Here is a 115,343-nt window from a genome sequence, read left to right on the forward strand (position 1 = left end):
ACAAAGCAAAGTGGATGAAATGAACAAACGTCCCAGAAAATGTTTAAGGTATAGAACGCCTTATGAGATTTATTATTCAGAGGTGTTGCATTTAACTTGACAATTCAAGATTATAAAAAGCGGCGGGGAAAAAGGAAAGGAGAATTTCCTTCTTGACATAGATAGATCATCTATCTATAATCATATATAGATAATCTACCTATGGAGGTGAGCCTATGGCACAGGAAAAAAACGGGGCGCAGATCTCTCTGCTGCTGCTGAAACTGTTGGAAGAAAAGGATATGTACGGCTATGAAATGATCGAAACGCTGGCCAGCCGTTCGGAGGAGCTGTTCCGGCTGAAGGCGGGGACACTGTATCCTCTGCTGCACAATATGGAAAAAGAGGGCTGGGTGACGGCTTATGAGGAGCCTGCAGATGGCAGGATGCGGAAGTATTACCGTCTGACGGAAGAAGGACATGCACAGCTGGCAGAACAGCGGGAAAAATGGGAGCGTTACGCCGGAACCATCGACCGGGTCCTGAAAGGAGGGGCTTGCTGTGCGGGAGTATGACAAAAAAGAAGAACTTTCGGAAAAAATACTGGAATATCTGGACACCGTCTGTGGGCAGATCCGATGGAAGGAAGCCAGAGCCGGCGTTCGGGAGGAAATGACCGACCATATTTTGAGCCAGAAGGAGGCTTTTCTGGCGGAAGGAAAGGCGGAGCCGGAGGCGGACGCCATGGCGGTGGAGGAAATGGGGGACGGCCTGAGTGTCGGGCTGGAGCTGGACCGCATCCATAGGCCTCTGCCCCAGTGGCAGCTGATGATCCCGGTGTTTCTGCTGCTGGCGGCGGGCGTGGTCTGCCGGGTATTTGTGGATGGAATGGCGCCCTTTTCTCTGTCGGTGCTTTTGCCGGTGCTGGCGGCGGCCATTCTGTTTTTTGCCGGGTATTTTCTGGATTATACGGTGATTTTCCGCCGGAGCAAATGGATCGTGGCGGCGTCGGCCCTGATTTTGGCAGGGACGCTGATATTTGGGGAAAAGCATATCGGGCAGAGCTATGGCCGGGTTTTTTCTGTATTTTTTCAGATGTCCTATCTGGGCTTTCTGCTGCCGCTGGTACTGCTGGCGGTGCTGGCCCTTGTCAGAAAAAAAGGCGGCAGAGGATTTTGTCTGGCTATGCTGGCGGCAGGCGCGGGGATGCTTTATCTGATCCTCTGCGGCAGTCTTTCCTTTGTACTGCTCTTTGCCGTTGCCGCATGGGTCCTGCTGTGGATGGCGGTCCGCGCCGACTGGTTCGCTCTGGGAAAGGAGAAGGGACGGAAATGGTTCTTGCTTCTGACAGGGGCGGCGGTAATCCTGGGTGTGCTGTTCCTGCTGCTGCCGGGAAGGGCACGTCTGCTGTGGGCTGTGGGACGGATGACGGGAGATGAGACGGGAAACGGATTCCTCTTTTCTCTGGTGGGCCGTTTTTGGCAGAACAGCCAATGGGTGGGTCATGGAACCTATCCCGAGGGAAACTGGGGACGCATCCTGATGGAAGTGACGGAGGAATTCGGGTACAGCCATGATATTCTGCTGGCGCAGTTGGCGTTTGTGCTGGGGAAAGCTGCTGTGGTGGCGGTGATGGCCATTTTCCTGTTTTTCTTCCTCTGGTCCATTCCCTTGATCCGGCGGCAGTCCAGTCTGCCCGGAAGGATGACGGCTGTTTGCATCTGGCTGGTACTGCTTTTTGAAACGGCAGTGTTTTTCGTCTTTAATCTGGGATTTCTTCTGGTTTCCGCCACGGCGCTGCCGCTGGTGTCCTATGGAAACACGGCGCTGCTGCTGAACGCCTTTTTGATGGGGCTGCTGCTGTCTGTGTTCCGCCGGAGCAAAGAGGTGCGGGAATCCACCTTTTTCGCTGTTTCCCAGAAATAATAGAAGTATAGAGCCAAAGGAATGTGTTTTCAGAAAATCATTCCCGTAAAAAATATGGCTGGAATCCTTGTGCCGCAAGGATTCCAGCCATATTTGCGTTCTATTTCATGATTTCATATACGGTTTCCAGCAAAGGTGCGTCCTCCGCTGTCCGCAGGAACAGGGCGTTCCGCCGGCGGCAAAATTCCTGCCAGCCTTTTTCCTGCTGTTCCAATGCCTTATGATAGGCCGCCAGTACCCCAGCGGTCATTTCCACATCCAGCGCCTGGCCGGTTTCGCTGTCCACAAGGCGGATGGGGCCCTGCGCGGAGGGGGAAAGCTCCTCTTTGGAGAGGACCTGTACCAGGATCACCGTCTGTTTTTTCTCCTGAAGGAGTTTTATGGCGTCATCGGTTCTGCCTTCCGTCATAAAATCGGAAAAGATCAGAGAAACGCCTTTTTGCAGGGGGCCTGTCTCCCGGACGGCCCGGAACAGATCGGTGCCGCCTTCCGCCGTCAGCGGCTGGAGGAAACGCACAGCCTGTAAAAAACGGCTTTGCTGGGAAAGTCCGCCTTCTCTGGCGGAAAGCCCTTCCCGAAAAGCAAAGAGATGGACCTGATCCCCGCCGCTCATTGCAAGATAGGCCACAGAGGCCGCCAGCGCCTTGGCCCGGAGGAATTTTTCCCCGGCCTCCATGGAGCGGCTGCAGTCCAGAAAAATATGAAAGGCCGCCTGCTTTTCCTCGAAATACTGCCGGATATAGAGCTTTTCAAACCGGGCGTAGCTGTTCCAGTCCGCCCGCCGCAGGTCGTCTCCCGGCAGATATTCCCGAAAGTCGGAAAATTCCAGAGAGGTGCCTTTGGTGGTGGAACGGCGGGCGCCGCTGTATCCGTCGGTACCCAGACGGGCCCGGAGCCTTTGCCCCAGATGTTCCAGTCTGGCCAGGTATTCTTTTGTCAAAAGGTCTTCTAATGTTCTCATTTACCACAACGCCTCGATAATTTCGTCTGTCGTTTTTCCTTCCGCCATGCCTTCAAAGTTCAAAAGCAGTCTGTGGCGCAGGGCCGGTTTGGCCGCCTGCTTCACGTCCTCATAGGATACATTGTACCGTCCGTCCAGAAGGGCAAAGACACGGGCTGTTTTCAAAATGGCCTGGGCCGCTCTGGGGCTGGCGCCGTAGCGCACATACTGCCGCACTTCCTCCGGCGCGTTGGCGTATTCCGGATGGGTTTTCATAACGATTTCCATGATGTAGTCGGCAACGGCCTCCGCCACAGGCACCTCCGCCGCTACGGTCCGCATCCGCAGCAGAGTTTCGCCGTCGCAGACACAGCGCGGTTCCTCCTGGTTCAGGGCGGTGGTCGTCAATACAATGTCCCGCAGTTCTTCCTTGGTAGGGAAGGGCACGTTTACCTGAAACAGGAAACGGTCCATCTGGGCTTCCGGCAGAGGATAGGTGCCTTCGCTTTCCAGAGGGTTCTGGGTAGCCAGCACGAAAAAGGGCTCCGGCAGAGCGTAGGTCTCCCGGCCGCCGGTTACGGTATGCTCCTGCATGGCCTCCAGCAGGGCGGACTGTGTTTTCGGGGTGGCACGGTTGATTTCGTCGGCCAGCACCAGATTGGCGAAGATGGGTCCTTTCTGGAAGCGGATGGCCTTACTTCCGTCGGCCTCTTCCGTCAGGACGCCGGTGCCGGTGACGTCAGCGGGCATCAGGTCCGGCGTAAACTGGATTCTGGAAAATTCCAGATCCATGACTTTGCCGATGGTCTTGACCAGCTGGGTTTTGCCCAGTCCCGGCAGACCCTCCAGCAAAATATTGCCGCCGGCGGTCATGGCCGTCAGTACCAGACGGATCAGCTCTTTCTGGCCGATGATGGCCTTGCCGATCTCCTGTTCTATCTTTGTGAAGGTCTGCGCAAAGGCGCGGATCTCTTTTTCTTCCATATAAGGTTCCTCCCATTCTGTTGTTGTACTCTTTCCAGGAAAAACTGGGTTTTCCATTATTATACGGCCTTTTTTTGGCCAGCGTCAATGAATGGGAGCAAATGTAAAAGTTTTGGCGGAAAATATTCGCCTTTTCTTAATAAAATCTATATAAAATTTTTCCTTCCCAATTTCCCGGAAACATAGTATGATTAGTTTTAGGTGAAATCTGATTTCAAGGGGTGCAGAAAAAGTGAGAAAGTTTCGAATGAAAAAGACAGACAGGCTGTTTTTTAAGATCGCCTGTTATATTTTTGGCGTACTGGCGGCAGTGGTGCTGTTTGAAAAGGTCATAGGGAACCTGCCCAGCATTACCAGTGCCATTCATACGTTCCTGCGAGTGACCCAGACCCTGTGCCTGCCGTTTCTCATTGGTTTTATGATTGCTTACGTTATGAATCCTTTCGTGTATTTCTTTGAGCGTCATACCATGAAAAAAGAGAACTTTTTTTCGCATCATCCCAAGGTTACAAGGACGCTGGCGATCCTTCTGATCTATACCATTGTCATCGGGGGCATTGTATGGATCGCCATTTATCTGGTGCCCGAGATCAAAACCTCGGTTATCACCTTCGCCACCCAGCTGCCTGCCTATACGGCGACGCTGAATGATAAGATCGATGAATTCTTTCTGCAGATTGATTTTATCAGCGGCGAAAATGTCAATAATGTCATCAACCGTCTGCTGACCCCCCTGAACGAAATGTTCCAGGATGTGCCAACGCTGGCGGAGAGGGTGGACCTGGCGGCGCTGACTACGACCATCATCGGCAACGTGTTTACGGTGGGCCGCGCGGCTTTCAATATCATTATGGGGATTTTTATCGCCTTTTATATGCTGTTTGATAAGGAAGGGTTTTCCAGACAGATCAAAAAGACGGTTCTTGCCCTGTTTTCGGAGCGCAGAGCCCAGCGGATTTATTACAACGCCGGGAGAATCCACAATATTTTCCAGAATTTCATCATCGGCAAGGCGCTGGATTCTTTGATTATCGGTATCCTTGCCTTTATCGGGCTGAATCTGATCCACGCGCCGCTGGTGCTGGTACTGAGCCTGATTATCGGGGTCACCAATATGATCCCCTACTTTGGTCCATTTTTGGGCGGGATTCCTTCCGTCATCATTACACTGCTTATCAGCCCCATTGACGCCATCTGGGTTGGTCTGTTTATTCTGGCGCTGCAGCAGTTTGACGGAAATTTCCTGGGGCCCAAAATCCTTGGAAATTCGCTGGACATCAGTCCACTTTGGATCATCCTTGCCGTCATTGTCGGCGGCGCGCTGATGGGGCCTTTAGGCATGTTTATCGGGGTGCCTATTTTTGCCACCATCAAAATGTTCTGCCAGGAGTTTATCGACTGGAAATACAGGAAAAAATATCAGGACCAGGACCCCATGGAGACCCCTTCTGTGGAGGAACCCTCGTCCCAGACAGAATGATGTATATAAAACTTTCGGGCGAAAAAGTTTTCTGTTTTTGTCCGGAAGTTTTTTTCAACAGGAGGTATTTTATGCTGACAAAAAAAATAAATGGTTATTTTTTGCTGGTATTCCTTTATTTTCTTGGAGTATCCTTTTTCCTGTCGCCGATTCTGGGGAAAATCTTTCCCTCTGGGGCCGTGGCGACCATTATCATGCAGTTTCTGATCTTTTTGCCGCTGTTATTTTTTTATTTTTACCGGTATCCCGTTTCTCCGAAAGAAACGCTGTCCCTGCGGCCTATCCGGGTGGCGGATCTGCTTCTTTGCCTGGGCGTGAGTTTATGCGCTATGCCCTTTGTATCCATGATCGTGTTGATTACTTCTGTATTGCAGACCAATCTGGCAGAGGCGTCCCTGGAATCCATGATGGGCAGTAATTTCTTTCTGGTGCTGTTTTTGACCGCCATACAGCCGGCGGTATTTGAGGAGCTGCTGTTCCGCGGTGTGGGCTACCGGGCTTATGGCTGTCTGGGAGAAAAGAAGGCCATTCTGGCCAGCGCCTTTTTGTTCGCTCTGCTGCATATGAATCTTCAGCAGGCCGCCTATGCCTTTGTGCTGGGGGTGCTGTTTGCCTTTCTGGTGGGCCGCACCGGTTCCATTCTGGCTTCGGTGATCCCGCACTTCTTTATCAATGCCTCCAACTGGGCGGCGATGTTCCTTTCTCCCGCGGAGTCTGCCGCACCGGCGGTGGAATACACCTTTGGCCAGCAGGTTCTGGGGGTAGGCATCCAGTGTCTGGTGGCGCTGCCGTTTTTGGTGGGGCTGCTGTGGCTGTTTATGAGAAGAAACCCCAAAAGCCGGTATGAGATGACAGCGCTGGAGGGGGAGCGGTTCTTTACCCCCGCCATCTGGGTCATTATCGCTATTTTTGCGGGTATGTGCGTGTTTACCATGGGGATTCGCTGATTTTTTTGCGCCCGTCTTCCTTTCGAGGAGGACCGGGCGTATTTTTTTAGGAGGAGAAGCTGATTCTTTTCCTGAGCTCTGTGGGCCGGAAGTCTTGAGCATTTGCGGAAATTATGCTATACTAGATAATCAGCAAAGAAATCACCAATGGAGGAGGCGGTTTTGTGTCGGAAAAAGAGTTTGATATTGCAAGAAGCGTCCATATGACGGAAGGACTTCAATGTCAAATGCTGACGCTGCTGTCAGGTTTTTATGAGGCAATGCATAAAAACGCGTCAAAGGCGGAAAAAACAGAGCTTCTGGCGGATCTGGAAACGGCGCTGTATCTGATGGGCCAGCGGCTGGGGATCTCACCGGAAACACTGGACAGAAAGGCGGCGGCCAATGTGCGGCTGAGCCTTCTGCAGGAGGAGAAGAGCCTTTGGCGGGAAGATCTTCTGGAGGTGCTGCGCCGTCTGGAAAAATAAGGCGGCACGGAATTTGTCATGGAGGCAATCAATGGAGAAGAATAATATGAAACAAAATCATGACGGCGGCAGTCGGATTCTGGACGCGGCGGTGGCAGTCATTGTGGTGATCCTGGGCCTGATTGTGGATGTCAGAATTGGCGTCGGGGTGCTGGCTGGGGTGCTGGTAGGCGTTTTTGTGCGGCCGGTGCTCAAGGAGATGTTCTCCACAGGCAGTGAGGTCAGCCAGCAGGAAAACCGCTTTCTGGATACCAGTATTCTGCGGGAGAATTTTTCCATTCCCCAGAATCTGCCGATCCCTTACGCGGTGCTGGATGTCCGGGGCAGAGTGATGATGTATAATGAGCCTTTCGCGGCGGTATTCCCCCATGGGGAGGACGCGAAGCCTGTCATCGACCAGCTGCTGAAAACCAGCGGCGCCGGCGAGCCCTGTCTGGTGACGGTAGGCGAAAAACGCTTTACGGCGGCCTTGAATCACTGCGATGTGCTGGATCAAAGCGGCGCGGTAGGCGCGGTGCTGACCCTGATTATGGTAGACAGTACCAGAACCTGCCAGCTGGAAAAACAGCTGGAGGAGCAGGAGACCGTAGTAGGTATGATCCTGCTGGATAATTATGATGATGTGGTGGACAGCGTCGATGAGGACCGTCTGCCGGTATTGTCGGCCCTGATCGACCGGAAATTCAATCAGCTGGCGGCGGCGGCTGACGGCGTCATCAAAAAGCTGGAAAAGGACCGCTATATCTTCCTGCTGTCCAAGGGCAGTCTGGAGCGGTTCCAGGAAAAGAAATTCGAGCCTTTTAATGAGATCAAGGAGATTTCTGTGGGCCAGCAGATTCCCGTGACATTGAGCATGGGCATCGGTCTGGGCGGCGGTTCTTTGGAGGCGGCCATGCAGAACGCTAAGGCGGCCATGGATCTGGCTCTGGGCCGGGGCGGCGATCAGGTGCTCATCAAGGATGGGGAAAAATATCTGTTCTTTGGCGGAAAAAGCGGGGAAATCCACCGCAACGCCAGAATCCGTGCCAGAGTGAAGGCGGACGCTTTGTTCGAGCTGATGCGGGACGCCTCCGATATTCTGGTTATGGGCCATAAACAGGCGGATCTGGACAGCCTGGGTTCCTGCATGGGCGTCTACGCCATGGCAAAGAGCATTGGCAAAAAGTGCAATATCGTCATGGATAAGGTCAGCGTGGGCGTAAAACGGCTCTGCGATCAGATGGCGCAGAATGAAAAGTATAACGGCCTGATCGTCAATGGAGCGGAAGCCATGCGCCTGCTCAATGACAAGACGCTGGTGATTGTGGTGGATACCCACCGGGAATCTATGGTAGACAGCCGTCAGATTGTTATGGCGGCCAAAAAGATCGTAGTTTTCGACCACCACAGAAAGAGCACGGATTTCATCGACCAGGCGGTGCTGATTTATCATGAGCCCTATGCCTCTTCCACGGCGGAGCTCATTACGGAAATGATCCAGCATATGGACAAAAAGGTAAAGCTGACCAGCATCGAAGCGGACGCTTTGCTGGCGGGCATTACGGTGGATACGAAAAACTTCTGCGTCAAGACGGGGGCCATGACCTTTGAGGCGGCGGCCTTCCTGCGCAGAAACGGCGCTGACAGCATCCGTGTCAGACTGCTGTTCCAAAACGATATGGACGCGTATAAGGCGAAAGCCACGGCGGTGCGGGACGCGGAACTGTTCCGGGGGAACATGGCCATTTCTGTCTGCCCTTCCGAGGTGGAAAATTCCAGTCTGACGGCGGCGCAGGCGGCGGACGATCTGATGAACGTAACAGGGATACAGGCCTCCTTTGTCTGCTGCAAGGTGGAGAATATGGTCTATATCAGCGCCAGAAGCTTTGGCGATATCAATGTACAGAGAATTATGGAAAAACTGGGCGGCGGCGGCCATCTGACCGTAGCCGGGGCGCAGCTGTCTGACTGCACCACGGAGGAAGCGAAGGAGAAGATCCGCACCGCCATTGAGGAATATTTGGAGGAGGAAGCGTAATTATGAAGCTGATTTTATTACAGGATGTAAAAAGTGTAGGGAAAAAAGGCGATCTCATCAATGCCAGCGAGGGCTATGCGAAGAATTTCCTGCTGCCCAGAAAACTGGCGGTGGAAGCTACAAAGTCCAATCTGAACGATTACGAGCTGAAGCAGAAGGCGGAAGCCAAACGGAAACAGGAAGAGCTGGAAAAGGCCCAGGAAATGAAGAAACAACTGGACGACAAGGTGGTTATCATCAAGGTGAAAACCGGCGGCAACGGCAAGCTCTTTGGTTCCGTAACCAATAAGGAAGTAGCGGAGGAGATCATCAAGCAGACCGGCCTGGATTTTGATAAAAAGAAAGTATCCATTGGTGACCCCATCAAAATGCTGGGAGAAAGAACAGCGGTTATCAAGCTGCATCCCAAGGTAACAGCGGAAGTAGCTATCAAGATTGTAGAGGCGGAGTAAACAAAACGTCACAGAAAAGGAGGCGGCGGCCATGGAACAGCAGAATACGTCCAATCCGGCGGAATACTTCCAGAATGTACCGCCCCATGACGACGCGGCGGAAACAGCGGTGCTGGGCGCCATGTTTCTGGACAGAGAGGCGGCTTCTCTGGCGCTGGAGGTGCTTCGGGGCGAGGATTTCTACCGTCCCGATCATAAAGCGGTCTTTGAGGCGGCGGAGGAACTGTACCACAGCGGCGTTCCCATTGACGTCATTACCGTAAAGAATAAATTAGAAGAAAAAGGCGTCTTTGAGCAGATCGGCGGTATTCCCTTTTTGGCCGGCATTTCCACGGCGGCGGGCAGTTCCGCTAATATGCGCCATTATGCCGCCATTGTGGAGGAAAAATCTGTTCTGCGGCGGCTCATCCGCACGGCGGGAAATATTTCCCAGCTTAGTTATGAAGGCAAGGAACCGGTCAATTCCATTATGGATACGGCGGAAAAAAGCATTTTCGATATTATGCAGAAGCGCCATTCCGACCAGTTTCACCATATCCGGGATATTGCCGTGGATTCCATCGAGAAGATAGAGGACATCTACCGTTCCAAAGGCAAGCTGACGGGGGTGCCTACGGGTTTTGTGGACTTCGACCAGAAAACGGCGGGGCTGCAGAAATCGGATCTGATTCTGCTGGCGGCCCGTCCTTCCATGGGGAAGACGGCCTTTGCCCTGAATATTGTGCAGAACGCCGCCATCCGCAGTAATGTGCCAACGGCGGTCTTTTCGCTGGAAATGAGCCGGGAGCAGCTGGTGAACCGTATGCTCTGCTCCGAGGCCATGCTGGATGCCCAGAGGCTGCGTACCGGAGAACTGACAGACAGTGACTGGGCGGGTCTGATTCAGGCCATGGGGCCGTTGTCCCAGGCGCCCATCTATATAGATGATACGCCCGGCGTGACACCTATGGAGGTGCGCTCCAAATGCCGCCGCCTGAAGGTGGAAAAAGGGCTAGGGCTGATTGTTATTGACTATTTGCAGCTGATGAGCGGCAACGGCCGGAATGACTCCAGACAGCAGGAGATCTCCGAGATCTCCCGTGCGCTGAAGGCCATCGCCAGAGAAATGGAGGCGCCGGTTATCGCCTTGTCCCAGCTGTCCCGTGCCTGCGAGCAGCGGGCGGACCATCGCCCTATGCTGTCGGACCTGAGAGAGTCCGGGGCCATTGAGCAGGATGCCGATGTGGTGGCTTTCCTGTATCGAGATGAGTATTACTTCCCCGATACGGAAAAAAAGAATCAGGCGGAGCTGATTATTGCCAAGCAGAGAAACGGCCCCACAGGCACCGTAGATCTGACATGGATGGGACAATATACGAAATTTGGAAATTTCTTGAAAAAATATTGAGAAAAAGGTCTGCGGTCTTTTGGCCGCAGACCTTCTTTTTACATGGATTTTGCAATTTTTCCGGAAAAAGAGGTTGACGCTGATTTTTGGAAAGCATATACTAAGGATGTGCCGAAAAACAGGCGAAAAAAGAGAAGGAACACAGGAGGTGAACCATATGGACGGCAATAGTGAAAGTATCCCTTTGGGGCCTGAGCGAAGTTGGAAGTACATCAGCAGATCCGTCGTGCGTAGGGTTCGTTTTTCTCCGAGGAAAGACTGAGCTTTTGTTTTGTACGCCTTTTTTGTATGCTTTTTTCCGGAAAGTGGGCAGTACGGCAAAATGAAAAATTGACCCCGGCCGCAGGCCAGCGGATTCTTGCTGACACGATTGTATTTTTTGCAGACGTGTTTTTTTATTGCCAAAAAAGCAGGACGAAAAAGGGGTGAGATGTTTGGAAGAGATGCAGGTGCTTTTTGACCACTTCAATGAATTGCTGGACAAAGGCGCGTATATACAGTTAAAAGAAGAATTGAACGAGGAGAACGCCGCCGACCTGGCGGAATACTTTGAGGAGCTGACGGCGGAGAAACAGCTGTTTATTTTCCGTCTGCTGACCAAAGATCTGGCGGCGGAAGTATTCTCTTATATGGATAACGATACACAGGAGCATATTGTCCATTCCATTACGGACCGGGAGGTCCGCAACATCGTGGACGAAATGTTTCTGGATGATACGGTGGACTTTCTGGAGGAGGCCCCCGCTAATCTGGTAAAAAAGGTCCTGCGCAATACTGACGCGGAGACCAGAGCCCTCATCAACCGGTTCCTGAACTATCCCGATAATTCCGCCGGCAGTCTGATGACCATTGAGTTTGTGAAGCTGCGGGCCGGTATGCGGGTAGACGAGGCCATGCGCCAGATCAAACGAACCGGAACGGATAAGGAAACCATTTATACTTGTTACGTGATCGACGCCCACCGAAAGCTCATCGGCGTGGTGCCGTTGCGGACGCTGATCTGCGCCAGGGACGAGGAACTGGTGCAGGATCTGATGGAAGAGGATGTAGTTTCCGTATATACCACAGACGACCAGGAAGAGGTTGCTAATATTTTCAAGAAATACAACTGGATGGCGCTGCCGGTTACAGACCTGGAACACCGTCTGGTGGGCATCATCACCGTGGACGATATCGTGGACGTTATCGAACAGGAAACTACGGAGGATATGGAAAAAATGGCGGCGTTGCTGCCTTCCGACGAGGTGTATCTGAAAACGCCGGTGCTGAAGCTGGCGAAAAACAGAATCGTATGGCTGTGTGTACTGATGATCTCCGGTACCCTCAGCTCTCTGGTCATCGGGCATTATCAGGCCCTTTTGACAGTGGCTATGTCTCTGTCCAATTTTGTGACCATCATTACCGGTACCGGCGGGAATGCCGGTTCCCAGGCATCGACCATGATTATTCGTGGTATGGCGCTGGGTGAGATCGAGGTACGGGATACCCTGCGGGTCATCTGGAAGGAGGTCCGGGTGGGCGCCCTCTGCGGCGTGGCCCTGGGAGCCGTGAATATGATCCGTATGACGCTGTTCAGCCCCAGTACGGGGACACTGTTGGATTTTACCGTTTCCCTCAGTATGGCGGCGGTAGTGGTACTGTCTAAGACCATTGGCTGTACCCTGCCTATTTTCGCCAAGATCGTTAAGGTGGACCCGGCCATGATGGCAGGCCCTCTGATCTCCACACTGGTGGACGCGGTGGCGTTGATTATCTATTTCAGCATCGCTTCGGCGCTGCTGCTGTAATAGGAAAAAGAAAGGAAAGGGAGGTGACGGCATGGAAGAGTGGAACGAGACCTATGAACAATGGCTGGAGTGGATGGACCAGGGCGCTTATCTGAATCTGAGAGAGGACCTGAATGAGGAAAACCCGGCCAATGTGGCGGAATTTCTGGAAGAGCTGCCGGTGGAGAAAAAGCTTTTCGTGTTCCGTCTGCTGTCTAGGGATATGGCGGCGGATGCCTTTTCCTTTTTGGACAACGATACCCAGGAAATGCTGGTGACCTCCATTTCCGACAATGAGGTCCGCAATATTGTGGACAATATGTTCCTGGATGACACGGTGGACTTTCTGGAGGAAGCGCCGCCGGAGCTGGTGGGCAAGGTCCTGCGCAATACTCACCCGGAAACGAGAAAGCTCATCAACCAGTTCCTTCATTATCCGGAGAATTCCGCCGGAAGCCTGATGACAGTAGAGTTTGTTCATCTGAATGAGGCCATGACGGCGGGGCGGGCCATGGAACTGATCCGTAAGATCGGGCTGGATAAGGAGACTATTTATACCTGCTACGTGCTGGACAGAAAGAACAGGCTCATTGGCGTGGTGCCGCTACGGACGCTGCTACTGGCCGATGAAAAGACCCGTGTGGGGGAATTGATGGAAGAAGACGTGATCCGTGTGACGACACTGGACGACCAGGAAGAGGCGGCGGCGGTCTTTCGAAAATACAGCCTGATGGCGCTGCCGGTAGTAGACGGCGAGGAGCGTCTGGTGGGTATCATCACCATTGACGATATTGTGGACGTCATTGATGAAGAGACCACGGAGGATATGGAGAAAATGGCGGCGCTGCTGCCCTCCGATGACGAATATTTAAAGACCCCCGTTACAAAGCTGGCCAAAAACAGGATCGTATGGCTCTGTGTGCTGATGATTTCCGGTACCCTTAGCAGTATGATTATCGGGGGATATCAGTCGATACTGGATGAGGCCGTACAGCTAGCTACCTTTATCCCGGTACTGACCGGTACCGGCGGGAATGCCGGTTCCCAGGCGTCGGCTATGATTATCCGCGGGATGGCGTTGGATGAGGTACGCCCGCGGGACTCCCTGCGGGTATTGGGCAAGGAGATCCAGGTGGGCCTGATCTGCGGGATGCTTCTGGGTACGCTGAATATGGTAAAACAGACCATTTTCAGCCCGGCCACCAATGTGATGGTAGACCTGACGGTATCCATCAGCATGGGTGCTGTTGTCGTAGTAGCGAAAGCCATGGGCTGTCTGCTGCCTATCGGCGCCAAGGTCTGCAAGCTGGACCCGGCGATTATGGCGGGGCCGCTGATTACGACGGTGGTGGACGCGGTGGCCCTCTTGATTTTCTTTAATATCGCGTCATCACTGGTGCTGTAACGGGCTTTTTTCAGAAAATACTTTCCATAAAACAGAATCGCTGGACTCCTTTGCATAGGGCAGGGAATCCAGCGATTTTTATTTTCTGGTAAAATCTTTTTTATGACTGCGCAAGCGGATGGGTTTTCAGATGCTGCCGCAAACGGCTGCCCAGCCAGCAGGCGCACAGGATTTTCAATATATCCAGCGGCAGGAAGACCAGAGCCCCCATGGGCAGAGCCTGCCAGAAAGAGGTGTTGGTCACATAGGCCAGCCAGAGTGTGCCCAGCGCGTAGGTAGCCAGCGTCCCCAGAAACAGGCCCAGAGCCTGTATGGGTCTGTGGGTGGGCCAGCGGCGGAAAAACAGACCGCCAATGAGGGCCAGCAGCAGATAGCCCACAAGATAGCCGCCGCCGGGCGCGGCAAAGCGGGAAAATCCGCCTGTGTAGCCGGAAAATACAGGCAGTCCCACAGCGCCTAACAGCAGATACAGTCCTACGGCAGCTACGGCACCGGGAAGATCCAGCACATAGACCGCCAGATAAATGGCAAAGGTAGACAGGGTCAGGGCCACGGGACTGACGGGAATGGGAATGCTGATGGGGGCGGCGATACAGATGACGGCTGTCATCAGGGCTGTATAAATCAAACGCTGTGTTTTTGTCATGGAATCTCCTCCTTATGAAATCTGCCTTTGAGTATAGGCGCGGAGAAAAAGAAAGTCAACTGAATTTATAAAAATGGTTTACAATTTGAAGAAAAAAAAGAGATGTTTTTTCCGGGGAATATGATATAATTGCTCCAAAGACAGTTTTCGTCAAAAATAACGGCGGCCGGAAATAAGGGCCAAAGGAGGAAATGGGGGATGGTTTATGGCTAAAACATGCAGATACTGCGGCGGACAGATGGCAGATGAGGATCGCTTCTGTGTGACCTGCGGAAGGCCGTATGGAGAAGAACGCCGGCAGGAGGAAACCGGCGCGCGCAACAGCTCTGGCGGTACATGGGGGGAAGAACACCGGGCACAGGAGGAGGCGTCCAGAGAGCCTCTTTCCGTAGGGAGTTATTTCCTGATGTTTCTGATTATGGCGATTCCTGTTGTGAATCTGATTTTTCTGATCTACTGGGCCGTGGGAAAACAGGTGAATGTAAACCGGAAGAACTTTTCCAGAGCCGCGCTGATCTATGTGGTGGCAGGGACGCTGGTGGCGATCGTTTTTGCCGTGATGATCTTTTTGGGGCTGGCGAAAGTGGGATACTCTTATGATCCCTATTATCAGTATTATGAATATTATGACGCGCCCTATGTGGACTTTGATGATGATTTTTATGAGTATTATCTGCCGGAAGGCGAGGACGATTCTGTTTTTTCCTTTGCCGATGCTTCCCTGACTGTGGGAGACGGGAATTTTTAAGGAGATCAGAAGCATGGAACAGGAACCATCCGCGCATACTACCCTCAAAGGAAAAAGGAGGAATGTATGTGAGCGGATGGTTTTTATTTGGCGCCCAGATGCTGTTTTTTCTGCTGGGGGCCCTTTTTTTCTGGCGGAGCGCCAAGCGGAAAAAAGGCGGGGAAATGGTCTCGCCGGAAGAAAACGAAAGACAGATGCAGAGGCTGGAGGATATGCGGCGGGTTCATTTGACAGAGCCGTTGGCGGAACAGACCAGACCTGCCAGCCTGACGGAGATTGTGGGGCAGGAGAAGGGCATCGAGGCTCTGCGGGCGGCCCTGTGCGGCCCCAATCCCCAGCATATTCTGATTTACGGCCCACCGGGGGTAGGCAAAACGGCGGCAGCCAGACTGGTGCTGGAGGAGGCCAAGGCCAGAGAAAGCTCTCCATTTTTACGGACGGCGCCCTTTGTGGAGATCGATGCCACCACATTACAGTTTGACGAGCGTGGCATTGCCGATCCGCTGCTGGGTTCCGTCCATGACCCTATTTATCAGGGGGCCGGGGCCTTTGGACAGGCGGGCATCCCCAGACCACAGCCGGGAGCTGTCTGTAAGGCCAACGGCGGCGTATTATTTCTGGATGAGATCGGAGAACTGCATCCTATCCAGATGAACCGGCTGCTGAAGGTGCTGGAGGACCGTGTGGCACGATTCCAAAGCAGCTATTACAGCCGGGAGAACAAAAGAATCCCGCCTTATGTCCATGAGATCTTTCAAAAGGGGATGCCGGCGGATTTCCGGCTCATTGGGGCTACAACCCGAAGCCCCAGAGAACTGCCCCCGGCCCTTCGTTCCCGGTGTACGGAGATTTTTTTCCAGCCCCTGGGGACGGCGGCGGTGGAACAGATCGCGGAGAATGGCCTGAAAAAAGCGGGATTGGAGTATGACAGCGGTTTCTGCGGAAAAATCGCCCGCTATGCCGGCGGCGGCAGGGATACGGTGAATCTGGTGCAGTCTCTCTCCGCCAGAGCGGAAATGGAGGGGCGAAAGTATGTTACAGAGTCAGATTTGGAAATTGTGGCGGAAACGGGACGATTTGAGCCAAGAATACAGAAAAAAGTGGAGAGAAAATCCAGAGTTGGTGTCGTCAATGGTTTGGCGGTTATGGGCGGCATGGGCGGTACGGTGCTGACGGTGGAGGCAGTATTCCACAAGGACGGTCAAAGCGGTTTGCAGGTAACAGGGATTGTGGAAGAGGAGGAGCTGAAAAGTCCCCATGGCAGGAGCCTGCGAAAAAGCAATGCCCGCAGTTCTGTGGAAAACGTGCTGACGGTACTGGAACAGTTCGGTTTCCGGCGGCGGGACTACACCGTCCATATCAATTTCCCCGGCGGTATGCCTGTGGACGGGCCTTCGGCGGGAACGGCCATGTTTCTGGCGGCCTATTCCGCCTTTACGGGGGCGGCGGTGCCGGGGGATGTGGCTTTGACAGGAGAACTGAGCCTGACGGGGCAGATTCTGCCGGTGGGCGGTGTCAGCGAAAAGCTGGCGGCGGCCCAGGAGGCTGGCGTTTCCCGGGTATGGATTCCAAAGGCCAACTGGCAGCGGGCCTATGGGCGCATGGAGCTGGAAGTTCTTTGCGCCGGGGATGTGCGGGAACTTCTGGAACAGATATTTGCGGAAAAAGAAGCGGGCGGCGCTGTGCTTTCGTCGGGGATACTCTCGGCGGAGGGATTGGGTCAAAGAGAATGAAGAAAGGGCGTCCTTCGGAGAAAAGGGGGGCGCTTTTTGTTTGTTCTGCCGCCCCAAAAGGAGGCGGTTTTGGAGAAAGACCCGGATTTCCACAAAAAAATATACCCTTGCGCCATAGTGGGAATTGACTGTGTATAGGATGTATTGTATAATATCTAAATTAGCCTTTGTCGAGGAAGGTCGAAAGAAACACTGTATCGAGGTGATTTTAATATGGAACAGAAACAGAAAATGATGGTACCGATGATGGCTCTGCGGGGCCTGACGGTATTTCCCAATATGGCCATCAGCTTTCCGGTAGGCCGTCAGAAATCTCTGGACGCGCTGGAGGAGGCGGATCAGTTCAGCAAGAAAATTTTTCTGGCTACACAGCGCAATCCGGAGCAGCCTGCGCCGGAGCAGCAGGATCTTTATGAGATCGGCACGGTGGCTATGATTAAGCAGATCCTGAAACTGCCGGGGAATGTGACCCATGTGATCGTGGAGGGCCTGCACCGGGGTCGGCTGGTGGAGATCCGAAAGAAAAGAGAGTGTGAGTATGCCGCTGTGATCCCGCTGGAGCAGGATTTCGCGGAAGAGCCTGATGTGGCTACCGTAGCCATGATGCGCCGGGCACTGGAGCAGTATGAGGAATACGCCAAATTTGTGCCCAATTCAGCGGCAACGGATCTGATCCCGACGGTATCCACTGCCAAAAAGCCGGGGCGTATGGCCGATCTGATCGGCGCCGGACTGGATATTTCCTTTGACCGGAAGCAGAAGGTGCTTTCCACCCTGAATCCTTACGAAAGATTGCAGATGGTCATGGAAATCATGGACTATGAAAAACAGGTGCTTCTGGTAAAGAGAGAAATCGAGAGCAAGACCAAGGAAAAAATTGACCAGAACCAGCGGGAGTATTTCCTGCGGGAGGAAATGAAGGTCATTCAGGAGGAACTGGGGGATAAGGACGGCATCGGCGCCGACGCGGAGGCCTTCCGCAAGCGGCTGGAGGAAAAGAACCCGCCGGAGGAGGTCCGCCGTACTGTGGAAAAGGAGATCGACCGGATGATGAAGATCCCGGTGACTTCTCCCGAATCCAATGTTTCCCGCAGTTATATTGATACCATTTTGAATCTGCCATGGAACGAAATGACAGAGGAGCGGTTTGAGCTGAAGGAGGCGGCCGCCATTCTGGACGAGGACCACTACGGCCTGGAAAAGGTGAAGGAGCGTATTCTGGAATATCTGGCGGTGCGCAAGAACGCCCCCGAGGAAAAGGCTACCATCCTTTGTCTGGTGGGTCCTCCCGGCGTGGGCAAGACTTCGATTGCCCGTTCCATCGCCAAGGCGCTGAACCGGAAATATGTACGCATGTCTCTGGGCGGCATCAAGGACGAGGCGGAGATCCGGGGCCACAGACGGACCTACATCGGCGCTATGCCCGGACGCATCATGAACGCCATGAAGCAGGTGGGCACCATCAATCCGCTGATGCTGCTGGATGAGGTGGACAAGCTGGGGGTATCCTATAACGGAGACCCGGCGGCGGCACTGCTGGAGGTGCTGGATGGGGAACAGAACTTCACCTTCCGGGACCATTACATAGAGCTGCCTTATGATTTGTCCAAGGTACTGTTCATGTGTACGGCCAACAGCATTGATCCCATTCCCGGGCCCTTGCGGGACCGTATGGAAGTAATCCAGCTGGGCAGTTATACCGCCGCGGAGAAGCTCCATATCGCCATGGATCATCTGCTGAAAAAACAGATGCGCCGCCATGGTTTGACTTCCAGCCAGCTGAAGGTTAAGCCGGAGGCCATGGAGATCATCATTGACTGCTATACGAGAGAAGCCGGCGTCCGACAGCTGGAGCGCACCATTGGCAAGGTCTGCCGGAAGGCGGTCAAGGCCATCATCGGCGGCGAGAAAAAATCCATGACGGTGACGGCGAAAAATCTGGAGGATTATCTGGGCAAGCCCCTCTTTGCCCAGGAAAAGATCTATGAGGAACCGCAGGTGGGCATTGTCCGTGGTTTGGCATGGACGGCCGTAGGCGGCACTACCCTTTCTATTGAGGTCAATGTGATGCCCGGCGACGGCAAGCTGCGTCTGACGGGGAACCTGGGCCAGGTCATGAAGGAATCCGCAGAGGCGGCGTTGAGCTATATCCGTTCCCAGAGCGCGAAATTTGCTGTGGAAGAGGATTTTTATAAAACGAAGGACATCCATATCCATATCCCGGAAGGAGCAACGCCAAAGGACGGCCCTTCTGCCGGTATTACCATGACCACGGCCCTGCTGTCGGCCCTGACCGGGGCCAAAGTCAGAAATGACGTGGCTATGACCGGGGAAGTTACCATCCGGGGACGGGTGCTGCCCATCGGCGGCTTACAGGAGAAGGTGCTGGCGGCCAAAAAGGCGGGCATCCGTACCGTTATCCTGCCGGAGGAAAATCAGAAGGATCTGAATGAAATTTCTGAGGAGATCAAGGAAGGTCTGGAATTTGTCACCGTAAAAGAGATGGAAGCGGTGCTGCGTACCGCGCTGGCGAAAGGGGAAAGCGTATGGAAGTAAAACAGTCATCCTTGGCGGCGGTGGGAACCAAGTTTTCCCAGTATCCTACCGACGGGCGGCCGGAGATCGCCTTTGCCGGAAAATCCAATGTGGGAAAATCCACCCTTATCAACGCCATGCTGGGCAGAAGAGCGCTGGCCCGTACCAGCTCCCAGCCGGGCAAGACACGCACCATCAATTTTTATGATGTGAATGGGCAGATGTATGTGGTAGACCTGCCGGGCTACGGCTATGCCAAGGCGCCGAAAACAGAGATCGCCAAATGGGGCGCCATGATCGAGGAGTATTTGCAGAAGCGGGAAGAATTGAAGGCCATTATCCTGCTTATTGACATCCGTCATGAGCCGGGGAAGAATGACGTGATGATGTACGAATGGCTGCGCCATTACGGCTACGACATCATTATCGCCGCTACCAAATCCGATAAGATCAACCGCAGCCAGATCCCCAAGCATCTTTCCGTGATCCGGAAAACACTGGGCTTGCAGCAGGGAGACGTTTTGATTCCCTTCAGCGGAGAGAAAAAAACGGGGGTACAGGAGCTTTGGACGGAGATCGACAGGTTCCTGACACCGGAAGAAGAAAACTAAAAGAAAACAGTATCCAAAGAACAGCCGTCGGCGTGAAGACAGAAAAACTGTCCCATGCCGGCGGTTTTTTCGCGGGGTTTGGAGCCGATTTTTTAAGACTTTTTTAATATGCGGGATTTTTGAAGACAAAGAGGTTTTTTCAGCGTTTATAATAATAGAAACAGAAAAAAGGAAGGGGGTGTTCGTATCGACAGGTCGAAGGAAACGGCAGTACTGCTGAACCGGTATCAAAATTTGATATTTTCTTTGTGCTATAAAATGACGGGGAATTATTTTACGGCGGAAGATCTGGCGCAGGAAACGTTTCTGGCGGCATACTGCCACATGGATACCTTTGATGGGCAGCACGAAAAAGCGTGGCTATGTACCATTGCCATGAATAAGTGCCTGGATCACGCCAGAAAGACCAGCCGGCACGGCATCCCCGAGGCGGAAGAAGCGCTGGAGGCGCTTTCCGACGGAAAGACGGTAGAGGAGCACCTGCTGGCGTCGGAGGTAAGGCAGGAACTGAAAACCGCCTGCCAAAAGCTGAAGCCCCCTTACCGGGAGATTGCCCTGGCCTATTTCTATGAGGAAAAAAGCCCTCAGGAGATCGCCCGGGAGCGGGAGGAAAACCTGAAAACGGTACAGACGCAGATTTATCGCGCCAGAGCCAAACTGCAAAAAATCTATGGAAAGGAGCGGATGCCATGAAGCGGGAATGGAGTAATGAGGAAATAGACAGATGGATCAAAACGCTGGAAGAAGACGGCCTGCTGGAGGCACCGCCATCGCTGGAGCAGAATGTGATGCGGCGCATAGCGCATATGGATGAGGAAAAGGGACGGCAGCAGCGGCATTCGCCCCAAGCCAGAAAGTTTTTCTATCAGCTGAAGATCTGCGCTGCCATGGCGGCCTCTCTGTTTTTGGTTTTCTCCTCCGGGAGCATCAAAAAAGAGGGCGAGCACAGTGTTTTCCCTGTGGCCCAGGAGTATGGCCTGGCAGACCGGCTGGCGGCGGGCACAGATCATTTGAGCCGGCAGATCAGTGATATTTCCGGATTTTTGGTGGAACAGATAATGGAGGTAACGTCATATGAGAAATAAAAAAAGCGGATTATTTGCCTTTTTCTTCTCCCTGATCCCTGGGGCGGGAGAGATGTATATGGGCTTTTTCAAACAGGGACTGAGCATTATGGGGATGTGTGTGCTGCTGGGTATCCTCGGGTCGGCGCTGGGCATTGGAGAGCTGCTGCTGTTTGTGCCGCTGCTGTGGTTTTACAGCTTCTTCCATGTGCATCATCTGCGGGGGCTGCCGCCGGAGGAATTTTACGCCGTAGAGGATAAGTGGCCGTTTTTCAGTGAGGAGGATATTTCTATGACCATGAGAGAAGAAAAAAATAGACGGATCGGCGCCGTGGTGCTGATTATCATTGGCGTATGGCTGCTGTGGAAGGTATTTACGGATACGGTGATGTGGATGATGCCGGATTTCCTGCGGGAGGCCTTCTGGGAATTCCAGAACGCGCTGCCCAGAGTGGTCATTGGTATCGTGATCCTGTATGTGGGCGTATGTCTGCTGCGGGGCAGGAAGATCCTGCCGGAAGAAAGAACGGCGTACAGCCAGAAAAACGCGCAGGAGGAACACAGCGCAGAGAACAGAGAGCAGGGAGGCGAGTAAGATGCGTGTCAGAAGGATTGGCAGTGTAACGCTGGGGCTGGGACTTCTGGTATTTGGCCTGCTGTTTCTGCTCCATACCCTTTGGGACGGCATTTCCTATGGCCTGATCTTCCGATTCTGGCCCTGCCTGTTGATCTCTTTAGGTCTGGAGGTATTGTGGAGCCTGCGCAGGCAGGAGGAAGGCTGGGTCTATGATAAGGGGGCCGTGGTGATGATGGTATTGATTTCCTTCTTCGCCATGTCCATGGCGGCGGCCCAGATGTTTTTTGAATGGACGGTACAGACGGGACAGATTTACTGGTAAGCCCCTGTTTGAAAAAAGAAAGGAATCAAGACCGGGATTTTCCGGGGAATGGCCTCTTTCCCTGAAATTCCGGTCTTTTTTAATATTTGCTTAACAAAGAAGGAAAGGAATTGACGTAGTATTGAAAACCGCTATAATTAGAATATAAGATTTTTTAAGACGGTTTGAAATACTTCCAAATAGAAGGAGGCTGAAGATATGGTAAGGATCGTAACAGACAGTACCTGTGATTTGACAAAGGAAAGACTGGCGGAGCTGGGCGTTCTCTGTGTGCCGCTGACGGTGCATTTTGGAGAGGAAGAATATCGTGATGGCGTAGATATGACCAATCCGGAGTTTTACGAAAAACTGCGGAAGGCGGCGGAGATTCCCACTACGGCACAGCCCACGCCCCACGCCTTTGAGGAGGTGTTTGCCCAGTGTCTGGAGCGGGGAGAGGATGTGGTTTGTGTGCTCATTTCCACGGAGCTGAGCGGAACGGCCCAATCGGCGAATATCGCTAAAAATACGCTGGAAAGTGACAGAATTCATATTGTGGACTCCCGGACGGCCTGTCTGGCTCTGGGGCTTTTGGTAGAAATCGCCGCCCAGAGAGCGGCGGAGGGCAGAAGTGCCGAAGAAATCGCGGCGGAGATGGAAAGCCTGACGGACCGGGTGCGGATCAACGCGGCGGTGGAAACACTGGAATATCTGAAAAAAGGCGGCAGACTTTCCGGAACGGCGGCGGCGCTGGGCACTATGCTGAATATCCATCCGCTGGTGGGTATTTTAGGCGGAAAAGTGGTACAGCTGGGTAAGGCCAGAGGGAAAAAGAAAATGTTCGAGAGCCTGCGGAAGATGACGGAGGAAGAGGGCATTGACGACAAGTATCCCGTACTGCTGGGACATGCCCAGTCTATGGAGAACTATGAACAGCTGCGGCAGGCCTGCCAGCCTCTGACAGAGGGCAGAACGGTCCTGTACGGCGAGATCGGCTCTGTCATCGGCACCCACGCGGGACCGGGGGTAGTGGCCATCACCTATATCAAAAAAGCGTAACTGCTGGCAGGGGCGGGTCTTCGGAGGGAAGGTGCGCCCCTGTTGTCATAAGGAGGCAGACCTTCCTTCCGGCGGAAAAACAAATGGAAAAAAAGAGGACTTTGTCCGGACAAAGGCGTATTCTATCTATTAGAAAAAGAGGGAAAGGATGGTGGCATTATGATACGAACGGAATTCACATATCCTTCTGCCTGGAAGGGACAGGAGATTTTCGGCAGAATCTGGCAGAGAAACAGTGATTATATCGGTGTGGTACAGCTGGTCCATGGGATGCAGGAGCATATGGGACGATATGACCGTTTTGCCGTTTTTCTGGCGGAACGGGGCTTTGTGGTATATGGCAACGACCATCTGGGCCATGGCCGGTCCGTGAAAAAAGAAACGGATTTCGGCTATTTTGGGCCGGAGGATGGCTGGAAAAATCTGCTGGCGGATATGCATACCCTCATGGAACGGGCAAAGAGGGAGCATCCGGGTCTGCCCTTTATCCTCATTGGCCACAGTATGGGGTCTCTGTTGGCAAGGGAATTCGCGGCGGAGTACGGCGATGAGCTGGATATGGCCGTATTCCTGGGCACCAGCGGCGGTTCTCCTGTGGTAAAGGCCGCCAAAAAGCTGGCGGAAATGCGGGGGGCAAAAATGGGCATCAAAACTCCGGCCAAAGATCTGGGAAGGATGGCCTTTGGTGCCTATAACCGGAGATTCCGGCCCAAGCGCACCAATCATGACTGGCTTTCCACATTGGACGGCGCCGTCAACGATTTTATCATGGACCCTCTCTGCGGCAGAGAGTTTACCTATGGCGGGTATCGTGATCTTTTCGCCGTACTGGAGCAGGTTTCGGCTAAGGAATGGCCCTATCGTGTGCCAAAGAACCTGCCCATGCTGCTGATGTCAGGGAAGGATGACCCTGTGGGGGACTATGGCCGGGGTGTGCGCCATGTGGCACGTTCCCTTCTGCGGGCGGACTGCCGGAAGGTTTCCCTGCGGCTTTACGCCGGGATGCGCCATGAGCTTTTGCAGGAGAGCCGGGAACGGGAGGTCTGCGAGGATCTTTACAGCTGGATCTGCAAATATCTGTAAGGGAGAAGAGCGTTTTCGTTTTGTGCGGGAACGCTCTTTTTTACGGAAAATTTACGGATTTTCCAGCATATTCCTCTTGACAGAAGGGGAGATTCATTTTAATATATGAACAGATAAGCATATATTCAAATAGTTGGGAAAGGAGGACGCATATGGACCATCAGCAGGACGAAGTAGATATGGAGAAGGAACTGATGCAGGATTTTGTCAGGGATCTGGCGGATTTTTTCAAGGTATTCGGCGACCCTACCCGGCTGTGCATCCTGCGGCTGCTGCTGAAAGAAGAAATGAACGTAGGCGAAATGGCGGACGCGCTGGAAATGACCCAGTCGGCGGTATCCCATCAGCTGCGGGTGCTGCGGCAGAACGCTCTGGTAAAATACCGGAAGGAAGGCAAGACCGTGTATTACTCTTTGGACGACGATCATGTGCGCAGTGTGCTGGAGCAGGGCACTACGCATATTTGCCATAAACGGGGTTATGAGGAATGAGCGGATATTTTTCTGGGTAATATATGAATAAATAAGCATATAATCACATATATGCTTCGGAGGAAGAGAACGAGGTGAGAATATGGAAGAAATGACCATTCGGCTGAAGGGATTGACTTGCGCCAACTGTGCCGGGAAGATCGAGGATGCTGTGGAAAAAATGGAGGAAACCAGGGAGGTGCACCTGAATCTGATGAAACAGGAACTGCGGCTGACACTGGCAGAGGGCGCGGCCCGGGAATCTGTCTTTGAGAAGGTCCGGGATACCGTAAAAAAATACGAAAGCCATGTGGAGGTCAGTCTGGCGGAGCCGGGCAGTCATTCCCATGACCATGAGGAACATTGTCATGAGGGCTGCTGCGGCCACACCCATGGGCAGGAGGAAGACCATACACACAGCCATGAGGAAGGCTTTGGAAAGAAACAGCTGCTTCGCTTTTCTCTGGGGCTGGCGCTGTTTCTGGCGGCGGTGCTTTGGCAGGGAGAAGGAGAGACGCTGCTGTTTCTGGGGGCCTATGTGGTTTTTGGCTATGATGTACTGTGGCGGGCCTTGCGGAATATTTCCAAAGGTCAGATTTTTGACGAGAATTTCCTCATGTCCCTGTCTACGATAGGCGCATTGGTGATCGGAGAAATGGCGGAGGCTGTTTTTGTCATGCTCTTTTATCAGATCGGCGAGGCTTTTCAGGCGTATGCCGTGGCCCGTTCCAGAAAGTCCATTACGGCGCTGCTGGATATTCGGCCCGATACGGTTTGGCTGCTGACGGAAGAAGGCCCCCGACAGGTTTCTCCGGAACAGGTAGCTGTGGGGGACAGGATTCTGGTGAAGGCCGGGGAACGTATCCCACTGGACGGCATCATCAAAAAAGGCTCCGCCATGGCGGATACCTCCGCTTTGACGGGGGAATCGGTGCCCCGGTTTTTGCGGGAGGGAGACATGGCCCTCAGCGGCTGCATCGATCAGGATGGCCTTTTGGAAATCGAAGTCACTAAGGAATTTGGGGAATCCATGGTCATGAAGATACTGGAAATGGTGGAAAACGCCGCCGCCAGAAAATCCAGAACGGAGCGGTTCATCACCCGTTTTGCCAGAGTGTACACGCCGGTGGTAGTGGCTTTGGCGGTGGTTCTGGCGGTACTGCCGCCGGTACTGGGCATGGGGGAATTTTCCATGTGGCTGGGCCGGGCGCTGATTTTTCTGGTGGTTTCCTGTCCCTGCGCTTTGGTGCTGTCTGTGCCCCTGACTTATTTCGCCGGCATTGGCGCCGCTTCCAGAAACGGGATTCTGGTCAAAGGCGGCGGGGATCTGGATACCCTTTGCCATGTGGAACGGGTGGTGTTCGATAAGACAGGCACCCTGACGGAAGGGAAATTTTCCGTTACGGAAATACGGGCGGAGAAGGCGGAAGAATTGCTGGCGCTGGCGGCTGCCGCGGAAGGCTCCTCCAATCACCCCATCGCCAGAGCCGTGGTGGAAAAATACCATCAGGCGGGAACGGTGCCCCAGCCTGCCCTCAGCGACATCAAGGAACGAGGCGGCTTTGGCATCACCTGTCGGGCAGAGGGAGAAGAGGTTCTTCTGGGGAACCGCCGTCTGCTGGCGGAGGCCGGCATCGACTGTCCTGTCTATGAAGGGGCCGGTTCCGTCATCTATGCCGCCAAAGGCGGGAAATATCTGGGATGTCTGGTGGTGGCCGACCAGATTCGTCCGGGATGCGTCGAAGGGCTGAAAAGCCTGCGTCAGGCGGGAATCCGGGAAATGGTCATGCTGACGGGAGACCGGCGGGAAACGGCGGAGGCCGTAGGCAAAGAGCTGGGCATGGACCACGTGCGGGCGGAACTGCTGCCCCAGGATAAGCTGGCGTCAATGGAAGGCTTTCTGGAGCTGGAAGGTACGGCGAAAACGGCTTTTGTGGGGGATGGCATCAATGACGCGCCGGTACTGGCCGGGGCAGATGTGGGCATTGCCATGGGGGCCATTGGCTCGGATGCCGCCATTGAGGCGGCGGATGTGGTGCTCATGGAGGATGAGATCGGCAAGCTTGCCGTGGCACTGCGGATCGCCAGAAATACCCGACGTATCGTCCTGCAGAATATTGTATTCGCTTTGGCGGTAAAGGCGGCGGTACTGCTGCTGAGCGCCGTGGGACTGGCGACCATGTGGATGGCGGTATTTGCCGATGTGGGCGTGGCGCTGATCGCCATTTGGAACGCCATGCGGAAAAAATAAAAACAGATCGGGAGAAGATCCCTCCTGAAAAAAATGATGGCTGGAATTCCTGGTGTTCAGGAATTCCAGCCATATTTTTTTGATGAAACAGCCCCTTTGTTTCATCAAGAGGATTGGTTTGCTTCGTTCGCTCTGGTGCTGCCGCTGTACGTAACGGCATCGGGATCGAAGGGCTCCACCTGGCAGCGGAGATCGCAGGCGGCCCCATCGCCTGTGATGTAAAAGATATTGAGTCCCTTTTTCAAAGAGACGGTGATCTGGTTTTGCGTTTCTTCCGTCACAGCGGCGGAATCCAGCGGCACCTCTACGGGATCGGTTTTGCCTTCGGTATAATAGCCGATGGCGGCGTTTCCGGCGTCTTTGGTAAAGCTGAACGTAATATCCGCGTCGGTTTCCCTTTTGGCGGAAATGTACAGGAAGTCGGAGGGGATTTCGCTGGGTGAAATGGAAAAATTCACCGAGATCACATCCTGGCCCGCTACCTGTAAGGTCTCAAAGGCTGCCGGCTCCCCCTGCGGCAACGGTGTCTCCTCCTGGGCGCCGTGGACACAGGCCGCCAATGCCAGACAGACCACGCCGCAGATCAATGAGAATCTGATTTGTTTCATCCTTCTGTTGTCACCTCTTTATATTTGGTCCTTACAGTATAGCTTATGATTTTTACAGCTCTCCTAAAAATCATTTAAAAATTCTTTAATATAAAATTGCGGGAACAGAAAAATATGGAAGAATTTATGAAGAAAAAATGAAATCAAAAACAGACCTTTTGGGAGAAAGAAAACCACGCAAAAAAAAATCGCCGGAATCCTCTGTACTGTCAGGGTTCCAGCGATGTTTTTGTTTTGGGGAAGGGATCGTATTCTGTTATTCCTGAGGCGGCTGTGCCTGGGAAATGATTTTTTTCACGTTTTTTTCGAATTTTACCCGGGGCAGCATGACCATGTGGCCGCAGCCGCAGCACTTGATGCGAAAATCAATGCCTGTGCGCAGGATTTCCCATTGGTTGGAACCGCAGGGATGGGCTTTTTTCATTTGTACGACGTCTCCGACGGAAAACTGCATGGCTCAAGCCTCCTTTTCGTTGATGATATGGAGCGTACGCTGGGGATAAGGGATCTCGATGCCCTCGGCGTCCAGCCGGTTTTTGATCCGGCGGCGCAGCTCCGCTTCCACGGCGATATTTGTCTTGACCCGGCATTTTGCCACGATCTTGATGGTAACGGCGGAATCGTCCAGACCGGTGATGCCTACGATGACGGGCGTCTCCAGAATATCCGCCATATCTTTGGTATGTTCCATTTCGTCCCGGAGGACCTCCAGCACGTGGTCGATGCTGGCGTCATAGGAAACGCCTACGGTGACGACGGCATTGATAAATTCCCGGCACATATTGGTGACGGTGCCCAGAGAACCATTGGGAATGATATGAACGCAGCCCTGCGCATCCCGCAGTTTGGTGGAACGCAGTGTCACGCTTTCCACGGTACCGGTGATATTCTGGATGGTGACGATATCCCCTACGGCATAGTGGTCCTCAAAAAGGATGAAGAATCCTTCCAGCATATCGGTAACGACGCTCTGGGCGCCCAGACCGATGGCCACGGAGCCGGCGCTGGCCACCACCAGCATGGATTTGGAATCCACACCGAGAAAAGTCAGAACGGTAAAGATGCCGATAAAATAGATCAGATATTTTACGACACTGGAAGTAATGGAGTTCAGTGTTTTGGCTTTGCGCTGGGTCATGGCCAGACGCTGTTTTTTTGTCTGTGCCGCGAAGAATTTCTTCATGGCGTGGTTGATGACACGGATCAGAAACCAGCAGATTACAAAGGTCAGAATGATCTTCAAAAGCACAATGCCGATGTCTGTGGCGGTTTCCAACAGTTTTTCCGTGGTAGGCAGCCAGGAGGTGCGGAGTGTTTCTCCGGCCTGCTGGAGGGCCTGTTCTGTGGTTTCGGTCATGGCATACGCCTCCTTTCACGATAGCACATAGCCGCCTGTACAAAATGAGCGAAGAGGGCTTCCTGCTCTTTTGTCCTCATGGCCTCCGGGTGCCACTGCACCCCCAGAACAAAGGGCTTATCCGCCGCTTCTATGGCCTCTGTCAGTCCGTCGGGGCTTTGGGCGGCGGCAGTCATCCCTGCTCCCAAAAAGGAAACGGCCTGATGATGGACGGAATTGACAATGATTTTTTCCTTCTGCCACAGCCGGGCCAGAAGACTGCCCTCTGTGGGTGTGATGGAATGGGTGCCGCAGGGCCGGGGCGCCTGCTGGCTGTGTTTTAAGGTAGTGCCGGTCTGAGCGGCGATGTCCTGATAGATGCCGCCGCCCGCGGCGATATTCATGATCTGCATGCCGCGGCAGATGCCAAGAATAGGGATATCCGTCTTCAGAGCCTCTTTGCACAGGGCCAGTTCATATTCGTCCCGCAGCGGGGAAATCTCTCCGTTTTCCCAAATGGGCTCCTCTCCAAAGAGCAGCGGATTGATGTCTCCGCCGCCGCTGAAGATCAGCCCGTCGATAAAGTCGGGGAACGCTTCGCCGGGGACGAGCAGGATGGGGATGCCGCCGGCCTGTATGACGGCAAAGGTGTAGTCCTCGCTGATTTTGAACCGGCGTTTTTCATAGGAATAATCCGGCGTAATGCCGATCAAAGGTTTTTCGTTCATAAGTATGCTCCTTTTTTTCTTATCCCTTACAGTATACAAAAGGGCGGCGGTTTTGGCAACGAAAGGCGGCAAAAAAGGACGGCCTTTGTCGCGGGAGGGCGGAAGGATGGCGGCGGAAACTTGCGGAAGTGTCTTTTTCTGTGGTATAATTAAATTTATCACAAGCCCCTGTGGGCAGCACCCGCCGCGGCGAGGCAGACAGATGTGCCGCGGGACTGGGAAAAAATACGTCAGAGAAACGGGAGTTGAGAACTATGAGGACCATAGGCATTATTGGCGCGATGGAAGAAGAGATCGCGTTTCTGAGAGAAAAAATGGAGATTGTGACCACAAAAAGTGTTTTGGGGTTATCCTATGATATCGGAAGATACGCCGGAAACAGCATTGTTCTGGTAAAAAGCGGCATTGGGAAGGTCAACGCCGCCCTTTGCACCCAGGCTATGATCGACCACTTTGGTGTGGACTATGTCATCAATATCGGTGTGGCGGGCGGTCTTTCCCCGGAGCTTCGGGTGGGAGATATCCTGATCTCCACAGACGCCGTACAGCATGATATGGATACCAGTGTGCTGGGGGACACGGTAGGCACGATTCCCCGTATGGCGGAGAGCTATTTCAAGGCCGATGAGGCCATGATCGCGCTGGCGGAAAAAGCAGCGGAGGAATGCGGTCTGGACTGCCGCATCCTCAAAGGCAGAGTAGCCAGCGGCGACCAGTTCATCAGTTCCGGGCAACAGCGGGAAAAAATCCGCAAAACCGTGCAGGGGGACTGTGCCGAAATGGAAGGGGCGGCCATTGCTCACGCCTGCTATCTGAACCGGATTCCTTTTTTGATTATCCGGGCCATTTCCGATGACGCCGGAGACGAAGCAGGCATGTCCTTCGATGAATTCTGTGTCATGGCGGCGGAACGCAGCAGTCGGTTGGTGGAAAAAATGCTGGAGCATATGAACGGATAAGGAACCTGTTTGTGTTTTCTGGAAAGAAGAATGTGTTTGTATGGAAGTACATAAAAATTCCATAATTCTTTTGTGAATCTATTGTCAAGTGTATACTGGTGGGGTATAATATCTGCGAACGGAGGTTTCGCCGGGGGATTGAAAAAAAGAAAATGCGCTTTTTTTTCAAGGCGGGAAAACCGCTCACATACTGCGATCAACCTATAGGATATCAATACACAGGGAGGATGAAAGGCTATGACGGCAAAAACACATGGCTACATTACAAAAGAGATCGAACTGGAACAGATTTATCGTTTTATTCTGCGGTATTTCGATCCGGAAGCTAAGGTAAACCGTTATGAGAACAGATTCGGCGAAAGCAACGAAATGGCAGTATATTTTACCTATAAGGGCGAGGAAAGACGGCTGTTCACTATGGTATACAAGAGCCGCAAGTTCTCCAAGACCGGGGAGAAGAAACGTCTGATTTTTCTGGATCTGGATTACTGGGGCCACAGTGTGGAAATCATGCGCTCCATCATGTCCTTCTTCAGCGGCTGGATGGACGAAAACGACTGCGACAAGGAAGGTCCTTACTTCATTGACGAGCAGCCTGATGGTGTTGTGCCCAATATCATCAAGATCACCAGAAAAGAGCTGAACAAACGGATGGGCGGTATGGTCGTTATCATTGACGATGACGACGAGGAAGAAGAAAACTGAGTTCTTCCGTACAGAAGCAAACAGGCAGCAAAGGCGCGGCGTTTTCCCGTAAAAGGGGGAGTCCGCGCCTTTTTTTGCTGTCTCGGCGGTTGAAACCCGCACGGCTTCATGCTATACTGATAATGGCATCATATTTTTTTTCGGAAGGGCGGTGGCGGTATGTGCGAAGAAAAAGGAATCAGACAAATGGTAGATGAGGATATTGCACGCAGTCAGGCTCTTTGGACGGAGTATTCCTATGACAAGGAAAAAATGGCGGAACTGTTTCGGGAACTGCTTTCGCGCTATGATGAAAAAATAGAAGGGTTCCACGAGGACCTCTGGGTGATCCAGAACCGGGAATCCTCGGCGGACACGGCGGCCATTTACCGGCACAATATCCGGCTGCTGCTGGAGCGGCTGGAGGGCTTTCGGGAAAACGGCTATACCAATGAGGGCCTGCTGGAATACTATATTCGGAAAGAACAGCGCCAGATCGACCTGACGGCTAATTTTACGTCGGTGCGGCTGGCTTTTGGGATGCGCCGGATGATGCCGCTGGAGAAAGAAGAGATCATGGAACGGCTGGACGAGATGGAAGAGATCTGCGCGCTGCCCGTGCCGAAAGGAAAGAAATGGGAGATGCTGCGGGGCCATCTGGTGTGGCTCTCCGGCAAGGATGTGGAAACGGCTTTGCAGATATTGCCGCTGTTTTTCCGCATCAACGATATGATTACACAGAGGATGGAAGATGATTAAGCTGATCGTGTCCGATATGGACGGTACGTTATTGAATGACGAAAAAAAGATAGCGCCGGGTTTTTATGACCTTCTGCCCCGGCTGAAGGAGAGGGGAATCCGTTTTGTGGTGGCAAGCGGCAGACAGTACCCCAGCCTGAAGCAGGACTTTGCGGAACACATCCGGGATGTGGCGGTCATTGCCGAAAACGGCGCTTTTATCGTGGAGGACGGCAGGGAGCTCTATTTTCGGGGTATGAATGAAAAACAGCTGAACTGTTGTCTGGACGCTGTGGCGGCCATGCCGGAGGTAGAGCCGCTGCTGTGCGCCAAATACTGTGCCTATACCAGCAGTCGGGAGATGTACGAGCTGTTGGCGGCGCCCAAATTCCATTATGAGATGCGTCTGGTGGACAGTCTGTACGGCATCACGAAGGATGTGACGAAGGTTTCCCTCATCGAGTACAGCGGCGTAGGGGCGGAGGCCTGCTATCAAAAGCTGGCGCCGATGCTGCCGGAGGATGTAACGCTGGTGGTTTCCGGTGACGGCTGTCTGGATACGGGACTGAAGGGCGTCCATAAAGGGGCCGCTGTGGCCCAACTGCAGAAGATGTGGAACATCACGCCGGAGGAAACGGTGGTCTTTGGGGATCAGTTCAATGATGTGGAGATGTTCTCTCAGGCGGCATACAGCTATGCCATGGAAAACGCTGTACCTCAGGTGCGGCGGCAGGCCCGCTTTGTGGCGGGCAGCAATAATGACGGCGCCGTAGTGAAGGTGATTCGGGAACTGCTGGCGCTGTAAGAGGAGAAGGATTATGAAGAGAATCGCGAGTTATGCCTTGGGATGCAAGGTAAATCAATATGAAAGCGAAGCCATCGCGGAACTGTTCGCGGAAAAAGGCTATGAGGTGGTTTCTGTGGAGGATACGGCGGATATTTACGTCATCAATACCTGCACCGTTACCAATTTCGGAGATAAGAAGTCCCGTCAGCTGATCCGCAAGGTAAAGCGGCAGAATCCACAGGCCGTGGTGGCGGTAGTGGGATGTTACGCCCAGACAGCGCCGGAGGAAATGAAGGCCGTGGAGGGGGTAAATCTGGTCATCGGTACCAAGGACAAGGGTAAAATCGTGGAGCTGGTAGAGCAGTACCAGCCGGAAGAAGGCGTATGCAGCTATGTGACAGACATTATGCATGAGCGGGTGTTTGAGCCGCTGGAGATCAAAAAGCTGGCCAATCGCACCAGAGCCTATCTGAAAATACAGGATGGGTGCAGTCAGTTCTGTTCTTACTGCATCATCCCCTATGCCAGAGGCCCGATCCGCAGCCGCGCGCCGGAGGATGTGCTGGCGGAGGTACGGCGTCTGGCGGAGAATGGTTTCCGGGAGGTGGTACTGGCGGGCATCCATGTGGCCAGCTACGGCAAGGATCTGAAAACCACCAGTCTGCTGGACATTATCCGGCAGGTCCATGGGGTGGAAGGCATCGACCGGATTCGTTTCAGCTCCATTGAGCCCAATGTGGTAACGGAGGAATTCGCGGCGGCCATGGCGGAGCTGCCTAAGGTCTGCGACCATTTCCATCTGTCTTTGCAGAGCGGCTGTGACAAAACATTAAAGGAAATGAACCGGAAATACGATACGGCCAAATACCGTCAGGCAGTGGCATTACTGAAAAAATACCTGCCGGATGTGGCGGTGACGACGGATATTATTGTGGGCTTCCCCGGGGAAACAGAAGAAGATTTCCGGCAGAGCGCCGATTTTGCCAGAGAAATGGGATTTTCCAAAATCCATGTATTCCCTTATTCCCCCAAACGGGGCACCCCGGCGGCGGAGCGGAAGGACCAGCTTCCAAACAGCGTGAAGCAGGAACGCAGCCATGCCCTCATCGCGGTAGGGGAGAAACTGGCGGAACGCTTTTTGCAGGCCCATGTGGGCAAGGTAATGCCGGTGCTTTTTGAGCGGGCTGTGGAAGACGGCGTTTATGAGGGCCATACCACCAACTATATGAAAGTACACGCCAAAAGCGGACAGGATCTTTCCAATGTGATCCTGCCGGTACGAATCCTTTCCTGGGAAGGGGAGATGGCTTTGGGCGAAGTGACGGAATCCTGACGGCTTTTGTAACAATTCTGTAAGGATTCGACGGTTGCAATCATTCCCGGAATATATTATCATGGAAGAAAGTATTGGCGGGCAGCGGCAGGCTGTGGAACGGAGAGTGATCACAATGAACAACAACATCAATGAAACACAATATTTCGGCAGAACGGGCAAAGAACCGGAAAATGAGGCAAAGCGCATCCTGATCTCTGTCAGCACGGCTTTGCGGGAAAAAGGCTATAACCCGGTCAATCAGATCGTGGGCTATATCCTCTCCGGCGACCCTACTTATATCACAAGCTATCTGAACGCCAGAGCCATGATCCGCAAGCTGGAACGAGACGAGCTGCTGGAAGAACTGGTAAAGGATTATCTGGACAGAAACGAGTAAGAAAGAGGAACGATTTTTGCGTATATTAGGACTGGATTTCGGAGACAAGACCATTGGCGTAGCCATCAGTGATCCTTTGGGCTGGACGGCCCAGGGGGTGGAGATCATCCGCAGGGAAACGCCCCAGGAGATTAAAAAGCCCATGCGGCGTCTGGCGGAGATCATAGAGGAATATCAGGTAGAAGAGATTGTGCTGGGCTACCCTAAAAATCTGGATAATACGGAGGGAGAACGCTGTGAGAAGACACAGGCCTTTGCCCAGCGTCTGCGGGGACGGTTCCCCAAGATCCCTCTGGTGCTCTGGGATGAGCGCTTCAGCACCATTGCGGCGGAGCGCGCCCTGCGTCTGGCGGATCTGAGCCATGACAAAAGAAAGAGCGTCATTGATAAAATGGCGGCGGTCCATATCCTGCAGGGATATCTGGACAGCAAAAGCCGCGGATAATATAGGAGAAAAACATATGAGCGATATTTTTCAGGAAGCAGATGAACTGGAGTTTGAGACGGTGGTTATGACCGACGAGGACGGAACAGAAGTGGAATTTTCCATTATTGACAATGTAACCAGCGGTACAGACCGGTATCTGCTGGTGGTGGAGACAGAGCGTATGGACGACGACGAGAGCGAAGCGCTGATTTTAAAGGAAGTCGCTATCCATGCCCAGGACATTACCTATGAACTGGTAGAAGACACGGCGGAACTCGACCGTGTAGCGGATCTTTTCGCCCAGAAAGGCGAGGATTACGAGGTATCCTTTACGGAGGAATAAACTGGAATGGTCAGGGACGGCCAAAGGCCGGCCCTTTACCCATATGTGCGGAAAAAAGTGAGCATAATGAAATAAGGGGAAAGGCAGAGCTTTTTTGCGGGAGGAAAACGCGCCGTACGGATTGTGACGCGTTTTTTTCCAATGGAGAAGCGGCTGCTCTTTTTCTGGTTCCCTCCTGTTTTTGCAGGGGCTTTGTTTTTGTGTTTATTTCAGACTTTTTTACGGCATACTATAAAAATATGACAACAGAAGAAGAGAAAAAAAGGAGGTGAGTTTTTTGGCAAATAGAAGATCGAAGCCCAAAACGAAGCTGAAAGTCATTCCTTTGGGCGGACTGGAAGAAATCGGGAAGAACATGACCGTATTGGAGTACGGAAACGATATTGTCATCATTGACTGCGGTCTGGCGTTCCCCGAGGACGATATGCTGGGGATCGACCTGGTCATCCCGGATATCACATATTTGACAAAAAACGCGGACAAAATCAGAGGCATCGTGCTGACCCACGGCCACGAGGACCACATCGGGTCCCTGCCTTATGTATTAAAACAGCTGAATGTGCCAGTGTTTGGCACGCTGCTGACACTGGGGCTTTTGGAGAATAAGCTCCGGGAGCATAAAATGCTGGATTCCACCAGACGGCACACCGTAGTGCCCGGGGAAAAGGTGAAGCTGGGGGAAATGGTGGTGGAATTCATCCATACCAACCATTCCATTGCCGATTCTGTGGCACTGGCCATCCATACCCCTGTGGGTGTGGTTATCCATACCGGGGACTTTAAGGTGGACTATACCCCTATCGACGGGGAGATCATTGACCTGCAGCGTTTTGCCCAGCTGGGCAGTGAGGGCGTCCTGCTGCTGATGAGCGACAGCACCAACGCGGAGCGCAAGGGCTTTACCATGTCGGAAAAGAATGTAGGAAAGGTATTTGAGCGTATTTTTGAGGATACCCCCAGAAACCGCATTATGGTAGCCACATTTTCCTCCAATATCCATCGTATCCAGCAGATCATCAACGCCGCTTATATGTATGGCAGAAAGGTAGCCATCATCGGCAGAAGCATGCTCAACGCCGTAAAGACGGCTTCGGAGCTGGATTATCTGTGGATTCCCCCCAGAACGCTCATTGAGATCACAGAAATCAAAAATTACCGGGACGAGCAGCTGGTCATCATTACCACCGGCAGCCAGGGCGAGACCATGTCGGCCCTGTCCCGAATCGCCATGAACGAGCATAAACAGGTTTCCGTGAAGCCTGATGACAAAATCATCATCAGTGCTTCCGCTATTCCCGGCAACGAGAAGAATATTACCCGGGTAGTCAACGAACTGCTGAAAAAGGGCGCCGATGTGGTATATGGCGGCATTGAGGATATCCATGTATCCGGCCATGCCCGCCAGGAAGAGCTGAAGCTGATGTTGGCGCTGACGAAGCCCAAATTCTTCATGCCCGTCCACGGGGAATATATGCACCTGTCCTGTCACAGAGATTTGGCCATCAGCATGGGCATGGACAAGAAAGATATTTTTGTTATGAAGCTGGGCGAGGTGCTGGAACTGTCCAAAAACGACGCGAAGGTTACGGGCACTGTCCCTGCCGGTCAGGTGATGGTAGACGGTCTGGGCGTCGGCGACGTGGGCAATATCGTTCTGCGGGACAGAAAGCATCTGTCTCAGGACGGCCTGATGGTCGTGGTGGTTTCCATGGACGCGGAAAACGGCCTGATTATGGCCGGCCCCGATATTATTTCCCGCGGCTTCGTTTATGTGCGTGAGTCCGAAAGCCTCATGGACGGCGCCAAGGAAGTGGTGCTGAAAGCATTGATGGAATGTGAGGAAAAGAATATCACCAGCTGGAACTATATCAAATCGCTGATTAAAGATACACTGAAGAACTATATCTGGCAGAAAACAAAGAGAAGTCCTATGATTCTGCCGATTATTATGGAAGTGTAAACAGGGACTGAAAAGAAGGGTATCCCCTGTGTCATGATGATGACCAGAGGATACCCTTTTTGTATGAAAGCATTTATTCAAATACACAGTTGTTGACGCAGACATTCATGAAATACCCGTCACATACGCCTACTACGGTAACGCTGTCGCCTTCCTGCAGTTCCATGACCTGCTGAATCTGAGCGTCATCGGAGAAGTAGCACTGCACAGAGGTAATGGAAAATTCCTCTCCGGCAAAGGTGATGTATATGTCATCCAATATATCTTTGCCGATGGATTCCACGGTGCCGCTCAGACGCAGTGTTTTGCCGTCATAGAGGGCATCCGCCTTTACCTCGTTGGTTTCGTAGGCATCCAGCAGTTCTGCCGGGGAAACGTCCAGAATCTCCACAGTTTCTGCCTTTGTTTCTGTGCCGGAGTCAGAAGCAGGCGTTGATGTCTGGCCGGAATCTCCCATGGCACTGCCCAAAGCGCCCAGAAAAATCAGCACAAAAATTACAATCAGAATCCATTTCAGCTTCCCTTTCTGCTTCCTGCCGCATTGGGAGCAGACGGAAGCCGCCGCCGGTATCTCCGACTGACAATACTTACAGTGTTTTGTTTGGTTTTCATTGTTTGGCATAGTATCCTCTCCTTATGTGAATTTAATAATATGTTGCATCTTTAGCAACATAATAATAGATAGACCGTGGTAATGTCAAGCTAAAAATGATGGGAGGACCGCTTGGCATGAAAATATATGAGTACGAAGGAAAGAAAAATATCTGCGGAGAGAATATCCGACGTATTCGCGGAGAAAAGAAGCTATCCCAGGCAAAACTGTCCCAAATGCTGCAGCTGGAGGGCATTGTGATCGACCGGTATTCCATCTGCCGCATGGAGAAGGGGGAGCGGTTCATCGCCGATTATGAGCTGTACAAGATCGCCAGGGTACTGGAGGTGCCTATGGAGGATTTGTTTCGGGAGGATTCCGAAGAGGATTGCGCCAAGGCGTAATATATAGTAAAATATCATCCGTGGAATAGAAAACAGTACCGCCCCGATTGCCTGACAGTTGGGGCGTTTTCAAAAGGAGCGAGAAGGATGCAGTCCATTGGCGAGATCAAAGAAACGCTGGCCGCCTGCCCCCCGGAGGGGCTGCCGGAGGCCTTGTCCATCTTGGAGGGGGATCAGAGAAAAGGCGTGCAGAATCTGGTAAAACAGTTTCAAAAAAAATACGAGGCATATCTTTCGGAATTGGAGCGGCTGGAGGAGATCCTGACCTACGAGCGGGAATGCTATGGGCAGGGAATGACACTGGTGGCGGGCATTGACGAGGTAGGCCGCGGGCCGCTGGCGGGACCGGTGGTGGCAGCGGCGGTGATTCTGCCCCCAAATCATAAGATCCCCGGCATCAACGATTCCAAAAAGCTGACGGCGAAAAAGCGGGAGGAACTCTGCGCTGTCATCAAAAAAGAAGCGGTGGCCTGGGCCGTGGGCGTTGTTTCCCATGAGCGCATCGACGAGATCAATATTTTGCAGGCCACTTATGAGGCCATGCGGCAGGCCATTTCCAAGCTGGAGGTACAGCCGGAGTTTATTCTGGCCGATGCCGTCACTATCCCCGGCATAGAGATCCCCCAGAAGGGCATCATCAAGGGGGATGCCAAAAGCGCTTCCATCGGCGCCGCCAGCATTGTGGCGAAGGTTACAAGAGATGCCATGATGGAGGCTATGGAGGAACTGTATCCCGGCTATGATTTTGCCTCCAACAAAGGCTATGGTTCCCAGAAGCATCTGGCAGGTATTGCCAGACAGGGGCTTTGCCCCATCCACCGGCGCAGTTTTGTGAAAAATCTGATGCAGGGGCGGCCGGAGGAGAACAAAACGGCGGGGAATATCGGTGAGGCGCTGGCCGTCCGGGAAATGAAACGGCAGGGCTACGAGATTCTGGCGCAGAATTACCGGGGGAGCCGGGGAGAAATCGATATTATCGCCCAGAAGGAAGGCCTGCTGGTCTTTACGGAGGTAAAGGCGAGAAAAGGCCGGGAACAGGGGCTGCCGGGGGAGGCCGTAGACCGGCGCAAGCGGGAGCGGATCATCCGGACGGCGGAGGAATATCTGGCGGAGAAAGAAATCACGGAACGGGACTGCCGCTTTGATGTGGCGGAGGTTCTGGAAGAGGATGGAAAGAAATATTTTCGATATATAGAAAACGCTTTTACGGCGGAATAGGAGGACGGAAACTTGAAACTGATAGAAAAAGACGGTCTGGAACTGGTGACCTTTGATAATCTGACGGCAACGGGCATGGTAAAGCACGGATTTACCACCCGTCACGGCGGCGTCAGCACAGGATGCTACGCCTCTATGAATATGGGCTTCAGCCGGGGCGAGGAACGTGCGCCGGTGGCGGAGAACTACCGGATTCTGGCAAGGGCGCTGGAGCTGGACGAAACCGCTTTTGTGGCGACCCAGCAGACCCATACCACCAATATCTTAAAGGTGGGAGCGGCGGACAAGGGCAGCGGCGTGACAAAGGACAGGGAATACAAAGATGTGGACGGCCTTATGACTGATGAGGCAGGCATCAATCTGGTGATCTTCGGTGCCGACTGTGTGCCTGTGTTCCTGCTGGACCCGGAGCATCACGCCATCGGCATGGCCCACTGCGGCTGGAAGGGCACAGCCAACGGCATGGCCAAAAAGATCGTGGAGCGGATGACGGCGGAATACAGCACCGACCCGCAAAAGCTGGTGGCAGCCATTGGTCCCTCCATTGGGAAATGCTGCTTTCAGGTGGACGACCCGGTAGTTAACCTGTTCCGCAGACAGCTGTATTTTGCTGATGAGGTGATCTTTGACGATCCTTCCGAGGAAGGAAAGTACAAAATCGACCTGTGGGAGACCAACCGGCGTCTGCTGGCGGACTGCGGCGTAAAAAATATCGAGATCGCCGGGCTGTGTACTATGTGCGATACAGAACGGTTCTATTCCCATCGGAAAATGGGCGAGCGCCGGGGCGTTATGGCGGGGGTCATGTGCCTTTGTGAATAAAATCAGGGAAATAGCATCTGTTTTTTTGGAAACGGGTGTTATTTTTTTGTACAAATTGGGAGAAAAGCCGGAAAACCTTGAATGCGAGCCATTTTTTGTGATATAATACATAGAATGTAATCATGGGGGCATCTGCCCCTTGGAAAAAACTGTTTCATCTGATGGAAAGAAACGTGCTGTGTGATTTCAGAAGGGAAACAGATGAAGATAGAATTTGGAGGAAACAACATGAGCAAACCTATTGTAGCGGTAGTGGGCCGCCCCAATGTAGGCAAGTCCACTCTTTTCAACCGTTTGGCAGGCGAGCGCATTTCCATCGTGCAGGATACCCCCGGCGTAACCAGAGACCGGATCTATGCCGATGTGGAATGGCTGAACCATAAGTTTACACTGATTGATACCGGCGGTATGGAGATCGGTTCTGAGGAGATCATCCAGAAGCAGATCTTACAGCAGGCGGAGATCGCCATTGAGACAGCGGACGTGATTCTGTTCGTTACGGACGTAAAGGCCGGTGTCACCGATGATGACAGACAGGTGGCAAACAAGCTGCGCCGTACCAAAAAGCCTGTGGTACTGGCGGTCAACAAAGTAGACAGCGTAAAGCGGGACACCATGGATATCTATGAGTTTTATGAGCTGGCCATCGGCGACCCCATGCCCATTTCCGCGGGACAGGCTCTGGGGCTGGGCGATATGCTGGATGAGGTGGTTGCTCATTTCCCGGAGGAAAGCGACCATCAGGAAGAGGATGACGCCATCAAGGTAGCCATTATCGGCAAGCCCAATGTAGGCAAATCCTCGCTCATCAACCGGATTTTAGGGGAGGACAGGCTTATTGTCAGCAATATCCCCGGTACCACCAGAGACGCCATCGACTCTCCCATTGAGGTGGACGGCCAGAAATATGTCTTTATTGATACGGCGGGGATGCGCCGCAAAAGCAAGATCAAGGAAGAGATCGAGCGTTTCAGCATCATCCGTGCTGTGGCGGCGGTGGAACGCTGTGATGTGGCGGTGCTGGTCATCGACGCCAACGAAGGCGTAACGGATCAGGATACAAAGATTGCCGGCATTGCCCACGAAAGAGGGAAAGCGGCGATTATCGCCGTCAATAAATGGGATTCCATTGAAAAAAATGATAAGACCATGAACCAGTATCTGAAGGATATCGGCAACGAACTGGCTTATATGCCCTATGCCCCCAGAGTGTTTATTTCCGCTCAGACGGGCCAGCGGGTGAACCGTCTTTTGGAAATGATCCGCACCGTCAATGAAAACCACGCCCTGCGTATCAGCACCGGCGTTTTGAATGAAGTTTTGATTGAAGCCACGGCTATGCAGCAGCCTCCTGCCGACAAGGGCAGACAGCTGCGGCTGTACTATATGACACAGGTATCGGTCAAACCCCCTACCTTCGTTATTTTCGTCAACGAAAGAGAGCTGTTCCATTTCTCTTACCGCAGATATATCGAAAATCAGCTGAGAGAAGCCTTTGGTTTTATGGGAACGCCCATTCATTTTATCGTCAGAGAAAAAGGGGATAAGGATTGATATGTTTCGACTGATTTGTTTGGCCATCGGGTACGCCATCGGCTGTATCCAGACGGCGTTTATCATGGGGAAGCTGTGCAAAACAGACTTGAGCAAGAAGGGCAGCGGCAATCTGGGCACCACCAACGCCCTGCGGGTGCTGGGCTTCAAGGCCGGAGCTGTGACCTTTATTGGGGATATTTTAAAGGGCGTTGTCAGTTTTCTGGTAGCCAGCTGGATTTTTCCCGACCAGGCTTTTCTGGCGGGGATCTATGGCTGTGCCGGGACCATACTGGGCCATGATTTTCCTTTCTACCTGCATTTCAAAGGCGGAAAGGGCATCGCGGCTACCATCGGCATGGTGCTGTGCATCGGACTGACCCAGTCCTGGCAGCTGCTGGCCGTTTCCTATGTGATCGGCCTGGGCGCGGCTGTTCTGACAAAATATATTTCTGTGGGCTCCATATTATTTTCCATCTGCATCTGTGCCAGCGCGTGGGTCTTTGGCCTGCCAATGGAGGCGGCGGTCGTCCTGACGGCTCTGTCCGCTCTGGCGCTGTGGAAGCACCGCAGCAATATGAAGCGTCTGCTGGAAGGCAACGAAAACAAGTTTACATTAACAAAGAAGGTATGAGAAAGGTGGTCTTGGGATGAAAAAGGTAGCAGTGATCGGCTCCGGCAGCTGGGGAACGGCATTGGCAATGATGCTGGTTAACCACGGCCATGAGGTAAAGATGTGGGCCAGAAGTCAGGCGGCCGTAGACGAGATCAACGAAAAGCATACAAATGAGAAATATCTGCCGGGAGTTCTTCTGCCGGAAGGATTGACGGCCACCACCGACCGGGCGGCGGCAGTGGAAGGCGCCGAGATTGTCATTTCCGCGGTACCCTCCCGCGCGGTGCGCAGTACTATCACGGATTTTTCCCCGGTGTTGAAGGAAGGCACAGTACTGGTGAATGTGGCAAAAGGCTTGGAGGACGGCAGTCTGCTGCGGCTGTCCCAGGTCATTGGGGAATGCGCCCCCCAGTGTAAGATCTGCGTTCTGTCGGGCCCCAGCCATGCGGAGGAGGTAGCCCGGGAGATCCCCACCACCTGCCTGATCGCTTCTGAGGACGAGGCTACCGCCAAGATGGTGCAGGAGGAGTTTATGAACCCCAGATTCCGGCTGTATACCAATACAGATGTGGTCGGTGTAGAAATGGGCGCCGCCATGAAAAATATCATCGCGCTGGCGGCGGGCATGAACGACGGTCTGGGCTTTGGGGATAACTCCAAGGCGGCTCTGATGACAAGAGGCATTGCCGAAATGAAGCGTCTGGGCATTGCCATGGGCGGCAAGGCCGATACCTTCGCCGGACTTTCCGGCATCGGCGACCTGATTGTGACCTGTACCAGTATGCATTCCAGAAACCGCCGGGCCGGCATCCTGCTGGGCCAGGGCAAGAGCCTGCAGGAGACGCTGGATCAGGTGCAGATGGTCGTAGAGGGTGTTAATACCGTACAGGCGGCCTGCCATCTGGCGGAAAAATACCACGTGGACCTGCCTATTACCCAGGCCATCAATGACGTGCTCTTCCATGGCAAAGGCACCCAGGAGGCGGTGCTGGAGCTGATGACAAGACAGGGCAAGAGCGAATAAAAATGGCAAATACATAAAGCAGGTTCCCCTTAAAAAACATTGGTTTTCTTAGGAGGATACCTGTAAAAAAATGACGTTTCCGAAAGGAAAACGTCATTTTTTTTACGCTCTGGCGGCGGCTTGCGACATCCCCGCCATCAGCAGCAGGAATACCAGCAAAGCGGCAGGGAACAGCCCCATGGAAATATGGGAAAGGAGCAGGCCCGTCAATGGCGGCATCAGGGTACACCCCAGATAGGAGCAGGCCATCTGCACACCCATCAGGGACTGTGCCGCCGTGGTGCCGAAGCGTTTCGGGGTGGCGTGGAGCATGGCCGGGTAAATGGGGGCGCAACCCAGACCTGTCAGCAAAAGGCCCCACCGCAGGAAACCGTCGGGCAAAGGCAGAAGCAGGGCCAGAATACCCAGCAGACAGATCACTTCTCCCAGCCGGATCATGGCATCATCGGACAGACGGATGGAAAGGAAGCCGCTGCCCAGCCGCCCCAGGGTGATGCCCAGATAGAACAGGGAGATCCACTGGGCGGCGGTATCCGCCGAAAGACCGTGGTATTCCGTTAAAAAGGAACTGCCCCACAGCCCTGTGGTCAGCTCTACGGCGGAGTAGAGGAAAAAGGCGGTCAGCGCCGGAAGGATAACGCTTTTCTTTCGGGAAGGAGCGGCGGTGCTTTCTTCCACGGAAAGGACTGCCTCCCTCTGGGGCGGCTGGTGTTTCCAAACAGGCAGGCTGAACAGCAGTACTGCCGCCAGAAGAATCTGGATGCCGGAGATCAGGCCGTAGCCCCGCTGCCATCCCAAGCCCTGGGAAAGACACTGGCCCATGAGCAGAGGCCCGGCGGTGGCGCCGATGCCCCAGAAGCAGTGGAGCCAGTTCATGTGCTTCGCTTCGTAGCGCAGGGCCACAAAATGATTCAGACCGGCATCTACACAGCCGGCGCCCAGTCCATAGGGGATACACCACAGGCAGAGGGCGGGAAAACTGCGGGAGACGGAAAACCCCCATAGGGCGGCGGCCGTCATAGCCACACTGATTGCCGTCAGCCGGCCGGTGGAAAAGCGCCGCAGCAGAAAGCCGCTGGCCAGACTGGATAATATGGTGCCGCAGGTAATGAGCAAAGAAAGAAAACCGCCCCAGGCCAAAGGTGCGCCCAGAGTCAGCCGCATCTGCGGCCAGGCGGAGCCCAGCAAAGCGTCCGGCAGGCCCAGAGAAATAAAGCACAGATAGATCAGTGCCAATAACAGTGCATACATACAACTTCCTCCTTGTTTTCTGGAATACTATAAAAATACCGTCAGATCCGACTTGAATCAATAAGATAATGGACTTATACTATAAGAAAACGGACGGGAGGTGGAAGAATATGCTGCAACCATGCGAATTGAGCAAAAACCCCAGACAGATGGAGCTGCGGCCCCACGGCACAGCGGAGTTTCCCTGCGGCGGCTATGATACGGCGGTACGGCAGGAGGAGGGCGGCATCGCCTGGCACTGGCACGAGGAAGCGGAGATGCTTTTTGTAACGGAAGGGATGGTACAGGTCTGTCTGCCGGACTGCCACTGGAGCCTGAAAACGGGGGAAGGCGCCTTTATCAACGCCAATGTGCTCCACAGCCTCCAGGCGGAGGGCGAGGGCGGCAGAGTGCGTTCCGCCGTATTCCATATCCGTCTTATCAGCGGCGGCAGCGATACGGTGTTCTATCGGAAATATGTTTCTCCTCTCATGGAGTATAGCGGCATCAAAGGACTGCGGCTGTCGCCGGAGGAGGAATGGCAGAAAAGCATGCTGGAGGAAGTTCGCCGGACCACGGCTCTGCTGGAAGAAAGGGAAGAAGGCTATGAGTGGGAGGTGCGTTCGTCCCTTAGCCGCTTCTGGAGTATTCTATATTCCAATACACGGCCTAAGGCGGCGGAGACCCAGCGACAGAGCATCGATGCTCAGCGTCTGCGTAAGATGCTGGAGCTGATCTGGAAGGAATACAGCCATCCGCTGGGGCTGGAACAGATCGCCCGGGCCGCCAATATTGGCCAGCGAGAATGCCTGCGCTGTTTCCAGCGGACCATCGGCGTATCGCCTTTGCAGTATCTGCTGCGGTATCGGGTATCCCAGGCGGCGGCGCTTTTGCGGGAGACAGATTTGCCGGTGGCGGAGATCGGCATCCGCTGCGGCTTTGATGATCCCAGCCATTTTGCCCAGACCTTCCGGAAATATTTCCTGCTGACACCCAGTGCCTATCGAAAGGGGCGTGTATAGGATGACCTGGCTGGATGTGCTGTGTCTGTGCGCCTGCGGGGCTATGGTATTTTTCCCGGAACGGATCTGGAAGATATTTTATGGAAATTTCTCGCCGGGAGAAGCGCCCAGCTGGCGGCTGCTGCTGGCCTACCGCTGTGCCGGAGGCGTGGCCTTTGCCGGATGGGTGTGGTTCTGGCTGTTGGGATTTGGGAGATAGTAAGAAGAAAGAGCGTGATCTTCGTCAGCGACGAGGGGACGCTCTTTTTTATGGAGAAAAAAGTGGAAACAGGGCGTTTTGTGGCAATTCGGACAAACATTTCATAGTATTTATATAGAAATTGTATCTAAAAGACATGTGATTTAACTTGCGTCTTATACTAAAAGATGATACAATAATTCTGGTTAAATAAGGATGAAATGGATTTATTTATAAGAAACATAATATCTCATTCCGCAAGAAATAAGATTTTCTTCCTGTTGGCAGTGGGAAGCAGGGTTGCGGCTCTTCTGGCATACAGGGGAAGGAATAGGAGAAAGCCCTGTTTTTGCAGCAGGCCGGGATATGTTGTTTCTCCAAAAGGAAATTTGCTTTTCTCTGGAAGAAATTGCATAGGTATGGGAAAAGCCCGGAAATAAGCCGTTTCTCAAAGAAAAATGAATTATTTTAATTCGAATAAAAATTTTTTTCTTGAATGACATTGATTTTATCAAAAATTAGTGATATATTGTTGTATGGTTTTCATGATTTATGAAAATCATGCAACAAAAGAGAAGGAATAAGTTTCAAAAGGGAAATAGATTTCCTGTAGATAAAATGTATTGAGGAGGAGAAATAGAAAATGAAAAAACACTTGGCTAAAAAGGACTTGCCTATATGCTCATGGCATCCATGGCGATTTCTTCCATGTCTGTGGTAGCATACGCGGAAGATGGAAGCGAGCAGACCGCTGCTGTGGTCAGCACAGAGGGAGAAATCAGCACACTGGGAACTGAGGATTCCGCGGAAGGACAGGAGGATGCGAAGATTGCAGATGTGGCTTCTGTAACAGTAGATGGCCAGGCAACGGGCTATGAGACATTGGCGAATGCTGTGGTTGCTGCAAATAGAGCAGAAGGGGAAGTAGTCCTGGATCTGCTGGAGGATACAACTGTAGATATTTCAACCGCAGCGAATAATTATGGTGCTCTGGATATTACCAAATCTATGACGATTAACGGTAATGGTCATAAAATTACGGCAACAGGAACAAGTGCGTCTTCTGTACATGTATTGAACATTATGGCGAAAAATGTTGCAGTGAATGATCTCGTCATTGATGGCGATGGTTTAACACAGCATGGCGTACAGTCTTACAATACCACAGGGACAAAGATCAAAAATGTAACAAGCAAAAATAACAAAGGCTATGGTCTGGTAGTCAACAGCTCCGAAGTAACGGTCGATGGCCTTACAACAGAAAATAATGGCTGGGGCGGCGTCAATGTGGACAAGAGAACTGGTACAGCAGTTGATGCAAAACTGACTTTTAACGAAGGCACTATCGCTGAAAAGAACGCCGTTTATGTAGAAAACGCAGCCAGCGATATTTCCGGCGCTGTAATCACCGGCGGTACTTTCCATGGTGCGGTACACAAAGTGGAAAACGCAGAACTTACAGTAAAGGGCGGAACTATTGTGCTGTCGGAAGATATCAACTATGATACAATGCTGACAGCACTGCCTTTGGCATCTGGAAATGCCTTTACGGTAGATTTGGATGGCCATACCATTACGATCGATAATGGGAGCAAAGGAAGGAGACTGTTTGTTTCCGGTGATTTAACGCTGAAAAGCAGTAAGGAAGGCGGCAAGGTAGTTAGCGACAAAAATGCGGTTGTGGATATCCTGGCAGGCGGCAGTTTTACCGTTGGAAAAAATGTATCGATTGAGAGCACTGCCAGTGCAGGGATTCTTTTAAAGGCGAATACAAAACTGACTGTTGACGGCGCCACTATCAAAGGCCTGTATTACGGGATTGTCGGAAACGGTACAGAAGACAATACCCAAATTACGATTAACAGTGGTTATATTGAGGGGGTAGAGGCTGAAGGATCTCCTGATGATGCAGTAGCAATTTACCATCCTCAGCTGGGTGATTTGACTATCAATGGCGGCACAATAGTAAGTGCAAGCGGTGTGCAGTACTGCGGCGCGGGCCGGGTAACCATTACCGGCGGCAAGATCATTGCTCAGGCGGATTATACGGAATTCCCTTCCAAAACAGCGGCAGAAGGGGATGGCACAGCCATCGATGGCGCGGCTCTTTCTCTGATTTCCAGAGGCGGCGGCTATCAGGATAATGACGATAAAATTCATGTAACAATCACCGGCGGTACACTGACCAGCAAAAATAACAGCGCCATTTCCGTATATCGCCTGGAAAAATCAGGGGATAAATGGATCACCAATGACAGTACAGAGCTGACCAGCTATCTGGGCAGCCTGCGTATTGCTAACGGCGTGTTCAAGGGCAGTGAGGCAAAGGGCGCTCTTGAAATCGATGGTGTGGCAAAAGACGCGGTAACAGTTACTGGCGGTACATTTTCTTCTGATCCCAGCGCATATGTTGCTTCTGGGTATAGAGTAAAAACAGATGGAACGAATTTCTATGTATCCAAGAAATCCTCTTCCAGCAGCTCTTCTGACAGCTCCACTGGCGGAAGCAGCTCCGGCAGCACCGGTACCACAACAGAAACCACTGAAAACAAAGACGGTTCCACCACAACAACAGTGACAAAGCCTGACGGCACAAAGACAGAAACCACCGAAAACAAGGACGGTTCCACTGTAACAGTGGTAACAAAGCCTGATGGTACAAAAACAGAAACCACCGAAAACAAGGATGGTTCCAAGGTAGAAGTGACAGAAACAAAAGACGGTACTGTTACGACCACAGAAACAGATAAAGAAGGCAATAAAACAGAAACCGTGGAAACGAAAGATGGCGCTGTAACAACGACCGTGGAACAGGTGGATGGTACTACATCTAAAGTAACCGTAGACGCGGATGGCGTGACAAAGACAGAAGTCAGCGTTTCCGAGGAAGCTGCGAAAGAAAATGAGGTTGTGGCACTGCCCATCCCTTCCGTAAGAGCGGAAAAGGACGCTTCTGACGCGACAGCGGTGGAGATCGAAGTCAAAGGCGATGAAGCAACAAAAGTAGAGATTCCCGTTAAGAATATGACCGCAGGCACCGTAGCGGTTGTAGTAGACGAATCCGGCAGAGAAACCGTTGTAAAAACTTCCCTGGTGGGCGAAAACGGTATTGTATTGACCGTAGAGGGCAATATGACCGTTAAGATCGTAGACAACAGCAAAGAATTTAACGATGTGGCAGACAGCTACTGGGGCAGCGATGCGGTACAGTTCGCGGCCAGCCGTGAACTGTTTGCTGGTACAGGCGAAAAGGCCTTTACACCTGACGGCACCATGACAAGAGCAATGGTATGGACCGTACTGGCAAGACTGGACGGCATGGCAACAGGTAGCGGTGCAAACTGGTACGAAGCAGGCCGCACATGGGCTGTGGCAAACGGCATTTCCGACGGCACAAATCTGGACGGCGCTGTTTCCAGAGAGCAGCTGGCATCCATGCTGTATCGTTATGCGCAGATGAAGGGATATAATACCAGCGTACAGGCAGACCTGAGCGGTTATACAGACGCGTCAAATGTCAGCGGCTATGCTGTAACTGCAATGCAGTGGGCAAACGCGGCAGGCGTAGTCAACGGTACTTCCAACGTGACACTGGACGCGGGCAAGGACTCCACCAGAGCACAGGTAGCGACTATGCTGATGAATTTCTGCAAAAACGTTGTAAAATAAGAAAGCGGATTTGACAAAGAAAGACGGATGGTCCTTCTGAAAGTCATTCCATGAAAAGAACCGCTGGAATCTTTTGTATCATAAGGATTCCGGCGGTTTTTTGCTGTTCGGGAAAATGATTCCTGCCATAGGTCTTTTTTGTGCGAGATAAAATTTTTCATTGAATAAAAAACGCCGCTGTGGTATAAAAAGAGGAGTGAAAAATTGGGGGGAAGGATAACATGGAATTTCTGATTGTGTGCCCGCTGGCGTTTCTGGCGGGGTTTGTGGATGCCATTGCCGGCGGCGGAGGCCTGATTTCTCTGCCGGCCTATCTGATTGCAGGTTTGCCGGTACATATGGCCATCGGCACCAATAAGCTTAGTGCCGGTATGGGAACGGCGGTGGCTACCTGGCGGTTCTGGCGCAAGGGATATATTCCCGTTCGGGAAGCGGTGTTTGGCGTGCTGCTGGCATTGGCCGGGGCATGGATTGGGGCGAGAGCCGCACTTTTGATCCCTGATGGGGTGTTTCGGGTTATTATGCTGGTAGTGCTGCCGGTGACGGGGGCCTATGTAATGTTTGGCCGCAGGATGGAAAGAGAAGAAACGGAAAGTTATGCTTCCAGCCTCCGAACCAGGGCGCTTGTGGCGGCAGTGGCTTTTTTCATCGGCATTTATGATGGGCTGTATGGACCCGGGACAGGAACCTTTCTGATGCTCTTGCTGACAGGACTGGCAAGACTTCCGTTGCAGAAGGCGGCGGGGGTCACGAAGGCCATCAATCTGACGACGAATATTACAGCGCTGACGGTATATCTGACCAGCGGCACAGTGCTGCTTCTGCTGGGACTGACGGCGGGGCTGTTTTCTATCTGCGGCAATTATCTGGGGGCCCGGTGCTTCTCCAAATCCGGGGCCAGAGTAGTCAAGCCGGTGATGATTTTTGTCCTTGTTATTTTCTTTATCAAAACATTGTACGAGCTGCTGGCATAGATGCCGCAGCTTGTTTTTTTCCAGATTTTTATGGCACTTCCCGATGTTACATAAAAAGCAAAAAACGGTTTATACGATTTGTGCGAAACGATCCGGCAGATGTCGGAAAAAGAGGAGGCACAACAGGAAAGCGACAGGCATTGTCAGAATACGAACGGTTTGGATTTGCTATGCTCCGGCTGGAGGAGAGATGGCTGGGAAGAGGAATACATAGGAGTAAAATAGGGCAGGATTCCTATATAGAAAAGACCTGCCTTATTTTTTTGCAAAAAAAGGATTATCTGAAAGCAGTGCCTTTCCAAAGAAATCTATGGCAAAATGAAACGTACAAATATGAAAAATGGAGGGATATATTGTGAACAACCGTCGATTAACAGAATATCAGATCAGAGCATACGGTCTGTATCTGTCCATGCAGGACCGCAGCAAGGGTACCATAGAAAAGTATCTGCGGGATACGATGGCATTTGCCCAATGGGCAGAGGAAAGAGAAGTAACGAAGGAACTTGCGGCTGGGTGGAAGGCCAGCCTTTTGGAGCGGGGCTACGCGCCTGTGACGATCAATGCCATGCTTTCCTCGGTGAATGGGCTGTTCAGATTTTTGGGATGGGAGGACTGTCATGTCAGGTTCCTTTGCGTCCAGCGCCGGCTGTTTCGTGATTCCAAGAAGGAATTGAATCGGATGGATTATCAGCGCTTGCTTTTTTGCGCACGGGAAAAAGGGAAAGACCGGCTGGCGCTGATGATAGAAACCATTTGCGCTACAGGCATCCGGGTCAGTGAGGTAAAATATATCACGGTGGAGGCGGCAAGGCAGGGAAAAGCGGAGATTTCGATGAAAGGGAAAATACGTATGATTCTGCTGCCTGCGAAGCTGTGCAGGAAGCTATTGAAATACGCCAAAAAAGAAAAAATCGCTTCCGGTATTATTTTTCGTACCAAAAGCGGAAAAGAAATTGGCAGACGCCAAATCTGGGCGGAACTGAAAGGTTTGTGTAAATTTGCAAAGATAGAACCATCTAAAGTATTCCCGCATAATTTGCGCCATCTTTTTGCCCGGATATTTTACAAGGCAAGCAAGGATATTATCAAACTGGCTGATGTCCTGGGACATTCTAATGTAGAAACAACCCGTATTTATCTTGTTGCCACAGGGGAAGAGCATCAAAGGCAGATGGAACGGCTGGGACTGGTGTTGTAAACAAAATCAACATTTTGTCTCAAAATGCAGTTCTAAAAATGCTTCTTAGATACATATTATGGAGAAATTGTAACATAATTTAACAGGAAACTCAATGTAATTCCAATTTTTGAGCATAAAAATAAAACCGTAAAATTACTGATTTTCACGGCTTGGTTTATTATGCTCTTTTATTTTGCAATCAATAGAAATGGACTATAAATAATCAAAAAATTACTAATTCATCAGGCAATCTTTTTTAAGATTTGCGCAGGAGAATTTTTTTCTATCACAAAATGTTGATTTTGTGATGGGAGGGGATAAAAAAGGATGAACATAAGAAATATGGCAGAACCGCGCAAAGAGTAACAGACAAACAGTGAGGAAGTGTGTTTTCAGAAAAATACAGAAATTTCCAGAAAAAAGCGGAGGCCGAAATGTAAGGAGGTGAAACGGAGAATGAAAGTAGGATTACCATTGCTGGATCTGTTGGCTGATGAAATGAAATGTGATTACCTGTCTGATCTGCGTTTTTTATCCCCGGAGAGAAAGCGGGAATTAGCGGAAAGGCTGAAGAAAATCGCACCGGAAGCCTATGATCTTCAGGTCTGGAATGATGCGCTGGTGTACCTTGTGGGCGAAGCGGCAGAAGAGACAGCTGCGGCTGCGAAGAACAGACTGGTGGAAGGGCTGGTATGATCCTGCAACAAGAAAGAAGAAAAAGTATATTTTTATCACAAAGGGGGATAGAAAAATCTATGAAACAACGAATTATGGCAATTTTTTTAAGCCTGTGTATGATGATTGGGCTTTTGCCGGCAACTGCCTTTGCAGCAGACGGGGGAGAGTTGGTTATTGGTGATAGCCCTGTTATTATTACAGATGGCGGAAACAGCCAGGGAAATCTGGTCTATGATGAAGAGACTGCTTCCATTACTGCTTCGGTTGGCGACGGTGTAGAGACACCTGTTGGCATTGGAGAGGGAGAAGTCGTGATAGTGCCGGAGTGTATCTGCGCGACAGAGCCTGGTAGTTTGACGATGATAACCGAATCTCAGAGTCTGACTACCATTGATGGCGAAGCTACTTTGGAGCTGGAAGCGACATACAGCCCAGAGGAATGTGTTCTGTCGGATGGCAGCCATGGGGAGTATGAAAATATTTCCTATGAAATCACAAAGGTAATGAAAAACGAGCAGTCCATGAGTACAGAACAATATGCCGATATCGCAGGCAATATCCTTACGGTTTACGGTGATGACAACGAAGATCCCTATACCGTTTATGTCCGGGCAAAATGCGGCGATGTAGAGAAAGAGGTGTATAGTGACGAGATCGCAATTACTGTGAATACATTTACATCTGCTTTTGTATCTGCTTTTGTATCTAATGCTCCAGAGGGAGAATTTTATAATGCTGATGGAGAATTGGATATTAGTAAGGGCTCTATCATCATTACAGACGATGGATATCAGGTAGGAGAAAACCCGCTGGTTGAATGGAGTGATTCTGACCACGCTCTGACCATTACTGGTACCAGCAATGGTGAAAATAATATTATCGTGCAAGGCGGGAACCCCGAGCTTACATTCAATGGCGTAAATATTACGACGACAGGAAGTAATCAGCCCGCTGTCCTGCTGTACGGTGGTACAGGCAATGGCGAAAGCAGAGCAGCTGATGCTACCATTATTCTGCAAGGAGATAACAATATCCTTAAAGGTAATGATGCTCCTGCAATCCAGATCAATATAAATGCTATTTTGACCATTGAAGGAGACGGTATTTTAACCACTTCCACTACGGCAAATAATTCTTCTGCTATCGGCGCAGGTAATAGCAATGCTTACGCTTTTACCGATGATACAGGCGAAGCCAAGACAAACAATAGTTATCGACAATATGGCAATCTGGTGATCGAAAACGGTACGGTTATCGCCAGAGGCGCAGGAATGGGTTCAAAACAATATACTGCCGGAATCGGAGATAGCTATTATGCCAATTTTGGTGATGTCACGGTGAATGGCGGTACTGTCGAACTCTATAACAATAATTCAAATGGTACTGGTATTTCGGGTAATAATATCGAGATCAACGGCGGTGTAGTAAAAGATTACACCGGAGGAACAAAAGGCGGGATCCATTCAGATCAGTCCTTTACGATGAATGGCGGAACGATTACAGGCAATGCGCGACTGAGAGGAGCCGGTACTATCTCTATTACCGGTGGTAATATCGGAGGTTATTATACTGGTGATGTAACTGGCCGTGTGTTGACTAAATTGTATTTTGTAGAAGAAAACGGTACACCGAAAGCCGACACAGAGGTTACAGTTGCAGAGGGGGAAGAAACCCCTTGGACGGCGTATACCGATGAGAACGGTGTCGTTACTACTTATCTTGCAAGCACTACAGAGAAAATCAGTGTGGAAATCAGCGGCCAATCCTACGGAGAAATTGTCCTTGATGATCATAGAGGCATTGTAGGCGCTTCCTGTACTTGTAATAAAGGAACAGGCACTCTGAATATGATTACGCAGTCTCAAAAACTGACTACTGTAGATGGCGAAGCTACATTGGAATTAGCAGCTAATTATACAAACGATAATTGTGTATTACCATCCGGTTTTCATGGAAACTATGAGGATATTTCCTTTGAAGTTACCAAGGTAGTTAAGAATGATCAGTATATGCAAGTGGAGCGGTATACCCAGATCGCTGATACATCTCTTACAGTCTATGGGGATGTCAACAGTGATACCTATACAGTTTATGTACGAGCAAAATGCGGTGATATAGGTGCAGAGGTGTATAGTGACGAAATCGCTATTACGGTGAATACCTATGAATCTGAAGCTAGTTCGGATGAACTGGATATTGCCAGAGGCTCTATTGTTATTACAGACAACGGATATACAGTGGGAAATGGCGAGCCGGTGGCATGGGGTGACAATACTAGCCATGCTCTGACCATTACTGGTACCAGCGATGGTGAAAATAATATTATTGTGCAGGGCGGGGATCCCAAACTTACATTTAAGGATGTAAATATTACGGCGACAGGCAGTAATCAGCCCGCTGTCCTGCTGTATGGCGGTACAGGCAATGGCGAAAGCAGAGCAGCTGATGCCACTATTATTCTTCAGGGGAATGACAATATCCTTGTAGGTAATGGCGCTCCTGCAATCCAGATCAATATAAATGCTATTTTGACCATTGAAGGAAGCGGTACTTTGACCACTGAGTCAAACAGCACTTCTGCTATTGGCGCCGGCAATAACAATGCTTACGCTTTTACCGATGTTGCAGGCGATGCTGGGACACATAATAATTACCGAAGCGGCGGCAATCTGGTGATCGAAAGCGGTACGGTTATCGCCAGAGGCGCAGGAACGGGTTCAAGACAATATATTGCCGGAATCGGAGATAGCTATTATGCTAATTTTGGTAATGTCACGGTCAATGGCGGTACTGTCGAACTCTATAACAATAATTCAAATGGTACTGGTATTTCGGGTAATAATATCGAGATCAACGGCGGTGTAGTAAAAGATTACACCGGAGGAACAAGAGGCGGTATCCATTCAGATCAGTCCTTTACGATGAATGGCGGAACGATTACAGGCAATGCACAGCTGAGAGGGGCTGACAAGATCTCTATTACCGGTGGCAATATCGGAGGTTATTATACTGGTGATGTAACTGGCCGTGTATTGACGAAACTGTACTTTGTAGAAACAAATGGCAAACCCGTAGCCAATACAGAGGTTACAGTTACAGAGGGAGAAGGAAGCCCTTGGACGGCGTATACCGATGAGAACGGCATCATCACCACCTATCTGGCAGATGCAACGACTGAGATCAGTGCAACAATTGATACGCAGGAATATAACAATATTTCTGTTTCTAATCATCAGGCCCTCATTGGCGGAACCTGCTCCTGCAGTACCTTTACTGACATCACATGGGAAACCGGTTTGCCGGAAAGCATTACACTTCATAATTTGACAGTTGGTGGGGACAGCACGGAACCAGTAAAAATGAACTATGACGTTCCTGCTGCGCAGCTGGTAACAGATCAGCCTTGCAATATGCCAATTCATCCTTCCTTACCGGAGATCGAGTATGAATTGAGCGTGACAACAAAGGACGGACCAGTTGTGGGCGAGTTATCAGGTTATGCAACCTTTAGAAACAATCATCTGACGCTCCTGCCGGGAAATGCCCCTTATACCGTTACATTGACGGCAAAAGCGGGAGATGGAGAGGCGAAAAAGACAGCTTCTCATAGCATTATAGTGTATAAAGGCGAAACTTCCGGAGGAGAAACACAAATTTCTACAATCAACCTGGCTTTGGGAGATGCTGTCATCAATTATACAGCAGATGGTAAGTATACCTATAGTCAAGGTGATACAATTACTGATCAAGCAATCGAGGGTACCATTCTGATCACTGGCTTTGCTGCTGATGGTAGTGTTACGGTCAATGGCGGCAGCCCAACCCTCGTCATCAACCAGAATGATCCACAGGATGTATGGACCATTTATTCTGGTGAAAATGCGGAAAATATCACATTGCAGCCCCGTACCTTTAATGACAAACTCCGTTTTGGTGAAGAAGGCTCTGCACTGGCGGAACTGAGTTATGTTTCCGCAACAGGAAAGTTGAAACTGAATCCAGATCAGGGAAATATTACATTTAACACTGATGACTCTGTGACACAGGGGAAATTTATCATTACCCAGTTGAATGGAAATATTACAGAATATGTTGTTATGGGCGGCGACATAGAAGTGGCCCGTACAGTTACCAATAACAGCAGTGCTCTCATTACTCTGGAAATCAACGGAGAGAGTGTTGAACTGGCGGCAAACGGCGGCAGTCACAGCATTCCAAAGGCAGATAACAGCCAGATTGATGCTACGACCAAAACATACCTTTTCGGCAATGGTGATGGCACGTATACTCTGATCGCCGCAGGTGAAGGAGATGCGGATGCAAGTAATTACGGCGACACGCAGTCCAAAATTACAGCGGCGATTTTCGACAGAGACTTTACCGGAAGGCTACGCGCAGACAATATTCTGTATGATGTGAACCTTTCTGAACTTCATGCGGAACAGTTTAGCGATATTAGTGTTAAGGGCAGTATGCTTGGCCATGTGTATATTGGTCCGAACATGACAAATATCAGCTGGGGCAACTACTGCATGACAACTGGTTTTACCGTTGATCCGGATAATCCGGCTTATACGACGGACGAGAGCGGTGCGCTTTACAGCAAGGATTACAGTACTTTGGTGGTTCTTCCGTCCCAGTGGACAGGGTCTTATACGACACATGAAGATTGCACCACTATTGGAGAGTACGCAACCATGCGTTTGAAATTGGATAGCCTGACCATTGGAAAAAATGTGCAGACAATAGAAGGCGGTTCCTATCTGTTCTTCTCCAACCTTCTCAGTGCGATTTATGTAGAAGCGGGAAATCAGAATTTTGTTTCCAGGGATGGTATTCTGTATGACAAAGAGATGACTGTTATTCTTGCCTGCCCCGGTAAGCTTGCACTGAAGGAGTTGACTGTTCCCGAAACTGTAACAAGTGTAGGAGCGTATATTTTCCAGAATATTGGCATTGAAAAGCTGATTATTCCAGAGGGAACGGAGATTTCTGGTAACAGAGCTGGCTTTACTCGTATGTACAATTTGAAAGAATTGGAGATGCTGGGAAGCTATTCTGGTTATATTGATGGTGCAGCAGCACTGAAAAAACTTACGGTATATGATGGTTTTAACTTTGCACAAAATCTGGATGGAGACGGTAACACACCTGATTCCAGCATGAGCTGGATCAAAAATGCTGGTATTACCATAACCGGCGGGGAAAATGCGGCTTATGACGGTCAGTCTCAGAAGGTGGAAGTCACAACGACTGATTCGAACCTGACCGTAGAGTACAGTACGGATGGAGACGAGTGGAGTACAGAAGTACCAGCTGCGGTTTCCGCACCCGGCACTTACACCGTATATTGGCGGATCACGAAACCCGCTGATGAAACATATAACTTTGATCGTGTGCTTTACAGCAGCCGTACCTTTACCATCGGCGGTCTGGAAGCATCCGAAGACTGGTTCACCCTCAGCGGTCCGGTAGCAACGGACGAAGCAGCGGAAACTACTCCCGTTACATTGAATCAGCCGGCTGCTGCACCTTCTTTGGAAGGCGGATATACTGTGAAATACAATGGAGCAACCGATGTTCCTACCACGGCTGGCAGCTATCTGGTTACCGTAGAGATCACGGCGGAAGGCTATGTACAGGAAACCTTGACACTGGGCAATTACGTTATCCTGAGTGCGGATCAAGCTGGCAGCATAGTAATTTCCTTTGTGACCAATGGCGGTGATCCCATTGATCCTGTTATTGCGACAAGTGGTGATTCCATTGAGATTCCTGAAAAGGCGACAAGAGCCGGCTATACTTTCGCGGGCTGGTATTCCGACAGCGCGCTGCGGAACAAGGTAGATTCTCTGCCGGCTACGATGCCTTCGGAAAATACCACTTACTACGCAAAGTGGACCAGAGACGCTTATACCATTACATATGTCCTGAATGATGGTACGGTATCCGGCAATCCTGAAGGATACACAGCAGAAACATCCACCTTTACACTGAAGAATCCTACAAAGGCCGGATATGAATTTACAGGCTGGACATGGGATGGACAGGATACACCGGTAGAAACCGTGACCATTGAGAAAGGCAGCAGCGGAGATAGGGTATATACGGCAAACTGGAAAGAAATCGAGTATACTATCACATATCCAAAGGACTATGATAAAGTATCTGGAAATCAGGAGACATATACCATAAATGATACGCTGAGCAGTGCAATTTCTCTGACAAATCCATCGAGAGAAGGGTACTCTTTCAAAGGCTGGACCATGGTTGTTGATAACAGCACATCTTATATCCTTCCCGCAGAAGGCGCAGAAATTCCTGCGGGAACATTGGGAAATCTTACACTCAGCGGCATCTGGCTGGCAGATAATCAGACAATGACATTCCATGCGAATGGCGGGAAATTCGCGGATGGAACAGATGTCTATGTAATCAGTGGAGCATATGACAGTCCTCTTTCAGTGGATGTGACAAATCCTACACGTTCGGGGTATAGGTTCCTTGGATGGTTTACGGATGAAGAATGCACACAGCTCTTTGAGGCGTCAAACATCGAAACAATGCCGCTGTCCATGGATATCTACGCAGGTTGGAAAAAGAAATCCTCCAGCAGTTCCGAAAGCACAGAAGGTTCCGGTACAAGCAGTGTGAGCGATCATGTCATTATTACCACAAACAGCGGAACGCTTACAGATTCTCAAATCGAGGACGCTGTAAAGAAAGCGGAAAAGGATTCCGTTATCACCATTCAGGCGGAGAAATCCGATGAGGTTGTTCTGAGTGCCGGAGCAATGAAAGCTTTGGTGGAAAATGAGAATGATCTGCTGATCCAACTGCGGGATGGAGAAGTGACATTGCCTGAAAAAGCCATGAGCGGCTTGATTGACGGCGCAAAGAGCAGCTATGAGATCGTTGTTTCTTTGGAAGAACAGACCAGCAGCGATGACGCGGCAGTTTCTGAACTCCTTGACAAAGGCGCTGTGGTATTTGATGTAACCATTACAGTAAATGGCAAGGAGATCCACAGCTTTGACAGAGGACTGACCCTTACCTTTACAGTACCAGGCCTGAAAGAGATGGAAGAACCTATTGTGCTGCATCTTCTGCAGGATGGAGAACAGGAAAGCTATGAACCTGATGAGATCAGCGGAGAGACTCTGACCATTAAGGGCATCAAAAACCTTTCTGTTTTCGCTGTTCTTTCCGACAGTGAGGAAACTGTGGAAACTGAGAATCCTTTCGTAGATGTTTTTGCAAGCGATTATTACTTCAACGCGGTGCTTTGGGCGGTAGCCAACGGCGTGACAGCAGGCACCAGCGACATCACCTTTAGCCCGGATGTTACCGTATCCCGTGCACAGATGGTAACATTCCTGTGGCGCGCAGCCGGTTCCCCGGCGGCAGAGGGAAGCAATCCCTTTACAGACGTATCCGTCAGTGATTATTATTACAGCGCGGTGCTCTGGGCAGTAGCCAACGGCGTGACCGCGGGCACCAGTGAAACTACATTTAGTCCTGATGCGCCGGTATCCAGAGCGCAGGCAGTGACCTTCCAGTGGCGTGCGGCAGGCGGCCCGGCAGTATCCGGCGAAAGCTTTGTGGATATTCCGGAAGGCGCATACTACGCACCTGCTGTGACATGGGCAGTTGCCAATGGAATCACAAGCGGAACAGGAGACCATCAGTTCAGTCCTGACGCACCGGTATCCCGTGCGCAGGCAGTAACATTCCTGTATCGTCAGTATAAATAAGCAATACTTTCTGGAATGGCTGTCATGAAATAATCGTGTTATAGCCTGCGGCGGCAAAGAAGGTATCCTTCTTTGCCGCCGTTTTTTGTGCTTTCGCTTAGCAAAAAGAATAGAGCGCGGCATAGGATGCCGCGCTCTATTTATGTTTACACTGTAAACGCATGGATACTATTTCAGGATACGGAATTTTAAAGTACGTGATAAGCGATTACGGAAATGTGGATTCTGCTAAAAGCTTTTATAAAAGAAGGAGTGGCTGTTAGGGGCATCTTCATAAGAAAACAAAGATTGTCGGAATCCTTGCAACAAAGAGGATTCCGGCATAGATGCTTATCTATGCGTTAAGTTATGAATTTCTTCTGCCACATACAATGGCAGATTGATGAGCCAATCCTCTTTTTTATAGTTTGCCATAGCAGTGTGGTACATGGAAAGACCTTCTCACTGTGATATAGATGGCATACCGGAATATAACAAAAATAACAACGAAAAATAGGGGGTGGAAACATTTTTTACGGCGAATATCGGGCTTTAAACGGTTTTATCTCTGCAAAGTTTTTATGCTATAATGAATTTGCGCCTGTAAAGACATAAAAGCAGAGCAAATGAAAATCTGCCGGGGGGGACTGCGGAAAAGCGGAATATTTGCAGGCGTCACCGGGAAACTGTTTTGGGATAGCGCAAATCATCTCATAAGCAGATGATTTTGTTTTGAGGAACAGCCAGCGTATATTTTTATGAAATGATATTTCGGCGATTATTTTTTTCAAAATAAATCCACAATAACTATAATGAGGCTAAGGAGGATTGTTTTATGAAAAAGGTTATCGTTACGAAAGAAGTGGTAGAGGGGTACCTGAATTATTTGAAAGCACAGGAGAAAAGTCAGGGAACATTGGAAAAATATCGGAGGGAGTTATATGAACTGATGTTTTTTCTGTCTGACACAGAAGTGAGAAAAGAAGAACTGCTCCTTTGGAAAGGGGCTTTGGAGAAAAAATACTGCCCTTCCGGTGTGAATGGCAGACTGGTGGCGGCCAATGGTTTTTTTACGTTTTTGGGCAGGTTCGATCTGCGGATGAAACTGCTGCGGATACAGAAAGAAATCTTCAGCAGAGAGGAGAAAGAAATGACCCGAGCGGAATATACAAGGCTGGTGCGGACGGCGGAAGAACGGGGAAACCAACGTCTGTCATTGGTAATGCAGACCATCTGTGCTACGGGCATCCGTGTTTCGGAGCTGCGTTATATTACGGCGGAAGCGGTGAAGCGGGGACGGGCGGAAGTAAACTGCAAAGGAAAGCACCGGGTGATCTTTTTCCCGCGGGCATTGCAGAAAAAGCTGATTCATTATGGAAAAAAGAAGGGAATCCGGAGGGGAGCTTTGTTTATTACAAAGAATGGAAACCCTTTGAACAGAAGCAATATCTGGGCAGAAATGAAAAAACTGTGCCAATATGCACAGGTCAGCGAAGAGAAAGTATTTCCTCATAATCTACGGCATCTGTTTGCCAGAATTTTTTACGCTTTGGAAAAAGATATTGCGAAACTGGCGGATTTGTTAGGACACAGCAGTATAGAGACAACGCGGATCTATATTATGGAAAGCGGAAAGGAGCATCAGAAAAGACTGGAAAAGATGAGACTGGTATTATGACAGAATTTCCATTCTGTAGTAACAATACGGAAGAAGTCTGGATTTGATTTGCTTCTACATAGTCTCACTATACCACCTAATGCGTAGAAAAACAACAAAAAGGCATAAAAAATAGACCAAAATTTTCTTTAAATGAAAAAAAGAAACATTTGGTTTTCTTTTTATGTTTATCATAATGATTTTTCGACTTTATGAAGTATATTTCGGCGTATGCCATAAAGTTATTATAGAATAAAAACGAAAAAAGACTTTACAAAGCGGCGATTGTTACTACAGAATGGAAATTTTGTTGTGAAAGGGGGTAAAAAAGACTTCGTAGTGGCAGCAGGAGGGAGAAAGCTGTTTTTTAACAGAAATGCGAAATACAGCCTTTTTTATAGAAATACGAGGAAAGGCTTTGAAACAGCGAAGAGATTTGCAAAGACATGGAAAAATGATCTTTATTTGCTTTTACAATCTTTTAGGCTGCGGAAAAAGCAGATAAATAAAGTGTATCTATAAGAGAGGAGTTGTGTTATGAAAAAACACATGGGGAAATGGGTCTCCTTTTCTTTGGCTGCGACCATGACGCTGACCGCGGTGCCGGTAACGGCGATGGCGGACGGAGAAGGGGATTTGAATGCCGTTATTAGTGCGGGAGCAGAGGACGGTGTTGGAACAGAAGGCGCACAGGCAGAAATCAGCGGAAATAATTTAGAAAACTGTCAGAATGGTATTGCGGTAGACGATTATTATGACAGTTATTTTGGCTATGACGGCCCTTCCAAGGCGGGGATTACGAATGTGGATTCTGTGATTTCCAGCAATACGTTCTCCGGTTGCGTAACCAATGCTGTATCTTATGTGGTGCCGGAAGGGGAAGTATATGTAGCTGCAAGCGGTAAATATACTTTTACAAGAAACGGCATTAAATACGTGGCTGGAGAGGATTCTAAGGGCAACAATACAGAATGCTATGATACGGTACAGGCTGCAGTCAATGCTGCGAAAGATGGGACAACGATTGTACTGACGGAAAATATGACAGGGGATGTTGAGATTCCGGCAGGGAAAAAAGTAACACTGGACTTGAATGGTGTTACACTGACAAATGTTTCCGGTCACACCATTACCAATCAAGGCACGCTGACCATTCAGGACAGCAGTGAAGGGAAAACAGGTACGGTGGATAATGTGAGCCATGCAAAAGGCGCATTGGAAAATGAAAAGACAGGTATAGTCTACATTGAGGGAGGCACTTTTACACGGAGTAAGGAAGCAAGCACAAGTGCAACTGACCATGGTGGAAACAGCTGGTATGTTGTTGATAATCAGGGAACCATGACGATTTCCGGCGGAACAATTACAAATAACTCCAAATATAGTTCTTTAGTATGTAATTTAGGAACAATGGATATTGACGGAGGTGTTTTACAGCAGGATGACTTTATTGTTTTAAAAAATGAAGCGGATGTCACTGTAAAAGATGGTAAAATTATTAGCCAAAACAATCAGGCATTGCAGAACTGGGGACAAGCCAAAGTTACTGGAAATGCGGAATTAAACGGCATTGTAAGTACGTGGGGCTGGGCAAACAGTGGAAACAATGAAGTCGGAACCACAACAATCGAAGGCGGTTCGATTGCTGGCAATATCACACTGAACAATTATAATTCTCTCAATGGCGGGGACGACTTGCCAGGGTATATTATTACTGGCGGTAATATCACAGGTAATATTGATACAACAATATATAATGAAACTGCTTGCCAAGGAACGGTCAAGCTTTCGGACGGTGCTGTGCTTAACGGCAGCATTACAAACGCCGGTGTGGCGGAAGTAGAGGTATCCGGCGCGACAGTAACCGGTGGGGTATCCAATACAGGAGACGGCGCTGTTCTTCTTTCCAATGGCGCGACCGTAAGAGGCACGGTTTCTAATGCGGGAACCGGTACAATGGCGGTTGTGGAAAGTTCTGTGGGAGAATTCAATGGAGATGAGACGATTTCCTTCCTGAACAGCAGCTTGACAAACGGTACTCCCATTTCTGATACTACAGATATGGAAGATACAGCCGCTATGATTGGAACAAAAACGTATGAAACTCTGGAAGCTGCTATTCAGGATGCAACGACCGGGGATACTATCCGTTTGATGAGAGATGTGACTGTAGTGAATACGGAAGACATGGCAACGAATGTAAATAATTCCGTAATCTTGCTCCCTGCTGGTGTAACGCTGGACGGCAACGGCAAAAAGATCATTGCGAGTGCTGATTGGGTTGCGACAGCAGACAAAAAACCCGCGAACCATATTGTTGGTATCTCTGGCACTTCCGCGACCATCAAAGATCTGACCATCATTGGCAATGCCAATACAAAGCATGGTATCAATGTTTATGGTGTCAACGGAAGCGCATCCCTGAATGTTTCCAACGTTGTGATTCAGAACTGCGGTACAGCGGGTATGGTCATCAACGGAGCAAAAGTGACAGCATCCAACATCACCACATCCGGAAACGCATGGGGCGGTATCAACGTGGATGATAATCCTGGATCAGAACTGAATCTGACAGGCGGTTCTTTCGCGGAGCCTGTACAGATTTGGACAGAGTATACAAGCGGCACCATTGGAGACAAGGTGCAGGTAAATGGAGCGGGCCTGTCTCAGGTAAACGGTGTCAACAGCGAAGAATCGCCAGATAGAAACTTCATCTATTTTACAGACGATTACACCAAGCTGGGCACCGCGTATAATGAAACAACAAATACTATTTATACATCTTTGGAAAAAGCACTGAAAGATGCGAGTGCAAGCGATGTAATTCATGTAGTTAATGACGCTGCGCTGGAAAACGATGCAGAAGTAAAAGCGAATGTGACACTGATCGTGGAACCCGATGTAACAATGTCGATTGCTGAAGATAAGAAACTGACCAATAATGGTACCATTGAAAATAAAGGCACAATCAGCGGTGCTGTTACGGATAATGGCACAATAACGGAATACTATACCGTTCGTTTTACTTCCAACAAGACCATTCTCAGCGTTGCAGTAGAACAGGAGGGAGTCGGCCCTGTACAGCCAAATGAACAGGATGGCACTGTTTACAGCCTTGAAAAAGGTACCTATACATATGAACTTACTACTTCTAAAGGAACAAAGACCGGAAGTTTTACAGTAGCCGATAAAGATATGGATGTTTATGTAAAATTCAGCACCGGTTCCTCTTCTTCTTCCGGCGGCGGTGCTTCCGTTTCCAGCAGTGATATCGCTGTAGACAGCGGCAAGCATGGTGATGTTACTGTCAACAAAGACAGCGCGGCCAAAGGCGATAAAGTAACCATTACTGTAAAACCCGATGACGGCTATGTGCTGGACAAGCTGACCGTCAAGGATGAAAACGGCGATAAGATCAAAGTGGAAGAAGGCACCAACGGCAAGTATACATTCACTATGCCCGAAGGCGATGTTTCCATCGAAGCGGAATTTGTGAAGGAAGCTGAGGAAACGACAGAAGAAGTGACCGAAGAAACAACGCTGAACTTTGTGGATGTTTCTTCTTCCGACTGGTTCTATCCCGGCGTAAAATACGTTGTGGAACAGAAGATCATGAGTGGTATTTCTGATGTTCAGTTTGGCCCCGGCGTAGAACTGACCCGTGGTATGATGGTACAGATGCTCTATAATCTGGAAGGCCGTCCTACGGCAGAAGGCGCGAACGCGTTTACAGATGTAGCGGCAGGCCAGTGGTACACAGACGCTGTGGTATGGGCAACCGGTGAAAAGATCGTCAGCGGCATGGGCGATAATCTTTTCGCGCCTAATGAAAAGATCACAAGAGAACAGATGGTAGTAATGCTGTACAATTACGCGAAATATCTGGGCTTGGATACTACAGCAGCAGCGGATGTGACACAGTTTACAGATGGCGCGAAGGTTTCTGCATGGGCGTTGGATGCTGTGAGATGGGCTGTTGCGGAAGGATATCTCAGCGGTATGGGAGATAATACACTGGCACCTCAGGGTGCGGCTACCAGAGCGGAGATCGCTTCTGTATTCATGCGTTTTATGAAAGAAATGTAAAAATATAAAAACAAAAGGAGACACAGAAAACAGATTCTCCTGAATAAGAGACAGAGCCTCTGCATTTTGCGGAGGCTCTTGTTTTATACAGTAAATAAACTGTATGATATTGAAATTTCTGACAGTACCCTCAGCAGAATTACAGATAAGATTCTTCCTATTGTGAAAGAATGTCCGGCGGCTGCCAGGGAGTACGTGAAAGAACGTGGCGTTCAGGTCATACAGAAAGAAGAAAAAACTTGGAATGAGGACGATTTACGAAAAATACCGGGTCTGCATCCGGTATTTTTATACTCTGTTTATTCCAAGACAGTAGGGAACCAGTATCATGGAAAGCGAGAAAATGTTTGGATGAAGGAACGATTTCGAAACACTTGCGCACAGCTTTTGTTTTGTTGTACCAGTGATTCTATGGTAAAATAATAAAAATAAGATTTGTGAGGTGATAAAGCGATGAAACGTATCGTTGCACTGCTGCTTACAGTGATTATGATTCTGTCACTTGCTGCTTGTGGTGGATCTAAGAAAGCCAGTGATTCTGCAGACCTCGATGCAGAGTTAGAACGAGCCATTGCGTATGGGATCGTAACGGAAGACGACCTTGACAACATGGACGAAACGGTTACTTACAAACAATTTTGTGAACTTCTAACCCATGTGGTGTCCATGCGAGGAGAGGAATTTGTTCCGGCATGGGAAGAGGTTGCCGCAGCAGCTCTCGACTCTAACGAATCCATGCAGCGGGACGATGTGCTTTTAGCTATGTTTGAAGCGTCCATCATCATGGAAACCGACCGGGATGAGGGTCAGCTGGCGGATTGGGACGAGAGCCTCGCTCAGGGGGACTGGTGGGACGGTCGAACTTTGGACTACGATCTGTTCCCAAATTGGCAGGAACCCTACGCCGCTACTTATGACGGCAATCTGGATTTTAATATTTTCGATCACGCCGCGTGGCACTTTGAAAAAACACCTTCGGTAATTTCCGGTCTGCTGCCGTTGGAACCCAGAGAGGACATGACCTATGGCTTCGGAGAGGATGTCAGCGTTGAGGAAGCTATCCGCGCAGTGACGCGGCTGGTGGAATCCAATGCCAAGATCACCGCCGAGGAGCCAGTATATGTGCCGGTGACAGAAACGGGTACCTACGATAAGACCATCATTACCGATGAACTTTTGACGGGAGACTCGGATTTGCCGGATGTTACCCAGAGCCAGCTTCCCTCTACATGGAAGGGCACCGGTCTGAGCAGCTGTAAGGATGGGCGGCACATATACCGCCACTTCCGGGAGTCCGACGTGACATTCCTTTCGGAAAATGGTTTCAACTTCCTGCGACTATTTTTCGGCTTTGACACGCTTCGATTCCCCAACTACCCGGAGGATGGACGGCTGGTCAATGAAAACGAACTGCGGGAACTGGATCAGCTGATCGCATGGGGCATTGAGCACGGCGTACATATTCAGATATCCATGGGCTTTTATCTGGACGAGAATGGTCAGTGCAAGCGGGAGGAAACATCTGACTGCCTGATGCCGGAAAATGACGCAGAATGGGCTATGGTCACCGATTATTGGACCATGCTGGCCCGCCGCTATGCGGGGGTTCCCAACCGGTATCTGACCTTTGACCTGAGTAACGAGATTCAGCCATCAGGCGAGGAATTTGCCTATGAGGCAGAAAAAATGAGTGAGATGGTGTCCGCCATCCGGTCGGCAGACGAAGAACGGGTTCTGCTCCATTCCTTCCCGGGGTATCCCAACACGGCATGGATGGAATTTACCTCTTCCCTGGGGCTGGCCGTGGGCTGTCATCCCTATTATCCCATGAACATTAGTACTGGTAACACTGGTGCGGGCAGTGGAGATTATTTTGAACCCTGTTGGCCTATGCCGGTGCTGCCCTGTTGGAAAATCGCCACACGGGAGATGCCTCTGACGTTACAGGGAGAAATCGGCGGTACGAATCTGTCTATCCATGTGGGGAAATCCGGACCCAACGCCTGGGTGGAAGTCCTGGCTGACGGGGAAACGCTGGAGCGTTTTGAAATGCCCGAACCCCTTTGGGAGGAAAACGGCGAGTGCTGGTACGGCGAGGAAATGCTGACCTGCACAGTGCCCGAAGGAGTTACGGAGGTAGAAATCTGGGCGCGGGACGAAGACGCCCACATCGACACGGTGATTGTTCAGGGCGATGGCTGCCAAACGAGCGTGGTATTCAGCAGCGACGATTGGGATGATGCTGCCCCGCTGCCTATTGTCATCCACGGAGACGGCACTTACAGCAACACAGAGGGCACTGTCATGACCGGGCAGGAGATCTATACAAAAGCCATTGAACCCTACCGGGAAATTGCACAGCGGCACGGTGTGGGCTTCATGATTGGTGAGTTTGGCGTCTTTGCTGGAGCCAACTGGGACATCGGTATAGTGACTGCCTACCAGGATACCATGATGGAGATGTTCGCAGAGCAGGGGCTCGGCTGGTGTTACTGTGAACTCTATAACGGCGAAACCCATCTGTTGCTACGGGATGCATCCCAGTCTCAATGGGCCAATGCCACGGTGGTGGATGCGGGTCTGGACCCGACTGACGGTCCATGCTTAGTGGTAAAAGAATTGCTGGATAGTTTTCGCAAGTACACCACAGATTGATGTTGATGTGGTTTGTGTCGTTGGAAACTATTTGGTATGATTGAAAATATAAAATAGAGCGTGAAAACACCGATGAATCACATAGCTTTATGTGAAAATCATCGGTGTTTTTTGAATATTCAGAGACAGGTCAATACCCATGAAGCCGTATGCGCGAGAAAATGCGGCGGGAAGCCAATGGGGAAGAAACAAAAATCCAAGCCAGACAGGAATGGAGCATCGTTACCATACAGGGAATTTTGGAAAATGTCTTCTATATTGGTACATTAAGGCAGGGGAAATATACCAGAAAACGCATCAATGGCCCAGAAATCAAGAAGGATGAACGGGATCATACTGTCCTTGAAAATCACCATGAAGCCATCATAGACAGGCAGACCTTTGCCATGGCACAGGAACAGCGAAAGAAAAGAATCCGTTCCAATGACAGAGGAATCAGGAAATATGATAATGTCTATTCCGGATTTCTCTACTGCGGCAGCCCTATGTTTTCCATGCGCCGAAGCGATCGGAAGCCTGCTTATGTCTGCGGCACATATCACAAACGTGGGCGGAACGGAATGAGAATGGGAAAAATAATATGATCCGCGGTATGGCGGCGTTATTGAGAATCAAAGAAAGCGAAAAAGGAAGATCGAGTCTGTTTATAGTGCGGAGGCAAAAACAGGAATCCCCAAGGAAAGAAATCGTATTTTTACATAAATATGTGTTCTTTGGATCATAATAACTCTGAACAACCGACCGACGGAGGTTGGACATAGAGGAGGAAAAACAACATGAAAGCAACTGGCATTGTCAGAAGGATTGACGATTTAGGCAGGGTAGTGATTCCAAAGGAGATTCGGCGGACTCTGAGAATCCGGGAAGGCGACCCGCTGGAAATTTTTACAGATAGGGAAGGCGAGATTATACTGAAAAAGTATTCCCCCATTGGGGAGCTGGGGGCCTTTGCCAAGGAATACGCGGAAAGTCTGGCCCAGACGGCGGGGCATGTGACCTGCATTGTGGATAAGGACCGGATTATTGCCGTATCCGGCGGCGGGAAGAAGGAATTGCTGGAGAAGTATATCAGTCCGGAACTGGAGGCCTGCATCAATAAGAGGGCGACTGTATCCACCAAAAAAGGCGAGGAAGGCTTTGTCCCTGTTTTGAAGGATGGAGAAGGCGAGGAATACGCCTATCAGCTCATTGCTCCCATCATTGCCGAGGGGGACGCCATGGGAGCCATTGTGTTCCTGTCCCATGATAAGAAAATGGGCGAGGTGGAAGGCAAGCTGGCCCAGACGGCGGCAGGCTTTCTTGGCAAACAGATGGAACAGTAATACAGTATAAACGGCGGCATAGGATGCCGCCGTTTTCCCTTTGTCCGTTGTCAGCAGGCGGGAAATATGGTACGCTGAGAGGACGAAAGGAGGCCCTGATGGATACATATTTTATTGTGAACCCGGCGGCGGGACGGGGAAAGGCCTTGGAACTGCTGCCGGAAATAGAAGGAGAAATGCAGCGGCGGCGTCTGCCTTATGAGATCTATTTGACAAAGGGCCGGGGAGACGGCGAGGATTTTGTACGGAAACTGACGGCGGCGCATCCGGAGAGGCTGCGGATCTTTGCCTGCGGCGGGGACGGTACCCTCCACGAGACAATCAACGGTGCGATAGGAAAAAATGTGGAGATCGGTCTCTTCCCTGTGGGGACAGGGAATGATTTTGTGCGGAATTTTACGGAAAAAGAGAAGTTTCTTTCTCTGGGGGCACAGCTGGAAGGAACGGCCAAAAAGCTGGATCTGCTGCGGGTTTCCGGGCGGTACTGTGTCAATATGGTCAATATCGGCTTCGACTGTGAGGTAGTGGCGAAGGCGGCGCAGTGGAAAAAGCGCCCGCTGGTGCATGGGCCCATGGCGTATTTTCTGGCAGTGGGCAGTCTTTTTTTCCGGCCTATGGGAAAGACGCTGGCTTTCCGGCGGGAAGGAGAGGAAAAACAGGGGAAATACCTTCTCTGCACCTTTGCCAATGGTAGTTTCTGCGGCGGGGCCTTCTGTTCTTCCCCCTATGCCCGGCTGGATGATGGGAAAATGGACGCGGCTTTTATCGGAAAAGTAAGCCGGGGAGAGTTCCTGCGGCTGCTGCCCGCCTACCGCAAGGGGGCATATCTGGAAAAAATGGCGGGACGGAAAGAACTGGAATACTTTACCTGCGACCAGCTGGAGCTTTTGGCAAAGCGGCCGCAGAAAGTCAGTCTGGACGGGGAAATCTATCATTTCCGTCATCTGCGTCTGAAAATGGAAAAAGAAGCGTGGACCTTTCTGGTGCCTGCGGGGAGCCAGCTGATGGAAAAAGACAGGAAGGAGGAAACATAATGGAAGAGCTTTGTATCGGCGGTACCTATCTGCATTATAAGGGGAAAGAATATCGTGTAGAGGGCGTGGCGAAACATTCGGAAACACTGGAGGAAATGGTGGTCTACCGCCAGCTTTACGGAGAGGGCGGCCTATGGGTGCGGCCCCTTGCCATGTTTCTGGAGGAAGTGGAGGTACAGGGGGAAAAAATACCCAGATTTCGCCTGAAGCAACGGCCTTGACAGAAACGCCGCAAGAGGATACAATATCTGATAAATGAAGAAAACGGAGTGTATTGCCTGCCACCGGGTAGGCGATGGAAAAACGCTCGAGCGTCCGCCGATAGGTCCTGGCAGGTGGATGCCCGGGCGTTCTTTTGTGAGGAGGGAAAACAGATGCTGGGAAGGCAGTTCGCGAAATACGTAAGCAGCAATATTCTGGGGATGATGGGGATTTCCTTTTACATCCTGGCGGATACTTATTTTGTGGCGGCAAAGCTGGGGGCAGATGGACTGGCGGCGCTGAATCTGGCCATTCCCGGCTTTACCCTGGTCAATGCCACCGGGCTGATGGTAGCCATGGGCGGCGGTGTGCGTTACAGCATTTACCGTTCCCAGGGGAAGGCCCGGGAGGCCAATGAGACCTTTACGAAAACGGTGCTGACCGGCTTGGCGTTTGCTTTGATCTATTTTCTGGTGGGGTGTTTCTTTGCCGAGGAATTTTCAGCGCTTTTGGGGGCGGAGGGGCATATCCTGCCTATGACATCCAGTTATTTGCGGATTCTGCTGTTTTTCGGTGCCTTTTTCATTTCCAATGACATGACGCTGGCCTTTGTCCGCAACGATGGCGCGCCAAGACTGGCTATGATGGCCATGATCTGCGGCAGTCTGACCAATGTGGTGCTGGACTATGTGTTCATTTTCCCTTTGAACATGGGGCTGTTCGGGGCGGCGCTGGCAACAGCGATTTCGCCTGTTGTCAGCATTCTGGTAATGTCCTGGCACTGGTTCAGAAAGCGGAACAACTTCCATTTTTGCCGGGTGAAAAAAATCTGGCGGAACAGTCTGGATTTCTGCCGTCTGGGGGTTTCCGCCTTCATCAACGAAATATCCTCCGGCATTGTTCTGGCGGTATTTAATCTGTTGATTCTGGGCATCAGCGGCAACACAGGGGTAGCGGCCTACGGTGTGGTAGCCAATATCGCACTGGTGGGGGTCAGCATATACACCGGCATTTCCCAGGGGGCGCAGCCCCTCATCAGCCAAAGCTACGGCGCGGGCCAGAAGGAGGATACCAAAAGACTTTTTGGCTATACACTGCTGACGGCTTTCGGCGCTTCTGTGCTTCTGGTGGCGGTGGCATGGGCTTTTGCCTCGCCTTTGGCGGCGGCCTTCAACCAGGAAGGGGACCCGGCCATGCAGGCCATGGCGGAAACAGGTCTGCGCTATTATTTCCCCGGTTTCCTTTTTGCCGGCATCAATATGGTATCGGCCGTCTATCTGGGGTCTGTGGAACGGGCGGCGGCGTCCTTTGCCATTGCTCTTTGTCGGGGAGCCGTGGCCATTGTGGTCTTTGCGGTGGTTTTGTCCGTGCTCTGGGGCATGACGGGGATCTGGCTGGCGTTCCCGGCGGCGGAGGCGGTGACACTGCTGCTGACAATGGTGCTTCTGCGCCGAAAACGAAATACAGGAAAAGAAGGATAACAGGAGGGCTTTCCCCAACAAGGGGAGGGCCTTCTTTTTTTGCGCTTTTTTTGGACAGGACATCCCTTTTTTCGGCAGGCGGGCCGTATAAAAGGAAGAAACCGCCCATATATATGAAAGCAGGACACTGCGCATACGGAAAGGAGCGAGAGGATGAAAGCGGTGATTTTAGCGGGAGGAATGGGAAGCAGAATTTCCGAGGAATCCCATCTGCGGCCCAAGCCCATGATCGAGATCGGCGGCAGGCCCATACTCTGGCATATCATGAAGATATTTTCCGCCCAGGGGGTGACGGATTTTGTCATCTGCTGCGGCTACAAGGGCAATCAGATCAAGGAGTATTTTTCTCATTATGCCCTCTACCACAGTGATGTAACCTTTGACTACCGGCAGGGGGAGCGGGTGGAGATCTGCCGCAGTCAGGCGGAACCATGGCGGGTGACGCTGGTGGATACAGGCCTGGCGACCCAGACCGGCGGCAGGCTGAAACGGATTGAGAAATACGTGGCGGCGGAGCCCTTTTTTATGACCTATGGCGATGGTGTGGCGGATGTGGATCTGGAAATGGTGCGAAACCGTCACCGGGAAAGCGGCGCCGCTGTGACCATGACATTGGTGCAGCCGGAGGGAAGGTTTGGCGTGGCGGAAGTGAGAGATGGCTTTGTGACGGCCTTTCGGGAAAAGGATCAGGGGGACAATGGCTGGATTAACGGCGGCTTTATGATGGTATCGCCCCAGGCCCTTTCTCTCATTGACGGAGACGAGACCATCTGGGAGCGGGAGCCTTTGGAGAAACTGGCGGCGGCGGGAAAACTGGCGGCCGCTTTTCACAGAGGGTTCTGGATGTGCATGGACACGGCCAGAGACCGGAACCGGCTGGAGGAAATCTGGAAGGAGGGAGCGCCATGGAAGATCTGGCGGGAATGAGAAATTTTTACCGGGGCAGGCATGTACTGGTGACGGGACATACCGGGTTCAAAGGCACATGGCTTTGCCATACCCTGAAACTGTTAGGGGCGGAGGTGTGGGGCTTTTCTCTGCCGCCGGTATGGGAGAGTATGTACCGCTGCTGTCCGCCGGAGGTCCATTCTGTTTACGGCGATCTGCGGGGAGCGGAACTGTGGCGGACTGTGGGCCGGGCCAGACCGGAGGTGGTCTTTCATCTGGCGGCTCAGCCCCTGGTGCAGGCGGGATACGAGCGGCCGCTGGAAACTTATGAGGTCAACGCTCTGGGAACAGCAAGACTGCTGGAGGCCCTTCGGCAGACCGGCGGCGCCCCTTCCGTAGTGGTGGTGACAACGGACAAGGTATACAGCCAGACGGCGGGGCGGTGCGGGGAAGAAGACCGGCTGGACGGCTTCGATCCTTACAGCAGCAGCAAATCCTGCGCCGAACTGATTTCCGCCTGCTACCGGCGGTGTTTTCTGGCGGGGCAGGGAACGGCTCTGTCCTGCGTCCGGGCGGGAAATGTCATCGGCGGCGGGGATTTCGGGCGGTATCGTATCCTGCCGGACTGCATCCGGGCGGCCATGGCAGGGGAGCCGGTGCGCCTGCGTCATCCCCAGGGTATCCGCCCCTATCAGTTTGTGCTGGAACCTATCAGCGCCTATCTTCTGCTGGGCTGGCGGCAGTGGGAGGAGCCTACGCTGGCGGACAGCTACAATGTGGCGCCCAAAGAAGAGGAAGAAGTGACGAATCAGGAACTGGCGGAGCTGTTCTGCCGCCACTGGGGGCCGGGGGCGACCTGGGAGACAATGGAAGAGCGTAATTTTGGGCCGGAGCGGGAGATTCTGCGGCTGGACGGCGGAAAGATCGCTCAAAGGCTGGGCTGGCGGCCCCTGTGGGGGACAGAGCGGGCAGTGGCACAAACAGTGCGTTGGGCCAAGTGCATGGAGTCCGGCGGCGACCTGCGGCGGGAGACCCTGGCGCAGATCCATACATATTTTCAGGAAAGGGAGGAACGCCATGACGGAGCGTGAAGCGAGAAATCATATTTTGGAGGAAGTGCGGCGCTATGCCGCGGAATTTCATCAAAAAAAGCCATGGGACGGACAGCGGGTGCCGTACGCGGGCCGGGTCTATGACGAGGAGGAAATGGTGAATCTGGTGGACGCCGCTCTGGAATTCTGGCTGACGGCGGGACGCTACACCGCCGCTTTTGAGGAGGCCTTTGCCCGCTGGCTGGGCGTGGGAGACTGCGTTTTTGTCAATTCCGGCTCATCCGCCAATCTGCTGGCTTTTATGGCGCTGACGTCCCCTTTGCTGGGAGAACGGCGGGTCTGCCCGGGGGATGAGGTCATCACCGTGGCGGCGGGGTTCCCCACCACTGTGGCGCCGATGGTGCAGTATGGGGCGGTGCCGGTGTTTGTGGACATTACTCTGCCGACATATAACGTGGATGTTTCCGCTTTGGAGGAGGCCAGAACGGAGCGGACGAAGGCCGTTATGCTGGCCCATACTCTGGGGAATCCCTTTGATCTGGAGGCTGTCTGTACTTTTTGCGAAAAACACGGTCTGTGGCTCATAGAGGATAACTGTGATGCCTTAGGGGCACTTTATCAGGGAAGGAAAACAGGCACCTTCGGCCATCTGGCCACCTCCAGCTTTTATCCGCCCCACCATATGACCACCGGAGAGGGCGGCGCCGTCTATACTTCTGATCCGCTGCTGTCCAAAATACTGCGCTCTCTGCGGGACTGGGGACGGGACTGCACCTGCGCCCCCGGCGAGGACGGCCGCTGCCGCCACCGTTTCGACCGGCAGTATGGAGCGCTGCCTTTGGGATACGACCATAAATACGTATATTCCCATTTCGGCTATAATCTGAAGGCCACGGATTTACAGGCGGCCGTAGGGCTGGCCCAGCTGGAAAAGCTGCCGGAGTTCATCTGCCTGCGGCGGAAACATTTTGACTATCTGCGGCGGGAGCTATCGCCGCTGGCGGAGAAAGTTATATTGCCGGAGCCCCAGAAAGGGTCAGAGCCCAGCTGGTTTGGATTCCTTCTGACCTGTCGGAAGAAAGGAGAACGGGAACGGGCCGTCCGTGCGCTGGAAGAACGCGGCATCCAGACCAGACCTTTGTTTGCGGGAAATCTGATCCTTCACCCCTGCTTCGACCGTCTGCGGCGGGAAAAGACGGGCTGGCGGCAGGTGGGAGAACTGCCGGTGACCAATCGTGTGCTGGAGGATACCTTCTGGGTGGGTGTGGCGCCCATTTTGGATGAGGCGCAGATGTATTACCTGGCCTCCTGCCTGAAGGATGTGCTGGGAGGCGGGAGAAAATGAAAAAAGCCATTGTAACGGGGGCCTGCGGCTTTGTGGGCCGGGCCCTGACGGAATGTCTGCGACAAAAAGGCGTCGAAGTGCTGGCCGTGGGCCGGGCCAGACAGAGAGAACAGGCGTCTTTTGGAGAGGGCGTCACCTTTGCCGCGGCGGAGGAAATGACGGAGGCGGACTGGCTGCGGCTGGGCTGTGGGGTGGAGGTCTTTTATCATCTGGCATGGTCCGGTTCCGCTGGAAAAGGCAGGGGAGATTTGCTTTTGCAGGCGGAAAATCTGCGGCAGGCGGCTCTTTCTCTGGAACGGGCGGCGGCCCTTGGCTGCGAAAAATGGATCGGGGCAGGCAGTATCGCCGAAGGAGAGGCCATAAAAAGCCAAAATCCTGCGCCATCGGAAATTTACGGCTGGGCCAAAAAGGCGGCCTGGGAAATGTGCCGCCGTCATCAGGGGGAAACGGAGGTCCTCTGGGGCCGCATTACCAATGCCTATGGCGCGGGAGAGGATTCCTCCCGGCTCATCTGCCGCAGTTTAAAGGAAATCAGCAGAGGACGGCGGCTTTCCTTTACGGACGGCACCCAGCTTTATGATTTTCTTTATATTACCGACGCGGCGGAGGCATTCTTCTTGCTGGGAGAAAAGGGGAAGGGAGGAAAAGCCTATACCATCGGCAGCGGCAGAGCCAGACCTCTGCGGCAGTGGCTGGAGATTCTGCTTTCGGAAAGTGGCGGGCAGGGGGATTTTGGCATCCTGACCCAGCAGGGATCGGGGCTGACGGCGGAGGAGCTGGATAGTTCGCAGTTGAGAAAGGATACGGGATTTTTGCCGCAGGTGGATTTTCGGGAGGGCATCCGCCGGACCATGGCATGGCAGAAGGAGGCGGGATTATGGGACAGTTGAAAACAGAGCCTTTGGGGCTGGAAGGGATGCGGGTCATCACTCCTTTTTTTCAGGAGGATCTGCGTGGTTCCTTTTGTAAGGTGTTCCGTCGGGAACTGTTTTCGGAGCTGGGGGCGGCGGAGGAGTTCAGCGAGATGTTTTTTACCCGTTCCCAAAGGAGCGTACTGCGGGGACTGCATTTCCAATGGTCCCGGCCCCAGTGGAAAATTGTGACGGTGCTGGAAGGCGAGATCTTTGATGTGGGGGTGGATCTGCGGCGGGACTCGCCTGCCTATGGACAATGGCGGGGGATTTCGCTTTCGGCGGAAAATAAAAAGGTCCTGTATCTGCCGGCGGGCTTCGCCCATGGTTTTCTGGTGCGGTCGGAACAGGCGCTGGTGGCCTATCTGTGCGGCGGGGACTACGATCCGGCGGCGGATGGCGGCATCCGCTGGGACGATCCGGCCATTGGTGTGGCATGGCCCTTCCGGCCGGGAGAATGTCCCGTTCTGTCCCCAAAGGACGCCGCTTTGCCCACGCTAGCGGAATATGAGGAAAGGAGGCGGAGGGGGTGAACTGGAAATGGGAAGAGCCATGGTTTACGGAGGCCCGAAAGCGGCTGGAGGAAATGGAGCGGGAACCGCTTTCGCCAGAAAATCCCGCAAGACTGGAACGGCTGGCGGAGAATTTGGCAGGCAGGAGGACGCTGTTCGCGCCGGAAAGCCAGTATGCCGGACAGCTGGAAAATGTGAGGGACGCTATGAAAAAGAGGAGCGGCCCGCCGGAGGACGATCTTCTGCCCTTTCTGGCGGAATTAAAGGAGGAAATTTATTTCCGGGGCTGTGTGGAGCCATGGAAGGAGCGATGGGTCTCCTATTATCAGGAAGAATTTGCCGCCCATCACGCCAATGGAAGGCCATGGCGGGAAGGAGATCCGCCGGTGACGGTTTTTGTGCCTGCCTGCGGTCATTTAGAGGCCACAAAGAACTGTGTGGAGAGTATTCTGCGCCATACGCCCCAGGCGGACTATGATCTGTTGTTGATCGACCATGGTTCCCGGGATGATACCAGAGTGTATTTTCAAAGGGTGCCGGGGGCCAGAGTCATGGCCATGAAGGAAAATGTACGGATGCTGATGTTTTCGTCCGCCTTCCGTGCCTGCCGGGGAAAGTATCTGGCCTTCGTCAGCAACGATACGGAAGTGACAGAAGGGTGGCTGGAGCGTTTGACGGACTGTCTGGAAACACTGCCCAAAGCCGTCAGTGCCACACCGGTGACGCCGGCCACCTCCAATTTTCAAAGTCAGGAAGCGGTATCTTTGGCGGAAGGGCGGTTCTGCTGGCGGCGGCGCAGCCGGATCATGCCTGTCATTGGCGTCTATGACCGGGAGAAGGTCAACGAAATAGGCTTTGCTGACCGGCTGTTCTGGAGCATGGAGTTCTGGGACGATGATTTTTCTCTCCGAGCCAGACGGCGGGGCTTCTGGCAGATGCTTTGCACGAATGTTTATTGCCATCATCTGGGCAGCCTGACGGGGCGTGCGGCATGGGAAAAGGAACATACGCTGGCCTGGGGCAGGGAACTGTTCTGGAAAAAGCACGGCACAGACCCTTGGGCAAAGGGCTTTTGCCGGCAGGAAGATCTGATGGTGCTGGTACGGCAGTGGCGGCCGTCCTGGAGCAAGGCGGAGGGGCTGGCCATAGACTGCGGCTTTGGGGACGGCCCTTTGGAAATTGGGAACCACTGTGCCCTTGGCGGGGCGGAACTTTTTTGGCAGGCGGTGACTACGGAGGCGGAGTTCCTGCCGGATCTGGCCGCTTACGCCGAGAAAGGAGAAGCCGTAACGGATTTGGAGCCGTGGCTGAAGAAATGTTTTGCCAAAAAGAGATTTCAGGTGATCCTGCGGGAGGAAATGACGGAGGAAGGACTGATGCCCCTTCTGGCGCGGGGACTGGAACGGGACGGTATACTTTGGACCATGGGGCGGACAGAAAAATGTCCCGGCCTGGAACGGCTGGGACAATGCGGTTTGTGGCAGACGTGGCGGAAAAAAGGGACATAAGGACAGAACGCCGGAGATTCAGCAGACCGAGGGCACATCAATCCCGTGGGCAAATACCTGAACCAGGAATCGGCGCTGCCCACATTCCTTGCCGCACTGAGGCGCCAGATCTTCCGGCAGGACGAAGAAAATGGGCCCCACCAGCAGATCCCGGCAGGCGGAAGCGTGGTGGGCTGGTATGGTCAGGGCCTTAAAGCCCCGGGGAGAGGTCCTGCCAAACAGGTCCGCCTCTTTCAGCAGCAGACCAAGGGCTATGCGCTGGCCGGGGCAGACCTGTTTTAGGGTCAGCCGCAGTTCCAGCAGACGGCCGGAGGAGGAAAGGGCTTCCTCGCCCAGATCGAAGCACAGATACTGCTGGCAGCTGTCCATGACCAGCATTTGGGCCGGCGGGCAGTTTTCACCGCCGGCGGACAGGGCGCAGTCTACGTTCAGGCGGGGCTCGGGGAAACGCAGCTGATTTCTCTGCGCGTCTTCATAAAGCAGGGATTTATTGACAGCCAGAGAACCGGTGCGGGCGCCGGTATGGCGGATCTCAAATTCCAGAGCGGCGCCTTCCGGCTGGGTGGCGCCCAAAGAGGAGAGATACCAGCGGAGGGTGCGTTCTCCCTGAGCCTCTACAACGCCTTTGTCACAGGTGAGGACCCGGGAAATGAGAAAATCGCCGGATAGGGTTTCCGTAATAAAAATTTCCGTGGCGCCAGGTTTGGTGATATTGGCGGCCAGATCGGAAAAGAGCGCTTCCAGCGCCGCCGCATCGGGGGCAACAGATACGAAGGCGGCCGCGGGCGCGGAGGCCCACGCTTCCAGAGATGCCATATCCAGACCGGAGGAGCCGGAAAAGCCCATGGAATAGATGGTGATGCCGTCTGCTTTGATGCTGTCGGTGACGGGAATGGAGGAACCGCCTGTGGTGCTCCGGCCGTCGGTGAACATCAGGATAAGCCGCTGGGAGGCGGTACTGCCGTCCAGCTGGGACTGACCTTTTTCAAACGCCGCCTTATGGTTGGTGCCACCCTCACTGGTCAAAGCGTTGACGGCGTTTTTCAGCTGCACCACGGAGGATGTCAGGGGCGTTTCTTCCCGGGCGGTCCGGGCGAAGCTGACGATAGAGACGCGGCTGCCGCCGCCCAGCTGGCCGTTTTCGCCATTGGTAGACGTATATAAAATATCCACAAACTGGCCTACGGCTGTTTTCAGATGCTCTAAGGGCGCGCCGGACATACTGCCTGACGTATCCAGAAGCAGTACAATATCGGCGGGATTGCAGAGAATATCCGGCGCGGTGGAAAGACTGATTTTGACTCTGGCAACGCCGCCGCATTCTATGGATGAGGGCGCTGCCGTTTTGCTGAAACTGAGAATACCCATCAAATTACCTCCTGTATTATAAAAAGTCTCTTTATTGGACAGATTATGCAGGAAAGCGTAATGATGGAACGAAAGGATGGAGAACGATAAAGAAAAAAATCTATGCGGGTTATATTCTGGCGGCACTGGCGGCAGGCGGGCTTTCGGCGCTGCTGACAAAAGACGGCATGGCGCAGTTTGCCATGCTGGAACAGCCGCCGCTGTCACCGCCGGGATGGATTTTTCCGGTGGTCTGGAGCGTGCTGTATCTCCTTATGGGGATCTCCGCCGCGATGGTGCGGCTGAAAGGCGGCAGGGAAAAGCTGTGGATCTTCTGGGGGCAGCTGGCGGTGAATTTCCTGTGGAGCATCTTCTTTTTCGGCCGGCAGTGGTATTTCTTTTCCTTCGCGTGGCTGGTGCTGCTGTTTGTGCTGGTGGCGGGAATGATCCTCAGTTTCCGGAAGGTCAGCCCGAAAGCGGCGGCGCTGCAGCTGCCTTATCTGCTGTGGCTGGCTTTCGCGGGGTATCTGAATCTGGGCGTGGCTCTGCTGAATCCGTAAACGGGGCGGAATCCAGCCCCTTTTCCTGCGGACGGATGTTTCTCTCTGACGGAAGTTCAACGGCTTGTGGGAATTCTCCGCATTTTGTATACAACATTTTGGTAAAAAGGCATATTGCTTTTTTTGTCTAAAAATGAGAAAATATCCAAAGTTAAATAGAGTTTTCACAGGGATTTTACGAGAAAACAGGGAAAAATGGAAACTCCGGAAAGAAAGGGAGATCAAAATGGAACAGCTGAAAGCTATCATCCTGGCGGCGGGAGAAGGCACCCGCATGAAATCCAAAAAACCAAAGGTGCTTCACGAGATCATGCATAAGCCTATGGTGGAATATGTCATTGATACGGCCAAGGACTGCGGCGCGGAGGCGGTCTGCGTAGTCATTGGGCATAAGGCGGACATGGTGGAAGCGGCCATCCAGCGGGAGGACGTAACCTTTGCCATGCAGACAGAACGCAAAGGCACCGGCCACGCCGTAAAAATGGCGGGAGACTTTATTGAGGAGAACAAGGACATCCTGATTTTGTACGGCGATACGCCGCTGATTACAGGGCAGACGCTCAAAGGCGTTATCGCGCACCACAGAGCGGAGAAAAACGCCGTAACTGTGGTTTCCGCTCTGGTGGAGGACCCCACAGGCTATGGCCGCATTATTCGTGATGAAAACGGGAAATTTGTCAAAAGCGTAGAGCATAAGGACGCCACAGAAGCGGAGCGGGCGGTAAAGGAGATCAATACCGGTCTGTATGTTTTCGCCGGCGGCGATTTGAAAGGCGCTTTGGGCAGACTGAAAAATGACAATGCCCAGGGCGAGTATTATCTGCCCGACTGTCTGGAGATTCTTCTGGCGGACGGGAAAAATGTGGGCGCTTATCTGGCGGCGGACGAAACGGAATTTTTCGGCGTCAACTCCAGAGTGCAGCTGGCGGAAGCGGCGGCCATCATGCAGCGCCGCATCAACCGCAGACATATGGAAAACGGCGTAACCATCGCTGACCCGGAACATACCTATATTGGGCCGGATGTGGAGATTGGCATGGATACTGTGATCCTGCCGGGCTGCTGGATCGAAGGCAAGACCGTCATCGGCGAGGACTGTGAGATCGGGCCCAATTCCCGACTGACGGATATGCGTCTGGGCGATGGCATCAAATTCCAGACCTCCACGGCGCTGGAATCCGAAATCGGCAGCGGAACTACCGTAGGGCCTTTTGCCTATATCCGTCCTAACTGCCATATTGGCGAGGGCGTCAAGGTGGGCGATTTCGTAGAGGTGAAAAATTCCAACATCGGCAACGGTACAAAGATCCCGCACCTTTGCTATGTGGGGGATACGGACGCCGGAGAAAAGATCAATTTCGGCTGCGGCTCCATCATGGTCAACTACGACGGCGAGAAGAAACACAGAACCACCATCGGCGACCGTGTATTCGTAGGCTGCAACGTAAACCTGGTGGCACCGGTAACGGTGGAAAAGGACGCTTACATCGCCGCAGGGTCTACCATTACCCGGGATGTGCCTGAGGATGTTCTGGCGGTGGCCAGAGCAAGACAGACCGTGATCCGGGGCTGGAAGCAAAAACGCCTGGGACAGAAGTCATAAAAATGTCGAAAGGCGGTTGAAATCGTCGAAAGAAGAGTGTAACATAGAATTAGCGAGGTTTCGCTGCAAAAGAGGATACCAAAAGAGAGCATCAGAAGACAGTAGGGGGAAAAAACACATGATTTATTCAACCGGCAGCAACATCAAAGTATTTGCCTGCAATTCCAACCCTGCGTTGGCACAGTCCATCGCCCGCAAGCTGGGCCTGACACTGGGCAACGCGGAAGTGGAGAAATTCAGCGACGGAGAAATTTCCGTAAAGATCAACGAAACCATTCGCGGTGCGGATGTATTTATCATCCAGTCCACCTCGAATCCTGTAAACGATAACCTGATGGAGCTGCTGATTATGATCGACGCCATGAAACGCGCGTCTGCCGGCAGAATCACTGCGGTAATGCCTTATTATGGCTACGCAAGACAGGACAGAAAAGCAAGAGCCAGAGATCCCATCAGCGCCAAGCTGGTAGCCAATATCCTGACCAGCGCCGGAGCAAACCGTGTGCTGACCATGGACCTGCACTGTGCGCAGATCCAGGGCTTCTTTGATATTCCTGTGGACAACCTGATCGGCAGTCCTTTGCTGACAGGATTTTACGAAAGAAAGTATGGAGAGGAACTGAAAGATTTTGTAGCAGTATCCCCCGACCTGGGCAGTGTAACCAGAACAAGAACCTTTGCGGAACGTCTGAATATTCCTCTGGCCATCATTGACAAACGCCGTCCCAAGGCCAATGTCAGCGAGATCATGAACATCATTGGCGACGTAAAGGGCAAAAAGGTAATCCTGGTGGACGATATGATTGATACCGCCGGCACCATTACCAATGCGGCCAACGCACTGAAGGAAAGAGGCGCTGTGGAAGTAGATGCCTGCTGTACCCATGCGGTGCTGAGCGGTCCCGCCATCAAACGGATCGAAGAATCCGCCATTACAGAGCTGCTGGTACTGGATACCATCGCTTTGCCTGAGGAAAAGAAGCTGGATAAGATCACAACGGTTTCCGTTGATGACATTTTTGCCAATGCCATCAAGTGCATCCATGAAGGCGTTTCCATTTCTCAGCTGTTCGACTGATTTTAAAAAGACACTTTTTTGTCAAAATCCACAAAGCCGTTTTCCCCAATATGGGGAGAACGGCTTTTTTGTTCTGTACCCCGGAAGGGATAGGAAAGGAAAGGATTGTCTTTTTTAGTTAAAAATAAAACTAATTCCATAAAATATAAGATGTAAATAGCGTATTTCAAGCATTTATTTTGAAAAAAGTACTGCTTTTTTTGGGAAAAATGCGGTAGGAAATTATGTCCAAAAACCTTTTGCCGCTGGCTGGAGAAACCATGAGTTTTTTTGTGGACAGAGAAAAAAACACATGGGCAAAACTCACAATTTTCCAGAAAGCAGGTTGACAAAATAAGCAAAATAGATTATATTGTTAAAAGTAAGACAAATGGATGTGTGAAATATTATGCCCCAAGGGGCGGAATATCATCTGTTTCCTATTTATTTTCCACTATTACATTACATATTTATTAGGAGGAATACCGAAATGAAAATTGCATTCTTTGACACAAAATCCTACTGGAAAGATTCTTTTGGCCCTCTGGCAAAGGAATTTGGCTATGAGATCACATTTTTTGACGAAAGACTGACACCCGCTACTGCTCATCTGGCTGCTGGCCATGACGCTACCTGCTCCTTCGTAAACGACGAAGTACCCGCAGAAGTTGTTCATCAGCTGAAAGATCTGGGCATCAAAGTTCTGCTGCTGCGCTGCGCAGGCTTCGACAGTGTGGATCTGGCTGCTGCAAAAGAATGCGGTCTGCCCGTACTGAGAGTACCTGGCTACTCCCCCGAATCCGTATCCGAACATGGTCTGGCTCTGCTGATGGCTGTTAACAGAAAAACACATCTGGCATATGAAAGAACAACAAAATTCAACTTTGACATCGCTGGTCTGGACGGTATCGCTCTGGTTGGCAAAACAGCCGGCATCATCGGTACAGGCAAAATCGGTCAGTGCATGATCAGAAACCTGAAAGGTCTGGGCATGGACATCATCGCTTACGATGCATTCCCCAACCCTAACCTGGGTCTGGAATATGTAGATCTGGATGAACTGTACGCTCGTTCCGACGTAATCTCCATCCACTGCCCTCTGATGCCCGCTACAAGACATATGATCGACAAAGACGCAATCGCTAAGATGAAAGACGGCGTAATCTTCATTAACGTTGCTCGTGGCGGTCTGGTTGACTCCGAAGCTCTGGCTGACGCAGTAGAAGCTGGCAAATTCCGTGGCGTAGGTATGGACGTTTGCGAAAAAGAACATGAATACTTCTTCGAAGACAGAAGCGATCTGGAAGAAAAAGATCCTACTCTGATGAGACTGATGAACAACGAAAAAGTTGTTATTTCCGGTCACCAGGCATTCCTGACAAAAGAAGCTCTGGAACAGATGGCTCTGGTTACTCTGAACAACGCAAAAGCATTCCTGGCTGGCGAAGAACTGGTTAACGAAGTAAAATAATTTTTAGAACACATGGAGCGGACGCGAAAGCGTCCGCTTTTTTTGTTCGCGAAAAAAAGCCGCCAAAACCAAAGGCTGACAGAGATTTCTATTGTTTTTCCCGGCAGTTATGTGTATACTTTTGGATAGGAAAACAGAAGAAGGAAAATGGAAAGCCCTAATGCGTTGAATTAGGGCTTACTGTTGTGTTTGGATACAGGAGGATACAGGCATGGGCTTATTTGATAAATTCAAAAATCAGGATCAGCGGCAGGAGTTTTTCGTGGTGGCGGGACTGGGAAATCCCGGCCGGGAATACGCGGAAACGAAGCATAATGTGGGCTTTATGGTCATAGACCGGCTGGCGGAGAAGTACAATATCAATGTGACGAAATTCAAAAACAAGGCCCTTATCGGTGACGGTACCATTGGCGGCAGAAGGGTGCTCCTGGTAAAACCCCAGACCTTTATGAATCTCAGCGGGGAAAGCATCCGGGAGATTGTGAATTTCTACAAGATCCCCCAGGACCGTTTTGTGGTGATCTTTGACGATACCTCTTTGCCGGAGGGGCAGATCCGTCTGCGGGAAAAGGGCAGTCACGGCGGACATAACGGCATCCGCAACATTATCCAGCAGATGGGCACAGATGTATTCTGGCGGATCAAGGTCGGCATCGGCGAAAAGCCCAACGGTTGGGATCTGGCGGATTATGTCCTGGCGAAATTTGATAAAGACGCTCTGCCATTGATGGAGACAGGCATGGATAAGGCGGTGCAGGCAGTGGAACTGATTCTTTCCAGAGGGATGCAGGACGCCATGAACCGCATGAACCAGCGCCCCAAAAAGGCCAAAGCGAAACAGCCTGCGGAGGACGCGGAAAAGAAAACGGAGAAAAACGAGGTGGAAGCATGAAGGCTTTGACAGAGCCCCTTTTGGAGCTGGAAAGCTATCGGCATTTACTGGAAAATATTGATAAGAAGCATACCCCTGTCTTTGTGTCAGGGGTCATTGACGTGCAGAAAAGTCACCTGATCTACGGCCTGCGGGCTCATACGAAACGGCCGGTGGTGGTGCTGACCCACAGCGAGGTACGGGCAAAGGAGATCTGGGAGGACCTGCGGTTTTTTACAAAAGAAGGCGCTTTTTACCCCGCCCGGGATATTTTGTTTTACAGCGCCGATGTCCATAGCATGGAAATGAACCGCCAGCGGTTTTTGACGCTGGAGCGGCTCATGGATGGGAACTGCCCTTTGCTGGTGGCATCCATGGAAGCGTTCATGGACCGTTTTGTGCCGAAGGAGGTATTTGCTTCCTTTGTGCTGACCCTGAAAACGGGAGATCAGGTGGATCTGGAGGAATTGATGAAAAAGCTGGTCTTTATGGGCTATGAGCGGACGGAACTGGTGGAAAGCCCGGGGCAGTTTGCCCTGCGGGGCGGGATTCTGGACCTGTACTCCCTGACGGCGGAGGAGGCTGTCCGTATCGAGTTCTGGGATGACGAGATCGACAGTATCCGTTCCATGGACGCCCAGAGCCAGCGCTCTGTGGAAAAACTGGAGGAGACCCGTATTTTTCCCATGCGGGAACTGGTGTATGACGAAGAACGGGGACAGCAGGCAGCGGCCAAAATGGAAAAGGAATACGAGAAGTTCCTGAAAAAACTGGAAAAAAACGGAGACGAGGAAGCGGCGGAACGCCTGCGGGAGGTTATGGGAGAGCAGATCGAGGCCTTGAAGGCGGGTGGACGTTTTGACGGCGCGGGCAGTGTGCTGCCCTTCTTCTATGAGGATTCTGTGAGCCTGTTTTCCTATCTGCCGGAGGACGCGATCCTCTGTTTTGACGAGCCCCAGCGGCTGGCGGAGCATATGAAAACGATAGAGGAGGAATACCAGGAAAGCATGAAGGGCAGAATCGCCCAGGGGTTCCTGCTGCCCTCCCAAAGTGAAATGCTCTGGGATTATACGGCGCTGCTGCGGCAGGCGGAGGACTTCGCGCAGGTTCTGCTGGCGGGGCTGTCCCAAAGGACACCGGGCTTTACGCCCATAGAACAGGTGAATTTTGTGGTGCGTTCCACACCCTCTTTCCAGAAACGGGCGGATCTGTTCTGTGAGGAATTGATGGAACTGCGGCGGGAGAAATTCCGGACGCTGGTTCTGGCAGGGTCACCCACCAGAGCCCAGCGGATCGCGGCGGAGCTGACGGAGCGGGAAGTACCGGCCGTTTATGTGGAAAATCTGGAGCAGGAGATCCCCAAGGGAGCGGTCTGGGTAACCAAGGGCAGTCTTTCTAAGGGATTCCGCTATGAATATATCCAGCTGGCGATATTTTCCGACAGCGAGGTTTTTGGCAAACAGACGGAGAAACGCCGGAAAAAGCGAAGACAGTCCGGGGAGGCCATCCGCAGTTTTTCGGATCTGCATATCGGGGACTATGTGGTTCATGACAACCACGGCATCGGCGTATTCCGGGGGCTGGAAAAGATCTCCGTGGAAGGCGTACAGAAGGATTATATGAAAATTTCCTATCGGGATGGGGGCAATCTGTTTGTGCCCGTCAGCCAGATGGATATGATACAGAAATATATCGGTTCCGGCGGCGGGACACCCAAGCTGAATAAGCTGGGCGGGCAGGACTGGCTGAAAGCCAAGGCTAAGGCCAGAACAGCCGTAAAAATACTGGCGGAGGATCTGGTGGCTCTTTACGCCAAGCGGGCGGCGGCACAGGGTCATGTTTATGGGGCCGATACCCTGTGGCAGCGGGAGTTTGAGGAGGCTTTTCCTTATGACGAGACCGACGACCAGCTCAACGCCATTGAAGATGTGAAAAAAGATATGGAAAGCGGCAAGGTCATGGACCGGCTCATCTGCGGCGACGTAGGCTACGGCAAGACAGAGGTGGCCATTCGCGCAGCCTTTAAGGCGGTGCAGGAGGGCAAGCAGGTGGCTTATCTGGTGCCGACCACCATTCTGGCCCAGCAACATTACAATACTTTTGTCCAGCGGATGGCGGGGTATCCTGTGAAGATCGAACTGCTGTCCCGTTTCCGGACGCCCAAGCAGCAGAAAGAAAGTCTGGCGGCGCTGGAAAAGGGATTTTCCGATATTGTCATCGGTACCCACCGGATTTTATCCAAGGATGTGAAATTCAAGGATCTGGGGCTGGTCATTGTGGATGAGGAGCAGCGTTTCGGTGTGGCCCATAAGGAAAAGCTGAAACGTCTGCGGGAGAACGTGGATGTGCTGACACTGTCGGCAACGCCGATCCCCCGTACGCTCCACATGAGTCTGGCGGGCATCCGGGATATGAGTATTCTGGAGGAACCGCCCCAGGAACGGCGGCCGGTACAGACCTATGTTATGGAAAACAACCCGGAATTTATCCGGGAGGCCATCCACAGAGAACTGGCCAGAGGCGGGCAGGTCTATTATTTGTATAATCGGGTGGAGCATATCAGCGAGGAAGCACTGCGAGTGCAGAGGCTGGCGCCGGAGGCCAATGTGGCCTATGCCCACGGGCAGATGTCAGAGCGGGAGCTGGAGCGGATCATGGGAGATTTTCTGGAAGGGGAAATCGACGTTTTGGTCTGCACCACCATCATTGAGACAGGGCTGGATATTTCCAATGTGAATACCATCATCATACAGGACGCCGACCGCATGGGGCTTTCCCAGCTGTACCAGCTGCGGGGGCGTGTGGGCCGCAGCAACCGCAGTTCTTATGCTTATCTGATGTATAAGCGGGACAAGATGCTGAAGGAAACGGCGGAAAAACGCCTCCAGACCATCCGGGAATTTACGGAGTTCGGGGCCGGGTTTAAGGTGGCCATGCGGGATCTGGAGATCCGGGGCGCCGGGAACCTGCTGGGAGCGGAGCAGCACGGACATATGGAGTCTGTGGGCTACGACATGTACTGCCGTCTGCTGGAGGAGGAAGTCCAGCAGTTAAAGGGCGAGGAAAAGGCGGAATACTTCGAGACCAGCATCGACCTGAATATCAGCGCTTACCTGCCGGATTTCTACGTCCGCAATCAGGAGCAGCGCATGGAACTGTACAAGAAGATTGCCGCCATCCAGACCCAGGAGGAATACTACGATATGCAGGAGGAACTGGAGGATCGCTACGGCGATCTGCCTAAGAGCGCCCAGACACTGTTGGAAATGGTGCTCTTAAAGGCGCGGGCGCATACGCTGGGCATTACTTCTATCAGTCAGAAGGGCGCCAATATTCTGATAGAATTCCGGCCGGACGCGCCGCTGGACCCGGAGAGACTGACAAAGCTGCTGGCGGAAAGCAGGGGCAGATACCTCTTTACGGCGGGAGCATCTCCTTATTTGACCATACGGGTGAAGAAAGGCGAGGAGAATCAGACGCTGGATTATATTAAATCTTTATTAAATGGGATAAAGGAATAGTTTTTTCTCAAAAAAGCGTGTATAATACAAGTACCGTTTTTCGGTTTTGTATTAGAAAAGAGTGGTGGCTATGAGAAAGAAAACAGGGCTGTTTCTTCTGAGTTTTTTGATTTGTGCATGCCTTTTTGCCGGCTGCGGCAGCGGCTTTTCCGATGAGGTGATCGCCAGAATCGACGACCGGGAGATTATGAAATCTGAATATATGGTTTATCTTTATACAACGACACAGAGCTTTGTTTCCACTGCCGGCAACGATGTCTGGGAAATGGACTTTGACGGGCAGACCGGGGAAGAACTGGTGCAGGAGCGCGCCTTGAGCACCATGCAGAGCGTGATCGCGGCGGAGAGCTTCGCGGCGGAGAACAATATTTCTCTTACGGAGGAGCAGATCCAGGAGGCCCACACGGCGGCGGAGGACTTCTGGAACAATCTGACGGAGGAGGACCGGGAGAAGATGGGCATTGACGAAAAAAGCCTGGATTCTCTCATGGAGGAGTCCTACCTCTACTCTGTGGTCAGCGAGAAACTGGCGGCGGAGTGCGCTGTCAGCGAGGAAGAGACCCAGTCGTATTATGAGGAAAATAAGGGGGAAATCCAGGACGCCTATACACTGTATACGGTAGATTCCATTATGGTGCAGGATGAGGAAACCGCTAAAGAGGTGGCTCAGAAAGCACAAAGCGGCGAGGATTTTTCGGAACTGTTCGCGGCCTATGATGTGGATGAGACCGCTAAGGAAAGCGAAGAAGGCGGGCAGATGACCCTGTATAAAAGCTATATGAACAATACCTTTGGCATAGAGGAGGATCTTGGTCTGGGCCAGATCACAGACCCGCTGGAGGTCAGCGGCAGCTATTTTATCCTGAAGGTGGAGGAGATTTCTGTGCCCACAGAGGCGGATGTAAAGACACTGGCGGAGGAAACTTACCGTTCCCAGGTGCAGCAGGCCTATGTGGAAAACAGAATGTCGGAAATGACAAAAAATCAGAAAGTGGAAAAAGTGGCGGAAGTATGGGAAAATATGGATACTTTCCACCAGTAAGCCTGTGGGCATAAAGAGTTCCGCAAGGGGACATTTTCAAAAAAATATGGCTGGGATTCCTGCGGCGGCGGGGTTCCGGCCATTTTGTCTGAAGGGAGGCTGTTTTCCCGGGAAGGATGCCGCCATGCTTGAAAATATGCGCCAAATAAGGTATGATGAACTGGAGAGAAAAAAGAGAACGGCAGCGCCGGAAAGACAGAGAAAGGGGATAGACGGATGGAATTGAAAAAGGTATGGGCAATGTATTTCAGCCCTACGGGAGGCACCGAGAAAGCGGTGACTACAACAGCCAAGGCGGTAGCGGAACAGCTGGGACTGCCTTATGAGGTATATGATTTTACACTGCCGCAGGTAAGAGAGAAAGAGAAAGCCTTTGCGCAGACGGATCTGGTATTCCTGGGAACCCCGGTGATCGCGGGACGTGTGCCCAATGTTTTGCTGCCCTATCTGAAGACCATTGTGGGCGGCGGCGCTTATGGCGTGCCTGTGGTATCCTTCGGCAACCGGAATTTCGATGATGCCCTCATTGAACTGCGCAATATCATGGAAGAGGATGGGTTCCGCACCATGGCCGGCGGCGCTTTTGTCAGCGAGCATTCCTTCTCCAGAAAGCTGTCGGCGGGACGTCCCGATGCGGCGGATTATGAAAAAATGCACGCCTTTGCCGATGCCATTGTAAAAAAGATCCAGAGCGGCTGGGAATATACGGCTCCCGCTTATGTGAAGGGCGAAGACCCCATCCGTCCATATTTCACGCCCAGAGACCGGTACGGCAATCCGATTGATATCCGGAAGGTAAAACCCAAAACAAGCGATGCCTGCTGTGGATGTGGTCTCTGCGCGCAGGTTTGTCCTATGGGCTCCATTGACCCGACGGATTTTGAATGTAAGAGAATCTGTATTAAGTGCTGTGCCTGCATCAAGAAATGTCCCACAGGGGCGAAATATTTTGACGACCCTGGTTATATCTACCACAAAGAAGAACTGGAGGAGATGTACGAGGGCCGTTCCGAACCGGAATTCTTCGTATAATATGCAAAAAAAGTTTTTGTTCCGTGGAAATTGAGGGGTGATTTTTCCACCAAAACTGGCGGAAAGTACCCTATTCTGGAAAAAATAAATAAGGAAAAATGCGAAAGATGGCGTTTTCTCAGGGAATACGCCATCTTTTTATATGGGGGGAAACTATATTAAAAAATTTTAACTTTTATTCAATTCGGATTTAGCATAGGGCGCATATACTAATCGTGTATTTTACATGGATTTTACATATGCGAGGTGAAGTTTATGAAAGAAACATGGCGGGCCGAAATGAAGTACACCATTCCAGCGGCAGAAAGCAGAATGCTGTCCGCACGGTTATCGGTTTTCATGGACCGGGACGCCAACGGCGGGGAAAACGGATACGCTGTCCGGTCTTTGTATTTCGATAATTTTTACAACAAAGTCCTGCGGGAAAAGCTGGACGGTATCGGTATCCGGGATAAATACCGTATCCGCTGCTATGACAATGATTTTTCCTTTTTGCGGCTGGAGAAGAAAAGCAAGAAATACGACAGAGGCCACAAAACACAGTGCGTGGTGACAAAAGAGGAAGTCCTGCGGATTCTGGATGGGGACATTGACTGGATGTCTCAGGATGAAAGGCCGCTGGTGCGGGAACTGTTTCTGCGGATGCGGCTGGAATTTTTCCGGCCACAGAATGTTGTGGAATACGACCGGGAGGCCTTTACCTATGGGCCGGGGAATGTGCGGATTACCTTTGACCGGAATATCCGGGGCTGCGGCAATCCCAGACAGTTTTTCCAGAAAGACCTGCCTTCCGTTCCCGCTTTAAATTATGGGCTGACGGTGATGGAGGTCAAGTATGACGAGTATCTGCCGGATGTGGTGAACCGTACCGTTTTGACGGTGCGGAAAAAGGAGCAGGCCTTTTCCAAGTACGCGGCCTGTCGTCTGGCGGAATAACGACGAGAGAATCTAAGAACAGGAGTGAGAAAACTTTATGACGACGTTTCAGGATATTTTTAAAAGCAGTTATTTGGACAGCTTCAGCAGTTTTTCTTTGGTAGACACGCTGCTGGCGCTGGCGGCGGCCTTTCTGATTGGGCTGTTTATCTATTTTGTCTACCGGAAAACATACAGCGGTGTACTGTACAGCCGCAGTTTTAATGTTTCTTTGATTGCTATTTTGATGGTGACCTCTCTGGTAATCCAGGGCGTAACTTCCAACGTAGTGCTGTCTCTGGGTATGGTGGGCGCGCTGTCCATCGTCCGTTTCCGTACAGCCGTGAAAGACCCTATGGATCTGGTATTTTTGTTCTGGGCCATCGGGGAAGGCATCCTCTGCGGCGCGTCTTTGCTGCCGCTGGCTATTCTGGGTTGTCCTATCATCGGTATTTTCCTGCTGGTATTCGCCAATCGTCAGCAGGCGGAAAGCCCTTATCTTCTGATTGTGCATCTGGCAGAAGGCGGCATGGAGAGCCAGATTGAGGGGATTCTGGCCAAACAGGTAAAACGCATGGCCCTCAAATCCAAAACCGTTACCGGCGGCCAGGGCAAGGAACTGATTTATGAAATCTGCCCCAGCACCACAGACAGCGGCTTTGTGGATGACATTAGCCGGATGCAGGGGGTAGAAAGCGCGGTTATGGTAAGCTATGACGGCAATTACGCGGCATAAGGGGTGATGGTATGAAAGACAGAAAGATATCCGGCGCCATTCTGTTTTCGGCTCTGGCGCTGATCCTGTTTTTTGTCCTGTCATTTGCTTTGGTACAGCATATTCAGCAGAAAGGGGATTCCTACGGGTATATGGAAAGGCTTTTTGGGGACAGCTCCGTCAATGAGATCGACATACAGATTTCCGAGGAGGACTGGGAGGATATGCTGGAAAATCCTTTGGAGGAAGAGTACCATGTGGCGGATGTGGTGATCAACGGGGAGACCGTTTCCAATGTGGCCATCCGTACCAAGGGGAACAACTCCCTGACCTCCGTAGCCAGCTCCGATTCCGATCGGTACAGCTTTAAAATCGACTTTGACTACTATAACGACGGGGAAAACTATTATGGCCTGAAAAAACTGAATCTGAACAACAACTACGGCGATTCCAGCTATATGCGGGAATACATTTCCTATAAAATCATGGAGGCCATGGGAATTCCTGTGCCGGGCTGCAATTACGCCCACATTACCATTAACGGCGAGGAGTGGGGCCTGTATCTGGCGGTAGAGGCCATTGATGAGGTATTCCTGGACCGGAATTTTGAGGACAGTACCGGCGATCTCTACAAGCCGGACGGCACCGGCGCCGATCTGGTGTACCGGGGCGACGATATTTCCGAGTATACGGGCCTGAATCTGAAAACAAATGAGGAGACCTCTGACGGCTCCGCCATTCTGGCGCTGATGGAGGCGCTGGAGACGGGCGAAGGCCTGGAGGACGTGATGGATCTGGATGAGGTGCTGCGATATCTGGCGGCCAATGTGGCGCTGGCCAACTACGACAGCTATCTGGGCAGCACGACACATAATTACTATCTTTACGAGCAGGACGGCGTATTTACCATACTGCCCTGGGACTATAACTACTCCTTCGGCGGCTTTGGCGGCGGAGAAGTGGATATTTATGATCCTACCAGCAACACTATGGGCGGCGGTCCCGGCGGCGATATGGAGCTGCCGGAAGGCATGGAGATACCCGATGGTTTCGGCGGCGATATGGAACTGCCGGAGGATATGGAACTGCCGGAGGGCATGGAGATGCCCGGCGGCTTTGGCGGCGATATGGAACTGCCGGAGGATATGGAATTGCCGGAGGGGATGGAGAAGCCCGGCGGCTTTGGCGGCAGTAATGAAAAACCTCTCGTGACCACACTGCTGGCGCAGGAGGAACTGCTGGCGAAATATGAATCCTATCTTCTGGAGATTGCCGAGAATTATTTTACGGAAGAATATATGTCGGAACTGGTAGGAACCACGGCGGAACGGATCGCGCCTTATGTGGAACAGGACGCGACGGCCTTCTTTACCTATGAGGAATTTCTGGAGGCCTCCTCCACAGACAGCCAGGACCCCAATTCTCTCGTTTATTTCGCTGTCAACATGGCGGACAGCATCCTGAACCAGCTTTCCGGCGGAGAACCGACCTTTAACAGCAGCAGCTTTGCTGTGGCTATGGGCGGCGGTCCCGGCGGCGGAAGAGACCGGGGGCAGGGGGAAGAAAACACGGCGCCGACACAGACGGAAGAAGGCGCGGCACCGACAGAAGGGGAAACGCCGGCAGAGGAGCCAACGGCTGACGGCGGCAGACAGGCGGCCTTTTCCAGAGAAGACGGCGGTGGGATGAAAATGGCCGGCGGTCAAAGAGGCGGAGGAAACGCGGCACCAATGGATACCGCACAGGCGGAGGTGCCAATGGATGCCCAACCTTCCGAGAACCAGCCGGCAGCGGATGCCCAGCCTTCTGAGAACCAGCCAACAGAAGCGCCTGCTTCCGCTGAAACGACAGAAGAAGGTGCGGATGGAGACGCGGCACAGAACGATGGTATGGCCCAGAATAAAATGGGCGGCCGAGGCGGCTTCGGCGGTATGGTTGGCATGGAATTCGGCGGCAGCCGCGTTTCCCTGGAGGATGTGCTGCCGGTGATCCTGGTTTGCGGCGTGGTATTTGTGGGCGGCTTTGGCTATCTGCTGTATTTCCGACGGAGAAAGAAAATCAAGCAGGTCTGGGGAGAAGGCCGGCAGGAGGAAACAGAAGCCCCAAAAGCGGATACAGATGAGGAGCAAAAGAAAAATGACGGCCTGTCTTGACAAGGCTGCCACAAGAGGATTACTCTACTGTATAGAAGATTTTTTCATACAGAAGGGAAACGAATATGGAAACGAAAAAAAGATATTATGAAAACGCTTATGAGCAGGAGTTTACCTCCAAAGTTCTGGACTGCCGGGAAAAAGGCAAGGATTGGGCAGTGATTCTGGAGGAAACGGCATTTTACCCCGAAGGCGGCGGACAGCCGGCGGATACGGGATATTTGAACGATGTGCGGGTGAAGGACGTCCGGGAGAAGGACGGCGAGATTCTGCATATCACGGAGGAGCCGCTGGAAATCGGGACAGTGGTGACGGGGAAAATCGACTGGAACCACCGTTTTGACCTGATGCAGAACCATTCCGGCGAGCATATTTTATCCGGCGTCATCTGCGGGAAGTATCATTGTGAGAATGTAGGATTCCATATGGGCAAGGACGCGGTACTCATTGATTTTAACGCCAAGATTCCGCCGGAGGATCTGCCGGGGCTGGAGGAGAAAGCCAACGAGGCCATCTGGCGGAACACACAGGTACTTTCCTATTACCCCACGCCGGAGGAGCTGGATGCTTTGGAGTACCGGAGCAAAAAGGCTCTTTCCGGGCAGGTACGTATTCTGGAAGTGCCCGGCTATGACCGCTGTGCCTGCTGCGGTACCCATGTGGCTTATGCCGGCGCGGTGGGTCAGGTGAAGATCCTTTCCGCCCAGAATTACAAAGGCGGCACCAGACTGGAGATTGTCAGCGGAATGCGGGCTTTGGCCGATTATCAGCTGAAGAACCGGAATGCGGCCCAGATTTCCGAGCTGCTTTCCGTACCGCCCAACGGCATCGCCAAGGCCGTTGCCAGTTTGAAGGAGGAACGGGACGCCCTGCGCCAGACTCTCCACAAAATGAAATGGGGGATGCTGCACCGCATGGCGGAGGATATCGGCATGGACGAAAAACAGGCCTTTTTCCTGCGGGATATGGAGGCCAAGGATCTGGTGCATTTCGCCGATATTGTGCTGGAAAAAACAGGCGGCACAGCGGCGGTATTTTCCAACGCGGGCACAGGCTATGCCTTTGTGCTCATGAGCCGGAAGGAGGATATGCGTCAGCTGGCGGCGGAACTGCGGGAGGCTGTCGGCGGAAAGGGCGGCGGCAAGCCGGAATCCGTACAGGGCAGAACAGAGGCAAAACCGGCCCAGTGGAAAAAGTTTCTGGAAGAAAAGGGATTTTCTTTCCGGGAAGCGGAATAAGAACAGAAAAACGGCAGGCGCCGGAGGAAATTTTCCTCCGGGGCTTGCTTTTTTTTGCGGGCGGGATACAATTTTATCATAGAATAAGAAAAACGTAAGAAATACCATAAAGATTTGTAAAATAGATTTGGTAAATATTAGATGAAGGAGTGTTGGAGCATGAGCCATGCTGATTTTGCGAAAAACAGAAGAAAACTGGAAAAACGGATGGAGGAAGGCACGGCGGCGGTGCTGTTTGCCGGAAAAGCCCCCTGCAAACGGGGAGATGAGTATTATCCCTTTTCTCCGGACCGGAATTTTTATTATGTGACGGGCGTAGAGCGGGAGAACTGTGTGTTCCTCATGACGAAAATCGGCGGGGATGTGCAGGAAACGCTCTTTATTCCCAGAGACAACGGCCCTCTGGCAAAATGGGTCGGCGCCAATATGACGGCGGAAGAGGCTACGGAAATCAGCGGCATTTCCGATATCCGCTGGATCGATGAGTTCCGGGAGGAACTGGCACAGCTGCTGTTCCGCAATCCCATCCATACCATGCTGCTGGATCTGGAGCACCGGGAATGGGACGATGTGCCTACACCGGCGCTGCTCTTTGCTGAGGAGATCAGAAAAAGATATCCGGCCATGGAGATTTTGGACGCGTATCCTGTGTTTGGGGATCTGCGTCTTTTGAAAGAGGACTGGGAGCTGGAGCGGATGCGCAAGGCCATGGACATCACCCGTCTGGGGCTGGAAAGCATGATGCGCCACGCCAAGCCCGATACCATGGAGTATGAAATGGAGGCATGGTTCGATCTGGTGCTGAAGCAAAACGGCGTCCGGGACAAGGCCTTTGAGACTATCGCGGCGGCGGGAGAACGGGGGACCATCCTCCACTATTCCCAGAACAACGGACTGGCCAAAAACGGCGATCTGCTGCTGGTGGACTGCGGCGCCCAGGTGGACTGGTACAACGGGGATATTACCCGTACCTTCCCTGTCAACGGGAAATTTACCGACAGACAGAAGAAGATCTATGAAATCGTGCTGGCGGGTCAGCAGAAAGTGATTGACGCCATCCGCCCGGGCCTGCCCTTTGCCAGACTCAACGAGATTTTGAAGGAGCATTATCTGGAGGAACTGAAAAAAATCGGTCTGGCGGAAACCATGGCGGACGTGGCGAAATATTACTACCATGGCGTCAGCCATTATCTGGGGGCAGAGACCCACGACATCGGCAGATATACGGAGCGGATGCTCCAGCCGGGCATGGTGCTGACGGTAGAACCGGGACTGTATATTGAGGAATGGGCCATCGGCATCCGCATTGAGGATGATGTGCTGGTAACAGAGGACGGATGTGAGGTCATGACCTCCGCCATGATAAAGACCGTAGAGGAAATCGAAGCCTTCATGGCGCGGGAGGACTGAGATGGGACTGGCGGAAACGGACCTGTACGAGCCCATACGCCGGTTTCTGGAAGAAGAAGGATATGAGGTACAGGCGGAGGTAAAGGACTGCGATATTGCCGCCAGAAAGGACGGCAGGCTGGTGGTGGTGGAGCTGAAACGGAGTTTTCAGCTAAAGCTGGTCTATCAGGCCATGGAGCGCCAGCGACTGACGGAGTATGTCTATGTGGCCATTCCACGGCCGAAAAAGGGCCAGCGGGAAAAAAGCTGGAAGGATATGTTGCGGCTATTGAAGCGGCTGGAGGTAGGCCTGCTGACGGTGGCGCTGGACAGCCCTCTCCAAAGCGTGGAGGTTGTGCTGGAGCCTTCCGATAGTATGGTCTGGAAGAAGAAAAAGAAGGAAGCGGCGGTACTGCGGGAGATGGACGGCAGAAATGTCAGCGCCAATACCGGCGGTGCCACCAGAAAAAAGATTGTGACGGCCTACCGGGAGCGGACTCTGGAGCTTTGCTGTATTCTGGAGGGCCGGACGGAGGTCACCTATGACCAGCTGCGGCAGCTGGGGCTGGAGGAAGGTCAGCTGGCAATTCTGCGGAGCAATTTCTACCGCTGGTTCCGGCGGATCTCCCGCGGGGTTTACGCTCTGTCGGAGGAAGGCGAGGCGGCGCTGGCGGAACCGGCCTATGGGCAGGTGGTGGCCTATTACAGGGAAAAGCATCAACATAAGGAGGAAGTATGAGTATTATAAATGTGCTGCTGAATGTGCTCTGGATTATTTTCGGCGGCTTGCTGGCGGCCTTAGGCTGGCTTTTGGCGGGTGTGCTGTGCTGTATCACCATCATTGGTATCCCCATTGGACTGCAATGCTTTAAATTTGCCAGATTGGTTTTGACGCCCTTTGGAAAACGGGTATATTTTGGGAATATGTCTTCCGGGTCTGTGGCGCTGAATGTGATCTGGATTATATTGGGCGGTTTGGGCCTTTGCATCGGTTCCATTGCCATGGGCGTAGGCTGCTGTCTGACGATCATTGGGATTCCTTTTGGCTTGCAGCATTTTAAATTCGCGGGGCTGGCCCTGATGCCCTTTGGTGCAGAGATCAGAGAGGCGGAATAAACGGTATGGGGGAAAAGAGAAAAAGATTTTGGAGAAGACTGGGCTGGGCGGCGCTGTTTGTGCTGGCGGCGGGGTTTGCCCTGCTGATGAGCCTGAACCAGTATGTAAAAAACAAGGCGGAGGAGAAGATTCTGTCGGCGGAGGAAGCCGCCGCGCTGGATGCGGACTGTATTCTGGTGCTGGGCTGTGGCGTCCGGGAGGACGGAACCCCCAGTCATATGCTGGAGGACCGACTGCTGCAGGGCATCGCCCTATATCAGGCAGGCGCCGCCGGAAAACTGCTTATGAGCGGAGATCATGGCAGTGTGGACTATGATGAGGTGAATCTTATGAAGGCCTTCGCCATAGAGCGAGGCGTGCCCTCGGAGGATATTTTTATGGATCATGCTGGGTTTTCCACCTACGAAAGTATGGTGCGGGCAAAAGAGATATTTCAGGTAAAACGGGTCATTGTCGTTTCCCAGAAATATCATTTGTACCGAGCGCTGTATTTGGCGGAGTGCATGGGGATGGAGGCCTGCGGTGTTGCCTCGGACCCGCGGAGCTATCGAGCGCAGGCCTACCGTGAGATCAGAGAGATCGCGGCGCGGGCGAAGGATATGGTTTGGAGTATTCTCCAGCCGGACCCTGCTTATTTGGGTGAACCCATCCCGATTTCGGGGAACGGGGATGTTACCAACGATAAGGCATAAAAAACAGGCGTGTGCCCAAGAGGGCATACGCCTGTTTTAACGAGGAGACAAGTCTCCGTCCCGGTCAGGCCGGGGATTCTTCTGTTTCTTTGCTTCTGCACGCGGAACAGGTGCCATAGAAGATCAGCTGTTCACAGGTGACATCAAAATCCAGTTGATCCGCGTATTTCTCGTGCAGGTTGGTCAGGGCGTCACAGTATAAATCCGCGACAGCGCCGCAGCAGGTGCAGACTGTATGAGGGTGGCATTTGACGGTTGCGTCATAGCGAGAGCTTGCCTCTCCCACATTTAGTTCCTGTACCAGACCAAGGTGCTTGAAATAATCCAGTGTTTTATATACTGTGGCAAGACTCATAGTAGGGTTTGTGACCTCCAGTGTGCGGTAAATGGTTTCCGCATTGGGATGCTCATGTGTGTGCAGCAGCATATTGTACACCGCGATTCTTTGGGGTGTTACCTTCAAGCCTTTTTCTCGCAGAAGCTGTGCTGTTTCTTTCATAGGTAACCCTCCTAACTAATAATTATTGTTATTTAATAATAATACATTTTATTATTTCCGTCAAGTACCAATTCCGCTAAGATTGAATTCTGTGGAAGATTATGCTAGAATGAAGGTCAAACGCACGAAAGAAAGAAGGCGAAAGCATTGCATATTGTATTATTGGAGCCGGAAATCCCCCAGAACGCGGGCAATATTGCCAGAACCTGCGCTGTGACCAATTCGGTGCTGCATTTGATTCAGCCGCTGGGCTTTTCCGTGGAGGACAAGTATCTGAAACGGGCGGGGCTGGACTATTGGAAGATGCTGGATATCCGGTATTATGAAAATTTTCAGGATTTTCTGGAGAAGAACCCCGGGGCGAAGATCTGGATGGCCACCACAAAGGCGCAGCACGTTTATACAGAGGCGGCCTTTGGGGAGAACGACTATATTATGTTTGGACGGGAAAGCGCCGGGATTCCGGAAGAGATCCTGTTGCGGTATCCGGAAACGGCCATCCGCATCCCTATGCTGGAGGCGGCCCGCAGTTTGAATTTGTCCAATTCTGTGGCGATCATTATTTATGAGGCACTGCGGCAGCAGGGCTTTCCCGGTATGCTTCAGGAAGGCGCGCTCCACCGTCATAGCTGGGCAGAGGCGAAGAAATAACGGCGCCGCCAGAAAACGTGGAGGCCCATGAAGAGCGCCACCGTTGTTTTCTCCGGAAAATTGGAAAAAGCGGGGCTGTTTTTACAAAAAATAATAAAAATAATCCGGCTGGAATCGTTACGAGGGTTCCGGCCGGATTTGTTTTTGGGGAAAGAACGGCGAAAGACTGCCGCTATTAAAAAAAAGACCGGAGAAAAATCTCCGGTCCTTTTTCGTGTAGGCAATGATATTCAGTTCTAAAGAACTTCCAAATCTTATTTGTGGCCTGCAGCTTTGTATGCTTCGATACCTTTGCCCAGCAGTTCGATACCTCTAGCCATATCGTTAGCGTTCAGGATATAAGCGATACGCAGTTCGTTCTTGCCCAGGCCGGGTGTAGCATAGAAGCCTTCAGCAGGTGCATACATAACTGTTTCGTTGTTTTCTCTGAATTCGTTCAGCAGGAACAGCAGCAGGTCTTCTGTGTTTTCAACGGGCAGTTTGCATGTGATGTAGAAAGCACCGCCGGGTTTTTCGCAAACAACGCCGGGGATCTTCTTCAGAGCTTCGTAGGAAACGTCTCTTCTGTGTTCATATTCAGCTCTTACGCTGTTGAAGAAGTCAGCAGGCAGTTTGTACATTGCTGTAGCGCCAACCATGTCCAGTGTAGGAACGCACAGACGGCCCATAGCGATCTTGAATACTTCTGCCATGAATTCTTTGTTTTTGCAAACCATGCAGCCAATACGAGCGCCGCAAGCGGAGAATCTCTTGGAAACGGAGTCGATGATGATAACTCTGTCTTCGATGTCAGCCAGCTGACCGAAGGATGTCATTTCTCTGCCGTCGTAAGCGAATTCTCTGTAAACTTCGTCAGCCAGAATCCACAGGTCGTGGTCTTTTGCGAAGTCAGCGATAACTCTCATGTCTTCTCTGGACAGGATGCAGCCGGTAGGGTTGCCGGGGTTAACGATAGAGATCATTTTTGTCTTATCTGTTACAACTGCTTCCAGTCTTTCTCTGATGGCATATTTGTAACCTTCTTCAGCGTATGTAGTAACGGGTTTTACAACACCGTCAGCAGCCTGAATGAATGTCAGGTAGTTTGTGTAGTAAGGTTCTGCAACGATTACTTCATCACCGGGGTTGATGATGGACAGGAATGTCAGTGTCAGCGCTTCGGAACCACCAGCTGTGATCAGAACGTCGTTTCTTTCCAGATTCATGTCGAATCTCTTGAAGTAATCAACGATAGCGTCCTGCAGTTCAGGCAGACCCCAGGAACCAGCGTAAGCCAGAACTTTCTGGTCGAAGCCTTTTACTGCTTCCCAGAATACGGAAGGTGTTTCGATATCGGGCTGACCGATATTCAGGTGATAGATCTTAACGCCAGCTGCTTCAGCTGCATCAGCCATGGGGTTGAATTTTCTAATAGGGGAGTTCTGCATTGCCTGCACTCTGTCAGATATTCTCATTTCGTTCACTTCTCCTTTTTTTGATTTTAATAAATGATTTAAGTAAAAAAATCACTGACCTGTTGCCGGGGAAAAGCGGGCCATTTTTTCCGTTGTTTCCCAGGGAATTCCTGGTGGAAAACCGCATAAAAACCGCGGAAGAAAGGGAAAAACCACACTTCCCATTGCACTATTAGTATACCACTTTTGGCAGGAAAAGCAAGTGGCGCTGTGAAAAATTCCACAAACTGAAGTATTTTTGTATAGTTTTTCGTACAGTTTTAGATACAGTGAAGAAAGAAAAAAGATTTTTATTGAGAATAACTGATAAAAACATAAAAATGCGTTTTTATAACTGGAAAAATTGTTCATCGGTAAAATGTTTTTTTGTTGGCAATTCTTCAAAATATATAAAAAAAGTTGTATATAAAGTCAAACGAAAAAAACAGACAGAAGTTCTTTCCTTTGCGGGGAACCTCTGTCTGTTTTTTTAAGATTCAGGATCTGTATGTTCTTCCTGGGGATTTTGCGCGCCGGGCGCGGGAACTCTGGCACAGCGGATCTGCGCCTTGAACAGATCTCCGTCAATAGAGATGGAGAATTTCCCTTTTTGCAGGTCCACCAGAGAACGGGCGATATTCAGCCCCAGGCCGCTGCCTTCGGTGGAACGGGAACTGTCTCCACGGACAAAACGCTCCATCAGCTCGTCCGGGTCAATATTCAGCTGGTCACGAGAGACGTTTTTTACGGCGATCAGTACCGTGTCGCCGCTGCCCTTAATGGACAGATAGACTCTGGTGCCGGGCTGGGAATATTTGCAGGCGTTGCTCAGCAGATTGCTGAGTACCCGCCACATGAGATTGCCGTCTACCAGGGCGTAAATGGTCTCGTTTTCCGGGGAGGTAATCACTGCCTCCAGCTGGGCTTTTTCCAGCTTTTCCTCGTATTCCGCCACAGCCTGCATGACCAGCTCGGAAATATCCGTGGGCATGAGCGCGCAGTGGATATTTCCGGTGGAGGCTTTGGAGGCTTCCACCAGATCGTCGGTCAGTTTTTTCAGACGGTGAGACTGCCGGTCCAGAACGTTGATATACTCCGCCGCCTGCCCTGTGAGCCCCTCTTTTTTCAAAAGGTCTACATAGTTGATGATAGAGGTCAGAGGCGTTTTGATATCATGGGATACATTGGTAATCAGCTCGGTCCGCAGATGCTCACTTTTCATTTTCTGATTCAGGGCGATGGCGATGCCCTTGGAGATATTGTTCAGATTTTCTCCGTGCTCCCGGAAGGTAGGGAGCATCCGCCGGGTATTGACTTTGTATTCCAGATTTCCCTGGGAAAGCTGTTTTCCGGCGCGGCTGAGCTTTTGCCATTGCGCGGCTACGGCGCAGAATACGATCAAAAGGATAATATTTAAGGTCATTACTGTGCCCCCTTCTTTGCTGTAAATCACGTAAATGGAGGAGAGAATCAGCCAGCCCACCGCGATCTTCCAGGTAGAGGGCAGGGCCCGGATGCCGTCACGGACGATGGACATGCACCACTTGACGCCGCGCAGAAGAAAGAGAAAGATATGGTACAGAATCGCGTTTCGCCACCAGCCGCCTTTCTTCAGGCGGGTGGAAATAGTCATCAAAGCTGCCAGGAACAGACTTTCATAAAGAAAGAACAGCAATACGGTCATCATCAGATAGCCGATATCCGGATTGCCATAGTACAGGCCGCCGTAAGAAATACTGCTGACAAACATGACCAGGCCCAGGAGCAGCAGAAGATAGACGTCCAGAGGAATCCGGTCCTGTACATTCAGATAGATTTCATCACTGCTGTCTCTGTGGCCCGCGCCGCAGACCAGAAAGATCAGGGAAAGCAGGAACAGCAGGATACAGCCGATGGCGATGAAGAACAGCCCATAGCCCAGATCCATGGTAATACTGAAAAGACGATAGCTGAGCCAGTAGTTGTCTGCCGCCGTTAAGGGAGAGGCCACCGAGGCCTCTACCTGGAACTGCTGGGGCGTGTCGAACACAGTATAGGTGCCGTCCGCGTTTCGGATTTCCGAATAATACAGATTGTAGGTGGCCGTCATGCCAACGTCTCCTGCCGGTTCCGTTTTTGCTACCAGTCCGCCGTTGGGCGCGTACAGCCGAAAACTGAAATTGGTATGGTCCGGAGAAAAATAGCGTTCGATATCGGCGGAAGAAGTTCCGTCCACATACCAGCGGACAACGGTATCCGCATAGGAATACGTGGTATTTTCGCACCAGGGTGTCTCATAGTAAGAATCCGGTACGTCGCTGAAGATGCCGCTTTCCCCGGCAAACAGGATGCCCACGATACTGCAGAAAACGCCGAAGCCGGAGATCAGCACCAGAAAAATGCAGAGGACCTTTAACCCTAACCGATGGGTCAGTTTTGTCATTCCTTTGCCTCCTTCTCGATCTTATAGCCCAGTCCCCAGACCACTTTCAGATACCGGGGCTCGGAAGGATTGATCTCGATCTTTTCCCGCAGGTGGCGAATATGTACGGCCACCACACTGCCGGAGCCATAGGCGTCCTCGTTCCAGATCTGTTCATAGATCTGGGCGGAGGAGAAAACCCGCCCGGGATTTTCCATGAGCAGCTTTAAGATATTATATTCGCTGGGAGTCAGGGACACCGGCTCGCCGTCTACGGTAACGGTTTTGGATTCATCATCCAGGTCAATGCCGCCGATGACCAGATGGGAAGCCTTTTTGGCCATGCCGCCCAGGGAAGTATAGCGACGCAGATGGGATTTGACTCTGGCCAGGACCTCAATGGGGTTAAAGGGCTTTGTAATGTAGTCGTCGGCGCCGATATTCAGCCCCAGGATCTTGTCGCTGTCCTCGCTTTTGGCTGTCAGCATGATAATGGGGATATTATACTGTTCCCGCAGGCGGGCCGTAGCGGATATACCGTCCATCTGCGGCATCATCACGTCCATAAGGATCAGATGGATGTCGTTGTTGGCCACTACGTCCAGAGCCTCCTTGCCGGTGGACGCCGTAAAGATTTTGTAGTTTTCTGTGGAAAGATAAATGGATAAAGCGGACACGATGTCCTTTTCATCATCGCAGATCAGAATATTGTACATAGAAATCACACCTCCTAATTTCTGCTTTTATTGTATCAGCATTTCCTTTAGAAAACAGCGGCAATTTTTTAAGATTGGTTTAAGATTGCCGGGTTTCGTTTTTTTTAAGAATTCTGCCATATTCTTCTTAAAAAAAGAGGTCTAATCTGAAGGCGGCGGAAAGTGTGAAAGATCAAAAGGGAGGAAATGAGATGATGTTATTGATGGCAGTGATTTTTGGAGTTCTTTTAAAAATTGTCAGCCTGTATTTTTTCAGTGTTTCCACATTTCTATGGAAGAAACCGGCGCAGATCCCCCGGAAAGCGCCGCGGACCCGATTTGCCGTAGTGACGGCGGCCAGAAATGAGGAGGCTGTCATTGGCGGTTTTGTGGAAAGCATAAAGAAGCAGGACTATCCGGACGAGCTGTTTGATGTTTACGTGGTGCCCAATCAGTGCAGCGATGGGACAGAGGAACGAGCCAGAGAAGCCGGCGCGAGAATCATTTCCTGTTCCGGCGCGGTAAGCTGCAAGGGAGACGTCCTGCACGAGGCCTTCCGGCAGCTGCTGGAGCAAAATTATGACGCCGTCTGTGTATTTGACGCGGACAATGCGGCAGACTCTCATTTCCTTTCCCGGATGAATGACGCTTTTCTGGCGGGGGCCAGGGTGGCAAAGGGCAGGCAGGAAGCCAAAAACCCGGAGGATTCCTGGGTGGCGGCCTGCTATGGGTTGTATTTTGATTTTTTCCGTTACTTTTTCAACCGGCCCAGAGCCGCCTGCGGCCTGTCCGCGAAACTGGTAGGCACAGGATTTGCCGTTCATCGTGAAGTCATAGAACGAATGGGCGGCTGGAATACAGAAACCATCGCCGAGGACGCGGAATTTTCCGCTCAGTGCGCCGCCTTGGGGGAACGGATCTGGTGGGTGGAGGAGGCAGTCACCTATGACGAGCAGCCTACGTCCTTCCGGGTTTCCCTGATCCAGCGGAAACGCTGGTGCAGCGGCGTGATGCAGGTAGCCAAAAAACAGATGAGAATGCTGATCCGTTCCTGGAGAGAGAATAACCGGGCCCTTGTTCTGGATTTCATTATGTTTCTGACAGCGCCTTTTGCGCAGGCCTTTTCCCTGGTGCCGCTGGCCCTGACAATTCTGGCGGCGGTGGGCGGCGATGGGACGGCTGTGGATGCCCTGACATTGCTGCCCCTGTATCTGGCCCTGTCTTACGGCGCTGTGACGGCGCTGGCATGGGGGATGCAGAAGGCTAAGGGAGTGCCTGTTTCCCCGGGAATGTGGAAAGGCATTTTTACCTTTGGCATTTTCATGGCGGCGTGGATTCCTCTGCAAATGTACAGCCTTTGCCGGGAAACGAAAAAATGGGAAGAGATTCGTCACGTGGGCGGGAGTCTGCCCCACAGAGCAGTCTGAACACAGGCGTAGGGGGAACGATTCCCGAAAAAAGCAAAAAGAGCGGCCTTCTTCCCGGAACATGGGAATACCGTGACAATAAAAAACCGCTGGCATCCTTTTTCGCTGTAAGGATGCCAGCGGTTTTGTTTTCTGATGAAGGAGTTCTGGGGCAGATACTCCGTTTTGTCTGTGTTACTGAAAATCTCTGGGGTTCTGGTAAACGCCGTTGAGCTGGATCTCGTAATGGCAGTGGATACCGGTGGACATGCCGGTGGAACCGGTCATGGCGATGGTATCGCCTCTTTTTACCTGATCGCCAACAGATACCAGATTTTCGGAATTGTGAGCATACATGGTTGTAAAGCCGTTGCCGTGGTCGATCTTGACATAATAGCCGAAGTCTTCATGGAACGCAGCTTCTACCACGGTGCCGGAGGCGGTTGCGGTAATGGGCAGGATCTGACTTCTGGTGGAGAGGTCGATGCCCTTGTGGACTCTGCCGTCACTGATGGAAGAATCACCGCCGGGATTGAATTCTGTGGAAACAATGCCGTTCTCCACGGGGAAGCCCATGGGGATGTTGCTTTCTTTCGCCAGAGCCACGGTTACGCCGTCAGCCACATTCTGGAAGGAAACGCCCGCTTCATCCAGCAGAACATCCATTTTTTCCAGCTGGGAGGAAAGGGCTTCTGTTTTGTTGTAGGCCGTTGTCACAATGGTGGTAAAATCCTTTTGTGTGGTCTGGGAATCATTGAGGATGGACAGATAAGCTTCCGCGGATGCTGTATCGGCGCCGCTCATGCCGTTGATCTGTTCCGCCAGATTTTCCTTGGTGGTTTCCAGCTCTGTCAGCTTGTCCTCAAGCTGTGTGGTTTTCTGCTGGATTTCCTCCAGATTCTGCGTATATTCCTTGTTTTCGCTTTCCAGCACTTCTGTTTTCTGGGCCAGCTTGCGGTTGGCGTTTTCCGCCGCCTGAAGCTGTTCCTCAGAAGCCTGAAGCTGGTGCTTCGCCTGCTGGTAGGACGCTGTGGCAACAATGCCGCCGCCCAGTACGCAGACAATGGCCGCGCCCAGAAGCGCCGCGTGGTATTTTTTCAGACCGATGGTCTTTGTTTCGCCTTTATGAGACAGGTGCAGAGTCAGGAAATGTCTGTGCTTTTCCTTCTGCGCCTCCATATCTTTGGAGAGGTTTTGATTCTCTTCCATGAGGTCACCTTCTTTTATGAATTGTCGAGGCTATTATACAGGAAAAAAATTCAAATGTAAATAACAATTTTCATAATTTTTTCAAAATTGTTAATAATTCGTTCATAAATTTGCGACAGAACAGTAACAGATATTGGAAAAATGAGAACTTCCTTGGAAAAATCCCCGTTTCTTGTATCCGCTCCCCATTTATGGTATAATTCTATATTAGCTTTGGGAGGTGAGACTTCATGGAAAAAAATCTGCATACCCTGCTGCAAAAGGGAAAATATGGTCTGGCGCTGTGGAAAGCCGCCCGCCGGCTGATTTTTCTGTGGAGAGTCCGTCCCTGGCGAAGGAAAAAAAGAACGAAGGGGCGGCACAGCAACCGGCTTTTTCTGGCGGCAGGAGCGGCAAAAGGCAAGGCGGGTTCGGCCGGAAAAGAAATAAAATGGATGGGGCGGCTGCTGATGACAGTCAGAAAACAATATTTTTAAGGAGGAAACAGCAGTGGATGAGGAAAAGAAGGAACTGACGGCGGCAGAGAAAGAAGCCGCGGCAGTGGAGGAAGCGGCTGGAGCGGAAGAAGCAACAGCGGCGGAAGCTGTAACAGAAGAAGAAACAACAATGGAGGAGGCGGAAGCCGCAGCAGAGGAAACAGCAGCGGCGGAAGCAGAACCCGTGACAGAGGAAGCGGCGAAGGCGGAACAGGAGCCTTCCCAGAACGTACCGGCGGAAGAGACGGCGGTGCAGGCACCGGCTTCCAAGGGCGGCGCCAATATTTTGGGTATTCTGATCGGGCTGGTGTTCTTTGTGGCGGTGCTGGCGGCCTGTTGGAAAGTGGCGGGAGACGCCGGACGGATTTTTGATACCGGGGTGGTTTTTGCCAAGGACAATAATCTATATGTTTACGATCTGGAAAACGAGCCTTATCTGGCAGCGGAAGGTATCAGTGACGGCGGCCAGTATAACTACTATTTCACGGCCTGGGGCGCTGCGTTTTCTGAGGACGGCAGTGTGCTGTATTATCCTAACGCCATTGGCGAGAACGGCCGTTTTGATCTGTATTATCGGCAGACATCGGGCAGCGAGGGCACGCTGATTTCTTCTGACGTAATGGATTATCAGATCAGCGCGGACGGCGCCAAGGCGATATACATGAAAGCGGCGGAAGGCGAAAGCCAGCTGTGTTATTTTGACGGCACCGCCGAAACCGTTGTGGAAACCGGCGTGACTATGGATACGGACTCCTATGCCATCAGCAAGGATGGTTCTTACATCGTATATCTGAAGCAGGGAGAAAGCGGCGTTGACCTTTATGTGAAGGGGACGGCGGAAGGCGCCGAGGCCCAGCTTCTGACAGGCAGCGCGGCGATCTTCTCCATGGCGGCGGAGACCAATACGCTGTACTACGTAGCGGCGCAGGGCGATACTTACAGCGCCTATGCGTATACGAACGGGGAAGAGCCCCAGTGCATTATGGAAAATGTAACTTATATGGAAGTTATGGGCAACGGCAAGGATGTGCTGCTCATGGCCCAGGATCAGGAAAAGGTGATCCCTTATACTGATTTTATTGAGGACGATATGGCGGTGGAGGACGCCGCTTTGACAGATACAGAGGGCGAGGCCTATGAAGCGAAGGCGGCAAGGGACGAAATCCGTCAGGCCATGGAAAACGGCGAAGGCATCGCGCCCATTATGCAGGACTGCTATATTTATACCAACGGCCAGATCACGCTGGCGGCGGAAGGCGTTTTGTCCGCGGTATCCGTGGCAAATGACCACCCCTACGCGGCATGCTTTACCATGGAAAGCAATACCAAGGTGAATCTTTCCGAAATCTCTTCTCTGGATGAGGCGGAATTCGCTTATTATATGAGTCTGATCTACGGGGAACAGAAGGTAATCCTGGTCAATGCCGGCGGCACAGTATCCACATTGGAGGGCACCGCCATTGATCCTTCCGATATGCTGCTTTCCGGTGACGGCACAGCAGCGGCGTATTATGAAACAGATATGAATACCGGGGAAGTCAGCCTGAAGGCAGGCAAGCTCACCGGCAGCTTTGATACCGTTGTGGAACAGGCGGAAAACGCAGGATTCCTGGGCAAGACCTCGAAACTGGGATATTATAAAGATTATGAAAACGGCGTCGGCACCGTGGGCGTTGTAGGCTGGGATATGGAAGAAAAATCCGGTGTCAGCGGGGTACACTTCTCCGAGGACAGCGAGGCCATCTACTGTATCGGCGATATCAACGGCACCACCGGCAACGGCAGTTTGTATCTGCTGGAAAGCGACGGCGAAACCGTGCTGGATACGGAGGTATTCAGCTTCCAGTACAAGGGCAACGGAAATCTGGTTTATTTCAAGAATTATGACCTGACCACCGGTCTGGGGGATCTGTATTACTACAACGGCAAGGAATCCATCCAGCTGGCGGAGGGTGTGACCGCGATCTTTATGTAAAAAAGAAAAGGAGGGGTGTCATGGAGCAGATATGGGAGAGCCTTTCTCCCCGGGAAACGGAGGAGATGGGAAGAAAGCTGGCGGAAAAGGCGTTTCCGGGGCAGATCTTCTGTCTGGAAGGGGACCTGGGCACCGGAAAGACCGTATTTACCAAAGGCTTTGGGGCAGGACTTGGCATCAAGGAGCATATCACCAGCCCCACCTTTAACATTGTCAATGAATACCATGACGGCAGACTGCCGTTTTATCACTTCGATGTCTACCGGATCTCCTGCGAGGAGGAAATGGATGACATCGGCTATGAGGAATACTTTTTCGGCGAGGGCGTGTGTCTGGTGGAATGGGCTTCTCTGGTAGAGGGGCTGATTCCGCCGGAGGCAGTCTGGATTACACTGGAAAAAGATCTGGAAAAAGGCGAGGATTACCGCAGAATCACACTGCGGCAGGAGGTGGCGAAATGAAAATACTGGCCATAGAAACATCAGGGCAGACCGCCAGCGCCGCCATCATTGAGGACGGCAAGCTGCTGGCGGAGGAAACGCTGAATGATAAACTGACCCACAGCCAGACCATCATGCCTATGGTGGCTTCGGTCTGTGAGCGGACCCATACGGAGAAGAAAGAAATAGACTATATCGCCTGCGCGGCGGGGCCCGGCTCCTTTACGGGACTGCGCATCGGCGCGGCTACAGCCAAGGGTCTCTGTCTGGGGCTGGGCAAACAGCTGCTGGCCGTTCCCACATTAGACGCCCTGGCATATAATGTATTTATGACAGACGCCATCGTCTGCCCTATCATGGACGCCAGAAGACAGCAGGTTTATACCTGCCTGTATGAATGGGAAAACGGCCGTCTGAAAAAGCTGACGGATTATATGGCCGAAAGCATTGAAACGGTCATTTCCATAGCGGAGAGCTTTGAGCGGGACGTGATCTTTCTGGGGGACGGGGTGCCTGTTCACAGACAGAAGCTGGAATCCCATGAAAACTTTTATTTCGCTCCGGCCCACTGCGCTTTGCAGCGGGCGGCGTCTGTAGCGGCGCTGGGCCGGGAAATGGCCCTGGAAGGCAAAGCCATTGACGGCAGTGCCTTTGAGCTGATCTATCTGCGCAAATCCCAGGCGGAACGGGAGCGGGAGGAAAAGCTCCGTCAGAAGGGAGCGTCGGCGGATGTTTGAGATCGTACCCATGGAGGAACGCCACATCGACCAGGTAGTCTTTGTGGAGGAATCCGTGTTTTCCATTCCCTGGACAAAGGCCGATTTTGAACGGGAGGTCCGGGAAAACAATCTGGCCGTTTATTTTGTGGCGGAAGCGGAGGGACGTGTCATCGGCTATGCGGGCATGTGGCACGTCATTACGGAAGGGCATATTACCAATGTGGCCGTTCTGGAGGAATACCGCGGACAGGGCGTCGGGGACGCGCTGATGTACCGCCTGGAGGAATACGCCATGGAAAAGGAAATGGTGGGCATTACCTTAGAGGTACGCATGAGCAACGCGCCTGCCCAGCATTTGTATCATAAACACGGCTACCGCGCCGAGGGCCTTCGGAAGAATTACTACCCCGATACCCATGAGGACGCGGTGATTATGTGGAAATATCTTCCTTTTGGGGAGGAAGAAGAAGTTTGAACCCAGCTGCCGAAGAAACCTTTCTTCGGCATTTTTTTCAAAGGAGGGAAAGAGCATGGAGCAGATCAGGGAGCTTTCCTATGGGGAGCTGAAAAACGGATGCTTTCCGGAGGAGTTTTCTTTCAAAACCACGGCGGAACTGACGCCGCTGGATGGCATCATTGGCCAGGACAGAGCGGTGAAGGCCTTTGATTTCGGCCTGAAGGTAAAGATCAAAGGATATAATATCTATATGGCGGGGCCTGCCGGTACCGGCAAGACGACTCTGGCAAAAAGCAGCGCCCACAGACAGGCGGCGGGAGAACCGGTGCCAAAGGACTGGTGCTATGTTTATAATTTCCAGAATCCCAGAAGCCCGCTGGCCCTGTATTTTGAGGCAGGAATGGGACGGCAGTTCCGGGACGATATGGCGGAGCTGGTGCAGTTATTGAAGGTAGAACTGCAAAAGGCTTTTCGCACCGACGATTATGAGAAGCAGAAAAATGAGCTGCTGCGCTCCTTTGAGGAAAAGCGGGACGCTTTGATGGAGGAAATGAGCAAGGCGGCGCAGGAGCATGATTTTCAGGTGAAAACGGCCAATTCCGGCATCTACTTCATGCCTGTGGTGGAAGGCAAGACCATTGGCGAGGAGGAGTATGACGAGCTGCCGGAGGAGGTAAAAAACACCATCGAGAAAAATTCTCAGATTGTGCAGGAAAAGGCCGGGGCCATTATGCGGGACATCCGGGAGCTGGAAAAGGAATCCAAGCGGTGTGTGGACAATCTGGACTATAAAGTAGGGATGTTCGCCATCGGTGACCATGTCAGCGCCGTACAGGAGAAATATAAGGAATATGATAAGGTTATTGCCTATCTGAACGCGGTACGGGAGGATGTGCTGGAAAATATCGACCAGTTTTTTGATGATGAGGAAGACAGCGAGGAAGGTCTGGCTTCTCTGCTGCCCATGCTTTCCAAAAAACAGCCGGAGGATGTGACCCTGAAATATAAGGTAAATCTGATTGTAGACCACAGCGATACCAAGGGCGCGCCGGTGGTAACGACCTTCAACCCCACATATTACAATCTGGTGGGGGAAGTGGAGTATGACAGTGAGTTCGGCAATTTGACCACGGACTTTATGAAGATCAAAAGCGGTCTGTTCCATAAAGCCAACGGCGGCTATCTCATCGTGCAGGCCCAGGATATTCTTTCCGCGCCCCAGGCGTGGGAGGCACTGCGCCGGGTCATCAAGACAAAGGAGATCAACATGGACGCTGTCCGGGAACAGCTGGGAGCTGTGGTGGCGCCGACACTGAAGCCGGAGCCCATCCCCGCCAATATCAAGGTCATTATGATCGGCAGCAGCTATTATTATGAACTGCTCAGCGAGTATGATGAGGAATTTGACAAGTTCTTCAAGATCAAGGCGGATTTTGACTATGAAATGCCCAGAGATTCGGAAAACATGCAGAAGCTGGCGGAATTTATCAAAGGCTTTGTGGAGCGGGAACAGGTGCCGGACTTTGATGTCAGCGCTGTCTGCGCTGTGGTGGAATACGCCTCCCGAAAGGCGGAACGGCAGAATAAGCTGACGACCCGCTTCAACCATCTGGCGGAGATTCTGGGCGAAGCGGCGGCCTGGGCGCAGATGGAGGATGCACAGGTAGTGACGGCGGCTCATATCCGCAAGACCATCTATGAAAAAGAACAGCGTCTGCGCCTCTACGAGGAAAAACTGGATGAGATGCTGGAGGAAAATGTCATCATGATTGATGTGACAGGCAGGGAAATCGGTCAGATCAACGGTCTGGCGGTGCTGGATCTGGGCAGCTATGCCTTCGGCAACCCCTCCCGGATCACGGCGACGACTTATATCGGCAAGTCCGGCATTGTCAATATCGAAAAAGAGGCCCGCATGAGTGGCCAGACCCATGATAAGGGCGTACAGATCATTACCGGGTATCTGGGGCAGACCTATGCCCAGAAATTCCCCCTTTCTCTTTCCTGCCGCGTCTGCTTCGAGCAGAATTACAACGGCATCGATGGGGACAGCGCTTCCAGTACAGAGCTGTACTGCATTTTGTCCTCCCTGGCGGAGCTGCCTATCCGACAGGATCTGGCAGTGACAGGCTCTGTCAACCAGAAGGGCGAGATCCAGGCCATCGGCGGCGTGACCTATAAAATCGAAGGCTTTTTCGACCTTTGCAAAAAACGGGGTCTGACAGGAAAACAGGGGGTTATCATCCCTGTCTCCAACATCCGGGATCTGGTACTGAAGGATGAGGTGGTGGAAGCGGTCAAGGACGGCATGTTCCATATTTACCCTATTTCTACCATTGACGAGGGTATCCGCCTGCTGATGGAGACAGAAGCGGGTGAAAAGGACGCCCAGGGCAACTTCCCGCCGGAAAGCGTACACGGCCGGGTATGGCAGAAATTAAAGGAATTCCATAAGCGCGCGGAAGGCGCGGAGGAATAAGACGCATCGAGGACGGAGGAGTTCTTTCCAATAAATGGGGAGAACTCCTTTTTTCTGTCAAAAATATTGGAATCTCCTATGAAAATTATTAAAATTCTATTGCAGTTGGAACTTTTCTCTTTTCAATTCGACAAAATTTGATATACTGATTTGTGTACAAAAAGTTTGCATAGGGGAGTTTCCCTTTTGATAGAAGGAGCAGAGGAAATGAGAAAAACCATAAAACGCGCCCTTTGGGTGACGGCTGCCCTGAGCCTGCTGCAGTCTGTGACGGCTTTCGGCGCCTACGTAGATATGAATTTGTTTTATAATGGGCAGAATCATGCCTATTATGCCAAGGAGATCACCATGGTGGTGGATGGGGAAAAATTTACAGACCCCAATATGCCGGCGGTCAGCATCGACGGCAGAACCATGCTGCCTATGCGGGGCATCTCCGAGAAACTGGGCTGTGAGGTCACGTGGAACGAGGCGGCCAGACAGGTATACGCCGTCAGCGATACCCATACGGTAGTATTCCAGATCGACAGCACCACGGGATATAAAAACGGACAGGCGTTTACTATGGATGTAGCGCCTATGATTATCAATGACAGAACCATGCTCCCTGTCAGAGCCTTGGCAGACGCGCTGGATCTGGAAGTGACCTGGGATGACCCCACACGTACCGTATATATCGGGGAGGTGCCCAGCGGAACGGGAAGCACAACGGAAAATCAGGGGGCAGCGACCACCAGCGCGAAGCTGACGGGTTTGTCTGTGCCCGCCTCTAAATCGGATACACAGAAATTTACCATTACCGCCAGCGCAGCCGTTTCCAAATATGAAGAGGTCTATGTGGGGGATAATAAAGTAGTGCTGGATTTCTACGGCACCACAAACGGATTGTCGGAAAATATTACCGCTACCAACAGCAGTGTGGTGACGGCGGTGCGGACGGCATACCATGCCGGGGCGACGGCTGGGGAAAGCTATACCCGGGTGGTATTCGATCTGACGGGGAAAAAAGATTATACGGTAACCCAAAGCAGTGACAAAACAAAGGTCTATGTGGAATTTTCCCAGACGGTAGTTACGGATATTGACACCAGCAGCACTTCTTCGGCGGATATTGTAAAAATCACCGGGGACGGCTCTCTGGGG

General features: G+C 51.8%; 99 protein-coding genes (1 of these 99 running past the window's edge). 84 read left to right on the forward strand and 15 right to left on the reverse strand.

Annotation, left to right across the window (positions count from 1 at the left end):
• Window positions 1–215 precede the first annotated feature (215 nt).
• Both H9X84_RS02890 and H9X84_RS02895 read left to right on the forward strand, forming a co-directional pair.
• Window positions 216–554 (forward strand): PadR family transcriptional regulator, encoded by a 339-nt coding sequence (locus H9X84_RS02890; RefSeq protein ID WP_205132833.1) that lies wholly within the window; start codon window positions 216–218, stop codon window positions 552–554.
• Window positions 541–1,905 carry a permease prefix domain 1-containing protein gene (locus H9X84_RS02895; protein WP_205132834.1) on the forward strand — a complete coding sequence of 455 codons (1,365 nt, stop codon included), beginning with the start codon at window positions 541–543 and terminating at the stop codon, window positions 1,903–1,905. Before H9X84_RS02890 ends, H9X84_RS02895 begins: the two co-directional genes overlap by 14 nt.
• A 100-nt stretch (window positions 1,906–2,005) precedes the next feature.
• Here the strand turns inward: H9X84_RS02895 and H9X84_RS02900 are convergent, their stop codons facing one another.
• Both H9X84_RS02900 and H9X84_RS02905 read right to left on the reverse strand, forming a co-directional pair.
• A complete protein-coding gene (locus tag H9X84_RS02900) occupies window positions 2,006–2,866 on the reverse strand; it encodes a DUF58 domain-containing protein (protein WP_205132835.1) in 861 nt (286 codons plus the stop codon).
• Window positions 2,867–3,829 (reverse strand): AAA family ATPase, encoded by a 963-nt coding sequence (locus H9X84_RS02905; RefSeq protein WP_205132836.1) that lies wholly within the window; start codon window positions 3,827–3,829, stop codon window positions 2,867–2,869.
• A gap of 232 nt (window positions 3,830–4,061) precedes the next feature.
• Between H9X84_RS02905 and H9X84_RS02910 the strand changes: the two genes are divergently transcribed.
• From H9X84_RS02910 to mgtE (H9X84_RS02945), 8 genes are all read left to right on the forward strand, one after another.
• Window positions 4,062–5,309 (forward strand): AI-2E family transporter, encoded by a 1,248-nt coding sequence (locus tag H9X84_RS02910; protein WP_205132837.1) that lies wholly within the window; start codon window positions 4,062–4,064, stop codon window positions 5,307–5,309.
• A 71-nt stretch (window positions 5,310–5,380) separates the two neighbouring features.
• Window positions 5,381–6,256: a CPBP family intramembrane glutamic endopeptidase gene (locus tag H9X84_RS02915; protein ID WP_205132838.1), complete on the forward strand. Its 876-nt coding sequence runs from the start codon at window positions 5,381–5,383 to the stop codon at window positions 6,254–6,256.
• 164 nt (window positions 6,257–6,420) lie between these two features.
• Window positions 6,421–6,723 carry a MazG-like family protein gene (locus tag H9X84_RS02920; RefSeq protein ID WP_205132839.1) on the forward strand — a complete coding sequence of 101 codons (303 nt, stop codon included), beginning with the start codon at window positions 6,421–6,423 and terminating at the stop codon, window positions 6,721–6,723.
• A gap of 46 nt (window positions 6,724–6,769) precedes the next feature.
• A complete protein-coding gene (locus tag H9X84_RS02925) occupies window positions 6,770–8,740 on the forward strand; it encodes a DHH family phosphoesterase (RefSeq protein WP_205132840.1) in 1,971 nt (656 codons plus the stop codon).
• A 2-nt stretch (window positions 8,741–8,742) separates the two neighbouring features.
• Entirely contained in the window at window positions 8,743–9,192 is a 450-nt protein-coding gene (gene rplI, locus H9X84_RS02930; RefSeq protein ID WP_205132841.1) for a 50S ribosomal protein L9, read from the forward strand.
• A 31-nt stretch (window positions 9,193–9,223) separates the two neighbouring features.
• Entirely contained in the window at window positions 9,224–10,579 is a 1,356-nt protein-coding gene (gene dnaB, locus H9X84_RS02935; protein ID WP_205132842.1) for a replicative DNA helicase, read from the forward strand.
• A gap of 443 nt (window positions 10,580–11,022) precedes the next feature.
• Complete coding sequence (gene mgtE / locus H9X84_RS02940) at window positions 11,023–12,366, forward strand: magnesium transporter (RefSeq protein ID WP_205133044.1); 1,344 nt, start codon at window positions 11,023–11,025, stop codon at window positions 12,364–12,366.
• Between the two features lie 31 nt (window positions 12,367–12,397).
• Window positions 12,398–13,750: a magnesium transporter gene (gene mgtE, locus H9X84_RS02945; protein WP_205132843.1), complete on the forward strand. Its 1,353-nt coding sequence runs from the start codon at window positions 12,398–12,400 to the stop codon at window positions 13,748–13,750.
• 100 nt (window positions 13,751–13,850) lie between these two features.
• Here the strand turns inward: mgtE (H9X84_RS02945) and H9X84_RS02950 are convergent, their stop codons facing one another.
• A complete protein-coding gene (locus tag H9X84_RS02950) occupies window positions 13,851–14,396 on the reverse strand; it encodes a biotin transporter BioY (protein ID WP_205132844.1) in 546 nt (181 codons plus the stop codon).
• A gap of 205 nt (window positions 14,397–14,601) precedes the next feature.
• Between H9X84_RS02950 and H9X84_RS02955 the strand changes: the two genes are divergently transcribed.
• The 12 genes from H9X84_RS02955 to H9X84_RS03010 all read left to right on the forward strand — a co-directional run bounded on the left by H9X84_RS02955 (window position 14,602) and on the right by H9X84_RS03010 (window position 26,828).
• On the forward strand, window positions 14,602–15,144 hold the full coding sequence (locus H9X84_RS02955; RefSeq protein ID WP_205132845.1) for a hypothetical protein: 543 nt from the start codon (window positions 14,602–14,604) through the stop codon (window positions 15,142–15,144).
• A 68-nt stretch (window positions 15,145–15,212) separates the two neighbouring features.
• Window positions 15,213–16,877 carry a S16 family serine protease gene (locus tag H9X84_RS02960; protein WP_330612246.1) on the forward strand — a complete coding sequence of 555 codons (1,665 nt, stop codon included), beginning with the start codon at window positions 15,213–15,215 and terminating at the stop codon, window positions 16,875–16,877.
• A 213-nt stretch (window positions 16,878–17,090) separates the two neighbouring features.
• Complete coding sequence (gene lon, locus H9X84_RS02965) at window positions 17,091–19,433, forward strand: endopeptidase La (protein ID WP_205132847.1); 2,343 nt, start codon at window positions 17,091–17,093, stop codon at window positions 19,431–19,433.
• On the forward strand, window positions 19,424–20,023 hold the full coding sequence (gene yihA, locus H9X84_RS02970) for a ribosome biogenesis GTP-binding protein YihA/YsxC (protein ID WP_205132848.1): 600 nt from the start codon (window positions 19,424–19,426) through the stop codon (window positions 20,021–20,023). Before lon ends, yihA begins: the two co-directional genes overlap by 10 nt.
• Before the next feature lie 216 nt (window positions 20,024–20,239).
• The gene (locus H9X84_RS02975) at window positions 20,240–20,716 is read left to right on the forward strand and encodes an RNA polymerase sigma factor (protein WP_275552238.1); all 477 of its coding nucleotides are present in this window, start codon (window positions 20,240–20,242) and stop codon (window positions 20,714–20,716) included.
• A complete protein-coding gene (locus tag H9X84_RS02980; RefSeq protein ID WP_205132849.1) occupies window positions 20,713–21,108 on the forward strand; it encodes a hypothetical protein in 396 nt (131 codons plus the stop codon). The genes H9X84_RS02975 and H9X84_RS02980 overlap by 4 nt, the downstream gene beginning before the upstream one ends.
• The gene (locus tag H9X84_RS02985; RefSeq protein WP_205132850.1) at window positions 21,098–21,682 is read left to right on the forward strand and encodes a hypothetical protein; all 585 of its coding nucleotides are present in this window, start codon (window positions 21,098–21,100) and stop codon (window positions 21,680–21,682) included. The genes H9X84_RS02980 and H9X84_RS02985 overlap by 11 nt, the downstream gene beginning before the upstream one ends.
• 1 nt (window position 21,683) lies before the next feature.
• Complete coding sequence (locus tag H9X84_RS02990) at window positions 21,684–21,986, forward strand: LiaF transmembrane domain-containing protein (protein WP_205132851.1); 303 nt, start codon at window positions 21,684–21,686, stop codon at window positions 21,984–21,986.
• A 198-nt stretch (window positions 21,987–22,184) separates the two neighbouring features.
• Window positions 22,185–23,024, forward strand: a complete 840-nt coding sequence (locus tag H9X84_RS02995) for a DegV family protein (RefSeq protein ID WP_205132852.1) — start codon at window positions 22,185–22,187, stop codon at window positions 23,022–23,024.
• Between the two features lie 159 nt (window positions 23,025–23,183).
• Complete coding sequence (locus tag H9X84_RS03000) at window positions 23,184–24,107, forward strand: alpha/beta fold hydrolase (protein WP_205132853.1); 924 nt, start codon at window positions 23,184–23,186, stop codon at window positions 24,105–24,107.
• A gap of 152 nt (window positions 24,108–24,259) precedes the next feature.
• Window positions 24,260–24,598, forward strand: coding sequence for an ArsR/SmtB family transcription factor (locus H9X84_RS03005; RefSeq protein ID WP_205132854.1), 339 nt, complete (start codon window positions 24,260–24,262; stop codon window positions 24,596–24,598).
• 82 nt (window positions 24,599–24,680) lie between these two features.
• A complete protein-coding gene (locus H9X84_RS03010; RefSeq protein WP_205132855.1) occupies window positions 24,681–26,828 on the forward strand; it encodes a heavy metal translocating P-type ATPase in 2,148 nt (715 codons plus the stop codon).
• 104 nt (window positions 26,829–26,932) lie between these two features.
• Here the strand turns inward: H9X84_RS03010 and H9X84_RS03015 are convergent, their stop codons facing one another.
• The 4 genes from H9X84_RS03015 to H9X84_RS03030 form a co-directional block, all read right to left on the reverse strand.
• A complete protein-coding gene (locus tag H9X84_RS03015; RefSeq protein ID WP_205132856.1) occupies window positions 26,933–27,436 on the reverse strand; it encodes a hypothetical protein in 504 nt (167 codons plus the stop codon).
• 256 nt (window positions 27,437–27,692) lie between these two features.
• Window positions 27,693–27,890 carry a DUF951 domain-containing protein gene (locus H9X84_RS03020; protein WP_205132857.1) on the reverse strand — a complete coding sequence of 66 codons (198 nt, stop codon included), beginning with the start codon at window positions 27,888–27,890 and terminating at the stop codon, window positions 27,693–27,695.
• Window positions 27,891–27,893: 3 nt separating this feature from the next.
• Entirely contained in the window at window positions 27,894–28,793 is a 900-nt protein-coding gene (locus tag H9X84_RS03025; RefSeq protein ID WP_205132858.1) for a mechanosensitive ion channel family protein, read from the reverse strand.
• Window positions 28,790–29,500: a gamma-glutamyl-gamma-aminobutyrate hydrolase family protein gene (locus H9X84_RS03030; RefSeq protein WP_205132859.1), complete on the reverse strand. Its 711-nt coding sequence runs from the start codon at window positions 29,498–29,500 to the stop codon at window positions 28,790–28,792. The genes H9X84_RS03025 and H9X84_RS03030 overlap by 4 nt, the downstream gene beginning before the upstream one ends.
• A gap of 254 nt (window positions 29,501–29,754) precedes the next feature.
• On the opposite strand from H9X84_RS03030, the gene H9X84_RS03035 reads away from it, so the two are divergent.
• The 9 genes from H9X84_RS03035 (at window position 29,755) to H9X84_RS03075 (ending at window position 37,110) form a co-directional block, all read left to right on the forward strand.
• Window positions 29,755–30,459 (forward strand): 5'-methylthioadenosine/adenosylhomocysteine nucleosidase, encoded by a 705-nt coding sequence (locus H9X84_RS03035; protein WP_205132860.1) that lies wholly within the window; start codon window positions 29,755–29,757, stop codon window positions 30,457–30,459.
• Window positions 30,460–30,696: 237 nt separating this feature from the next.
• On the forward strand, window positions 30,697–31,164 hold the full coding sequence (locus tag H9X84_RS03040) for a hypothetical protein (RefSeq protein ID WP_205132861.1): 468 nt from the start codon (window positions 30,697–30,699) through the stop codon (window positions 31,162–31,164).
• A gap of 159 nt (window positions 31,165–31,323) precedes the next feature.
• On the forward strand, window positions 31,324–31,902 hold the full coding sequence (locus tag H9X84_RS03045; protein ID WP_205132862.1) for a hypothetical protein: 579 nt from the start codon (window positions 31,324–31,326) through the stop codon (window positions 31,900–31,902).
• Window positions 31,895–32,686: an HAD family hydrolase gene (locus H9X84_RS03050; RefSeq protein WP_205132863.1), complete on the forward strand. Its 792-nt coding sequence runs from the start codon at window positions 31,895–31,897 to the stop codon at window positions 32,684–32,686. Before H9X84_RS03045 ends, H9X84_RS03050 begins: the two co-directional genes overlap by 8 nt.
• A 13-nt stretch (window positions 32,687–32,699) precedes the next feature.
• Window positions 32,700–34,001, forward strand: a complete 1,302-nt coding sequence (gene mtaB / locus H9X84_RS03055; RefSeq protein ID WP_205132864.1) for a tRNA (N(6)-L-threonylcarbamoyladenosine(37)-C(2))-methylthiotransferase MtaB — start codon at window positions 32,700–32,702, stop codon at window positions 33,999–34,001.
• A 115-nt stretch (window positions 34,002–34,116) separates the two neighbouring features.
• Entirely contained in the window at window positions 34,117–34,380 is a 264-nt protein-coding gene (locus tag H9X84_RS03060) for an IreB family regulatory phosphoprotein (protein WP_205133046.1), read from the forward strand.
• Window positions 34,381–34,396: 16 nt separating this feature from the next.
• Window positions 34,397–34,825, forward strand: coding sequence for a Holliday junction resolvase RuvX (gene ruvX, locus H9X84_RS03065; RefSeq protein WP_205132865.1), 429 nt, complete (start codon window positions 34,397–34,399; stop codon window positions 34,823–34,825).
• Between the two features lie 16 nt (window positions 34,826–34,841).
• Complete coding sequence (locus H9X84_RS03070) at window positions 34,842–35,150, forward strand: DUF1292 domain-containing protein (RefSeq protein ID WP_205132866.1); 309 nt, start codon at window positions 34,842–34,844, stop codon at window positions 35,148–35,150.
• Window positions 35,151–35,427: 277 nt separating this feature from the next.
• Window positions 35,428–37,110, forward strand: a complete 1,683-nt coding sequence (locus H9X84_RS03075) for a ribonuclease J (protein WP_205132867.1) — start codon at window positions 35,428–35,430, stop codon at window positions 37,108–37,110.
• A 73-nt stretch (window positions 37,111–37,183) separates the two neighbouring features.
• On the opposite strand, the gene H9X84_RS03080 is transcribed toward H9X84_RS03075, so the two are convergent.
• Window positions 37,184–37,732 (reverse strand): OB-fold protein, encoded by a 549-nt coding sequence (locus tag H9X84_RS03080; RefSeq protein WP_205132868.1) that lies wholly within the window; start codon window positions 37,730–37,732, stop codon window positions 37,184–37,186.
• 107 nt (window positions 37,733–37,839) lie between these two features.
• Here H9X84_RS03080 and H9X84_RS03085 point away from each other — a divergent pair, with 107 nt between their 5' ends.
• The 6 genes from H9X84_RS03085 (at window position 37,840) to H9X84_RS03110 (ending at window position 43,319) form a co-directional block, all read left to right on the forward strand.
• Window positions 37,840–38,106 (forward strand): helix-turn-helix domain-containing protein, encoded by a 267-nt coding sequence (locus tag H9X84_RS03085; RefSeq protein WP_205132869.1) that lies wholly within the window; start codon window positions 37,840–37,842, stop codon window positions 38,104–38,106.
• An 87-nt stretch (window positions 38,107–38,193) separates the two neighbouring features.
• Window positions 38,194–39,324 (forward strand): ribonuclease HII, encoded by a 1,131-nt coding sequence (locus tag H9X84_RS03090; RefSeq protein WP_205132870.1) that lies wholly within the window; start codon window positions 38,194–38,196, stop codon window positions 39,322–39,324.
• A 12-nt stretch (window positions 39,325–39,336) separates the two neighbouring features.
• Window positions 39,337–40,146, forward strand: coding sequence for a peptidoglycan editing factor PgeF (gene pgeF, locus H9X84_RS03095; protein WP_205132871.1), 810 nt, complete (start codon window positions 39,337–39,339; stop codon window positions 40,144–40,146).
• A 228-nt stretch (window positions 40,147–40,374) separates the two neighbouring features.
• Window positions 40,375–41,700 carry a ribosome biogenesis GTPase Der gene (der, locus tag H9X84_RS03100; protein ID WP_205132872.1) on the forward strand — a complete coding sequence of 442 codons (1,326 nt, stop codon included), beginning with the start codon at window positions 40,375–40,377 and terminating at the stop codon, window positions 41,698–41,700.
• 1 nt (window position 41,701) lies between these two features.
• Complete coding sequence (plsY, locus tag H9X84_RS03105) at window positions 41,702–42,313, forward strand: glycerol-3-phosphate 1-O-acyltransferase PlsY (protein ID WP_205132873.1); 612 nt, start codon at window positions 41,702–41,704, stop codon at window positions 42,311–42,313.
• Between the two features lie 16 nt (window positions 42,314–42,329).
• On the forward strand, window positions 42,330–43,319 hold the full coding sequence (locus H9X84_RS03110; protein ID WP_205132874.1) for an NAD(P)H-dependent glycerol-3-phosphate dehydrogenase: 990 nt from the start codon (window positions 42,330–42,332) through the stop codon (window positions 43,317–43,319).
• A gap of 102 nt (window positions 43,320–43,421) precedes the next feature.
• Here the strand turns inward: H9X84_RS03110 and H9X84_RS03115 are convergent, their stop codons facing one another.
• On the reverse strand, window positions 43,422–44,570 hold the full coding sequence (locus tag H9X84_RS03115) for an MFS transporter (protein ID WP_205132875.1): 1,149 nt from the start codon (window positions 44,568–44,570) through the stop codon (window positions 43,422–43,424).
• A 110-nt stretch (window positions 44,571–44,680) separates the two neighbouring features.
• Between H9X84_RS03115 and H9X84_RS03120 the strand changes: the two genes are divergently transcribed.
• From H9X84_RS03120 to H9X84_RS03225, 22 genes are all read left to right on the forward strand, one after another.
• On the forward strand, window positions 44,681–45,571 hold the full coding sequence (locus H9X84_RS03120) for an AraC family transcriptional regulator (RefSeq protein WP_205132876.1): 891 nt from the start codon (window positions 44,681–44,683) through the stop codon (window positions 45,569–45,571).
• A gap of 1 nt (window position 45,572) precedes the next feature.
• On the forward strand, window positions 45,573–45,770 hold the full coding sequence (locus tag H9X84_RS03125) for a hypothetical protein (protein ID WP_205132877.1): 198 nt from the start codon (window positions 45,573–45,575) through the stop codon (window positions 45,768–45,770).
• A 200-nt stretch (window positions 45,771–45,970) separates the two neighbouring features.
• Window positions 45,971–46,189, forward strand: coding sequence for a hypothetical protein (locus tag H9X84_RS03130; protein ID WP_205132878.1), 219 nt, complete (start codon window positions 45,971–45,973; stop codon window positions 46,187–46,189).
• 238 nt (window positions 46,190–46,427) lie between these two features.
• Entirely contained in the window at window positions 46,428–49,418 is a 2,991-nt protein-coding gene (locus H9X84_RS03135) for an S-layer homology domain-containing protein (RefSeq protein ID WP_205132879.1), read from the forward strand.
• A 221-nt stretch (window positions 49,419–49,639) separates the two neighbouring features.
• Window positions 49,640–50,392: a sulfite exporter TauE/SafE family protein gene (locus tag H9X84_RS03140; protein ID WP_205132880.1), complete on the forward strand. Its 753-nt coding sequence runs from the start codon at window positions 49,640–49,642 to the stop codon at window positions 50,390–50,392.
• Window positions 50,393–50,747: 355 nt separating this feature from the next.
• A complete protein-coding gene (locus H9X84_RS03145) occupies window positions 50,748–51,593 on the forward strand; it encodes a tyrosine-type recombinase/integrase (protein WP_330612247.1) in 846 nt (281 codons plus the stop codon).
• 438 nt (window positions 51,594–52,031) lie between these two features.
• Entirely contained in the window at window positions 52,032–52,271 is a 240-nt protein-coding gene (locus H9X84_RS03150) for a hypothetical protein (protein WP_205132882.1), read from the forward strand.
• A 59-nt stretch (window positions 52,272–52,330) separates the two neighbouring features.
• Complete coding sequence (locus H9X84_RS03155; RefSeq protein WP_205132883.1) at window positions 52,331–60,007, forward strand: InlB B-repeat-containing protein; 7,677 nt, start codon at window positions 52,331–52,333, stop codon at window positions 60,005–60,007.
• An 814-nt stretch (window positions 60,008–60,821) separates the two neighbouring features.
• Window positions 60,822–61,664, forward strand: a complete 843-nt coding sequence (locus H9X84_RS03160; RefSeq protein WP_205132884.1) for a tyrosine-type recombinase/integrase — start codon at window positions 60,822–60,824, stop codon at window positions 61,662–61,664.
• A gap of 516 nt (window positions 61,665–62,180) precedes the next feature.
• Complete coding sequence (locus tag H9X84_RS03165; protein WP_205132885.1) at window positions 62,181–65,729, forward strand: S-layer homology domain-containing protein; 3,549 nt, start codon at window positions 62,181–62,183, stop codon at window positions 65,727–65,729.
• Between the two features lie 453 nt (window positions 65,730–66,182).
• Complete coding sequence (locus H9X84_RS03170; protein ID WP_205132886.1) at window positions 66,183–68,384, forward strand: cellulase family glycosylhydrolase; 2,202 nt, start codon at window positions 66,183–66,185, stop codon at window positions 68,382–68,384.
• 149 nt (window positions 68,385–68,533) lie between these two features.
• A complete protein-coding gene (locus H9X84_RS03175; RefSeq protein ID WP_205132887.1) occupies window positions 68,534–68,968 on the forward strand; it encodes a recombinase family protein in 435 nt (144 codons plus the stop codon).
• A gap of 192 nt (window positions 68,969–69,160) precedes the next feature.
• Window positions 69,161–69,706, forward strand: coding sequence for a stage V sporulation protein T (gene spoVT, locus H9X84_RS03180; RefSeq protein ID WP_205132888.1), 546 nt, complete (start codon window positions 69,161–69,163; stop codon window positions 69,704–69,706).
• A gap of 98 nt (window positions 69,707–69,804) precedes the next feature.
• Entirely contained in the window at window positions 69,805–70,740 is a 936-nt protein-coding gene (locus H9X84_RS03185; protein ID WP_205132889.1) for a diacylglycerol/lipid kinase family protein, read from the forward strand.
• Window positions 70,740–70,961 (forward strand): DUF1653 domain-containing protein, encoded by a 222-nt coding sequence (locus tag H9X84_RS03190; protein ID WP_205132890.1) that lies wholly within the window; start codon window positions 70,740–70,742, stop codon window positions 70,959–70,961. The genes H9X84_RS03185 and H9X84_RS03190 overlap by 1 nt, the downstream gene beginning before the upstream one ends.
• Before the next feature lie 153 nt (window positions 70,962–71,114).
• Window positions 71,115–72,422, forward strand: a complete 1,308-nt coding sequence (locus H9X84_RS03195; protein ID WP_205132891.1) for an MATE family efflux transporter — start codon at window positions 71,115–71,117, stop codon at window positions 72,420–72,422.
• Between the two features lie 153 nt (window positions 72,423–72,575).
• On the forward strand, window positions 72,576–73,349 hold the full coding sequence (rfbF, locus tag H9X84_RS03200; protein WP_205132892.1) for a glucose-1-phosphate cytidylyltransferase: 774 nt from the start codon (window positions 72,576–72,578) through the stop codon (window positions 73,347–73,349).
• Entirely contained in the window at window positions 73,328–74,401 is a 1,074-nt protein-coding gene (gene rfbG / locus H9X84_RS03205) for a CDP-glucose 4,6-dehydratase (RefSeq protein ID WP_205132893.1), read from the forward strand. The genes rfbF and rfbG overlap by 22 nt, the downstream gene beginning before the upstream one ends.
• The gene (gene rfbH, locus H9X84_RS03210) at window positions 74,388–75,707 is read left to right on the forward strand and encodes a lipopolysaccharide biosynthesis protein RfbH (protein ID WP_205132894.1); all 1,320 of its coding nucleotides are present in this window, start codon (window positions 74,388–74,390) and stop codon (window positions 75,705–75,707) included. Before rfbG ends, rfbH begins: the two co-directional genes overlap by 14 nt.
• Window positions 75,704–76,597 (forward strand): NAD-dependent epimerase/dehydratase family protein, encoded by an 894-nt coding sequence (locus H9X84_RS03215; protein WP_205132895.1) that lies wholly within the window; start codon window positions 75,704–75,706, stop codon window positions 76,595–76,597. Before rfbH ends, H9X84_RS03215 begins: the two co-directional genes overlap by 4 nt.
• On the forward strand, window positions 76,585–77,151 hold the full coding sequence (rfbC, locus tag H9X84_RS03220; RefSeq protein WP_205132896.1) for a dTDP-4-dehydrorhamnose 3,5-epimerase: 567 nt from the start codon (window positions 76,585–76,587) through the stop codon (window positions 77,149–77,151). Before H9X84_RS03215 ends, rfbC begins: the two co-directional genes overlap by 13 nt.
• Window positions 77,148–78,638, forward strand: a complete 1,491-nt coding sequence (locus H9X84_RS03225) for a glycosyltransferase family 2 protein (protein WP_205132897.1) — start codon at window positions 77,148–77,150, stop codon at window positions 78,636–78,638. Before rfbC ends, H9X84_RS03225 begins: the two co-directional genes overlap by 4 nt.
• 18 nt (window positions 78,639–78,656) lie before the next feature.
• Here H9X84_RS03225 and H9X84_RS03230 read toward each other — a convergent pair whose 3' ends face one another.
• On the reverse strand, window positions 78,657–80,006 hold the full coding sequence (locus H9X84_RS03230; RefSeq protein ID WP_205132898.1) for a vWA domain-containing protein: 1,350 nt from the start codon (window positions 80,004–80,006) through the stop codon (window positions 78,657–78,659).
• Window positions 80,007–80,131: 125 nt separating this feature from the next.
• Between H9X84_RS03230 and H9X84_RS03235 the strand changes: the two genes are divergently transcribed.
• The 16 genes from H9X84_RS03235 (at window position 80,132) to H9X84_RS03310 (ending at window position 99,360) form a co-directional block, all read left to right on the forward strand.
• Window positions 80,132–80,545 (forward strand): TspO/MBR family protein, encoded by a 414-nt coding sequence (locus tag H9X84_RS03235; protein ID WP_330612254.1) that lies wholly within the window; start codon window positions 80,132–80,134, stop codon window positions 80,543–80,545.
• Between the two features lie 226 nt (window positions 80,546–80,771).
• On the forward strand, window positions 80,772–82,148 hold the full coding sequence (gene glmU / locus H9X84_RS03240; RefSeq protein ID WP_205132899.1) for a bifunctional UDP-N-acetylglucosamine diphosphorylase/glucosamine-1-phosphate N-acetyltransferase GlmU: 1,377 nt from the start codon (window positions 80,772–80,774) through the stop codon (window positions 82,146–82,148).
• 118 nt (window positions 82,149–82,266) lie between these two features.
• A complete protein-coding gene (locus tag H9X84_RS03245; protein WP_205132900.1) occupies window positions 82,267–83,226 on the forward strand; it encodes a ribose-phosphate diphosphokinase in 960 nt (319 codons plus the stop codon).
• A 469-nt stretch (window positions 83,227–83,695) separates the two neighbouring features.
• Entirely contained in the window at window positions 83,696–84,676 is a 981-nt protein-coding gene (locus tag H9X84_RS03250) for a 2-hydroxyacid dehydrogenase (protein WP_205132901.1), read from the forward strand.
• Window positions 84,677–84,887: 211 nt separating this feature from the next.
• A complete protein-coding gene (gene pth, locus H9X84_RS03255; protein WP_205132902.1) occupies window positions 84,888–85,568 on the forward strand; it encodes an aminoacyl-tRNA hydrolase in 681 nt (226 codons plus the stop codon).
• The gene (gene mfd, locus H9X84_RS03260; protein ID WP_205132903.1) at window positions 85,565–89,068 is read left to right on the forward strand and encodes a transcription-repair coupling factor; all 3,504 of its coding nucleotides are present in this window, start codon (window positions 85,565–85,567) and stop codon (window positions 89,066–89,068) included. The genes pth and mfd overlap by 4 nt, the downstream gene beginning before the upstream one ends.
• Before the next feature lie 70 nt (window positions 89,069–89,138).
• Window positions 89,139–90,110: a peptidyl-prolyl cis-trans isomerase gene (locus H9X84_RS03265; RefSeq protein WP_205132904.1), complete on the forward strand. Its 972-nt coding sequence runs from the start codon at window positions 89,139–89,141 to the stop codon at window positions 90,108–90,110.
• 216 nt (window positions 90,111–90,326) lie between these two features.
• Window positions 90,327–91,142 (forward strand): EFR1 family ferrodoxin, encoded by an 816-nt coding sequence (locus tag H9X84_RS03270; RefSeq protein WP_205132905.1) that lies wholly within the window; start codon window positions 90,327–90,329, stop codon window positions 91,140–91,142.
• Between the two features lie 255 nt (window positions 91,143–91,397).
• A complete protein-coding gene (locus H9X84_RS03275; protein WP_205132906.1) occupies window positions 91,398–92,078 on the forward strand; it encodes a polyphosphate polymerase domain-containing protein in 681 nt (226 codons plus the stop codon).
• Between the two features lie 37 nt (window positions 92,079–92,115).
• Window positions 92,116–92,793: a DUF4956 domain-containing protein gene (locus H9X84_RS03280; RefSeq protein ID WP_205132907.1), complete on the forward strand. Its 678-nt coding sequence runs from the start codon at window positions 92,116–92,118 to the stop codon at window positions 92,791–92,793.
• A gap of 11 nt (window positions 92,794–92,804) precedes the next feature.
• The gene (locus H9X84_RS03285; RefSeq protein ID WP_205132908.1) at window positions 92,805–94,925 is read left to right on the forward strand and encodes a CotH kinase family protein; all 2,121 of its coding nucleotides are present in this window, start codon (window positions 92,805–92,807) and stop codon (window positions 94,923–94,925) included.
• 65 nt (window positions 94,926–94,990) lie between these two features.
• Window positions 94,991–96,163, forward strand: a complete 1,173-nt coding sequence (locus tag H9X84_RS03290; protein ID WP_205132909.1) for an alanyl-tRNA editing protein — start codon at window positions 94,991–94,993, stop codon at window positions 96,161–96,163.
• 159 nt (window positions 96,164–96,322) lie between these two features.
• Window positions 96,323–97,573 carry an aminopeptidase P family protein gene (locus H9X84_RS03295; RefSeq protein WP_205132910.1) on the forward strand — a complete coding sequence of 417 codons (1,251 nt, stop codon included), beginning with the start codon at window positions 96,323–96,325 and terminating at the stop codon, window positions 97,571–97,573.
• Between the two features lies 1 nt (window position 97,574).
• Window positions 97,575–98,291 carry a DUF2161 family putative PD-(D/E)XK-type phosphodiesterase gene (locus tag H9X84_RS03300; RefSeq protein ID WP_205132911.1) on the forward strand — a complete coding sequence of 239 codons (717 nt, stop codon included), beginning with the start codon at window positions 97,575–97,577 and terminating at the stop codon, window positions 98,289–98,291.
• A gap of 5 nt (window positions 98,292–98,296) precedes the next feature.
• Window positions 98,297–98,668 carry a YccF domain-containing protein gene (locus tag H9X84_RS03305; protein WP_205133048.1) on the forward strand — a complete coding sequence of 124 codons (372 nt, stop codon included), beginning with the start codon at window positions 98,297–98,299 and terminating at the stop codon, window positions 98,666–98,668.
• A gap of 5 nt (window positions 98,669–98,673) precedes the next feature.
• On the forward strand, window positions 98,674–99,360 hold the full coding sequence (locus H9X84_RS03310; protein WP_205132912.1) for a SanA/YdcF family protein: 687 nt from the start codon (window positions 98,674–98,676) through the stop codon (window positions 99,358–99,360).
• Window positions 99,361–99,424: 64 nt separating this feature from the next.
• On the opposite strand, the gene H9X84_RS03315 is transcribed toward H9X84_RS03310, so the two are convergent.
• Window positions 99,425–99,859, reverse strand: a complete 435-nt coding sequence (locus H9X84_RS03315; RefSeq protein ID WP_205132913.1) for a Fur family transcriptional regulator — start codon at window positions 99,857–99,859, stop codon at window positions 99,425–99,427.
• Window positions 99,860–100,006: 147 nt separating this feature from the next.
• Between H9X84_RS03315 and H9X84_RS03320 the strand changes: the two genes are divergently transcribed.
• Window positions 100,007–100,510: a tRNA (cytidine(34)-2'-O)-methyltransferase gene (locus tag H9X84_RS03320; RefSeq protein ID WP_205132914.1), complete on the forward strand. Its 504-nt coding sequence runs from the start codon at window positions 100,007–100,009 to the stop codon at window positions 100,508–100,510.
• A gap of 254 nt (window positions 100,511–100,764) precedes the next feature.
• Here the strand turns inward: H9X84_RS03320 and H9X84_RS03325 are convergent, their stop codons facing one another.
• The 3 genes from H9X84_RS03325 to H9X84_RS03335 form a co-directional block, all read right to left on the reverse strand.
• Window positions 100,765–101,964 (reverse strand): pyridoxal phosphate-dependent aminotransferase, encoded by a 1,200-nt coding sequence (locus H9X84_RS03325; protein ID WP_205132915.1) that lies wholly within the window; start codon window positions 101,962–101,964, stop codon window positions 100,765–100,767.
• Window positions 101,965–102,433: 469 nt separating this feature from the next.
• Window positions 102,434–104,365: a sensor histidine kinase gene (locus H9X84_RS03330; RefSeq protein WP_205132916.1), complete on the reverse strand. Its 1,932-nt coding sequence runs from the start codon at window positions 104,363–104,365 to the stop codon at window positions 102,434–102,436.
• On the reverse strand, window positions 104,362–105,060 hold the full coding sequence (locus H9X84_RS03335; protein WP_205132917.1) for a response regulator transcription factor: 699 nt from the start codon (window positions 105,058–105,060) through the stop codon (window positions 104,362–104,364). Before H9X84_RS03335 ends, H9X84_RS03330 begins: the two co-directional genes overlap by 4 nt.
• Before the next feature lie 191 nt (window positions 105,061–105,251).
• Here H9X84_RS03335 and H9X84_RS03340 point away from each other — a divergent pair, with 191 nt between their 5' ends.
• Window positions 105,252–106,466 (forward strand): glycosyltransferase family 2 protein, encoded by a 1,215-nt coding sequence (locus H9X84_RS03340; protein WP_205132918.1) that lies wholly within the window; start codon window positions 105,252–105,254, stop codon window positions 106,464–106,466.
• A 174-nt stretch (window positions 106,467–106,640) separates the two neighbouring features.
• Here the strand turns inward: H9X84_RS03340 and H9X84_RS03345 are convergent, their stop codons facing one another.
• A complete protein-coding gene (locus tag H9X84_RS03345; RefSeq protein ID WP_205132919.1) occupies window positions 106,641–107,654 on the reverse strand; it encodes a M23 family metallopeptidase in 1,014 nt (337 codons plus the stop codon).
• Between the two features lie 230 nt (window positions 107,655–107,884).
• On the opposite strand from H9X84_RS03345, the gene H9X84_RS03350 reads away from it, so the two are divergent.
• From H9X84_RS03350 to H9X84_RS03380, 7 genes are all read left to right on the forward strand, one after another.
• Window positions 107,885–108,130 carry a hypothetical protein gene (locus H9X84_RS03350; RefSeq protein WP_205132920.1) on the forward strand — a complete coding sequence of 82 codons (246 nt, stop codon included), beginning with the start codon at window positions 107,885–107,887 and terminating at the stop codon, window positions 108,128–108,130.
• 13 nt (window positions 108,131–108,143) lie between these two features.
• Window positions 108,144–110,105 (forward strand): TolB family protein, encoded by a 1,962-nt coding sequence (locus H9X84_RS03355; protein ID WP_205132921.1) that lies wholly within the window; start codon window positions 108,144–108,146, stop codon window positions 110,103–110,105.
• Window positions 110,106–110,125: 20 nt separating this feature from the next.
• A complete protein-coding gene (gene tsaE, locus H9X84_RS03360) occupies window positions 110,126–110,566 on the forward strand; it encodes a tRNA (adenosine(37)-N6)-threonylcarbamoyltransferase complex ATPase subunit type 1 TsaE (RefSeq protein WP_205132922.1) in 441 nt (146 codons plus the stop codon).
• The gene (gene tsaB, locus H9X84_RS03365) at window positions 110,563–111,282 is read left to right on the forward strand and encodes a tRNA (adenosine(37)-N6)-threonylcarbamoyltransferase complex dimerization subunit type 1 TsaB (protein WP_205132923.1); all 720 of its coding nucleotides are present in this window, start codon (window positions 110,563–110,565) and stop codon (window positions 111,280–111,282) included. Before tsaE ends, tsaB begins: the two co-directional genes overlap by 4 nt.
• On the forward strand, window positions 111,275–111,739 hold the full coding sequence (gene rimI / locus H9X84_RS03370) for a ribosomal protein S18-alanine N-acetyltransferase (RefSeq protein ID WP_205132924.1): 465 nt from the start codon (window positions 111,275–111,277) through the stop codon (window positions 111,737–111,739). Before tsaB ends, rimI begins: the two co-directional genes overlap by 8 nt.
• Window positions 111,740–111,794: 55 nt before the next feature.
• Window positions 111,795–114,200 carry a Lon protease family protein gene (locus H9X84_RS03375; protein WP_205132925.1) on the forward strand — a complete coding sequence of 802 codons (2,406 nt, stop codon included), beginning with the start codon at window positions 111,795–111,797 and terminating at the stop codon, window positions 114,198–114,200.
• A gap of 207 nt (window positions 114,201–114,407) precedes the next feature.
• A protein-coding gene (locus H9X84_RS03380) for an N-acetylmuramoyl-L-alanine amidase family protein (RefSeq protein ID WP_205132926.1) crosses the window boundary here: on the forward strand, window positions 114,408–115,343 show its 5' portion. Its footprint extends 1,110 nt past the window's final position; 936 of the gene's 2,046 nt are visible here — the first part of the coding sequence; it begins with the start codon at window positions 114,408–114,410; the stop codon falls past the right edge of the window.

Source organism: Anaerotignum lactatifermentans, from assembly GCF_016902535.1.
Lineage (GTDB): Bacteria > Bacillota > Clostridia > Lachnospirales > Anaerotignaceae > Anaerotignum > Anaerotignum lactatifermentans_A.

Coding starts and splice junctions, on each gene's coding strand:
- H9X84_RS02890 (WP_205132833.1), top strand. CDS start 216: ATGGCACAGGAAAAAAACGGGGCGCAGATCTCTCTGCTGCTGCTGAAA.
- H9X84_RS02900 (WP_205132835.1), bottom strand. CDS start 2,866: ATGAGAACATTAGAAGACCTTTTGACAAAAGAATACCTGGCCAGACTG.
- H9X84_RS02905 (WP_205132836.1), bottom strand. CDS start 3,829: ATGGAAGAAAAAGAGATCCGCGCCTTTGCGCAGACCTTCACAAAGATA.
- H9X84_RS02915 (WP_205132838.1), top strand. CDS start 5,381: ATGCTGACAAAAAAAATAAATGGTTATTTTTTGCTGGTATTCCTTTAT.
- H9X84_RS02925 (WP_205132840.1), top strand. CDS start 6,770: ATGAAACAAAATCATGACGGCGGCAGTCGGATTCTGGACGCGGCGGTG.
- rplI (WP_205132841.1), top strand. CDS start 8,743: ATGAAGCTGATTTTATTACAGGATGTAAAAAGTGTAGGGAAAAAAGGC.
- dnaB (WP_205132842.1), top strand. CDS start 9,224: ATGGAACAGCAGAATACGTCCAATCCGGCGGAATACTTCCAGAATGTA.
- mgtE (WP_205133044.1), top strand. CDS start 11,023: ATGCAGGTGCTTTTTGACCACTTCAATGAATTGCTGGACAAAGGCGCG.
- mgtE (WP_205132843.1), top strand. CDS start 12,398: ATGGAAGAGTGGAACGAGACCTATGAACAATGGCTGGAGTGGATGGAC.
- H9X84_RS02950 (WP_205132844.1), bottom strand. CDS start 14,396: ATGACAAAAACACAGCGTTTGATTTATACAGCCCTGATGACAGCCGTC.
- H9X84_RS02955 (WP_205132845.1), top strand. CDS start 14,602: ATGGCTAAAACATGCAGATACTGCGGCGGACAGATGGCAGATGAGGAT.
- lon (WP_205132847.1), top strand. CDS start 17,091: ATGGAACAGAAACAGAAAATGATGGTACCGATGATGGCTCTGCGGGGC.
- yihA (WP_205132848.1), top strand. CDS start 19,424: ATGGAAGTAAAACAGTCATCCTTGGCGGCGGTGGGAACCAAGTTTTCC.
- H9X84_RS02980 (WP_205132849.1), top strand. CDS start 20,713: ATGAAGCGGGAATGGAGTAATGAGGAAATAGACAGATGGATCAAAACG.
- H9X84_RS02985 (WP_205132850.1), top strand. CDS start 21,098: ATGAGAAATAAAAAAAGCGGATTATTTGCCTTTTTCTTCTCCCTGATC.
- H9X84_RS02990 (WP_205132851.1), top strand. CDS start 21,684: ATGCGTGTCAGAAGGATTGGCAGTGTAACGCTGGGGCTGGGACTTCTG.
- H9X84_RS02995 (WP_205132852.1), top strand. CDS start 22,185: ATGGTAAGGATCGTAACAGACAGTACCTGTGATTTGACAAAGGAAAGA.
- H9X84_RS03000 (WP_205132853.1), top strand. CDS start 23,184: ATGATACGAACGGAATTCACATATCCTTCTGCCTGGAAGGGACAGGAG.
- H9X84_RS03005 (WP_205132854.1), top strand. CDS start 24,260: ATGGACCATCAGCAGGACGAAGTAGATATGGAGAAGGAACTGATGCAG.
- H9X84_RS03010 (WP_205132855.1), top strand. CDS start 24,681: ATGGAAGAAATGACCATTCGGCTGAAGGGATTGACTTGCGCCAACTGT.
- H9X84_RS03015 (WP_205132856.1), bottom strand. CDS start 27,436: ATGAAACAAATCAGATTCTCATTGATCTGCGGCGTGGTCTGTCTGGCA.
- H9X84_RS03020 (WP_205132857.1), bottom strand. CDS start 27,890: ATGCAGTTTTCCGTCGGAGACGTCGTACAAATGAAAAAAGCCCATCCC.
- H9X84_RS03025 (WP_205132858.1), bottom strand. CDS start 28,793: ATGACCGAAACCACAGAACAGGCCCTCCAGCAGGCCGGAGAAACACTC.
- H9X84_RS03030 (WP_205132859.1), bottom strand. CDS start 29,500: ATGAACGAAAAACCTTTGATCGGCATTACGCCGGATTATTCCTATGAA.
- H9X84_RS03035 (WP_205132860.1), top strand. CDS start 29,755: ATGAGGACCATAGGCATTATTGGCGCGATGGAAGAAGAGATCGCGTTT.
- H9X84_RS03040 (WP_205132861.1), top strand. CDS start 30,697: ATGACGGCAAAAACACATGGCTACATTACAAAAGAGATCGAACTGGAA.
- H9X84_RS03045 (WP_205132862.1), top strand. CDS start 31,324: ATGTGCGAAGAAAAAGGAATCAGACAAATGGTAGATGAGGATATTGCA.
- H9X84_RS03050 (WP_205132863.1), top strand. CDS start 31,895: ATGATTAAGCTGATCGTGTCCGATATGGACGGTACGTTATTGAATGAC.
- mtaB (WP_205132864.1), top strand. CDS start 32,700: ATGAAGAGAATCGCGAGTTATGCCTTGGGATGCAAGGTAAATCAATAT.
- H9X84_RS03060 (WP_205133046.1), top strand. CDS start 34,117: ATGAACAACAACATCAATGAAACACAATATTTCGGCAGAACGGGCAAA.
- H9X84_RS03070 (WP_205132866.1), top strand. CDS start 34,842: ATGAGCGATATTTTTCAGGAAGCAGATGAACTGGAGTTTGAGACGGTG.
- H9X84_RS03080 (WP_205132868.1), bottom strand. CDS start 37,732: ATGCCAAACAATGAAAACCAAACAAAACACTGTAAGTATTGTCAGTCG.
- H9X84_RS03085 (WP_205132869.1), top strand. CDS start 37,840: ATGAAAATATATGAGTACGAAGGAAAGAAAAATATCTGCGGAGAGAAT.
- H9X84_RS03090 (WP_205132870.1), top strand. CDS start 38,194: ATGCAGTCCATTGGCGAGATCAAAGAAACGCTGGCCGCCTGCCCCCCG.
- der (WP_205132872.1), top strand. CDS start 40,375: ATGAGCAAACCTATTGTAGCGGTAGTGGGCCGCCCCAATGTAGGCAAG.
- plsY (WP_205132873.1), top strand. CDS start 41,702: ATGTTTCGACTGATTTGTTTGGCCATCGGGTACGCCATCGGCTGTATC.
- H9X84_RS03110 (WP_205132874.1), top strand. CDS start 42,330: ATGAAAAAGGTAGCAGTGATCGGCTCCGGCAGCTGGGGAACGGCATTG.
- H9X84_RS03115 (WP_205132875.1), bottom strand. CDS start 44,570: ATGTATGCACTGTTATTGGCACTGATCTATCTGTGCTTTATTTCTCTG.
- H9X84_RS03120 (WP_205132876.1), top strand. CDS start 44,681: ATGCTGCAACCATGCGAATTGAGCAAAAACCCCAGACAGATGGAGCTG.
- H9X84_RS03125 (WP_205132877.1), top strand. CDS start 45,573: ATGACCTGGCTGGATGTGCTGTGTCTGTGCGCCTGCGGGGCTATGGTA.
- H9X84_RS03130 (WP_205132878.1), top strand. CDS start 45,971: ATGGATTTATTTATAAGAAACATAATATCTCATTCCGCAAGAAATAAG.
- H9X84_RS03135 (WP_205132879.1), top strand. CDS start 46,428: ATGCTCATGGCATCCATGGCGATTTCTTCCATGTCTGTGGTAGCATAC.
- H9X84_RS03140 (WP_205132880.1), top strand. CDS start 49,640: ATGGAATTTCTGATTGTGTGCCCGCTGGCGTTTCTGGCGGGGTTTGTG.
- H9X84_RS03150 (WP_205132882.1), top strand. CDS start 52,032: ATGAAAGTAGGATTACCATTGCTGGATCTGTTGGCTGATGAAATGAAA.
- H9X84_RS03155 (WP_205132883.1), top strand. CDS start 52,331: ATGAAACAACGAATTATGGCAATTTTTTTAAGCCTGTGTATGATGATT.
- H9X84_RS03160 (WP_205132884.1), top strand. CDS start 60,822: ATGAAAAAGGTTATCGTTACGAAAGAAGTGGTAGAGGGGTACCTGAAT.
- H9X84_RS03165 (WP_205132885.1), top strand. CDS start 62,181: ATGAAAAAACACATGGGGAAATGGGTCTCCTTTTCTTTGGCTGCGACC.
- H9X84_RS03170 (WP_205132886.1), top strand. CDS start 66,183: ATGAAACGTATCGTTGCACTGCTGCTTACAGTGATTATGATTCTGTCA.
- H9X84_RS03175 (WP_205132887.1), top strand. CDS start 68,534: ATGCGCGAGAAAATGCGGCGGGAAGCCAATGGGGAAGAAACAAAAATC.
- spoVT (WP_205132888.1), top strand. CDS start 69,161: ATGAAAGCAACTGGCATTGTCAGAAGGATTGACGATTTAGGCAGGGTA.
- H9X84_RS03185 (WP_205132889.1), top strand. CDS start 69,805: ATGGATACATATTTTATTGTGAACCCGGCGGCGGGACGGGGAAAGGCC.
- H9X84_RS03190 (WP_205132890.1), top strand. CDS start 70,740: ATGGAAGAGCTTTGTATCGGCGGTACCTATCTGCATTATAAGGGGAAA.
- H9X84_RS03195 (WP_205132891.1), top strand. CDS start 71,115: ATGCTGGGAAGGCAGTTCGCGAAATACGTAAGCAGCAATATTCTGGGG.
- rfbF (WP_205132892.1), top strand. CDS start 72,576: ATGAAAGCGGTGATTTTAGCGGGAGGAATGGGAAGCAGAATTTCCGAG.
- rfbG (WP_205132893.1), top strand. CDS start 73,328: ATGGAAGATCTGGCGGGAATGAGAAATTTTTACCGGGGCAGGCATGTA.
- rfbH (WP_205132894.1), top strand. CDS start 74,388: ATGACGGAGCGTGAAGCGAGAAATCATATTTTGGAGGAAGTGCGGCGC.
- H9X84_RS03215 (WP_205132895.1), top strand. CDS start 75,704: ATGAAAAAAGCCATTGTAACGGGGGCCTGCGGCTTTGTGGGCCGGGCC.
- rfbC (WP_205132896.1), top strand. CDS start 76,585: ATGGGACAGTTGAAAACAGAGCCTTTGGGGCTGGAAGGGATGCGGGTC.
- H9X84_RS03230 (WP_205132898.1), bottom strand. CDS start 80,006: ATGGGTATTCTCAGTTTCAGCAAAACGGCAGCGCCCTCATCCATAGAA.
- glmU (WP_205132899.1), top strand. CDS start 80,772: ATGGAACAGCTGAAAGCTATCATCCTGGCGGCGGGAGAAGGCACCCGC.
- H9X84_RS03245 (WP_205132900.1), top strand. CDS start 82,267: ATGATTTATTCAACCGGCAGCAACATCAAAGTATTTGCCTGCAATTCC.
- H9X84_RS03250 (WP_205132901.1), top strand. CDS start 83,696: ATGAAAATTGCATTCTTTGACACAAAATCCTACTGGAAAGATTCTTTT.
- pth (WP_205132902.1), top strand. CDS start 84,888: ATGGGCTTATTTGATAAATTCAAAAATCAGGATCAGCGGCAGGAGTTT.
- mfd (WP_205132903.1), top strand. CDS start 85,565: ATGAAGGCTTTGACAGAGCCCCTTTTGGAGCTGGAAAGCTATCGGCAT.
- H9X84_RS03265 (WP_205132904.1), top strand. CDS start 89,139: ATGAGAAAGAAAACAGGGCTGTTTCTTCTGAGTTTTTTGATTTGTGCA.
- H9X84_RS03270 (WP_205132905.1), top strand. CDS start 90,327: ATGGAATTGAAAAAGGTATGGGCAATGTATTTCAGCCCTACGGGAGGC.
- H9X84_RS03275 (WP_205132906.1), top strand. CDS start 91,398: ATGAAAGAAACATGGCGGGCCGAAATGAAGTACACCATTCCAGCGGCA.
- H9X84_RS03280 (WP_205132907.1), top strand. CDS start 92,116: ATGACGACGTTTCAGGATATTTTTAAAAGCAGTTATTTGGACAGCTTC.
- H9X84_RS03285 (WP_205132908.1), top strand. CDS start 92,805: ATGAAAGACAGAAAGATATCCGGCGCCATTCTGTTTTCGGCTCTGGCG.
- H9X84_RS03290 (WP_205132909.1), top strand. CDS start 94,991: ATGGAAACGAAAAAAAGATATTATGAAAACGCTTATGAGCAGGAGTTT.
- H9X84_RS03295 (WP_205132910.1), top strand. CDS start 96,323: ATGAGCCATGCTGATTTTGCGAAAAACAGAAGAAAACTGGAAAAACGG.
- H9X84_RS03300 (WP_205132911.1), top strand. CDS start 97,575: ATGGGACTGGCGGAAACGGACCTGTACGAGCCCATACGCCGGTTTCTG.
- H9X84_RS03310 (WP_205132912.1), top strand. CDS start 98,674: ATGGGGGAAAAGAGAAAAAGATTTTGGAGAAGACTGGGCTGGGCGGCG.
- H9X84_RS03315 (WP_205132913.1), bottom strand. CDS start 99,859: ATGAAAGAAACAGCACAGCTTCTGCGAGAAAAAGGCTTGAAGGTAACA.
- H9X84_RS03325 (WP_205132915.1), bottom strand. CDS start 101,964: ATGAGAATATCTGACAGAGTGCAGGCAATGCAGAACTCCCCTATTAGA.
- H9X84_RS03330 (WP_205132916.1), bottom strand. CDS start 104,365: ATGACAAAACTGACCCATCGGTTAGGGTTAAAGGTCCTCTGCATTTTT.
- H9X84_RS03335 (WP_205132917.1), bottom strand. CDS start 105,060: ATGTACAATATTCTGATCTGCGATGATGAAAAGGACATCGTGTCCGCT.
- H9X84_RS03340 (WP_205132918.1), top strand. CDS start 105,252: ATGATGTTATTGATGGCAGTGATTTTTGGAGTTCTTTTAAAAATTGTC.
- H9X84_RS03345 (WP_205132919.1), bottom strand. CDS start 107,654: ATGGAAGAGAATCAAAACCTCTCCAAAGATATGGAGGCGCAGAAGGAA.
- H9X84_RS03350 (WP_205132920.1), top strand. CDS start 107,885: ATGGAAAAAAATCTGCATACCCTGCTGCAAAAGGGAAAATATGGTCTG.
- tsaE (WP_205132922.1), top strand. CDS start 110,126: ATGGAGCAGATATGGGAGAGCCTTTCTCCCCGGGAAACGGAGGAGATG.
- tsaB (WP_205132923.1), top strand. CDS start 110,563: ATGAAAATACTGGCCATAGAAACATCAGGGCAGACCGCCAGCGCCGCC.
- rimI (WP_205132924.1), top strand. CDS start 111,275: ATGTTTGAGATCGTACCCATGGAGGAACGCCACATCGACCAGGTAGTC.
- H9X84_RS03375 (WP_205132925.1), top strand. CDS start 111,795: ATGGAGCAGATCAGGGAGCTTTCCTATGGGGAGCTGAAAAACGGATGC.